Annotated in this window: 105 protein-coding genes and 2 pseudogenes (1 of these 107 running past the window's edge); 81 read left to right on the top strand and 26 right to left on the bottom strand. The window is 68.9% G+C overall.

Annotated features, from left to right (window positions below; all coding sequences use genetic code 11):
- Positions 1-475 carry the 3' portion of an SDR family NAD(P)-dependent oxidoreductase gene (locus tag ACPCXD_RS06560; RefSeq protein WP_016691631.1) on the top strand. 317 nt of this gene lie to the left of the window's left edge, so only the last 475 of its 792 coding nucleotides appear in the window; the start codon falls outside the window, past its left edge; its stop codon occupies positions 473-475.
- 19 nt (positions 476-494) lie between these two features.
- On the opposite strand, the gene ACPCXD_RS06555 is transcribed toward ACPCXD_RS06560, so the two are convergent.
- Together ACPCXD_RS06555 and ACPCXD_RS06550 are read right to left on the bottom strand one after the other, a co-directional pair.
- Positions 495-1,103: a nucleoside/nucleotide kinase family protein gene (locus ACPCXD_RS06555; protein WP_423658977.1), complete on the bottom strand. Its 609-nt coding sequence runs from the start codon at positions 1,101-1,103 to the stop codon at positions 495-497.
- 32 nt (positions 1,104-1,135) lie between these two features.
- Positions 1,136-1,669, bottom strand: a complete 534-nt coding sequence (locus tag ACPCXD_RS06550) for a hypothetical protein (RefSeq protein WP_237451178.1) — start codon at positions 1,667-1,669, stop codon at positions 1,136-1,138.
- A gap of 82 nt (positions 1,670-1,751) precedes the next feature.
- Between ACPCXD_RS06550 and ACPCXD_RS06545 the strand changes: the two genes are divergently transcribed.
- Positions 1,752-2,051 (top strand): protease inhibitor I42 family protein, encoded by a 300-nt coding sequence (locus tag ACPCXD_RS06545; protein WP_016691636.1) that lies wholly within the window; start codon positions 1,752-1,754, stop codon positions 2,049-2,051.
- Positions 2,052-2,127: 76 nt separating this feature from the next.
- On the opposite strand, the gene ypfJ is transcribed toward ACPCXD_RS06545, so the two are convergent.
- Positions 2,128-3,045 carry a KPN_02809 family neutral zinc metallopeptidase gene (ypfJ, locus tag ACPCXD_RS06540; protein WP_423658974.1) on the bottom strand — a complete coding sequence of 306 codons (918 nt, stop codon included), beginning with the start codon at positions 3,043-3,045 and terminating at the stop codon, positions 2,128-2,130.
- A 139-nt stretch (positions 3,046-3,184) separates the two neighbouring features.
- On the opposite strand from ypfJ, the gene aspS reads away from it, so the two are divergent.
- The 3 genes from aspS to ACPCXD_RS06525 all read left to right on the top strand — a co-directional run bounded on the left by aspS (position 3,185) and on the right by ACPCXD_RS06525 (position 6,791).
- Positions 3,185-4,972: an aspartate--tRNA ligase gene (aspS, locus tag ACPCXD_RS06535; protein WP_016691638.1), complete on the top strand. Its 1,788-nt coding sequence runs from the start codon at positions 3,185-3,187 to the stop codon at positions 4,970-4,972.
- 181 nt (positions 4,973-5,153) lie between these two features.
- Positions 5,154-5,423: a DUF4235 domain-containing protein gene (locus tag ACPCXD_RS06530; protein WP_006551422.1), complete on the top strand. Its 270-nt coding sequence runs from the start codon at positions 5,154-5,156 to the stop codon at positions 5,421-5,423.
- 204 nt (positions 5,424-5,627) lie between these two features.
- On the top strand, positions 5,628-6,791 hold the full coding sequence (locus tag ACPCXD_RS06525) for a kinase (RefSeq protein ID WP_026061028.1): 1,164 nt from the start codon (positions 5,628-5,630) through the stop codon (positions 6,789-6,791).
- Between the two features lie 31 nt (positions 6,792-6,822).
- Here the strand turns inward: ACPCXD_RS06525 and ACPCXD_RS06520 are convergent, their stop codons facing one another.
- A complete protein-coding gene (locus ACPCXD_RS06520; protein WP_016691641.1) occupies positions 6,823-8,460 on the bottom strand; it encodes an alkaline phosphatase D family protein in 1,638 nt (545 codons plus the stop codon).
- Positions 8,461-8,555: 95 nt separating this feature from the next.
- Here ACPCXD_RS06520 and ACPCXD_RS06515 point away from each other — a divergent pair, with 95 nt between their 5' ends.
- The 22 genes and pseudogenes from ACPCXD_RS06515 (at position 8,556) to ACPCXD_RS06410 (ending at position 34,097) form a co-directional block, all read left to right on the top strand.
- Positions 8,556-9,968 (top strand): replication-associated recombination protein A, encoded by a 1,413-nt coding sequence (locus tag ACPCXD_RS06515; protein ID WP_160874992.1) that lies wholly within the window; start codon positions 8,556-8,558, stop codon positions 9,966-9,968.
- Between the two features lie 131 nt (positions 9,969-10,099).
- On the top strand, positions 10,100-12,766 hold the full coding sequence (alaS, locus tag ACPCXD_RS06510; protein WP_423658970.1) for an alanine--tRNA ligase: 2,667 nt from the start codon (positions 10,100-10,102) through the stop codon (positions 12,764-12,766).
- 2 nt (positions 12,767-12,768) lie between these two features.
- Positions 12,769-13,287, top strand: a complete 519-nt coding sequence (gene ruvX, locus ACPCXD_RS06505) for a Holliday junction resolvase RuvX (RefSeq protein ID WP_423658969.1) — start codon at positions 12,769-12,771, stop codon at positions 13,285-13,287.
- Positions 13,284-15,230, top strand: coding sequence for an endolytic transglycosylase MltG (locus ACPCXD_RS06500; RefSeq protein WP_423658967.1), 1,947 nt, complete (start codon positions 13,284-13,286; stop codon positions 15,228-15,230). Before ruvX ends, ACPCXD_RS06500 begins: the two co-directional genes overlap by 4 nt.
- On the top strand, positions 15,220-16,074 hold the full coding sequence (locus tag ACPCXD_RS06495; protein WP_423658965.1) for a shikimate dehydrogenase: 855 nt from the start codon (positions 15,220-15,222) through the stop codon (positions 16,072-16,074). Before ACPCXD_RS06500 ends, ACPCXD_RS06495 begins: the two co-directional genes overlap by 11 nt.
- A 223-nt stretch (positions 16,075-16,297) precedes the next feature.
- Positions 16,298-17,170 (top strand): annotated as a pseudogene (locus ACPCXD_RS06490) (thiolase family protein); the annotation flags it as partial.
- A 318-nt stretch (positions 17,171-17,488) separates the two neighbouring features.
- Positions 17,489-18,397, top strand: coding sequence for a glycosyltransferase family 2 protein (locus tag ACPCXD_RS06485; RefSeq protein WP_016691648.1), 909 nt, complete (start codon positions 17,489-17,491; stop codon positions 18,395-18,397).
- A 74-nt stretch (positions 18,398-18,471) separates the two neighbouring features.
- The gene (locus tag ACPCXD_RS06480; RefSeq protein ID WP_423658963.1) at positions 18,472-19,494 is read left to right on the top strand and encodes an NAD-dependent epimerase/dehydratase family protein; all 1,023 of its coding nucleotides are present in this window, start codon (positions 18,472-18,474) and stop codon (positions 19,492-19,494) included.
- Positions 19,484-19,924 carry a hypothetical protein gene (locus tag ACPCXD_RS06475; protein WP_423658961.1) on the top strand — a complete coding sequence of 147 codons (441 nt, stop codon included), beginning with the start codon at positions 19,484-19,486 and terminating at the stop codon, positions 19,922-19,924. Before ACPCXD_RS06480 ends, ACPCXD_RS06475 begins: the two co-directional genes overlap by 11 nt.
- Before the next feature lie 50 nt (positions 19,925-19,974).
- Positions 19,975-20,940 carry a glycosyltransferase family 2 protein gene (locus ACPCXD_RS06470; RefSeq protein WP_423658959.1) on the top strand — a complete coding sequence of 322 codons (966 nt, stop codon included), beginning with the start codon at positions 19,975-19,977 and terminating at the stop codon, positions 20,938-20,940.
- Positions 20,941-21,738, top strand: a complete 798-nt coding sequence (locus ACPCXD_RS06465) for a polysaccharide deacetylase family protein (RefSeq protein ID WP_016691652.1) — start codon at positions 20,941-20,943, stop codon at positions 21,736-21,738.
- Positions 21,731-23,128: a lipopolysaccharide biosynthesis protein gene (locus ACPCXD_RS06460; protein ID WP_423658957.1), complete on the top strand. Its 1,398-nt coding sequence runs from the start codon at positions 21,731-21,733 to the stop codon at positions 23,126-23,128. The genes ACPCXD_RS06465 and ACPCXD_RS06460 overlap by 8 nt, the downstream gene beginning before the upstream one ends.
- A complete protein-coding gene (locus ACPCXD_RS06455; RefSeq protein ID WP_423658955.1) occupies positions 23,119-25,251 on the top strand; it encodes a hypothetical protein in 2,133 nt (710 codons plus the stop codon). Before ACPCXD_RS06460 ends, ACPCXD_RS06455 begins: the two co-directional genes overlap by 10 nt.
- Positions 25,252-25,306: 55 nt before the next feature.
- Positions 25,307-26,881, top strand: coding sequence for an AMP-binding protein (locus tag ACPCXD_RS06450; protein WP_423658953.1), 1,575 nt, complete (start codon positions 25,307-25,309; stop codon positions 26,879-26,881).
- A complete protein-coding gene (locus ACPCXD_RS06445; RefSeq protein ID WP_016691654.1) occupies positions 26,878-27,099 on the top strand; it encodes an acyl carrier protein in 222 nt (73 codons plus the stop codon). The genes ACPCXD_RS06450 and ACPCXD_RS06445 overlap by 4 nt, the downstream gene beginning before the upstream one ends.
- Positions 27,096-28,484, top strand: a complete 1,389-nt coding sequence (locus ACPCXD_RS06440) for a flavin monoamine oxidase family protein (protein WP_423658951.1) — start codon at positions 27,096-27,098, stop codon at positions 28,482-28,484. Before ACPCXD_RS06445 ends, ACPCXD_RS06440 begins: the two co-directional genes overlap by 4 nt.
- Positions 28,481-29,917, top strand: coding sequence for a KamA family radical SAM protein (locus tag ACPCXD_RS06435; RefSeq protein ID WP_423658949.1), 1,437 nt, complete (start codon positions 28,481-28,483; stop codon positions 29,915-29,917). Before ACPCXD_RS06440 ends, ACPCXD_RS06435 begins: the two co-directional genes overlap by 4 nt.
- Positions 29,914-30,774 (top strand): hypothetical protein, encoded by an 861-nt coding sequence (locus ACPCXD_RS06430; RefSeq protein ID WP_423658947.1) that lies wholly within the window; start codon positions 29,914-29,916, stop codon positions 30,772-30,774. The genes ACPCXD_RS06435 and ACPCXD_RS06430 overlap by 4 nt, the downstream gene beginning before the upstream one ends.
- Before the next feature lie 55 nt (positions 30,775-30,829).
- Entirely contained in the window at positions 30,830-30,973 is a 144-nt protein-coding gene (locus ACPCXD_RS06425; RefSeq protein ID WP_157788852.1) for a hypothetical protein, read from the top strand.
- Between the two features lie 176 nt (positions 30,974-31,149).
- Positions 31,150-32,373 (top strand): glycoside hydrolase family protein, encoded by a 1,224-nt coding sequence (locus tag ACPCXD_RS06420; RefSeq protein WP_423658945.1) that lies wholly within the window; start codon positions 31,150-31,152, stop codon positions 32,371-32,373.
- A 106-nt stretch (positions 32,374-32,479) separates the two neighbouring features.
- The gene (locus tag ACPCXD_RS06415; RefSeq protein ID WP_423658944.1) at positions 32,480-32,836 is read left to right on the top strand and encodes a YciI family protein; all 357 of its coding nucleotides are present in this window, start codon (positions 32,480-32,482) and stop codon (positions 32,834-32,836) included.
- A gap of 13 nt (positions 32,837-32,849) precedes the next feature.
- Positions 32,850-34,097 carry an RNA polymerase sigma factor gene (locus tag ACPCXD_RS06410; RefSeq protein WP_423658942.1) on the top strand — a complete coding sequence of 416 codons (1,248 nt, stop codon included), beginning with the start codon at positions 32,850-32,852 and terminating at the stop codon, positions 34,095-34,097.
- Here ACPCXD_RS06410 and ACPCXD_RS06405 read toward each other — a convergent pair.
- Positions 34,090-34,470, bottom strand: coding sequence for a DUF1622 domain-containing protein (locus ACPCXD_RS06405; RefSeq protein WP_088898491.1), 381 nt, complete (start codon positions 34,468-34,470; stop codon positions 34,090-34,092). The genes ACPCXD_RS06410 and ACPCXD_RS06405 overlap by 8 nt on opposite strands.
- 164 nt (positions 34,471-34,634) lie before the next feature.
- Between ACPCXD_RS06405 and ACPCXD_RS06400 the strand changes: the two genes are divergently transcribed.
- Genes ACPCXD_RS06400 through aroB form a run of 4 tightly spaced genes read left to right on the top strand, consistent with a single transcriptional unit; the run spans position 34,635 to position 38,165 of the window.
- A complete protein-coding gene (locus ACPCXD_RS06400; protein ID WP_390889766.1) occupies positions 34,635-35,252 on the top strand; it encodes a prepilin peptidase in 618 nt (205 codons plus the stop codon).
- A gap of 48 nt (positions 35,253-35,300) precedes the next feature.
- Positions 35,301-36,488 (top strand): chorismate synthase, encoded by a 1,188-nt coding sequence (gene aroC / locus ACPCXD_RS06395; protein WP_026061033.1) that lies wholly within the window; start codon positions 35,301-35,303, stop codon positions 36,486-36,488.
- Between the two features lie 4 nt (positions 36,489-36,492).
- Complete coding sequence (locus tag ACPCXD_RS06390; RefSeq protein ID WP_088898493.1) at positions 36,493-37,059, top strand: shikimate kinase; 567 nt, start codon at positions 36,493-36,495, stop codon at positions 37,057-37,059.
- Positions 37,056-38,165, top strand: a complete 1,110-nt coding sequence (gene aroB / locus ACPCXD_RS06385) for a 3-dehydroquinate synthase (RefSeq protein WP_016691667.1) — start codon at positions 37,056-37,058, stop codon at positions 38,163-38,165. The genes ACPCXD_RS06390 and aroB overlap by 4 nt, the downstream gene beginning before the upstream one ends.
- A gap of 11 nt (positions 38,166-38,176) precedes the next feature.
- On the opposite strand, the gene ACPCXD_RS06380 is transcribed toward aroB, so the two are convergent.
- Together ACPCXD_RS06380 and ACPCXD_RS06375 are read right to left on the bottom strand one after the other, a co-directional pair.
- Complete coding sequence (locus tag ACPCXD_RS06380) at positions 38,177-38,794, bottom strand: TIGR03086 family metal-binding protein (RefSeq protein WP_016691668.1); 618 nt, start codon at positions 38,792-38,794, stop codon at positions 38,177-38,179.
- A 116-nt stretch (positions 38,795-38,910) separates the two neighbouring features.
- Complete coding sequence (locus tag ACPCXD_RS06375; RefSeq protein WP_016691669.1) at positions 38,911-39,513, bottom strand: B-4DMT family transporter; 603 nt, start codon at positions 39,511-39,513, stop codon at positions 38,911-38,913.
- Between the two features lie 75 nt (positions 39,514-39,588).
- Between ACPCXD_RS06375 and ACPCXD_RS06370 the strand changes: the two genes are divergently transcribed.
- The 16 genes from ACPCXD_RS06370 to ACPCXD_RS06295 all read left to right on the top strand — a co-directional run bounded on the left by ACPCXD_RS06370 (position 39,589) and on the right by ACPCXD_RS06295 (position 57,312).
- Positions 39,589-40,686, top strand: a complete 1,098-nt coding sequence (locus ACPCXD_RS06370; RefSeq protein ID WP_088898495.1) for a M24 family metallopeptidase — start codon at positions 39,589-39,591, stop codon at positions 40,684-40,686.
- Positions 40,687-40,720: 34 nt separating this feature from the next.
- Positions 40,721-41,284: an elongation factor P gene (gene efp / locus ACPCXD_RS06365; RefSeq protein WP_006551441.1), complete on the top strand. Its 564-nt coding sequence runs from the start codon at positions 40,721-40,723 to the stop codon at positions 41,282-41,284.
- Entirely contained in the window at positions 41,285-41,794 is a 510-nt protein-coding gene (nusB, locus tag ACPCXD_RS06360) for a transcription antitermination factor NusB (RefSeq protein WP_016691671.1), read from the top strand.
- A 209-nt stretch (positions 41,795-42,003) separates the two neighbouring features.
- Positions 42,004-42,621, top strand: coding sequence for a bifunctional pyr operon transcriptional regulator/uracil phosphoribosyltransferase PyrR (pyrR, locus tag ACPCXD_RS06355; RefSeq protein ID WP_024100783.1), 618 nt, complete (start codon positions 42,004-42,006; stop codon positions 42,619-42,621).
- Positions 42,618-43,559, top strand: a complete 942-nt coding sequence (locus ACPCXD_RS06350) for an aspartate carbamoyltransferase catalytic subunit (protein ID WP_423658936.1) — start codon at positions 42,618-42,620, stop codon at positions 43,557-43,559. Before pyrR ends, ACPCXD_RS06350 begins: the two co-directional genes overlap by 4 nt.
- Positions 43,560-43,603: 44 nt before the next feature.
- Complete coding sequence (locus tag ACPCXD_RS06345) at positions 43,604-44,917, top strand: dihydroorotase (protein ID WP_006551445.1); 1,314 nt, start codon at positions 43,604-43,606, stop codon at positions 44,915-44,917.
- A gap of 8 nt (positions 44,918-44,925) precedes the next feature.
- Entirely contained in the window at positions 44,926-45,417 is a 492-nt protein-coding gene (locus tag ACPCXD_RS06340) for a PH-like domain-containing protein (RefSeq protein ID WP_033096600.1), read from the top strand.
- Between the two features lie 117 nt (positions 45,418-45,534).
- Complete coding sequence (gene carA / locus ACPCXD_RS06335) at positions 45,535-46,719, top strand: glutamine-hydrolyzing carbamoyl-phosphate synthase small subunit (protein ID WP_033096601.1); 1,185 nt, start codon at positions 45,535-45,537, stop codon at positions 46,717-46,719.
- On the top strand, positions 46,719-50,063 hold the full coding sequence (gene carB, locus ACPCXD_RS06330; protein ID WP_088898496.1) for a carbamoyl-phosphate synthase large subunit: 3,345 nt from the start codon (positions 46,719-46,721) through the stop codon (positions 50,061-50,063). The genes carA and carB overlap by 1 nt, the downstream gene beginning before the upstream one ends.
- The gene (pyrF, locus tag ACPCXD_RS06325) at positions 50,060-50,902 is read left to right on the top strand and encodes an orotidine-5'-phosphate decarboxylase (RefSeq protein ID WP_423658933.1); all 843 of its coding nucleotides are present in this window, start codon (positions 50,060-50,062) and stop codon (positions 50,900-50,902) included. The genes carB and pyrF overlap by 4 nt, the downstream gene beginning before the upstream one ends.
- Positions 50,903-51,331: 429 nt before the next feature.
- Complete coding sequence (gene mihF, locus ACPCXD_RS06320) at positions 51,332-51,652, top strand: integration host factor, actinobacterial type (protein ID WP_006551450.1); 321 nt, start codon at positions 51,332-51,334, stop codon at positions 51,650-51,652.
- A 65-nt stretch (positions 51,653-51,717) separates the two neighbouring features.
- A complete protein-coding gene (gmk, locus tag ACPCXD_RS06315) occupies positions 51,718-52,269 on the top strand; it encodes a guanylate kinase (protein ID WP_016691679.1) in 552 nt (183 codons plus the stop codon).
- 75 nt (positions 52,270-52,344) lie between these two features.
- On the top strand, positions 52,345-52,647 hold the full coding sequence (gene rpoZ / locus ACPCXD_RS06310) for a DNA-directed RNA polymerase subunit omega (protein ID WP_016691680.1): 303 nt from the start codon (positions 52,345-52,347) through the stop codon (positions 52,645-52,647).
- Positions 52,644-53,927: a bifunctional phosphopantothenoylcysteine decarboxylase/phosphopantothenate--cysteine ligase CoaBC gene (coaBC, locus tag ACPCXD_RS06305; RefSeq protein WP_423658930.1), complete on the top strand. Its 1,284-nt coding sequence runs from the start codon at positions 52,644-52,646 to the stop codon at positions 53,925-53,927. The genes rpoZ and coaBC overlap by 4 nt, the downstream gene beginning before the upstream one ends.
- Positions 53,928-54,061: 134 nt before the next feature.
- Positions 54,062-55,276: a methionine adenosyltransferase gene (metK, locus tag ACPCXD_RS06300; protein ID WP_016691682.1), complete on the top strand. Its 1,215-nt coding sequence runs from the start codon at positions 54,062-54,064 to the stop codon at positions 55,274-55,276.
- A 17-nt stretch (positions 55,277-55,293) separates the two neighbouring features.
- On the top strand, positions 55,294-57,312 hold the full coding sequence (locus ACPCXD_RS06295; protein WP_016691683.1) for a primosomal protein N': 2,019 nt from the start codon (positions 55,294-55,296) through the stop codon (positions 57,310-57,312).
- A gap of 39 nt (positions 57,313-57,351) precedes the next feature.
- Here ACPCXD_RS06295 and ACPCXD_RS06290 read toward each other — a convergent pair whose 3' ends face one another.
- A complete protein-coding gene (locus ACPCXD_RS06290; protein ID WP_160875008.1) occupies positions 57,352-58,053 on the bottom strand; it encodes a hemerythrin domain-containing protein in 702 nt (233 codons plus the stop codon).
- Positions 58,054-58,338: 285 nt separating this feature from the next.
- On the opposite strand from ACPCXD_RS06290, the gene ACPCXD_RS06285 reads away from it, so the two are divergent.
- The 4 genes from ACPCXD_RS06285 to ACPCXD_RS06270 all read left to right on the top strand — a co-directional run bounded on the left by ACPCXD_RS06285 (position 58,339) and on the right by ACPCXD_RS06270 (position 62,962).
- A complete protein-coding gene (locus tag ACPCXD_RS06285) occupies positions 58,339-59,370 on the top strand; it encodes an esterase/lipase family protein (protein WP_229568021.1) in 1,032 nt (343 codons plus the stop codon).
- Between the two features lie 183 nt (positions 59,371-59,553).
- Positions 59,554-60,477: a methionyl-tRNA formyltransferase gene (gene fmt / locus ACPCXD_RS06280; protein ID WP_229568022.1), complete on the top strand. Its 924-nt coding sequence runs from the start codon at positions 59,554-59,556 to the stop codon at positions 60,475-60,477.
- Entirely contained in the window at positions 60,474-61,955 is a 1,482-nt protein-coding gene (locus tag ACPCXD_RS06275; RefSeq protein ID WP_423658927.1) for an RsmB/NOP family class I SAM-dependent RNA methyltransferase, read from the top strand. The genes fmt and ACPCXD_RS06275 overlap by 4 nt, the downstream gene beginning before the upstream one ends.
- Positions 61,956-62,032: 77 nt before the next feature.
- Positions 62,033-62,962 carry a 1-phosphofructokinase family hexose kinase gene (locus ACPCXD_RS06270; RefSeq protein WP_423658926.1) on the top strand — a complete coding sequence of 310 codons (930 nt, stop codon included), beginning with the start codon at positions 62,033-62,035 and terminating at the stop codon, positions 62,960-62,962.
- 11 nt (positions 62,963-62,973) lie between these two features.
- Here the strand turns inward: ACPCXD_RS06270 and ACPCXD_RS06265 are convergent, their stop codons facing one another.
- Complete coding sequence (locus ACPCXD_RS06265) at positions 62,974-63,531, bottom strand: VOC family protein (protein WP_423658924.1); 558 nt, start codon at positions 63,529-63,531, stop codon at positions 62,974-62,976.
- A 160-nt stretch (positions 63,532-63,691) separates the two neighbouring features.
- Between ACPCXD_RS06265 and rpe the strand changes: the two genes are divergently transcribed.
- The 17 genes from rpe to ACPCXD_RS06180 all read left to right on the top strand — a co-directional run bounded on the left by rpe (position 63,692) and on the right by ACPCXD_RS06180 (position 81,707).
- Entirely contained in the window at positions 63,692-64,375 is a 684-nt protein-coding gene (rpe, locus tag ACPCXD_RS06260; RefSeq protein ID WP_060653315.1) for a ribulose-phosphate 3-epimerase, read from the top strand.
- The gene (gene ribD / locus ACPCXD_RS06255; protein ID WP_423658922.1) at positions 64,372-65,391 is read left to right on the top strand and encodes a bifunctional diaminohydroxyphosphoribosylaminopyrimidine deaminase/5-amino-6-(5-phosphoribosylamino)uracil reductase RibD; all 1,020 of its coding nucleotides are present in this window, start codon (positions 64,372-64,374) and stop codon (positions 65,389-65,391) included. The genes rpe and ribD overlap by 4 nt, the downstream gene beginning before the upstream one ends.
- Positions 65,392-65,430: 39 nt before the next feature.
- The gene (locus tag ACPCXD_RS06250; protein WP_423658920.1) at positions 65,431-66,036 is read left to right on the top strand and encodes a riboflavin synthase; all 606 of its coding nucleotides are present in this window, start codon (positions 65,431-65,433) and stop codon (positions 66,034-66,036) included.
- 74 nt (positions 66,037-66,110) lie between these two features.
- Positions 66,111-67,361, top strand: a complete 1,251-nt coding sequence (locus tag ACPCXD_RS06245; RefSeq protein WP_016691693.1) for a bifunctional 3,4-dihydroxy-2-butanone-4-phosphate synthase/GTP cyclohydrolase II — start codon at positions 66,111-66,113, stop codon at positions 67,359-67,361.
- Positions 67,361-67,843 (top strand): 6,7-dimethyl-8-ribityllumazine synthase, encoded by a 483-nt coding sequence (ribH, locus tag ACPCXD_RS06240; protein ID WP_423658918.1) that lies wholly within the window; start codon positions 67,361-67,363, stop codon positions 67,841-67,843. The genes ACPCXD_RS06245 and ribH overlap by 1 nt, the downstream gene beginning before the upstream one ends.
- On the top strand, positions 67,840-68,385 hold the full coding sequence (locus tag ACPCXD_RS06235) for a PH domain-containing protein (protein ID WP_160875014.1): 546 nt from the start codon (positions 67,840-67,842) through the stop codon (positions 68,383-68,385). Before ribH ends, ACPCXD_RS06235 begins: the two co-directional genes overlap by 4 nt.
- A gap of 9 nt (positions 68,386-68,394) precedes the next feature.
- A complete protein-coding gene (gene uvrC, locus ACPCXD_RS06230) occupies positions 68,395-70,608 on the top strand; it encodes an excinuclease ABC subunit UvrC (RefSeq protein WP_423658916.1) in 2,214 nt (737 codons plus the stop codon).
- A gap of 23 nt (positions 70,609-70,631) precedes the next feature.
- Complete coding sequence (rapZ, locus tag ACPCXD_RS06225; protein ID WP_016691697.1) at positions 70,632-71,546, top strand: RNase adapter RapZ; 915 nt, start codon at positions 70,632-70,634, stop codon at positions 71,544-71,546.
- Complete coding sequence (locus ACPCXD_RS06220; protein WP_016691698.1) at positions 71,543-72,610, top strand: gluconeogenesis factor YvcK family protein; 1,068 nt, start codon at positions 71,543-71,545, stop codon at positions 72,608-72,610. Before rapZ ends, ACPCXD_RS06220 begins: the two co-directional genes overlap by 4 nt.
- Positions 72,601-73,584: a DNA-binding protein WhiA gene (whiA, locus tag ACPCXD_RS06215; RefSeq protein ID WP_006551475.1), complete on the top strand. Its 984-nt coding sequence runs from the start codon at positions 72,601-72,603 to the stop codon at positions 73,582-73,584. The genes ACPCXD_RS06220 and whiA overlap by 10 nt, the downstream gene beginning before the upstream one ends.
- Positions 73,585-73,718: 134 nt before the next feature.
- Positions 73,719-74,735 carry a type I glyceraldehyde-3-phosphate dehydrogenase gene (gene gap, locus ACPCXD_RS06210; RefSeq protein ID WP_160875018.1) on the top strand — a complete coding sequence of 339 codons (1,017 nt, stop codon included), beginning with the start codon at positions 73,719-73,721 and terminating at the stop codon, positions 74,733-74,735.
- 26 nt (positions 74,736-74,761) lie between these two features.
- On the top strand, positions 74,762-75,973 hold the full coding sequence (locus tag ACPCXD_RS06205) for a phosphoglycerate kinase (RefSeq protein ID WP_016691701.1): 1,212 nt from the start codon (positions 74,762-74,764) through the stop codon (positions 75,971-75,973).
- 5 nt (positions 75,974-75,978) lie between these two features.
- A complete protein-coding gene (gene tpiA, locus ACPCXD_RS06200; protein WP_160875020.1) occupies positions 75,979-76,764 on the top strand; it encodes a triose-phosphate isomerase in 786 nt (261 codons plus the stop codon).
- A 201-nt stretch (positions 76,765-76,965) separates the two neighbouring features.
- Entirely contained in the window at positions 76,966-77,199 is a 234-nt protein-coding gene (gene secG, locus ACPCXD_RS06195) for a preprotein translocase subunit SecG (protein ID WP_060653243.1), read from the top strand.
- 64 nt (positions 77,200-77,263) lie between these two features.
- Positions 77,264-80,026 (top strand): phosphoenolpyruvate carboxylase, encoded by a 2,763-nt coding sequence (ppc, locus tag ACPCXD_RS06190; RefSeq protein ID WP_423658912.1) that lies wholly within the window; start codon positions 77,264-77,266, stop codon positions 80,024-80,026.
- A gap of 88 nt (positions 80,027-80,114) precedes the next feature.
- On the top strand, positions 80,115-80,453 hold the full coding sequence (locus ACPCXD_RS06185) for a YciI family protein (protein WP_088898512.1): 339 nt from the start codon (positions 80,115-80,117) through the stop codon (positions 80,451-80,453).
- 3 nt (positions 80,454-80,456) lie between these two features.
- A complete protein-coding gene (locus tag ACPCXD_RS06180) occupies positions 80,457-81,707 on the top strand; it encodes an RNA polymerase sigma factor (protein WP_423658909.1) in 1,251 nt (416 codons plus the stop codon).
- Positions 81,708-82,069: 362 nt separating this feature from the next.
- Here ACPCXD_RS06180 and ACPCXD_RS06175 read toward each other — a convergent pair.
- From ACPCXD_RS06175 to ACPCXD_RS06160, 4 genes and pseudogenes are all read right to left on the bottom strand, one after another.
- Positions 82,070-82,885 (bottom strand): annotated as a pseudogene (locus tag ACPCXD_RS06175) (T6SS phospholipase effector Tle1-like catalytic domain-containing protein); the annotation flags it as partial.
- Between the two features lie 130 nt (positions 82,886-83,015).
- On the bottom strand, positions 83,016-83,504 hold the full coding sequence (locus ACPCXD_RS06170; RefSeq protein WP_088898515.1) for an SRPBCC domain-containing protein: 489 nt from the start codon (positions 83,502-83,504) through the stop codon (positions 83,016-83,018).
- A gap of 68 nt (positions 83,505-83,572) precedes the next feature.
- Positions 83,573-84,928, bottom strand: a complete 1,356-nt coding sequence (locus tag ACPCXD_RS06165; RefSeq protein ID WP_423658908.1) for an MFS transporter — start codon at positions 84,926-84,928, stop codon at positions 83,573-83,575.
- A gap of 336 nt (positions 84,929-85,264) precedes the next feature.
- A complete protein-coding gene (locus ACPCXD_RS06160; RefSeq protein ID WP_423658906.1) occupies positions 85,265-86,752 on the bottom strand; it encodes a hypothetical protein in 1,488 nt (495 codons plus the stop codon).
- Positions 86,753-87,143: 391 nt separating this feature from the next.
- Between ACPCXD_RS06160 and ACPCXD_RS06155 the strand changes: the two genes are divergently transcribed.
- Positions 87,144-87,824: a hypothetical protein gene (locus ACPCXD_RS06155; protein WP_016691711.1), complete on the top strand. Its 681-nt coding sequence runs from the start codon at positions 87,144-87,146 to the stop codon at positions 87,822-87,824.
- The gene (locus ACPCXD_RS06150) at positions 87,825-89,594 is read left to right on the top strand and encodes a GMC family oxidoreductase N-terminal domain-containing protein (protein ID WP_423658904.1); all 1,770 of its coding nucleotides are present in this window, start codon (positions 87,825-87,827) and stop codon (positions 89,592-89,594) included.
- 373 nt (positions 89,595-89,967) lie between these two features.
- Here the strand turns inward: ACPCXD_RS06150 and pgl are convergent, their stop codons facing one another.
- The 5 genes from pgl to tkt are packed head-to-tail and all read right to left on the bottom strand — an operon-like array spanning position 89,968 to position 96,420.
- Positions 89,968-90,726, bottom strand: coding sequence for a 6-phosphogluconolactonase (gene pgl, locus ACPCXD_RS06145; protein WP_160875034.1), 759 nt, complete (start codon positions 90,724-90,726; stop codon positions 89,968-89,970).
- Positions 90,719-91,639: a glucose-6-phosphate dehydrogenase assembly protein OpcA gene (opcA, locus tag ACPCXD_RS06140; RefSeq protein WP_016691715.1), complete on the bottom strand. Its 921-nt coding sequence runs from the start codon at positions 91,637-91,639 to the stop codon at positions 90,719-90,721. The genes pgl and opcA overlap by 8 nt, the downstream gene beginning before the upstream one ends.
- Positions 91,624-93,165: a glucose-6-phosphate dehydrogenase gene (gene zwf / locus ACPCXD_RS06135; RefSeq protein ID WP_174247042.1), complete on the bottom strand. Its 1,542-nt coding sequence runs from the start codon at positions 93,163-93,165 to the stop codon at positions 91,624-91,626. The genes opcA and zwf overlap by 16 nt, the downstream gene beginning before the upstream one ends.
- A 2-nt stretch (positions 93,166-93,167) precedes the next feature.
- On the bottom strand, positions 93,168-94,313 hold the full coding sequence (tal, locus tag ACPCXD_RS06130) for a transaldolase (RefSeq protein WP_088898519.1): 1,146 nt from the start codon (positions 94,311-94,313) through the stop codon (positions 93,168-93,170).
- A gap of 4 nt (positions 94,314-94,317) precedes the next feature.
- A complete protein-coding gene (gene tkt / locus ACPCXD_RS06125; RefSeq protein ID WP_088898569.1) occupies positions 94,318-96,420 on the bottom strand; it encodes a transketolase in 2,103 nt (700 codons plus the stop codon).
- A gap of 212 nt (positions 96,421-96,632) precedes the next feature.
- On the opposite strand from tkt, the gene ACPCXD_RS06120 reads away from it, so the two are divergent.
- Entirely contained in the window at positions 96,633-97,610 is a 978-nt protein-coding gene (locus ACPCXD_RS06120; protein ID WP_088898520.1) for a heme o synthase, read from the top strand.
- A gap of 64 nt (positions 97,611-97,674) precedes the next feature.
- Here ACPCXD_RS06120 and ACPCXD_RS06115 read toward each other — a convergent pair whose 3' ends face one another.
- Entirely contained in the window at positions 97,675-98,640 is a 966-nt protein-coding gene (locus tag ACPCXD_RS06115; RefSeq protein WP_088898521.1) for a quinone oxidoreductase family protein, read from the bottom strand.
- Between the two features lie 23 nt (positions 98,641-98,663).
- Here ACPCXD_RS06115 and ACPCXD_RS06110 point away from each other — a divergent pair, with 23 nt between their 5' ends.
- A complete protein-coding gene (locus tag ACPCXD_RS06110) occupies positions 98,664-99,005 on the top strand; it encodes a hypothetical protein (RefSeq protein ID WP_088898522.1) in 342 nt (113 codons plus the stop codon).
- A gap of 72 nt (positions 99,006-99,077) precedes the next feature.
- Here ACPCXD_RS06110 and ACPCXD_RS06105 read toward each other — a convergent pair whose 3' ends face one another.
- From ACPCXD_RS06105 to mptB, 4 genes are all read right to left on the bottom strand, one after another.
- On the bottom strand, positions 99,078-100,043 hold the full coding sequence (locus tag ACPCXD_RS06105) for a COX15/CtaA family protein (protein ID WP_088898523.1): 966 nt from the start codon (positions 100,041-100,043) through the stop codon (positions 99,078-99,080).
- Between the two features lie 68 nt (positions 100,044-100,111).
- Entirely contained in the window at positions 100,112-100,909 is a 798-nt protein-coding gene (locus ACPCXD_RS06100) for an ABC transporter permease (protein ID WP_016691722.1), read from the bottom strand.
- A complete protein-coding gene (locus ACPCXD_RS06095; protein WP_016691723.1) occupies positions 100,906-101,850 on the bottom strand; it encodes an ABC transporter ATP-binding protein in 945 nt (314 codons plus the stop codon). Before ACPCXD_RS06095 ends, ACPCXD_RS06100 begins: the two co-directional genes overlap by 4 nt.
- Positions 101,851-101,861: 11 nt before the next feature.
- Positions 101,862-103,589: a polyprenol phosphomannose-dependent alpha 1,6 mannosyltransferase MptB gene (mptB, locus tag ACPCXD_RS06090; protein ID WP_420714488.1), complete on the bottom strand. Its 1,728-nt coding sequence runs from the start codon at positions 103,587-103,589 to the stop codon at positions 101,862-101,864.
- 109 nt (positions 103,590-103,698) lie between these two features.
- Here mptB and ACPCXD_RS06085 point away from each other — a divergent pair, with 109 nt between their 5' ends.
- From ACPCXD_RS06085 to ACPCXD_RS06055, 7 genes are all read left to right on the top strand, one after another.
- Entirely contained in the window at positions 103,699-104,481 is a 783-nt protein-coding gene (locus ACPCXD_RS06085) for a helix-turn-helix transcriptional regulator (RefSeq protein ID WP_423658898.1), read from the top strand.
- Positions 104,482-104,596: 115 nt separating this feature from the next.
- Entirely contained in the window at positions 104,597-106,042 is a 1,446-nt protein-coding gene (gene sufB, locus ACPCXD_RS06080) for a Fe-S cluster assembly protein SufB (RefSeq protein ID WP_006551501.1), read from the top strand.
- The gene (gene sufD, locus ACPCXD_RS06075) at positions 106,043-107,272 is read left to right on the top strand and encodes a Fe-S cluster assembly protein SufD (protein ID WP_229568036.1); all 1,230 of its coding nucleotides are present in this window, start codon (positions 106,043-106,045) and stop codon (positions 107,270-107,272) included.
- 50 nt (positions 107,273-107,322) lie between these two features.
- Positions 107,323-108,111 carry a Fe-S cluster assembly ATPase SufC gene (gene sufC, locus ACPCXD_RS06070; protein ID WP_006551503.1) on the top strand — a complete coding sequence of 263 codons (789 nt, stop codon included), beginning with the start codon at positions 107,323-107,325 and terminating at the stop codon, positions 108,109-108,111.
- A gap of 4 nt (positions 108,112-108,115) precedes the next feature.
- The gene (locus ACPCXD_RS06065; RefSeq protein WP_088898525.1) at positions 108,116-109,369 is read left to right on the top strand and encodes a cysteine desulfurase; all 1,254 of its coding nucleotides are present in this window, start codon (positions 108,116-108,118) and stop codon (positions 109,367-109,369) included.
- Positions 109,370-109,373: 4 nt separating this feature from the next.
- Positions 109,374-109,865 (top strand): Fe-S cluster assembly sulfur transfer protein SufU, encoded by a 492-nt coding sequence (gene sufU, locus ACPCXD_RS06060; protein WP_024100819.1) that lies wholly within the window; start codon positions 109,374-109,376, stop codon positions 109,863-109,865.
- Positions 109,865-110,284: a metal-sulfur cluster assembly factor gene (locus ACPCXD_RS06055; protein ID WP_016691730.1), complete on the top strand. Its 420-nt coding sequence runs from the start codon at positions 109,865-109,867 to the stop codon at positions 110,282-110,284. The genes sufU and ACPCXD_RS06055 overlap by 1 nt, the downstream gene beginning before the upstream one ends.
- Before the next feature lie 56 nt (positions 110,285-110,340).
- Here the strand turns inward: ACPCXD_RS06055 and ku are convergent, their stop codons facing one another.
- Both ku and ACPCXD_RS06045 read right to left on the bottom strand, forming a co-directional pair.
- Positions 110,341-111,384 (bottom strand): non-homologous end joining protein Ku, encoded by a 1,044-nt coding sequence (gene ku / locus ACPCXD_RS06050; protein ID WP_088898526.1) that lies wholly within the window; start codon positions 111,382-111,384, stop codon positions 110,341-110,343.
- Positions 111,385-111,482: 98 nt separating this feature from the next.
- Entirely contained in the window at positions 111,483-112,598 is a 1,116-nt protein-coding gene (locus ACPCXD_RS06045) for a lycopene cyclase family protein (protein WP_423658893.1), read from the bottom strand.
- Positions 112,599-112,764: 166 nt separating this feature from the next.
- Between ACPCXD_RS06045 and ACPCXD_RS06040 the strand changes: the two genes are divergently transcribed.
- Together ACPCXD_RS06040 and ACPCXD_RS06035 are read left to right on the top strand one after the other, a co-directional pair.
- Positions 112,765-114,396, top strand: coding sequence for an ABC-F family ATP-binding cassette domain-containing protein (locus ACPCXD_RS06040; RefSeq protein ID WP_229568040.1), 1,632 nt, complete (start codon positions 112,765-112,767; stop codon positions 114,394-114,396).
- 120 nt (positions 114,397-114,516) lie between these two features.
- On the top strand, positions 114,517-114,768 hold the full coding sequence (locus ACPCXD_RS06035) for a helix-turn-helix domain-containing protein (RefSeq protein WP_026061044.1): 252 nt from the start codon (positions 114,517-114,519) through the stop codon (positions 114,766-114,768).
- A 17-nt stretch (positions 114,769-114,785) separates the two neighbouring features.
- Here ACPCXD_RS06035 and ACPCXD_RS06030 read toward each other — a convergent pair.
- A partial coding sequence (locus ACPCXD_RS06030) for a TetR/AcrR family transcriptional regulator (protein WP_423658890.1) occupies positions 114,786-115,343 on the bottom strand: 558 nt, incomplete at its 5' end.

Below are 115,343 nucleotides of genomic sequence, written 5' to 3'. Positions count from 1 at the left end.
CTCGATCGTCGACGTCAACGTGCGCTCGACGGTGCATCTGGCGCATCTGTTGCTGAACGACATGCTGCGGGTGGGTTCGGGCCGGATGCTCGTCACCTCGTCGGTCGTGTCGAAGATGCCCGGCCCGTACCAGGCCGTGTACAACGCATCCAAGGCCTTCGTGCAGTCCTTCACCGACGGCGTCCGCAAGGAACTCGACGGCAGCGGGGTCACGCTCACGGCCATGCTGCCCGGGGCCACGGACACCCACTTCTTCGCACGTGCCGGGATGCTCGACACGATCCTCGGGAAGGCGCCCAAGGACGATCCCGCCCACGTCGCGCGCGACGGCTATGCCGCTCTGATGCGCAGCGAGGCGAACGTGGTGCCCGGGTCCGTGCTCGCGAAGTCGATGGCGGTCTTCGGCACGGTGGCGCCCGACGCGGTGACCTCGGCCGTCCACCGGGTCCTGGCCAAGCCTCGATCGGGGCGATGATCCGCGACGGCAGGAGCGCTCAGGCCGATCGCGTCCGCACTGCCGGGCGGGTGGGGTGGTCGTAGCGCACCAGGACGTCCGCGTCCGTCTCGTCGTGTTCGAGCACCGCGTCGATCGTCCAGTGATCCTCGGCGCGCGTGCGCCTTTCGAGTGCGCCCCGGGACATCGTCAGGACGACGGTGACGTCGAAGTCGAGACCACGGCCGAGGAGCATGGGGCCGGCGACGACGAGGATCTGGTCCTCCGCCGCTCGCCGAGGGCGTTCGCGCGCAGAACGATCGGTGCGCTCGTCCCACAGACGCGGAAGCCACCGCTGGTGTTCGCGTACCGCGCGGAGCACCTCCCGGTCGACCGCGGCGTAGTCGAACCAGTCGTGGCGGTAGCTGTACGGATCGGTCCGCCCGTGCTCGAGCCGGAGCGACGCGGGCCGGACGAAATCGTGGAGATCGACGACGTCCGCCGCGCGGCCCCGCGTTCTCAGTTCCATCGCGACATGCTGCGCGAACTCCACCGGATCCGCTGCGTCCGGTGCGTTCACGGCGACACACACGCGTCCGGTGAGCGCTGCGGCGCGCTCGGCGACGGAGATCGTGAGTATCTCGGGGGTCAGGGGAGTGAAGGCGGCCATCGCTCGCCGTCACTCCCTTCCGGGGGTGGACGTCACCAGGGCGGTGTGTCGTTCCCCTCCGGTACCGGTGTGTCGAGAAGCCGATCGAGCCAGAGCACCGCCTCGACCAGCGCTTCCATCTGCGACGCCCAGTCCATCGCGAAGACCACTTCGTCGAGGTCGCTGCGGGCTGCGATCGAGTCGCCGGCGAGCGCGTCGACGACCGCCTTCATCACGGTGCTCTCCGGCTGCGGAAGTTCCTCCGGCCGGACGTGACGGCCGCTCTCGGTCCGGATGGTCAGTTCGAAGCTCTCGTCGCCCCGCACCTGCGGACCGATCTTGTCGACGACGACGTCGGCGATCGTCGAGACCGTCCACCTCAGCACGCCCCCGTAGAGCGGGGGAGTGATCTGTGACGGCGAGTCCGAACCGGCGCTCGACACCAGCGCCGCGACCTCTTCGGTCAGTTCGCTGTAGCCGTTCTCGTGTGCCAGAGCGAGAAGGCGTCCTCCCATCACCGCGTCGCTGCGTGTGATTCCGGCTCGTTCCTCGTGCATGGAGAACGAATGCCCCGTTTTGTGTCCCATCACACATCGCTGCCGCCACCAGTGCACGAGCGTCATCGTCGCGAGAGTGAGGGGAATCACATTCGCGGGCTATCCTGAGGTCATGAAGCACATCGCCACTGGTCCGAAGGATGTCACTGTCGGTGTCGGGGACATGATCGAGCTGCATCTTCCCGAGAACACCTCCCGGGACTACTGCTGGTCGACGTCGAGGGTCGGAGAGGGGCTCGTCCTTCGCGACATCCGATTCGTGCCGTCGAAGAACCCGTTGCCGGGAGGGACCGGCGAGCGGGTCTTCTTCTTCAAGGCGCGCCGCGCCGGCACCTGGCCCATCTCCCTGCGCATGCGGAAGCATGCCGATCTCGTCGCCGACCGCGCGAACATGACCGTCACCGTCGCGTGACGGTGTCCGGAGGCGCACGGACTCAGCGCAGTGCCGGAGGCGCACGGACTCAGCGCAGTGCCGGAGGCGCACGGACTCAGCGCAGTACAGGCGGGTTGTCGAGATCGCGTGCCGAGTAGGTGTCGCACGCGTCGACCCGGCCGGTGCGGTAGCCGGCCAGGAACCATGCCTGACGCTGCTCGGACGACCCGTGCGTCCAGCCCTCCGGGTTCACCCGGCCGGTGGCGGCCCGCTGGATCCGGTCGTCGCCGACGGCCGATGCTGCCGACAGTGCGTCGCGGATGTCGGTGTCGGTGAGCGGCACGAGGAAGGGCTCGCCGGTGGTCGGTTCGGGCAGCTTGTCGGCGTGGTAGGCCCACACCCCGGCGTAGCAGTCGGCCTGCAGTTCCGTACGGACGGCGCCGGATTCGGGGCCGCGCGGATCGGCCTGCGCGCGACCGAGATCGCCGAGCTGGTTCTGCAGGTGGTGCCCGAACTCGTGGGCGACGACGTATTCCTGCGCGAGCGGACCGCCGCTGGCGCCGAATCGCGTCTCGAGTTCGTCGAAGAAGCTGGTGTCGAAGTAGGCGGTCCGGTCCGCCGGGCAGTAGAAGGGCCCGATGTCGCTGGTGGCGTTGCCGCACCCGGTGGACGTGGCCGAGGTGAAGATCTCGACCTCCGGCTGCACGTAGGCCACGCCGGTCTGCGTCCCGAACTGCTGCTCCCACACGGAGTCGAGCGACCCGACGGTGTAGAGCACCCGGCAGTCGACGTTCTCGTTCGCGGCGCTGCTGCCGACCTCGCACTGTTCGAGTGCGCTCTCGGCCTGCGGATCGCCGGAGGTGTCGGGCACTCCCGAGCCGAGCAGCGAGGACGGATCGCCGCCGAACAGCAGCGCCAGGATGATGACGATCAGGCCACCGGCCCCGCCACCGAGAGCGAGCTTTCCACCGCGCCCACCGCCGCCGGTACGGACCCGGCCCGCATCCATGCGTGCACCTTCTCTGAACGTCATCGCCGCCGCTTTCTCCTGTGTTCGTCGGATTCGGACAAGCTTGGCACGAACTATTCGGTACGGGTGCGCTCGGGCCGATCGTGTCTTTCGTAGGATTACAGCCGACGAACCCGTCGCTGATCGTTTCGAAAGGAATTCCGTGCTGCGCACCCATCTCGCCGGCTCGTTGCGAGCCGAGCACGCCGAGCAGACAGTCACCCTCACCGGTTGGGTTGCCCGGCGACGCGATCACGGCGGGGTCATCTTCATCGACCTGCGCGACGCCTCGGGTGTATCGCAGGTGGTCTTCCGCAGCGCCGGCGTCCTCGAGCAGGCGCACCGGCTCCGCGCGGAGTACTGCGTCCGGATCACCGGCAAGGTGGACATCCGCCCCGAGGGCAACCAGAACTTCGAGATCCCGACCGGTGCGATCGAGGTCGACGCCTCCGAGCTCGTGGTTCTCAACGAGGCCGCCCCGCTGCCGTTCCAGCTCGACGACCAGGTCGGCGAGGAAGCGCGCCTGAAGTACCGCTACCTGGATCTGCGTCGCGAGAAGCCCGGCAAGACCATCCGTCTGCGCAGCAAGGTCAACGCTGCGGCCCGCGCGGTGCTCGCCCACCACGAGTTCGTGGAGGTCGAGACTCCGACCCTCACCCGCTCGACGCCGGAGGGCGCGCGCGACTTCCTGGTCCCGGCCCGTCTGCAGCCCGGCAACTTCTACGCTCTGCCGCAGTCCCCGCAGCTGTTCAAGCAGCTGCTCATGGTCGGTGGCATCGAGCGCTACTACCAGATCGCCCGCTGCTACCGCGACGAGGACTTCCGCGCCGACCGTCAGCCCGAGTTCACCCAGCTCGACATCGAGATGGCGTTCGTCAACCAGGACGACGTGATCCTCCTCGCCGAGGAGGTGCTGCACGCGCTGTGGCGTCTGGTGGGCTACGAACTCGAGACCCCGATCCCGCGGATGACCTACGCCGAGGCCATGCGCCGCTTCGGCACCGACAAGCCGGATCTGCGTTTCGGCATCGAACTCGTGGAGTGCAAGGAGTTCTTCAAGGACACCACCTTCCGTGTCTTCCAGGCCGAGTACGTCGGTGCCGTCGTCATGCCCGGTGGTGCGAGCCAGCCGCGTCGTCAGCTCGACGCGTGGCAGGAGTGGGCCAAGCAGCGCGGTGCCAAGGGCCTCGCCTATGTGCTCGTCGGTGAGGACGGCACGTTGAGCGGTCCGGTCGCCAAGAACCTCACCGACGCCGAGCGCGAGGGCCTCGCCGCGCACGTGGGCGCGAACCCCGGCGACTGCATCTTCTTCGCCGCCGGTCCGACCAAGCAGATGCGCGCCCTGCTCGGTGCGGCCCGCGACGAGATCGCCCGCAAGCTCGATCTGATCGATCCGAACGCCTGGGCGTTCGTGTGGGTGGTCGACGCCCCGCTGTTCGAGCCGGCGGCCGACGCGACCGCGAGTGGCGATGTCGCCCTCGGTCACTCGGCGTGGACCGCGGTGCACCACGCGTTCACCTCGCCCAAGCCCGAGTACATCGACACCTTCGACACCGATCCGGGTTCGGCGCTGGCGTACGCCTACGACATCGTCTGCAACGGCAACGAGATCGGTGGCGGCTCGATCCGTATCCACCGCCCCGACATCCAGGAGCGGGTGTTCAAGGTGATGGGCATCTCGGAGGAGGAGGCGAACGAGAAGTTCGGCTTCCTGCTCGAGGCGTTCAAGTACGGCGCGCCCCCGCACGGCGGCATCGCCTTCGGCTGGGACCGCATCACCGCGCTGCTCGCCGGGGTGGACTCGATCCGCGAGGTCATCGCGTTCCCCAAGTCCGGTGGCGGTGTCGATCCGCTGACCGATGCTCCCGGCCCGATCACGCCGGAGCAGCGCAAGGAGACGGGCATCGACTTCGTGCCCGAACCCGAGACCGAGGGCACCGACAAGGCCTGATCACCCGTAGCTGTCGACGGCGCGGTGTCGCCCGTCTCCGGACGGGGGCGCCGCGCCGTCGTGTGTGCCGTCCGGCGGTGTTCCCGGGTGAGGTTCGTGGGCCCGATGAGGTTTGTGAGGATCGAGCCCGGGTACTCCGTCGGTCCGGCGCCAACGGGGGCGACGGATCGAGGAGGTATCCATGGCCGACGCACGCGTGATCTTCTACAAGCCGCTCGCTCTCGCAGCCAGTGTGGGAGGCGGCATCCTCGCCGGAGCCGTCTTCAACCAGGTGTGGAAGAAGGTCGGCGGCAGTGACGAACGGCCCGAACCCCAGGATCTGTCGCAGCGCACCCGGGACGTGCTGATCGCGGCTGCCCTCCAGGGTCTGATCTTCGGTGTCGTGAAGGCTGCGGTGGACCGCGGTACGGCCCGTGGTTTTCAGAAGGTGACACACGTTTCACCCGAATGATCGTGACGTGTCCCGATCGTGATCGGTGCCCGAAGCGCGGAGTTGCCGGGGCGCGGACGGGGACACGCCCGCATGAACAGCGATTTTCCCTCGCAAAGCAGACAATAGCGACCTGGTGGGCCGGGCGCGGGTGAGGAAGGTCCTGCTCGATCCGAGCATTGTGGACGACCTCGTCGTGACCGGGAACCTGTAGATTGGGCAGTGATGACCGCAACATTGGCAGACCCCGTGTCCGAGGTGGTTCACGCCGCCGAAGCGCTGCTCACCCGCCGTACCGGCGCCACGGTGACCCTGACCGATCCCGTGGATCTCGGGGGCAGTGGCCGCTCGGTGGTCGTACGGGTACGAGTGGCCGCCAATCCGTTCTCGCTCCCGCGCACCCTCGTCCTCAAGCAGGTACCGCCCTCGCGTGGCACCGGCCACGTCGACTTCCGCGGTTCCGAGACGGACGAGCAGATCGCCTTCCTCCGCGAGGCGGTCTCCTACCAGTTCACGACGGCCCTGGCGAAGGATCACCGTCCGGGCGCCGAACTGCTCGCCTACGACTTCGACGCCCGCCTGCTGGTCCTCAGCGATCTCGGCGACGCGACCACGCTGTCGGAGGTGCTGCGCAACAGTTCCGAGGCCGCCGGGAACACTCTGATGGCCCTGGCCCAGGCACTCGGGCGCATGCATGCCGCGACCGTCGGCCGCGAGGAGGACTTCGCGGCGCTGCTGCGTCGCGCCGACGTCGCGCGGGTCGCCGACGCCGTGTCCCAGCAGGCTCTCGACGCCGTGCGGGGCGTGCCCGAGCTCCTCGAGGCCGACTTCGGTCTGTCGGTGCCCGAGTCGGTACGCGAGCGTGCCGAGCGGGCGTCCAAGCTCTTCACCGGCGGTCGTTTCCGGGCCTTCAGCCCGTCCGACCTGTGCCCCGACAACATCGTGGTCGGCGACGAGGGCGTGCAGTTCCTCGACTACGAATGGGGCGGCTTCCGCGACGCGACCCTCGACATCGCGTACGCCCTCAGCTCCTTCCCGCTGTGCCTGTGCTCGGTGCCGCTGTCCGTCGATCGCATCCGTGCGATGGCCGACGCGTGGCGCGCCGAGGTCGTCGCCATGTGGCCGCAGCTGGCCTACGACGAGGTACTCGAGGAGCGGCTGCTCGACGCCCTTCTCGCGTGCATCTGGCTGAGCACGCACCTGTTCCTGCCCGAGGATCATGCCCGGATCGCCTCGGTACGCGAACACGGACTGTCGGTGCCGCGCATCCCCGCGCTCCGCGCCCGCTGGTCGCTGCTCGCCGAGTTCGCCACCGCGACATGCCACGACGACGTCGCCGCACACGCCCGCGACGTGCTCGCCCACCTCGAGGACCGCGCCGCCGGCTAGCGCGGTCGATCCGGCAGGCGCCGACCGGCGTCTACACCAGCGGAGCGGCGGGCTCGATCCTCGTCGCGCCGTCGGCCACCCGGTATCCCGCGACGCGACGCGCGGCCGTGTTCGGATCCGTGCGGTCGCCGATGAAGAACCACTCCATCTGTGTCGCCTCGGGAGTCACGTCGAGTACGCCGTAACCGTGCGAATCCAGTTCGACGAACCGCACGTGCCGGTTGGCCGCGGTCGCCGTCGCCTCCAGCGCGGGAGACAGGCTACGCGGGGGCACGCCGAGCAACTCGTCGATGTTCGCCGACGTCACCGACGGAACCACGAACTCCGTGGCGACGGTGCCCGCACCCGGATAGTCGGCGGCGTCCACCGGGACGTCCATCGCCCAGGAGGTGTGGATGTCGCCGGTGAGGAAGACGACGTTGCGCAGTCCCGCCGCCGTGATGGTGTCCATCAACCGCCGGCGGTCGGCGGTGTAGCCGTCCCACTGATCGGTGTTGAAGGGCACACCTCCGGCCGGCACTCCGACGAGTTCGGTCAGTGCTCCGGTGGTCCGCGGATCGAGGGGCGGCAACACGATCGGCGAGAACATCACCGAATTGCCGATCAACTGCCATCGGGTGGGGGAGGTCGTCAGGCCGGCGGTGAGCCACTCCATCTGGTCCCGTCCGGTCATCGTGCGACCCGGATCGTCGACCTGCCGTCCGACTGCGAGGACCTGCCGGGAACGGTAGCTCCGCAGATCCAGCATCGACAGTTCGGCGAGCTGTCCGTACCGCAGACGCCGGTAGAATCGGCCGCCGTTCGGACGCACGGGCATCCACTCGTCGTAGGCCTGCACCGATGCGGCCTTGCGGGAGGCCCAGTCGCCCTCGACGAGCGGATCGTGGTTCTCCGCCCCTCCCGCCCACGCGTCGTTCGCCGCCTCGTGGTCGTCCCAGATCACGATCCACGGCACCTTCGCGTGCAGTGCCTGCAGGTTCGGGTCGGTCTTGTACTGCGCGTGCCGGATGCGGTAGTCGGCGAGACTCACGATCTCGTGGGCGGGCTCGTGCGTCCGGACGCCCCGGCCGCCGGCGACGGGGAACTTCCCCGCCGCGTATTCGTACAGATAGTCGCCGAGGTGCATCACGGCGTCGAGATCGTCGCGTGCAGCGAGGTGGCGGTAGGAGGAGAAGAAGCCGCCCTCCCAGTCGGCGCACGACACGACCCCGAAGCGCAGGCGTCCGACCGCAGCGTCGTGCGAGGGGGCGGTGGACGTCCTGCCGGTCAGGGAGACGGCGCCGCCGGCGCGGAATCGATAGAAGTAGGTCGTTCCCGGTGCGAGCCCGCGGGCGTCGACCTTGACCGTGTGGTCGGAGACGGAACTCGCCGTCGCGGTCCCGCTTGCGACCACCGCGTCGAAGCTGCTGCTGCGGGCGAGCTCCCAGGTGACCGGGACGTCCGGTCCCGCACCCGAGCCGGGTGTCGCCTCCGGCGAGGGTGTCACCCGCGTCCACAGGATCACCGCGTCGGGCAACGGATCTCCCGACGCGACGCCGTGCGCGAAGACGGCGGGGGACGCCTGCGCGTGCTGCGTGGTCGAGGCGAAGGCCGCAACACCGGCGGCGAGGATCGACGACCGGAGCACGGCGCGGCGGGACACATGATCGGCGGACGGTGTCGTGGCCACGACCAAGATCCGACCACACGGTCGGTCATCCGTCCATACGAACGACGAACACCGCCGTCGACCGGGCGTCGGCGCGAGCTTGTAGCGTCGGATGTGTGAGTGATCTTTTCGGGGCGAACGACCCGTCTGCCGAACCGGACGCCCTGTTCGAGGCGCCACGCGAACCGGAACCCGAGGACGAACCGCAGGTCCGCCGGCAACCCGTCGCGGCCGGCGGCGCGAACGCGCCCCTCGCTGCGCGCATGCGACCGGCGAGTCTCGACGAGGTGGTCGGACAACAGCACCTGCTCGAACCGGGAGCGCCGCTGCGGCGGCTCGTCGAGGGATCGGGTGCGGCCTCCGTCGTGCTCTACGGTCCGCCCGGTACCGGGAAGACGACCCTGGCCTCGCTGATCTCCGGGGCCACCGGACGCCGGTTCGAAGCGTTGTCCGCCCTGTCGGCGGGCGTCAAGGACGTGCGTGCCGTCATCGATCTGGCACGCCGGCGCCTCACCCACGGCGAACAGACCGTGCTGTTCATCGACGAGGTCCACCGCTTCTCGAAGACCCAGCAGGACGCGCTGCTCGCCGCGGTCGAGAACCGCATCGTGCTGCTCGTCGCCGCGACGACCGAGAACCCGTCGTTCTCGGTGGTCGCCCCGCTGCTGTCGCGCTCGCTGGTGCTCCAGTTGCAGCCGCTCGGGCCGGACGACATCCGGGCCCTGCTCGAACGCGCGCGCACCGACGCCCGTGGACTCGCCGGTGCGGTCGAGATCGACGACGACGCCCTCGACCACCTCGTCCGGCTCGCCGGCGGCGACGCCCGCCGCGCCCTGACGGCGCTCGAGGCCTCCGCCGACACCGCGCTCGCCGTCTCCGGTGGCGACGCGGCCGTCATCGACCTCGCGACCGTGGAGTCGAGCATCGACGAGGCCGCCGTCCGCTACGACCGCGACGGCGACCAGCACTTCGACGTCGCGAGCGCCTTCATCAAGTCGCTGCGCGGCTCCGACGTCGACGCGGCCCTGCACTATCTGGCACGGATGATCGTCGCGGGGGAGGACCCGCGCTTCATCGCCCGTCGCCTGATGATCCAGGCCAGCGAGGAGGTGGGCATGGCCGATCCCACCGCTCTGCAGACGGCGGTCGCCGCCGCGCAGGTCGTGCAGCAGGTCGGGATGCCCGAAGCCCAGCTCGCACTCGCCCAGGCCACCATCCACATCGCCACCGCCCCCAAGTCGGGATCGGTCACCGCCGCCCTCGGCGCCGCGATCGCCGACGTGAGGGCCGGCAAGGCCGGTCCGGTACCCGCGCACCTGCGCGACGGGCACTACCAGGGCGCGCAGAAGCTCGGCAACGCGATCGGCTACAAGTTCCCGCACGCGCACCCGGACGGCGTGCTCGCGCAGCAGTACGCCCCGGACGAGCTGGTCGGCGTCGACTACTACGAGCCGACCGGCCGCGGCGTGGAGCGGGAGCTGTCGGCCCGCCTGCCCAAGCTGCGCCGCATCGTGCGCGGTGAGCGGTGACGCCGAGTACTCACGGCGCCGTACCGAGGCCACTTCGGGCGGCGCGATAAGCTGAAGAACGGCCGATCGACAGGATCGACCGCCCGTCCCGGGTAGTTCACACCATCGCCAGACCACAAAGGACCATCGACGTGCAGACCCACGAGATCCGCAGGCGCTTTCTCGATCACTTCGTGAAGGCGGGACACACCGAGGTGCCCAGCGCGTCGCTGATCCTCGCCGATCCCAACCTGCTGTTCGTCAACGCCGGCATGGTCCCCTTCGTGCCCTACTTCCTCGGTCAGCAGACCCCGCCCTACACCCGCGCCACGTCGGTGCAGAAGTGTGTGCGCACCCTCGACATCGAGGAGGTCGGCAAGACCACCCGCCACAACACCTTCTTCCAGATGGCCGGCAACTTCTCGTTCGGCGACTACTTCAAGGAAGAGGCCATCACCTTCGCGTGGTCGCTGCTCACCGGCTCCGTCGAGGACGGCGGCTACGGCATCGATCCCGAGAAGCTGTGGGCGACGGTCTATCTCGACGACGACGAGGCGTTCTCGATCTGGCGCGACAAGGTCGGCGTGCCCGAGGAACGCATCCAGCGTCGCGGCATGAAGGACAACTACTGGTCGATGGGCATCCCCGGACCGTGCGGCCCGTGCTCCGAGATCTTCTACGACCGCGGCCCCGCCTACGGCGTCGAAGGCGGCCCCGAGGCCGACGAGGACCGCTACATCGAGATCTGGAATCTCGTGTTCATGCAGAACGAGCGCGGTGAGGGCGGTGCGAAGGACGACTACCCGATCCTCGGCCCGCTGCCGAAGAAGAACATCGACACCGGCATGGGTGTCGAGCGCGTCGCCTTCCTGCTCCAGGGCGTCGAGAACGTCTACGAGACCGACCTGCTGCGCCCGGTGATCGACAAGGCCGCCGAACTCACCGGCGCCGTCTACGGTGCGAAGCACGACGACGACGTGCGTTTCCGCGTCATCGCCGACCACGCCCGCACCGCGGCGATGCTCATCGTCGACGGCGTCAACCCCGGCAACGACGGCCGCGGCTACGTGCTGCGCCGTCTGCTCCGCCGCATCGTGCGCTCGGCGCGTCTGCTCGGCGCCGACAAGCCCACCATGCGCGAGTTCATGGCGGTCGTGCGCGACACCATGGCCCCGTCCTATCCCGAACTCGACACCGACTTCTCGCGCATCGAGACCGTCGCGGTAGGCGAGGAGACGGCTTTCCTCAAGACCCTCGGTACCGGCAGCAAGCTGTTCGAAGGCGCCGTCGAGACCGTGAAGTCGCAGGGCAGCAACGTGCTCGGTGGCACCGAGGCGTTCACCCTCCACGACACCTACGGATTCCCGATCGATCTCACCCTCGAGATGGCGGCCGAGGCGGGCCTGACCGTCGACGAGGAGGGCTTTCGGTCGCTGATGGCCGAGCAGCGCCAGCGCGCCAAGGACGACGCCCGCGCCCGCAAGCACGCCCACGCCGACCTGACCGTCTACAAGGAACTCCTCGACCGCGGTCCCACCGAGTTCACCGGCTTCAGCGAGCTGGTGACCGAGGCGCACGTGCTCGCCGTCATCACCGGTGGCGAGCGCCTGCACGCGGCGAGCGCGGGCCAGCAGGTCGAGCTCATCCTCGACCGCAGCCCCCTCTACGCGGAGTCCGGCGGTCAGATCGCCGACATCGGCACCATCACCGGCCCCGGCCTGAAGATCAAGGTCGACGACGTCCAGAAGATCGCCAAGCAGCTGTGGACGCACAAGGTCACGGTGCTCGAGGGTCAGGTCGTCGAAGGCGACGCCGTCCTCGTGCAGGTCGATCCCGAGTGGCGCAAGGGCGCCACCCAGGGCCACTCCGGCACCCACCTGGTCCACGCCGCGCTGCGCGAGGTGCTCGGCCCCAACGCCGTGCAGGCCGGTTCGCTCAACAAGCCCGGCTACCTGCGCTTCGACTTCTCGTGGCCCGGCGCCCTGTCCGAGCAGCAGAAGCAGGACATCGAGGCCGTCACCAACGAGGCCGTCGCGGCGAACTATCCCGTCAACACCTTCGTCACCGACCTCGACAAGGCCAAGAAGATGGGTGCGATGGCCCTGTTCGGCGAGAACTACGGCGACGAGGTCCGCGTCGTCGAGATCGGTGGGCCGTTCTCGATGGAGCTGTGCGGTGGCACGCACGTGCAGCACTCCTCGCATGTCGGCACCGTCACGCTCCTCGGTGAGCAGTCCGTCGGTTCCGGTATCCGCCGCGTCGAGGCGTACGTCGGTCTCGACTCCTACCGCCACCTGGCGAAGGAACGCGCGCTGCTCGCGGGCCTGTCCTCGACCCTGAGGGTTCCCTCGGAGGAGGTGCCCGGACGTGTCGAGGCCCTGCTCGACCGGCTCAAGGCCGCCGAGAAGGAACTCGAGAAGACCCGCGCCGCGAACGTCGCCGCCGCAGCCGGAACGTACGTGGGCAAGGCGCAGCGCGTCGGTGACGTGCTCGTCGTGGCCGACGCCGCCCCTGAGGGTGTCGCCGGCAACGACCTGCGCACACTCGCATCCGACGTCCGTGGCCGGCTCGGCACCGAGCCCGCCGTGGTGCTGCTGCTCGGCAACGCCGGCGGCAAGGTGCCCTTCGTCGTCGCCACCACCAAGGCAGCGCAGGAGAAGGGCATCAAGGCAGGCGACCTCGTTGCGAGCTTCGGTCCCGCGATCGGTGGTCGCGGTGGCGGCAAGCCCGACATGGCGCAGGGTGCAGGGTCGGATCCGGCCGGTATCCCGGCCGCACTCGATGCCTTCCGTGCCCGCCTGAGCGAGCTGGCCGGCTGAGCGTGGCCGAACCGCCGCGCCCCGATCGTCCCGGAGTGGACGATCCCGGCCGTGGTCGCCGCATCGCAGTCGACGTCGGCAGCGTCCGGATCGGGGTCGCCTCCAGCGACCCCGACGGCATCCTCGCCACCCCGGTCGAGACGGTGCCGCGGTCCAAGGAACGCGGACCCGACGCACCCGATATCCGGCGCATCGTCGAGATCGTTAGGGAATACGAGGCTGTTGAGGTTATCGTCGGGCTGCCGCAGACACTGCGCGGTGAGCCCGGCAAGGCTGCGAAACTGGCGAGCGACTTCGCGCGCCGACTTCGCCGTGCCCTACCCGACGTTCCTGTGCGCATGGCCGACGAACGCTTCACGACGGTCACTGCGGCGCGCGCCCTCCGCGAGAGCGGGGTGAGTGCGCGAGGTGCGCGGCCGGTCATCGACCAGGCTGCCGCCGTGGCCATCTTGCAGGGTTGGTTGGACGAGCGGAGTTCGGTAGTGAACGAGTCGGGGCGTGACGCGGGGGGCAGCCGGTGAGCCGGCACGGACGACACGACGACCATTCGGAGAACGCACGGGAGGATCTGTTCGCGGATCCCTATGCCGGTGGGTACACGCAACCGCCGGTCGATCGCACCGGAGCAGAGGATCCGTATCGCACCGGATCCCAGGATCCGTATCGATCCGACCCGCGGTACCGGTACGACGATCCGTACGCATCCGGCCCCCGGGGTCACGATGCGTACGGGCACGACCCGTACGGCGGTGGTGCGTACGAGGGCGCCCCGGGTGAGACCCCGGAGGCCCGTCGACCCGATCCGGACGATCACGAGACCACGGTCCTGAACTTCGAGCCGGGTGTGTTCGACGGCCCGCCGCCCGGTCACCCGGAACAGGGTTACGCCGAACAGGGTTATGCGGACCAGGGGTACGTCGAGCAGGGGTACGTCGAGCAGGGGTACGTCGAGCAGGGGTACGCCGAGCAGGGCTATGCCGAGCAGGGCTATGCCGAGCAGGGCTATGCCGAGCAGGGCTATGCCGAGCAGGGCTACGGCGACGGGGGCTACGCAGGATCCGGGTACGAGCAGGACGGATCGACCGACACCGATCCCGGATACGCTCCGGCCGATCACCCCGAGGGTGGACATCTCGACGACGAGTACCCGGGCGGATACTCCTACGCCGCACGCGACGCGAACCGTGACGGCCACCGCGACGACGACCCCGCCGACGACGCGGTCGCAGCGGAGGAGATCACCGCCGAGCAACGTGCGGTCCCCGTCGCGGTCGGTGGTTCGGAACGCGCTGCACGCCGCGATCCGAAGGCGAGCAGGCGCAAGAAACGCGGACGGGTCGTGGGCGCGCTCGCCGCCGCCGTGCTCCTGCTCGTCGTCGTGGGCGGCGGTTATCTCGCCTACGACCGGTTCCTCGGCACGAACCTTCCGCCGGACTTCACGGGACCTCCCGGACCTGCCGTCGTCGTCCAGGTCAACCCGGGCGAGACCGCCGGGGAGATCGGCAGCGAGTTCGTCGACAAGGGAGTCGTCGCGAGCTCCGCCGCCTTCTACGAAGCGGCCGTGCAGAACTCGGGGATGAACTCGCTGCAGCCCGGCTTCTACCAGGTGGCCACGAACATCCCGGCCGTCGACGCCGTCGCCGCGCTCGTCGACCCGGCCAGCCGGGTCGGTGCGCTCGTGATCTCCGAGGGACGTCAGCTCCACGACATCCGCGACGTCAATACCGGTGCCGTCCGCAAGGGCATCTACACACTCATCGCGGAGGCGAGCTGCCACGGCGATCCGGCCGCCGAGAACTGCGTCACCTACGAGGAACTCGACGCGGCCGGTGCCACCCCGGACCTGCAGGCACTCGGCGTTCCGGAATGGGCGCGCGACGCGGTGGCGAACGTGCCCGACCGCAGGCGGCAGCTCGAAGGCCTCATCGCCGCGGGCAGCTGGGATTTCGATCCGACGGCCGAACCCGTCGAGATCCTTGCCCGCCTGGTGTCGGAAAGCGCTGCGAGTTACGACGCGACGGGGATCACCGACGCGGCCGCACGGGTGGGGCTGACCCCGTACGAGATGCTCATCTCCGCATCGCTCGTCGAACGCGAGGCCCTGCCACAGGATTTCGCGAAGGTCGCGCGCGTGATCCTCAACCGCCTCGACATCGACCAGATGCTCCAGTTCGATTCGACCGTCAACTACGAGCTCGACGAGACCGAACTCGCGACCACCGACGCCGACCGCGCGCGGGTGACCCCCTGGAACACCTACGCCATGGTCGGTCTTCCGGCGACGCCCATCTCGTCACCGAGCATCGGCGCGCTGCAGGCGATGGAGAACCCGGAACCGGGGGAATGGATCTACTTCGTGACGATCGACGACAAGGGCACCACGCTCTTCGCGAACTCCTACGAGGAGCACCTGCAGAACACCGAACTGGCACTCGCGAGCGGGATCCTCGACAGTGGCCGCTGATCCGAAGTCGGGTGTCCGGAGGGCGGCGGTCCTCGGGAAACCCATCGCGCACTCGAAGTCGCCCCTGTTGCATCTCGCAGCGTACCGGGCCCTCGGGCTCGCCGAGTGGACCTACGAACGCATCGAATGCACCGGTGAACAACTACCGGGACTCGTGTCCTCACTCGGTGAGGAATGGGTCGGTCTGTCGGTGACGATGCCCGGCAAGTTCGCGGCGCTCGAGTTCGCCACCGAACGCACCGAGCGGGCCGTGAGGATCGGCTCGGCGAACACCCTCGTGCGCATCGAGAACGGGTGGCGTGCCGACTGCACCGACGTCGACGGCGTGTCCGGAGCACTGCGCTCGGCCGGCGTCGGTGATCTGTCCGACGCGGCGGCGGTCGTCGTGGGCTCGGGTGGTACCGCGCGGCCGGCGCTCGTCGGTCTCACCGACCTCGGTGTGCGCTCGGTGACCGTGGTCGCTCGGTCCGAGGAGAAGGCCCGAGCGACGTTCGATTGTCTCGACGACGACATCGAGGCCCGATGGCTGTCGTTCGACGCACCCGAACTCGGCCGGGTCTGCGCCGAGGCCGGAGCGCTCGTGAGCACCGTGCCCGCACCCGCGGCGGCGCCGTACGCGGAGGCTCTCGCACAGGCCCCGTGCATCCTCGACGCGATCTACGACCCTTGGCCCACGCCGCTCGCGGCAGCGGCCGAGGCGCGCGGCGTCCGCGTCGTCAGCGGTCTGCACATGCTGTTGAACCAGGCCTTCGGGCAGGTCGAGCAGTTCACGGGTCTCTCCGCCCCGCACGCGGAGATGGCGCGCGCCGTCGGACTCGACCTGAATTCTCCGCACCCGGCCTGAGAATTCGCGCGCTCCTCGATCCATAGATACGGGTGAGGGGTCCGATACCGAACAAGAATGGTCCACAAGCACTTTCCGGCCCCTTCGCGAAGTAGTGTCGGACCCGTCCGACGGCCGTGACGGCCGTCACCGCTGTCGCCTGCGGGTCGAGAAGGAGCAAACATGAGTGCAGTAATCGTCCAGGCCGTGCGTACGCCTGTCGGTAGGAGGAACGGCGGTCTGTCTGAACTTCGCGATCGCGAGCGTCGAAGCGGGACACTACGACGTCGTCGTCGCCGGTGGCGTCGAGGTGATGTCGCGGGTGCCCATGGGTACCTCGACCTCCGTGGGCGGGTCGCCCTACCCCGAGGCCTTTCTCGAGCGGTACGACGGGGTGCGGCCGAACCAGGGCATCGGTGCCGAGATGATCGCCGAGAAGTGGGGCCTGAGCCGCACCGACGTGGACGCCTTCTCCGCGCGTTCGCACGAACGCGCCGCCGCCGCCCAGGACGCCGGGCTGTTCGCCGACCAGATCGTGCCGGTGACCACCCCGGACGGAACTGTGGTCTCCCAGGACGAGGGCATTCGTCGCGGCACCACCGTCGAGAAGCTCGCCGGCCTGAAGACCGTCTTCAAGGAGGACGGCGTCATCCACGCCGGGAACTCCTCGCAGATCTCCGACGGGTCCGCCGCACTGCTCATCATGAGCGAGGAGGCCGCCGCGAAGCACGGTCTCACCCCGCTCGCGAAGATCCACACTGCCGTCGTGACCGGCTCCGACCCGGTCATCATGCTCACCGCACCCATCCCGGCGACGGAGAAGGCGCTCGCGAAGTCCGGCCTGTCCGTCGACGAGATCGGCGTCTTCGAGGTCAACGAGGCGTTCGCTCCGGTGCCCATGGCGTGGCAGACGGAGATCGGCGCACCCGAGGACAAGCTGAACCCCAACGGTGGTGCGATCGCCCTCGGTCACCCGCTCGGTGGTTCCGGTGCCCGCATCCTCACCGACATGATCTTCCACATGCGCCGCAACAACCTCCGGTACGGCCTGCAGACCATGTGCGAGGGTGGTGGACAGGCCAACGCCACCATCCTCGAGCTCACCGATGTGAAATAAGGCGAGGTCAACGCGCTCCTGCCCATCCGAGGTACTTCCTCGGATGGGCAGTTCTTGTTCAAGTACCATCCCTGGTCTTCTACGTTGATCAGACTGCTACCTAGATTTATCGGAAGAAAACCAACTACAGGACTGTTTCAGTGGTCTAATAGCGCATAGGCGAAAGGCTAAAGCCAGCTTTTCTCAACTGGGTGGTGCGTGATGATGCAGCAGAGCCATAGCGGCAGCCCGACCGGAGCTCCGATCGGGCATGCGCCTGCCGGTGCCCGTAACGACGCACCCCTCGTCACGCCTACCGAGAACGGATGGGAGTCCGACATGACCGAGACAAGCGCACAGAACGGATCGTTGAAGAACGCCTCGCCGGTGCGTCCGGCGAATACGACAGTAGAACTCCGGGTGGACGACCCGGCACGTGCCGTCCACCAGAACATCGACGGTCGTCGTCCTCAGCGGACCCGCGCGGCCGACCCGGAATCGGCCGCGACCGTCAGCCTGATCATCCCGGTCAGGAACGAGGCGCGGAACATCGCATGGGTGCTCGAGCACATCGTCGACGACGTCCACGAGATCATCCTCGTCGACGGGAATTCGACCGACGCGACACTCATCACTGCCAGTCGTTGCCGGCCCGACATCAAGGTGGTAGCTCAGGAGGGCACGGGGAAGGGCAGTGCGCTCCGAACCGGATTCCTTGCCGCCACCGGCGACATCATCGTCATGATGGACGCCGACGGCAGCATGGCGCCCCAAGAGATCCGGCACTATCTCCACTTCCTCACCAACGGATACGACTTCGTCAAGGGATCGCGCTTCATCGTCGGGGGCGGGTCGCTGGACATCACCGCGTTCCGCAGGCTCGGCAATCGATTCCTGTTGCGAGTGTTCAACAGCCTCTACGACGCCGAGCTCACCGACCTGTGCTACGGCTTCTGTGCGTTCCATCGGCGCTACCTCGACCTGTTGTCACTGTCCGCATCGGGTTTCGAGATCGAGGCGGAGATGGTCGTGAACGCCATGCAGGGCGGGCTTCGAATCGCAGAAGTGCCGAGTCTGGAGATGCCGAGGCGTTCCGGGAAGTCGAATCTCCACGCGATCCGCGACGGCGTCCGGGTGTTGCGCACCGTTCTGCGGGGTCACGACTCCGGACTTGCAGCGCACCTTGCACGGGCTCTGTCCTTCGGCAACGATGTGCAGCTCGCCCCTGCCGGCCCGCCCGCGCGATGAGCGGATTCGTCATGCTCGCATCGGATCCCGCCCCGCCACCGGTCGACATCCGGCGCGGAACAGGGGAGTGAGTCATGCGAGCACTGGTCACGGGCGCCGCGGGATTCATCGGCTCCACGCTGGTCGACCGGCTTCTCTCCGAGGGGCACCAGGTCGCCGGAGTCGACAATCTCCACTCGGGTGATGCTGCCAATCTGGATCTCGCTCGCGGTGGCGAGGCTGCACGTTCCGGTCGCTTCACCCTGGTGAGGATCGACATCGGGAATCCCGACTTCGTCGATGTCGTCGCGGGCTTCAACCCGGATGTCGTCTTCCATCTGGCGGCGCAGGTGGATCTGCGGAGGTCGGTGGTCGATCCTTTATTCGATGCGCGCACCAATGTGCTCGGCACGATCAATGTCTGCGAGGCGAGCAGGCGAGCGGGGGTGCGCAGAATCGTCTACGCCTCCTCGGCGGAGTCGTGGTACGGCACGCCGCACCACCTGCAGGAGGAGGAGTGCTCGTCCCCGGCTCCGCGCTCCCCCTATGCGGCGGCGAAGCGCGCCGGCGAGTTCTACCTGGGTGCGTACGCGGACATGTACGGACTGACCCCGATCAGTCTGGCACTGGCCGATGTGTACGGACCACGGCAGGATCCACGTGGGAGACCGGGGGCGATCGCGTTCGTCGGGGGCGCGCTCGCCGACGGTCGTCCTACGGAGGCGGGTGGGGACGGGACCGCCGTGCGCGACTACGTGTACGTGGACGACGTCGTCGACGCGTTCGTGCGTGCCGGGCAGGCTCCCGTTTCTCTCACGGGCAGTTATGTGATCGCGAGCGGGCGATCGACCACGATCGCCGAGGTGCACCGGTTGCTCGCGTTCTCGCCACAGATCCCGGATCCGTCCGGGTTCGCCGAGCCTTTCGCTGACGATCCGCACCTCCCGTCTTCGGACATAGGAAGGGCGAGAAGGGATCTCGGGTGGGCGCCTGTCGTCGACCTTGTCGAGGGCATCCGACGCACCGCGCAGTGGCTGCGTGCCCTGCCGGAACCGGTGTCGCCGGCCGATCCGGTCGTCGGGTGCCCCGTCGGAGAGGAGGCCCGCAGTGCCTCGTGATCTCGGCGGCAGACTCGTCGTAGTTCTGCGTCCGCCACGACAGTGCCCGTCACCGCGCCACCGGGTGCTCGCCGCTGCGGTGACGGCACTCGGCGGACTCGCGCTCGCCCTGAACGTCTCCCAGTCCGCAGGTCTGTGGGACCGGGGTGTCGTCGTGGCGTTCCTCCTCGCGGCTCCCACGGCCGCGCTCGTCCGGCTCCTCCCGGGACTCGGCCTCACCCTTGCGCTGCTCGTGGGTGGTGCAGGCGCGGTCGCTGTCAATGCCCTGATCGCACAGACGATGTTGTCCGCCGACGTCTGGTCGCCGTTCGGCGGTGTCGTCGCCGTCGCCCTCGCAGTGGGTCTGTTGTGGCTGTTGCCCGGAGGACGATCGGACATCGACCGGCCGGATGCCGGAGACGGGCTCCGTCCACCCTGTCTGCCCGGGTGACGGTCCCCCTCGTCCCTGATGTTCCCTACCACTACGAAGGCAGGTGCTGCATGACCGCGGCAACCCCCGGGCGTCCTCTCACCCTGAGTGTGGTGATCTGCGCCTATACATTCGACCGCTGGAACGACGTTCTCGCCGCCGTGAACTCGGTGAGCAACCAGACGGTGCCGGCGGCCGAGATCGTCGTCGTTGTCGACCACAATCCCGAGCTGCACGAGAAGTTGGGTGCCGCGTTGCCCCACGTGACCGTCGTGGAGAACCGGAAGCAACGCGGATTGTCCGGCGGCAAGGACACGGGCGTCGAAGTCACGTCCGGCAACGTGATCGCATTCCTGGACGACGATGCAGTGGCCCACCCGGACTGGCTCCGCCACTTCCGGGACGCCTACACCGACGAGAACATCGCGGGAGTCGGGGGCACGACGCTCCCTCTCTGGGAATCGGCGCGGCCCCGATGGTTCCCGGAGGAGTTCGACTGGGTGCTCGGATGTACCTTCACCGGTCGGGAGCCCGGACCGGTGCGGAATCTGCTCGGCGGCAATGCATCCTTCCGTCGCGAGGTCTTCACCGTGGCGGGCGGTTTCCCGAGTCACATCGGCCGGACCTCGGCGCAGCGTCGCCCTCTCGGGTGCGAGGAGACCGAGTTCTGCGTCCGAGTGGCACAACATCGTCCCGAGTGGAGATTCGTGTTCGAGCCCCGGTCGGTGATCTGGCATCGCGTTCCCGCGGCACGGGAGACCTTCTCGTACTTCCGGTCCCGGTGCTTCGCCGAAGGACTGTCGAAGGCGGCCGTCACACGTAGTGTCGGTGTCTCGGACGGACTCTCGGTCGAGCGGAAGTACACCACCCGCACCCTCACCCGCGGCATCGCGCGGGGTGTCGGTCAGGCACTGCGGGGCGACCGCGGCGGCATCGAGCGCTCCGGTGCCATTTCTGTCGGATTGTTTTCCGCCGCAGCAGGATATGCGCGCGGGGGTGCTCCCCTGCGTCGGCGGCCCCGGATGGTGGAGGCGTAGATGTCCGAGACGATTCCGATCCTCATGTACCACGCCGTCGCGGACGATCCGCCGGCCTCGACACGACGGTTGTCCGTCACCCCGCGGACGCTCGACGAGCAGGTGTCCTATCTCGTGGATCAGGACTACACCGCCCTGACCTTCTCGGATCTCGCAGAGGCTCTCTCCACCGGAGCGACACTGCCCGAACGGCCTGTGGTTCTCACCTTCGACGACGGCTACGCCGACTTCGCGCAGTCCGCCTGGCCGATCCTGCGCCGGCACGGTGTCCCGGCAACCGTCTTCGTCACGACCGGCTGGGTCGCCGACGCCGGCACGGATGCCGCCGGCTCGCCGCTCGATCGGATGTTGACCTGGGCGCAGATCCGTGAACTCGCGGCAGGGGGTATCGAGATCGGGGCGCACAGCCACAGCCACCCGGAACTCGACCAGCTCACCGATGCGGCGCTGCGCACCGAACTGCGGGTCGGACGGCAACTCCTCGAGGACTGTCTCGGGGCCCCGGTCCGTTCTCTTGCATATCCCTTCGGTTACTCGACCCCACGGGTGCGACGAGCCGTCCGGGAGGCGGGCTATCTCTGTGCGGCATCGGTGAAGAACGTGCGGGCGAGCACGTCCGACGATCTCTTCGCGCTGCCGCGGCTCACCATCCGGCGCAGCACCGGACCGGTCACCTTCGCCTCGATCATGGCCGGGGGCGACAAGCCGATCTTCCGCCGGGATCGTCTGTTGACGGCGGGGTGGGCGGCTGTCCGAGGCTCCCGGCGGGCCGGAAAGCGGGTACTGGGGCATGTATGAGCGTGCGATCGCGACCCGAGCGGCCGGCGAGGACTGCACACCCGGTCCCGGGTCCACCCGGGGCCGGCGGGGACACGACCGGAACAGTCCTCGCTTCCTGCAGAACGCCTATGCCCTCGTGCTCAACACCGGGATCTCGGGCGTCCTGGGCCTGGCCTACTGGGTTCTCGCGGCGCACTACTACGACGACACCGACGTCGGTCGGGGATCGGCGGCCATCTCGGCGCTGATGCTGCTGACGGGGTTGGTGTCGGTGAACTTCGCGGGCACGCTGAACCGTTTCATCCCCGAAGCCGGGCGACGCACCACTACCGTCGTCGTAGGCGTCTACGTCGTCACCTCCGCCGTCGTGGCCGTCCTCGCCGTGGGTCTGCTCTTCGCTCTCCACATGATGGGAGGGCCCGCCTACGACATCCTCCGGGAGCCGGGAACCCGGATCTGGTTCGTCGCCGCGGCGGTGGCGGCGAGTGTGATCACGGTGCAGGACAGCGTGCTGACCGGGTTGCGGGTCGCCGTATGGGTTCCGGTATGGAACGCGGTGTTCGCCGTGTCCAAGCTGGTCCTGCTGGTGGTGCTGGCGGAGACGCTGCCCCGGTCGGGAGTGTTCTTCTCCTGGATCGTGCCGATGATCGTCGTGATGTTCCCGGTGAACCTGCTGATCTTCGGCAGGCTTCTCCCACGTCATGTACGCACCGCCCCCTCCGCCTCGCAGTTGACAGCCGCGCAGGTGGGACGATTCTTCGCGGCCGACTATCTCGGTGCGCTGTTCCTGTACGGAACCATGTTCCTCGTACCGATCCTGGTGGCGGTTCGGGTGCAACCGCACACCTATGCGTACTTCTTCATCGCCTGGTCCGTCGCAACCATGATGAATCTCGTCGCCGTCAACATGGCCGTGCCCGTCGCCGTAGAAGGAGTGTGCGATCCGGCGCGCCTTGCCGACTACTGCCGCTCCGCTTTGACCCGCGCCCTGTGCCTGCTGATGGTCGGAGTCGTAGGGATTGGCCTTGCCGCTCCCTACGCCCTCGGTCTCCTCGGAGCCGGGTACCTCGACGCCGTGCCGCTGCTGCAGTTGCTGGCCTTCGCGAGCCTGCCCAGTGCAGTGGTGGACATCTACCTCGGAACTCTGCGGGCACGGACCGAGCGCCGGCGGATCATCGCGGTGCAGACGCTTCGGGCCACAGCGGTATTGGGCCTGGTCGTCCTTCTGCTGCACTACAACCAGGTGTTCCTGCGCTTCGGCGATCCCAGGCTCACGGCGGTGGGAGCGGCGGTCCTGCTCGGCCAGCTCGTCGCGATGTTGGCAGTGCTTCCGGAACTCGGGAGGCTCCTCGGTTGGTGGCGGCACTCCTCGTCGATCCCCGCCGACGAGGAGAACGCATGTCCTTGATCTACACCGACACGGACAGATCCGTCCCGACGACCGCCGGACTCCGGCGCGCCGAGGGTGGAGAGCGACCCACCTCCTTGCGTGCCGGTCACCGGCGTGTGCTCGTGGGGGTGCTCTGTCTCCTCACGGCGGGGGCGGTCGTGCTGTATCTCGTCGAGATGCCTGCGGTCGATCTGAATGCCATGACAGGCTCGGGGCTGATCTCGGTCCTGCCGGTGACGACCCTGTGCGGAATGGCGCTCCTGGTCGTCGTATACATCGGTTCCCTGTCTCTGCGGCAGGCCTGTGTCTGGCTCCTCTGTGTCCAGCTGCTGCTGCTCGTTCTCATGTTGCACGGCATCACCGTGCTGCTCGAGTCCGAGCCGCGGTTCGCAATCAGCTGGGTCCATGCCGGCTTCGTCGAATTCGTCGATCGCACCGGCACCACAGCGGCCGGGCTCGACGCCCGGTGGTCCTGGCCCGGCTTCTTCGGCCTCGCGGCATTCTGGGTCGGTTCCGGCGATCTCGGGGCGCTCTACCCCGTGATGATGCTGGCACCGATCGTGCACAACCTCCTCTACCTGGTGGCCCTCGGACTGTTGATGAGCTGCCTGAAGATGTCCTGGCAGGCGAAGTGGCTGGCAGCGATGTTCTTCTGTCTCCTCAACTGGATCGGGCAGGACTATTTCGCTCCTCAGGGGTTTGCGCTGCTGCTCTACCTGCTTCTGGTCGCTTTCCTCGTCAAGTGGTTCCGCGTTCCCGAGGACGCGGCGAGGGACCTCCCCGGACCTGCACGTGCTGTGCGCCGACTCTGGCGATGGGCCTGGGGAGGGGCAGAACGGGGCGAGCTGCCGGCTCGGGCCACCGGATCGTCGGAACGGGTCGTCGTGCTCGCCGTCGTCGTGGGCCTGTTCGCCACTGCCACCGTCAGTCATCAGCTGACCCCCTTCGCCATGATCGTCGCCACAGCGGGGCTGGTCGTCGCACGTCGGTGCACGCTCATCGGTCTGCCGGTGTTGCTCGGGGTCGTCGTCCTTGCCTGGATCAGCTACATGACCCAGGAATACTGGGCGGGCAATCTCAACGACGTCGTGAGCGGTGTCGGGGATGTGGGAGGTACCGTCTCCTCGAACATCGCCGACCGGGCCAGTCTCGGGGATGCCGCACACCAGCTGGTCGTGCGCGCACGAGTGCTCACCACGCTGACGGTCTTCCTCGCCGCGGGTGTCGGATTGCTCCGCCGACGACGGCACGGTATCGAGGACCGTGTGTTGCTCGTGCTTCTCGCGGCACCGATCGGCCTGGCTTTCATGCAGAGCTACGGCGGCGAGATGGCTTTGCGCATATACTTGTTCGCACTCGCTCCTGCCAGCGCGCTCGTCGCTCTTGCATTGTTCCCCCGGCCCGAAGCCCGTCCCTCCGTCCTGGCCCGCTGCGCCGCAGGCGTCTGCGCGTTGGGGATGCTGCTCACCTTTTTCGTCACCCGCTACGGCAACGAGGCGTTCGAACGGATTCCGGCAGGTGCTGTCGACGCGATCGGGACGATCTACGAACAGACCTCCCACAAGGTGAAATTTCTCTACGTCACCGCCGTCCCGGACCTCAATTCCACCCCCTTCATGCCCCTCGGGTACCGAGATGTGGAACGAGTGCAGTGGACGAACACGATGGCACCACTCGATCCGACCGATGTGACCGAGGTGCTACAGGCTCTGCGGGACCAGGGACCCGGGGGATATCTGGTCACCACCCGAAGTCAGGAGGCGTTCGTCATGTTCGGTCAGGGATATCCCGTGGGCTGGAACGACGAGTTCCGCAGCACGCTCGCCTCCACCCCCGGAGTCCGAGTGATCGTCGAGAATCCGGACGCCACCGTCTACGCCCTCGATCAACCGCTCGGGTCGACGCCCGAACCACTCGTACCACCACCGACCGGACTTCAGGTGTGGCGGACACCGTGGACCCCCGTCGGCGTGGGGTTCCTGGTTCTGCTGCTCGGCGTGCTCGGCACACGTGAGGTGTGGCGGATCCGTCTGCCGTCCTCCGAGCACCGGCGACTGCGTGCACTCACCTTCGCTTCGATCCCGCTCCTGATCGGATTCGTGGTCGTCGTCCTCGAGCGTTTCGTGTTGTTGACGTCCTGAACGAACCCGCGAGCCGGAACCGACTGCCGATCAACTCCTACCGAACGGCTGAACCATGACTCACACAACCTTTCCCGAACCGTCGAGAAGGCTCGCCGACACCGGCGTCCTCGGCGACGTGATCGCGGACTTCGACGACGTCGTCCGGGTCCACGCGGAGAACGCCGCCGTCGAGGACAACGGTGCGGTCGTCACCTACCGAGACCTCGCGGAACGCGTACGCGTCACCGCATCGCGTTACCGGGCGCGTGGATTCGGATCCGGCCTCTCGTCGCCGCCCGTCGGTATTCTGGTCTCGCATACACCCGCCGTGGTGGAACACCTGCTCGGTGTCCTGTACGCCGGAGCCACCTACTGCCCGATCGACATCGCGCTTCCGGTCGCCCGCAAGCAGTCTCTCGCCGCCGCACTCGGGGTGGATCGCCTGTTCGCGGCGAGCCGGGAACTGCACGAAGCGACAACCCTCGGGATCCACACGATCGACGGGGACCCGGTGGAGGTCGACGTCGAGCCGTACTCGCCGTCGAGTCGGGGCGACGACCCCGCTTACGTACTGTGCACCTCGGGGTCGACGGGAACGCCCAAACCGGTGGTGGTCTCACGGCGGGCACTGACCACCACCGTGCGTGCTCTACGCGAACTCTTCGCGATCACCCCGGACGACCGGGTGCTCCAATTCGCGTCTCTCGGCTGGGACACCTGTCTGGAGGAAATCCTGCCGGCATTGACCGCCGGCGCGACCCTGGTCTTCGACAAGGCCGCACATGCGGGAACCTTCCCGCCGTTCCTGCGTATGCTCGAGGATCGACGGATCACCGTGCTCGACCTGCCGACGGCCTTCTGGCACGAACTCGTGCTCCACCTGTACGAGGAACAGGCCGGACTTCCGGACAGCGTCCGGCTCGTGGTGATCGGCGGCGAGCGGATCGACCCCACACGCCTGCGGCAATGGCGTGATCTCGACCTCGGTCACGTCCGGCTGCTCAACACCTACGGGTGCACCGAGACGACGATGATCACCCATGCGGTGCAGCTGAACGGTCCCGGCACCGAAGCGGTGGTCACCGACCCCGACGCCGACGCGCCGATCGGGCGACCGTTGCCCCACCTGCGCGATCACGTCACCGAGGAGGGGGAACTACTCGTCTCGGGACCGTCGCTCGCCACCGGCTACGGCGGGTTGCCGGAGCTCACTGCGGCTGCCTTCCCGGTCGCCGACCACGGTTCCGGGCCGACCCGGTGGTTTCACACCGGCGATCTGGTGACCCGCGGCGCCGACGGGTTGCTGTACGCACGCGGCCGTGCCGACGAACAGGTGAAGGTCCTCGGTGTCCGCGTACATCCTGCCGAGGTCGAAGCCCGGCTGACCGCACATCCTGCGGTGGCGGGTGCCGTGGTGGTGGGGGAGCGCCTGCTCGGCCGGACATCGCTGACCGCCTACGTGGTGCGGACGGGTGAGACGTCACAGGCCGAACTGAAACATTATCTGCGAGAGCACCTTCCCAGTCAATTTGTTCCGTCACGAGTGAAATTCGTTGCCGCGCTGGCATACACGTCCAGCGGAAAAATCGATCGGGAGGCAACGCGGCGTGCCGTACCCGACAGTGCCAGCAAAGGAGCAGAACGATGACCACCGACTACATTGTCCGCATCTTCCGCAGGGTCCTCGACACGAACGCTGTGGACGAGCACTCGGACTTCTTCGACCTCGGCGGCGATTCACTGCTCGCCACCCGGGTACTGAGCGCGATCGCCCGGGACTGTGGCACGGAACTGTCGTACGACGAATTCGCCGATGATCCTTCTCCGGCAGGGCTGTTCGTCCGGATCGCGGCGGTGGCGTCATGAGAGGGGACACGATGCGCGTCGTCATCGTCGGTGCCGGACTGGCCGGGCTGACCGCCGCTGTCGAATTGGTGGCGGCCGGGGCGGAGGTCACCGTCCTCGAGGCTCGCGATCGTGTGGGTGGGCGGATGCACGGCATCTCTGCGACCGCAACCGCAGTCGCCGACGGGGGCGCCGCTTATCTGGGAGTGCGACACACCGCGCTGCTCGAGCAGGTGGAGGAGTACGGACTGCACCTGGCCTCCACCGGCATGGTGGGGGACAGCACGTTCCTGGTGTCGGATCGGCGGACGACCACCGCCAGCCGAGTGCCCCCACTGGACGCGGTCGCACTCGGCGACCTGTTCGACCGGCTCGAGGACCTCGTCGCGTCGGTGCGACCGGATGCGCCGTGGTCGAGCCCGCAGGCGGAACGCCTCGATCGGGTCACGGCCGCCCGCTGGCTCGCCGACGAGGTGACTCATCCCGACGCACGGACCTTCTTCCCGTTGTTCCTCGGCGAGATGATGGCCGCCGATCCCGCTGCGATCTCCGTCCTGCACATGGCGTTCTATCTGCGATCCGGTGGGGGAATTCGCTACCTCAACGCGTTCGAGGGCGGTGCTCAGCAATGGCGGATCGACGGCGGCGCACACCTGTTGTGCGAGGCGCTCGGCGACCGGCTGGGCGACCGGATACGGCTGAGCAGCCCTGTCTCGGCGATCGAGCAGGGCGATGACGGGGTCCTGGTGCGGTGCGTCGCCGATGAGGACGGCCGGTCGTCCGAATACCGAGCCGACCGGGTCGTCGTCGCCGTACCGCCACTGCTGGCCGAACGGATCGACTTCCTGCCCGGTCTGCGTACCCCGCGGGCCACCGCGGCCACCGGGCGCGGTTGCGCGGTCAAGGTGCATCTCGGTTATCCGGATCCGGTGTGGCGCGAGAGCGGCCTGTCCGGGTGGTCGGTGAGTACGGACGGACCCTTGCTCTCGACCGTCGACGATTCTCCACCGGACGGATCCGCCGGTGTGCTCACCGGGTTCGTGACCGGAGCGGAGGCGATCGCTTACTCGGCCCTGCCCGGCGACCGGCAGAAGGAAGCGGCACTGGCCCACACCCACCGCCTCTTCCCACAGTTGCCGCCGCCGACGCACTTCGCGGTGACCGACTGGCTCCGCGAGAAGTACAGCAGAGGCTGCTACGCAGCGCTGTTCGGTCCGGGGGACTGGCTGCAGCTGGGACCGACACTGACCGAACCGCACGGTCGGGTCCATTGGGCCGGCACCGAAACCAGTCTCGAATTCTTCGGGTTGATGGAAGGAGCCATCAGGTCCGGCCGGCGGGTCGCGACCGAACTGATCCACGGCGCCGAATCGGCGATCCCGTCACGAAAGGTCCTGTCGCGATGACCACCTACCTCGACACCGAACAGACAGGTTTCACAGCCGTCGCCCATCAGCCCTACACCTACGTCCGACGGAGGCTGTCCGAACCCGATTGGCGGCGCTATCCGGGCTGGGCAGCGGTCACCGAAGCCGAGTGGCGCGATCCGCAATGGCAGCGTGCGCACTCGGTCAAGAACATCGCCCAGTTGCGCGCGGTGGCGGGAGACCTGCTCGACGAGCGGTTCTACGACGACCTGTATGCGGACCAGCAGCAACGAGCGACCATGTCGATGCTGTTGCCTCCACAGATGCTCAACACCATGGCACCGCACCATGTCCGGGGATCGCGTGAGTTCACCGACGCGTTCTACGCCGATCCCATCCGCCGCTACATGCTGCCGGTGCTCAGCGACCGCGAATCGGACTGGAGTTCCCATCCGTACGCCGAACGCGACTCGCTGCACGAGAGTGACATGTGGGTAGTCGAGGGACTGACACACCGGTACCCGACCAAGGTTCTCGCTGAGCTGCTGTCGACCTGCCCGCAGTACTGTGGGCACTGCACGCGCATGGATCTGGTCGGCAATTCCACGCCTACGGTCGGCAAGAGCAAGCTGACCCTGCATCCGGTCGATCGGCAGGAGCGGATGCTGGATTACTTGCGCGCCACCCCGACCGTACGAGACGTCGTGGTCTCCGGCGGCGACGTGGCCAACCTGCCGTGGCCGAGACTGGAATCGTTCCTCCTGCAGTTGCTCGAGATCGATACCATCCGCGACATCCGGTTGGCGTCGAAGGCTCTGGCCGCGCTGCCGCAACACTGGTTGCAGCCCAAGGTCGTCGAGGGAGTCGAACGCGTGGCCCGCCTCGCCGCGGCCCGCGGGGTCAACCTCGCACTGCACACCCACATCAACCATGTGCAGTCGGTGACACCGCTGGTCGCGGAGGCGACCCGCGCGCTGCTCGACGTCGGGTTGCGTGACGTACGGAACCAGGGGGTGCTGCTACGTGGGGTGAACGCCACCGCAGTAGACCTGCTCGACCTGTGCTTCGCCTTGCAGGGGGAGGCGAACATCCTGCCGTACTACTTCTACATGTGCGACATGATCCCACACGCCGAACACTGGCGGACGGCACTGTGGGAGGCCCAGCAGCTGCAACTGGAAATCATGGGATACCTTCCCGGATTCGCAACCCCGCGCATCGTGTGCGACGTGCCTTACGTCGGGAAACGGTGGGTCGATCAGGTGGTCTACTACGACCGGATCCGAGGGATCTCGCACTGGAGCAAGAACTACCGTACCGGACTCGACGGATCGGACCCCGATGCCCTCAGCCGGGTCTATCCCTATTACGACCCGATCGGCAGTCTCCCCCCGTCGGGTCAGGCATGGTGGCGCAAGACATGCGCATCCCGCGGCGCAGCGTCGTCGACTGTGCACGAGGAGGGATCATGAGCGGCCGATCGCGGGTGGCACCTGTCCCGATCACCGATGCCGACGTCGCCGACGTAGCGGAGTTCCTGCGCGTCAACCACAATCCCCGAGTGCCCTGGGAACGGGCGATCGCGGCGGTGCCGTGGAAGGTGGAGGCACCGAACTTCGGTTTCATGCTCCGGGACGGCGGATCCGTCGTCGGCACACTGTTGGCCCTGTATTCGGAACGGACAGTGGCGGGGCGGACGGAGCGGTTCTGCAACATGAGTTCGTGGTGCGTGCTTCCCGAGTACCGCTCCGGAAGCCTGTCGTTGCTCAGGGCATTGCTGGCGCAGGAGGGTTACAACTTCACGGTGTTGTCTCCTGACGACGGACCGCAGGAGATCCTTGCCTGGCACAAGTTCCGCCACCTCGACACATCGGCGGCCCTTGTCCCCAATCTTCCGTGGCCGAGCCTTCCCGGCCGGACGCGGATCAGTGCCGATCCGGAGGTCATCGAACGGACGCTTTCCGGTGCGGAACTGGAGCTCTACCACGATCACGCCGGGGCACTCGCCGCGAAGCACCTCGTGCTGATCCGGGGGAGGAGATCCTGTTACGTGATGTACCGGACGTTCCGGTATCGGGGACTGCCGGTGTTCGCGATCGTCCTTCACGTCGGGGACCCCGGCCTGTTCCGGCGCGCCCTGCGACCGCTGTCCCGGCATCTGCTGGTGCGGCACGGACTTCTGGCGACGCTGGTCGAAGTGCGGACTGCCGGCCCTCGGCCCGCTCTGTCGTTCCCGCTGAACAACTGGCCGAAGATGTACCGCAGCGAAGACCTCACTGCCGGAGCGATCGACGATCTGTACAGCGAACTCGTATGTGTGCCCTGGTGACGCGAGACCCGGTGACCGGTCGACCGGAGCCGTGGCCGGAAGGAAGTGGATCGACATGGTGGACACGATGATCGATGCGGCCGTACTCCTCGTCGCGGCGGTCGCAGTGGTATTTCTGGTGCTCGTGGTGGTGAACACGGGGCTGTTCCTCGTGCTCCGGGCACGTATCCCCCAGAAACCACTGGCGAACTCCGAGTGACACGGCATGGCCGTCACAGGGGACACGGGGCCGTGACGAACCCCATGCGGACGCAGGGATCACCCCTGCGTGGGACCCGCCGGTGGACCACCCTGGGGTTGCCCGTCGTCGTGGCCGTGACGGCGCTGGTCCTCGCTTTGTGTCAATGCAGGCCGGGACTGCCCTCCGCCGGCGAAATGAGCGATACACGCTGGCCCGGGTGGGGATTCACGCACACCCAGTTCAGTGCCGACGACGGTGATCCCGCAGCGGTGGCAGCCGTCGGGGAGGCAGTCGAGGCAGAGCCGATGGTACAGGCGCAGGCCATCATGGGATGGGGAGTGGACAATCCCGAACCTTCGCCCGGCCGGTACGACTTCCGCAGCCTGGACCGCCGGATGGAGTTCATCCGCCGCAGCGGCGGCCTCCCGGTGATCGTCCTGTGCTGTGCCCCGGACTGGATGAAGGGTGGAGCAGACGGGGAGACCGACTGGGACCGGTTGGAGGACGCACCGCTTCCCGAGCACTTCGCTGATTTCGCCGCACTGAGTGCCACCGTCGCCGAACGCTATCCCTACGTGCGCCACTTCGTGGTGTGGAACGAGTTCAAGGGCTTCTTCGACGACGAACTCGGCCGCTGGGATGCGCGAAGCTACACCGATCTCTACAACCTCGTCTACGACGCGGTGAAGTCGGTGGATCCGGCCAAGCAGGTCGGCGGCCCGTACATCGAGTTCGCGAGCCGACCTCCGGGTTCACCCGGCACCTCCGAGTACCTGCAGGGTCCCTGGGGAGCCGTGGACCAACGATCGATCGACGCCTTCGTCTACTGGAACCTGAGCAGGAAGGGTGCCGACTTCGTCGCGGTCGACGGCCACGCGAGCATCACGCAGGGCGCTCCGGACGAATTCACCGCAGTCGGAAAGTTTGCCGCGGTCACGACCTGGCTCCGCACGATGGTCACCGTGCCCGTCTGGTGGACCGAATGGTATGTGGAACCGTCGGAACCGTCCTGGTCACCGGAACACAGGATCGCGCTGCGTGTCGCCGCGATGATCGAACTCGCGAGCAGCGGCGCCGAGACGGTCCTGTACTGGAATCCGCGACAGTACGGACCGGAATGCGTCGAGTGCCTGTGGACGAACACGTGGGACCCCGGTGGGGGACGGACTCTGCCCTTCCTCGACGAACTCCAGCGCTTCGCGGCATCCTTCCCGCCGGATGCTCAGCGCCGGAAGATGGAACTCGACGAGGGGCTGCTGGGCCTCGAATCCGACCGTGCCCGGGTGATCGTCAACACCACCGACGAATGGGTCGACGCATTCGTGGACGGCCGGCGGCTCGAATGGGGACCCTACGAAACCCGGTGGTTTCCGCTCGACGGTTCATGGTCGGGCGCGTCGAAGAGCTGGTCGCGATGAGTGATGAGCAGGAACTTTCTCCACTGGATGTCGAATCGGCGCCCTACCGTTCGTATAGAGGGTGAGAGGCCGGAACCGCCGGCCGCCGAGGGGAAGGACCCCCGACATGGCGCAGTACCTGCTGAGCATCTACCAGCCCGACGGCGAACCGCCGTCACCGGAGTTCCTCGAGCCGATCATGAAGAAGGTCGAGGCGTGGCAGAACGAGATCCGGGAGGCCGGGATCTGGGTGTTCTCCGGCGGCCTGCACCCACCGGACACGGCGACGGTCGTGCGCACAGACGAGGGGCGCACGGTGACCACCGACGGTCCGTACATCGAGGGTAAGGAGCATCTCGGCGGTTTCGACGTCATCGATGTGCCCGACCTGGACGAGGCGCTGAAGTGGGCGCGCGGTCTCGCCGACGCCACCACACTGCCCATCGAGGTGAGGCCCCTGGCGTTCGGATCCTGCGCCGGATGACGTGCACACCTCGATGACCGGGTCCTCCGCCGCCGACATCGGACGTGTCTTCCGTGAGGAGTACGGCCGGGCGGTCGCCGTGCTCACCCGCGTCCTCGGCGACATCGACGTCGCCGAGGACGCGGTGCAGGACGCCTTCTCGACCGCCGTCGAACGGTGGCCCGGGGAGGGGATCCCGCCGAGCCCGGCCGGATGGATCATCACCACCGCCCGTCGCCGGGCGATCGACAGGGCGAGGCGGGAGGCCGCACGCTCGGTCAAGCACGCCGAGGCGGACCTGCTCCACCCGGCATCCGGCGTCGCGTTCGACCCCGAGGCAGTCGACTCGCCCGAAATCCCCGACGATCGCCTCCGTCTGATCTTCACCTGTTGTCACCCGGCGCTCGCGCCTGCGTCGCGAGTCGCGCTGACCTTGCGGCTGCTCGGCGGACTCACCACCGCGCAGATCGCCCGGGCCTTTCTCGTTCCCGAAACGACGATGGGGCAACGGATCTCCCGCGCCAAGCGGAAGATCCGCGACGCGCGCATCCCGTTCCGTATCCCGTCTCCGGACGAGTTTCCCGAACGCCTCGACGCGGTGCGGTCCGTGCTCTATCTCGTGTACACCGAGGGCCACACGGCGAGCGCCGGACCCGAACTCGCCGACACGGACCTGTGTTCGGAGGCGGTGCGGCTGGCGCGTGTGCTGGCCGGGTTCGTTCCCGGCGATCCCGAGACCACCGGACTTCTTGCCCTGATGCTCCTCGGTGAATCCCGGCGCCCGGCGCGGACGGGACCCGGCGGCGAACTCGTCCTGCTCGCAGACCAGGACCGCTCGCGGTGGGACCGCGCGCTGATCGACGAAGGGCAGGCACTCGTGCGGCGCACCCTGCGCTGGAACAGGCCGGGGCCCTACCAGATCCAGGCCGCGATCGCCGCAGTGCACGCGGACGCGCCCACCTTCGAGGACACCGATTGGGTGCAGGTCGTCGCGCTCTACGACCTGCTGATGGCCGCGGACCCCACCCCGGTCGTCGCGTTGCACCGGGCCGTCGCACTCGCCGAAATGGAGGGTCCCGCAGTCGCTCTCGGGATCGTCGACCGCCTCGACCTCGAGCCGTACCACGTCTTCCACGCCGTCCGAGCCGACCTGCTCGCCCGCCTCGGCCGGATCACCGAGGCGAGCGAGGCATACGCCACCGCCGCCGCGCGCACGGAGAACACGATCGAACGCGCCCATCTCCTGCGCCGGCGCGACGAACTCCGGGGCTCGCTCAGGTAACCGGTGTCGTGCCGGTCGTCGTTTCGGACTCGGGAACCGAACGCTGCCACGGCCACCGGCCGTCGATCTCCAGCTGTAGCGACCAGCTCAGGAAGGTGCGGATGAGCACGATGACCGCCAGCACACCCACCGATGTGAAGGTCGGCGTGACGGCGACGGTCTTGATGATGTCGGCGGCGACCAGGAATTCGAGGCCGAGCAGGATCGACCGGCCGAGATTGCGCCGGTACGGCTCGTAGATTTCCGAACCCGGCCCGCCCCGCCGGGCGGTCGCCGCGATCCACGTCGCCGCCAACGCGCCGATCACCATGACGCCGACTCCGACGACGTCGATGGCCGTGCCCACGTGTTCGAGCAGCGACGAAATCTCCATTCGACCAGAACCTTCCGACCGGAACCGACAGACTCCGGCAATCCTCGCAGGACGATCGACGCACCGTGCGGCTTTGTCCACAGGAGGTGTGCCTGTCCACAGGGCCGGGCCGGACACCGCGCGAACACCATGCCGGCGAGTGCGGATGGGGGATGCTCCGGGTCGTGACAGGGGAAACGGTGGGTGTGCTCGCGACGGTGGTCCTCGGTGTGGGCGTGGGAGCGATCGTGCGCGTGGTGGCGGGAGGAATGGCCGGTCGTCGGCCACCGCCGGGTCTGTGCGAGGCGGCATGCGCGGCAGCCGCACTCGTCGCGGTCTCGATCACCACAGGTGCCGCGGTCGTCGGAGCAGCGATGTTCGGATGGTGGTGCGTGTGCCTGAGCGCCGTGGACCTGCTCGTGCGGCGTCTGCCGAACGTGCTGACGCTCGGGGGAGCGGGCACGATCCTTGGCGTGGCCGCGGCGACGGGGCACGGCCGGGCGGCGTTCGCCGGTGCACTTCTGCTCGCGGCACCGTTGTTGATCACCCACCTCGTGGTGCCGCGGTCGGTGGGTGCGGGTGATGTCAAACTCGCCCTCGGTCTCGGGGCCGTCACCGGACTCGCCGGCCCCTCGGCGGTGCTCCTCGGTGCACTGCTCCCATCCGTCCTCACCGCAGGTGCGGCCCTGTTTCTGCGGCTCCGGGAGGCCGGCCGCGGGGGAGCGCGTGCCGCTCCGCGCGTGCTTCCGCACGGACCGTCGATGTGCGCCGCCGCGGCACTGGCGGCGATCTCGACGGGTTGACCAGGGGCGGCATGTCGAGGTGGCGGACGAACATGGAAGGATGGACGTGTGCTGCGTTGGATAACTGCTGGAGAATCCCATGGTCCCGCCCTCGTCGCGATGCTCGAGGGGATGGTCGCCGGAGTCGAGGTGACGTCGAACGACATCTCGGAGCAACTCGCGCGACGGCGACTGGGCTACGGCCGCGGCGCACGCATGAAGTTCGAGGCCGACAAGGTCACCGTGATCGGTGGCGTCCGGCACGGACGCACCCTGGGCGGCCCGATCGCGATCGAGATCGGCAACACCGAGTGGCCCAAGTGGGAGACCATCATGGCCGCCGACCCGGTCGATGCCGAACTGCTCGAAGGCCAGGCGCGCAACGCGCCGCTGACCCGTCCCCGCCCCGGCCACGCCGACTTCGCGGGCATGCTCAAGTACGGCTTCGACGACGCGCGTCCCGTCCTCGAGCGTGCCAGCGCCCGGGAGACCGCAGCACGCGTGGCGGCCGGCACCGTCGCCCGGAACTTCCTGCGCCAGGCGTTCGGCGCCGAGGTCGTCTCGCACGTCATCTCCATCGGCGCATCCGATCCCTATGTCGGCCCCGAACCCGGTGCCGACGATCTCGCCGCGATCGACGCGAGCCCCGTGCGCGCCTACGACAAGGCCGCCGAGGAATCCATGATCGCCGAGATCGAGGCCGCGAAGCGCGACGGTGACACCCTCGGCGGGATCGTCGAGGTCGTGGTGCACGGTCTGCCCGTGGGCCTCGGTTCGTTCGTCAGCGGTGCCGATCGCCTCGATGCGCGACTGGCCGCGGCCCTCATGGGAATCCAGGCCATCAAGGGTGTCGAGGTCGGCGACGGCTTCGAGACCGCGCGCCGACGCGGCAGCGCCGCCCACGACGAGATGAAGCCCGGCCCCGACGGTGTGCTCCGTTCGAGCAACCGTGCCGGCGGCATCGAAGGCGGCATGACCAACGGTGAGGCCCTGCGCGTGCGGGCGGCGATGAAGCCGATCTCGACCGTCCCGCGTGCGCTGTCGACGGTCGACATGACCACCGGCGACGAGGCCGTCGCGATCCACCAGCGCTCCGACGTGTGCGCGGTGCCCGCAGCGGGTGTCGTCGCCGAGGCGATGGTCGCCCTCGTCGTCGCGCAGGCCGCCCTCGAGAAGTTCGGCGGCGACTCGCTCGCCGAGACCGTGAGCAACATCGACCACTACCTGAAGGGCATCGCGGCGCGGCCGCCGCGGTGATCTCATGTCGCCTCGCCTGGTACTCATCGGCCCGCCGGGAGCGGGCAAGTCGACGATCGGACGTCGGGTCGCGAACGCACTCGAACTGCTGTTGCTCGACACCGACGCCGAGATCGAGCGTGTGACCGGCCGGACCATCCCCGAGATCTTCTCCCAGGACGGCGAACCGGCCTTCCGGGAGATCGAGGAGGAGGTCGTCGCGCGGGCCCTCGACACCCACGACGGAGTGGTGTCGCTGGGCGGGGGAGCGATCCTCTCGGAGCGCACCCGCGCGCGACTGGCCGGCCACACCGTCGTCTATCTCGAGATCAGCGTGGCGGAAGGACTGCGTCGCACCGGCGCGGTCGGCGCCGCCGGAACCAGGCCGTTGCTGGCCGGCGGTGATCCGGCCCAGAAGTACCGCGACCTCATGCGTCGCCGCCGCCCGCTGTACCGGCAGGCGGCGACCATCCGGGTGCGCACCGACGGCCGGAGCCCCGGGCGGGTCGTCCAGCAGGTGCTCGCCAAACTCGAAGCGGCGGACGCCGCCACCAGCCAGACCATCAGCGAGGATCGGAGCCCCACACCGTGACCGAACCGGTACGCATCGACGTCGAGACCGCCCAGCCCTATCCGGTGATCATCGGCCGGGGACTGCTCGGCGACGTCGTCGAAGAACTGTCCGGCACGCGGACCGTCGCGATCTTCCACCAGCCGACGCTCACCGCGACGGCCGAGGCCGTGCGGGAGGCTCTCGCCGAGACCGGCATCGACGCCCACCGCATCGAGATCCCCGACGCCGAGGACGGTAAGGAGCTCGCCGTCGCCGGATTCTGCTGGGAGGTGCTCGGCCGCATCGGCCTGACCCGCTCGGACGCCGTCATCAGCCTCGGCGGCGGTGCCGCCACCGATCTCGCGGGCTTCGTGGCCGCGACGTGGATGCGTGGTGTGCGGGTCTACCACATCCCCACCACGCTGCTGGCGATGGTCGACGCCGCCGTGGGCGGCAAGACCGGCATCAACACCGAGGCGGGCAAGAACCTCGTCGGGTCGTTCCACGAGCCGTCGGCGGTCTTCGTCGACCTCGCGACCCTCGAGACGGTGCCGCGCAACGAGATCGTGGCCGGCCTCGCCGAGGTGATCAAGACCGGCTTCATCGCCGATCCGGTGATCCTCGACCTGATCGAGGAGAACCCCGAGGCCGCGCTCGATCCCGCCGGGACGGTGCTGCCCGAGCTCATCCGGCGCTCGGTGGAGGTCAAGGCGAAGGTGGTCGCGGCCGACCTCAAGGAGTCGAGCCTGCGCGAGATCCTCAACTACGGTCACACGCTCGGCCACGCCATCGAGCGTCGCGAGCGGTACCGCTGGCGTCACGGCGCCGCCGTGTCGGTGGGCCTGGTCTTCGCCGCCGAGTTGGGCCGGCTCGCCGGGCGTCTCGACGACGCCACCGCCGACCGGCACCGCGCGATCCTCGAATCCGTCGGCCTGCCGACCACCTACGATCCCGACGCCTTCGGCGATCTGCTCAAGGGCATGCAGACCGACAAGAAGAACCGTGCCGGCATGCTCCGGTTCGTCGTCCTCGACGGGCTCGCGAAGCCCGGCAGGCTCGAAGGGCCTGACCCGACCCTGCTCGCGGCGGCCTACTCCGAGGTCGCGCGCCAGGGCAAGGCCGACGCGGGAACCGTCCTGCTCTGACCTCCGCGTAGTCAGGCCGTCCGGTTCGACGCGGGCGGTCTCCACGACGGGTCGCGCCCGGTGAGTCCGATCAGGCGTTCCAGCGGCGGAGCGTCCTCGCCCACCCGGACGGCCGGACCGAACAGGCCACCCCCGTCGGCGACGCGTTCCTCGTCGGTGATGCTCTCCGCGAAGGCGGTACACGCGGCGATCTCGTCGGGCTCGCAGGAGTACTGCTGTCCCGTGGCGACGGCGAGGTCCCAGCCGTGGACGACGAGTTCGTCGAGCGTGACGAGTCCGGCGACCGGCGCGGGCAGGTCGAGGCCGCCCGCACGCGTCATGCCCTCCCAGGCCGCGGGATCGCTCCACGCTCCGCGAAGTTCGCCGAGCCGATCGGGAACGAGACGCCGCCAGTCCGGCGGCAGTTCGCTCGTGAGCTCCGGGGGAGTGTCGGTGTACGGGCCGATGTCCTTGCGCGCGGCGGCGGTGAAGGCGAGCGACAGGCCCAGCACGTGGTCGACGAGCGCACCGACGGAGATTTCGGAGCACGGTGTGGGCCCCGCCAAGTGGGCGTCGTCGATCCCTGCCAGGATGCGCTCCATGCGGCGGGTCGCGGGAGTCAGGTCGAGCGTCTCGGTGGTGTCGGTCATGGCCAGCTCCTCGAGGTCGGTTACGTGTACCGACCGTCACCGCGCCGAAAACTGAGCGCCCGCCCCCGGCATGCGGGGCGGGCGCTCAGCAGTGTTGCGGTCTCAGTGTTGCGGTGTCACTGCTTCGGATCGATCCTCGGGAACACCTCGGTGGGCGAGTCGTCGCTGCGCCAGGCGGGATCGGCCTGCTGTGCGGAGTTCGCGGGCGCCGAACCCGCGGACGCGGTCGCTGCGACCCCTGCGGGCGCGTGGTGCTCGTGGTGGACGGACCAGTCGTCGTCGCGGGCGGCCTTGCGCTCGTTCCGGCGCGCGAAGAACCGGCCCAGCGTCACCGCGGCCATCGCCGGCAGGAACACCAGGAGCACGGTGAACGCGGCACCGGAGGTGATCTCGAAGAACAGGGAGGTCACGCCCACCGGGATCGGGGTGACGGTGTCGACGAGCCAGGTGAGGACCCCGCCGACGAGTCCGGTGACCGCACCGGCGGCGAGCCAGCGCATCGTGAGGTCGTCGCCCTCGTCGGGTTCGGGATGGGCGCGGTGGTCGCGGATGCCGTCGAGGCCGGCCCAGACGAACGCTGCGACGACCACCACGGCGAAGCCCAGCCAGCGCAGTACCGATCCCTGCAACGGCCACTGGATGAGAGCGGCACCGAGCAGGACGCGCACGACCACGTGGACCAGGGCGAGCCCGAGTCCGCGGAGCAACCAGGGTTTCATGTACCTCAGCGTAACGGGTGGCGAAGCCGACAGTGTGTCCCGTCCCACAGCCGTGATCGCGGTAGGTTGAGCGATATGTCTGCCGACCACGCCTCCCGCCGTCGAGCGCTGCGTGCGCTGCTCGCCGAACGCGAACTCGATGCGCTGCTGGTGACCGATCTGACCGGTATCCGCTATCTCACGGGCTTCACGGGATCCAACGCGGCGCTGATCGTCTCGACCGAGGACGACGAGAACGAGACGCGCACCGTCATCTGCACCGACGGCCGCTATGTCACGCAGGTGGGGGAGCAGGTCCCCGATCTGCGGGCCGTGATCGCCCGGTCGTCGGCCGCGCACCTCGTCGCCGAGTTCGGAACCGGTTCTGCGCGTTGGGGATTCGAGAGCCACGTCGTCACGGTCGACGAACGATCGCGGTGGGACGATCTCGGCGTGTCCGTCCGCTTCGTTCCCGCTCCCGGACTCGTCGAGCAGCTGCGGGCCGTGAAGGACGAACACGAGATCGGTCTGTTGCGCGACGCGTGCGGTGCGGCCGATCGCGCACTGGCGGACCTCATCGCGGCGGGCGGCCTGCGTCCGGGACGAACCGAGAAGGAGGTCGCCCGCGACCTCGAATGGCGCATGTTCGAGCACGGCGCCGACGGCATCTCCTTCGAGACGATCGTCGCCGCGGGCGCCAATTCGGCGATCCCGCACCATCGCCCGACCGGCGCGGTCCTGGCGGAGGGCGACTTCGTGAAACTCGACTTCGGGGCGCAGATCGGCGGCTACCACTCCGACATGACGCGCACCTACGTGCTGGGCCGGGTCGCGGACTGGCAGCGTGATCTGTACGAGCTGGTCCTGCGCGCTCAGCAGGCCGGACGCGAGGCGCTCGCCCCCGGTGTCGACTGCGCCGCGGTGGACGCCGCGGCGCGCACCGTGATCGCCGAGGCGGGCTACGCCGACCTGTTCCTGCACGGGCTCGGTCACGGAGTCGGGCTCGAGATCCACGAAGCACCCGGAATCGGCGCGGCGGCGACCGGTACACTTGTCGCCGGTGCGGCGGTGACCGTCGAGCCGGGTGTGTACTTCTCGGGGCGCGGAGGCGTGCGGATCGAAGACACGCTCGTGGTGCGGGAGCATACTCCGGAGTTGCTCACGCTCACCGACAAGACATTGACCGTCGTTTGAGGGCGGTTCCTCGACCCTAGGAGACACGAACCAAGTGGCTGATACCAGTGACTTCAAGAACGGCCTCGTTCTGAAAATCGACGGACAGCTCTGGCAGATCATCGAGTTCCAGCACGTCAAGCCGGGCAAGGGCCCCGCCTTCGTGCGCACGAAGCTCAAGAATGTGACGTCGGGCAAGACCGTCGACAAGACCTGGAATGCCGGTGTCAAGGTCGAGACCGCCACCGTCGATCGCCGCGACATGACCTACCTCTACAACGACGGCACCGACTACGTCTTCATGGACGGCGAGACCTACGACCAGATCACCATCTCGCCCGAGCTGCTCGGCGACAGCGCCAACTTCCTCCTCGAGAACATGCCCGTGCAGGTCGCGACGCACGAGGACGTTCCGCTGTTCGTCGAGCTCCCGGTCACGGTCGAGCTCGTCGTCCAGCACACCGATCCGGGCCTGCAGGGCGACCGCTCCACCGGTGGCACCAAGCCTGCGACCCTCGAGACCGGTGCCGAGATCCAGGTCCCGCTGTTCATCAACACCGGCGACAAGCTCAAGGTCGATTCCCGTGACGGCAGCTACCTCGGGCGAGTGAATTCCTGAGTGTCCGGTAACCAGAAGAAGCTCGGGGCCCGCCACAAGGCCCGCAAGCGGGCCGTGGATCTGCTCTTCGAGGCGGAGGCCCGCGACGTGCATCCCGTCGACCTCGCCGCCGATCGCGTCGAACTCGCGATCGACGACGACCAGGTCGCGCCGGTGCCGGCATACGCGCAGACCATCATCCGCGGTGTCGCCGACAATCTCGACGAGACCGATCGGGTGATCGCCGATCACCTGCACGAATGGACGCTGGACCGTCTCCCCGCAGTCGACCGCGCGATCCTGCGCATCGCGGTGTGGGAGCTCTTCCACGCGACCGACGTGCCGCCCGTGGTGGCCGTCGACGAGGCGGTCGAGCTGGCGAAGCAGCTGTCCACCGACGATTCGCCGGCCTTCGTCAACGGGGTGCTCGGTCAGATCGTCGCCGTCGCCGACCAGGTGCGTGCAGCTGCCGCTGCCACCCTCGTCCGGCCGGCGCAGGAGTCGCAGGATCAGGGCTCGGACGAGTCCTGAATTCGTCACCCTCTTCGGGTGAGCGACGACACGAGGCACCGTGAGCGGGCCCGGTGGGAGTCTTCCCGCCGGGCCCGCTCACGCATCCGGGGTCTGTGTTGCGCTTCACCCGTCATCCGTGCCGGGGCGGACGTCGACGCTGATAGGCTCGACAACTGTCAGGCATCCTTTAACGATCCGTCCAGTGAGGCGGAGAAGGAGGTCGCTGCATGGCCGTGTCCGAGGACGGGTCCACAGCTTCTACCCCCACTACGTCTTCCGGTACCGGCGTGCCGGCGCGTGAGCTGCTCTCCGCTGCCGACGTCCACCGGACGATCTCGCGCATCGCGCACCAGATCATCGAGAAGACCGCGCTCGACACCCCCGAGGACGCACCGCGTGTCGTGCTCCTGGGCATCCCCACCCGCGGGATCACCCTCGCCCAGCGCCTCGCCGACCGCATCGAGGAATTCGCCGGCGTCCGTGTCCCGGTCGGCTCGCTCGACATCACGCTCTACCGCGACGACCTCCGCACGAAGCCGCACCGCCCGCTGGAGCGCACCTCGGTGCCCGAGGGCGGCGTCGACAACACCCTCGTCGTCCTCGTCGACGACGTCCTGTTCTCGGGACGCTCCGTCCGCGCCGCGCTCGACGCCCTGCGCGATCTCGGCCGACCCCGCGCGGTGCAACTCGCGGTCCTCGTCGACCGCGGCCACCGCGAACTGCCGCTGCGCGCCGACTACGTCGGCAAGAACGTGCCCACCGCGCGCAGCGAGGACGTCCGCGTACTGCTGACCGAACACGACGGGCGCGACGCCGTCGAGATCTCCGGAGGCAAGTCCCAGTGAAACACCTGCTCACCATCGCGGATCTGACGAAGGACTCCGCGACGGGGCTTCTCGACGAGGCCGAGCGGTTCGAGCAGGCACTGCTCGGGCGTGAGGTGCGCAAACTCCCCACGCTGCGCGGCCGCACCATCATGACCGTCTTCTACGAGAACTCCACCCGCACCCGCGTGTCCTTCGAGGTCGCCGGTAAGTGGATGAGCGCCGACGTCATCAACGTCTCGGCGTCCAGCTCGTCGGTGAAGAAGGGCGAATCGCTGCGCGACACCGCCCTGACGCTGCACGCCGCCGGCGCCGACGCGCTGGTGGTCCGTCACTCCGCCTCCGGTGCCGCACACCGGATCGCGCAGTGGACCAACGAATCCGGCTCCGGACCGGCCGTGGTCAACGCCGGCGACGGCACCCACGAACATCCCACCCAGGCCTTGCTCGACGCGCTCACCCTGCGCCAGCGTCTCGGCTCCATCGAAGGGCGCCGGATCGGCATCGTCGGCGACGTGCTGCACAGCCGCGTCGCCCGGTCGAACGCGCTGCTGCTGAGCATGCTCGGCGCCGAGGTCGTGCTCGTCGCTCCTCGCACCCTGCTGCCGGTGGGGGTGGAGACCTGGCCGGTGACGGTCGCCGATTCGCTCGAAGCCGAACTTCCCACCCTCGACGCGGTCATGATGCTGCGCGTGCAGGCCGAGCGCATGAACGGCGGGTTCTTCCCGTCCGCCCGCGAGTACTCGATCCGATACGGGCTCAACGCCAAGCGCGCGGCGTTGCTGCCGGAGCACGCCGTGATCCTGCATCCCGGCCCGATGCTCCGCGGCATGGAGATCGGCTTCCCCGTCGCCGAAGCCCCACAGAGCGCTGTGCTGCAGCAGGTGAGCAACGGTGTCCACGTGCGGATGGCGGTGCTCTTCCGCCTGCTCGTGGGCACGGAAGGGAACCTGTCGTGACCCACACTTCCCACCCGGGAGACACAGGAACAGGAGTGACACAGGTGACGCCGCAGGTGCTCATCCGCAACGTCCGCCTCTACGGCGAGGGCGACCCGGTCGACGTGCTGCTCGGCGACGAGCAGATCCTCGCGATCGGCACCGACCTCGAGGCCGACGCCGACGCGGAGATCGTCGACGGCACCGGGCAGATCGTGCTCCCGGGCTTCGTCGACCTGCACACGCACCTGCGTGAACCGGGCCGCGAGGACACCGAGACCGTCGATTCGGGCTCGGCTGCCGCGGCGCGCGGCGGGTACACCGCGGTGTTCGCGATGGCCAACACCGATCCGGTCGCCGACTCGGTGGTCGTCACCGACCACGTGTGGCGCCGCGGCCGCGAGGTCGGGCTCGTCGACGTCCACCCCGTGGGTGCCGTCACCGTCGGACTCGAGGGCAAGCAGCTCGCCGAGATGGGCACGATGGCCGCCGGCGTCGGGGGCGTGCGGATGTTCTCCGACGACGGCAAGTGCGTCTACGACCCGCTGCTCATGCGTCGCGCGCTCGAGTACTCCGCCTCGCTCGGGGTGCTCATCGCCCAGCACGCCGAGGAACCGCGGCTGACCGTCGGTGCCGTCGCGCACGAGGGACCGACCGCGGCGCGTCTCGGCCTCACCGGCTGGCCCCGCGCCGCCGAGGAGTCCATCGTCGCCCGCGACGCGCTGCTCGCCCGCGACGCCGGAGCCCGCGTGCACATCTGCCACGCGTCCACGGCCGGCACCGTCGAACTCGTCCGGTGGGCACGCTCGCAGGGCATCTCGATCAGCGCCGAGGTCACGCCGCACCACCTGCTCCTCGACGACTCGCGTCTCGAGAGCTACGACGGCATCAACCGGGTCAATCCGCCGCTGCGCGAGCGATCCGACGTCGAAGCGCTGCGCCGCGGCCTCGCGGACGGGACCATCGACTGTGTGGCCACCGACCACGCCCCGCACGCCGAACAGGACAAGTGCTGCGAGTTCTCGCAGGCGCGTCCGGGAATGCTCGGGCTCGAGACGGCGTTGTCCGTCGTGATCGAGACGATGGTCCGGCCGGGCCTGCTGGACTGGCGCGGCGTCGCGAAGGTCATGAGCGAGCGTCCCGCGGAGATCGTGGGCCTCGACGATCAGGGCCGGCCCCTCGAGGTGGGCGAACCCGCGAACATCGTGCTCGTCGACCCGGATACCGAGTGGACGGTGCACGGCCCCGACCTCGCGAGCATCTCCCACAACACGCCCTACGAGGACATGACCCTGCCGGGCCGGGTCACCACCACCGTGTTGCGCGGGCGGATCACCGCTCGCGACGGTGCGGTGTTCCCGCGCTCGACCGAAAGGTAGGAACCGACATGGATCGCTTCTTCATCACCGTCGGTTTCCTCGCGCTCTGGGTCGTGCTCGTGCTGCTGATGTGGAAGGGCTGGAAGGCACGTGCCCGACGTCAGCAGGACGCGGTCGGCGAACTGCCGACCGTGCCGGCCGAGCTGGGGGAGCGGCTCGTCGAACCGACCACCGGTCTGTACGTCGGCAGCACGCTCGCGCCGAGCTGGCAGGACCGCATCGCGGTCGGCGATCTCGGCCACCGCGCCAACGCGGAACTGACCCGATACCGATCCGGTGCCCTGCTCGAACGCGACGGTGCGTCCCCGATCTGGATCCCGCAGGACTCGATCCGCGCGATCCGCACCGAACGCGGTCTGGCGGGCAAGGTCATGTCCAAGGACGGGGTGCTGGTCATCCGCTGGCAGCTGCCCTCGGGCACGGAGGTCGACACCGGCTTCCGCGGTGACGACAAGTCGATCTACCCGCTCTGGACGAACGGGTCGGACGAAAAATCTTGAGACGGTGACGATCACAACGACGATGACGATCACGACGAACAACACGACGATCACGACACGCGAGATCTCAGCCCGTGCGGCCGGCTCTGGTGCGGTCGATAAGAACGGAGACAACGCATGAGCGGCAGAACATTCGGCGGCGGCACGGCTGTGCTGGTCCTCGAGGACGGACGGGTCTTCCGCGGCATCCCCTTCGGTGCGGTCGGACAGACCCTCGGCGAGGCCGTCTTCAGCACGGGCATGACCGGCTACCAGGAGACCCTCACCGACCCCAGCTACCACCGGCAGATCGTGGTGGCCACGGCCCCGCAGATCGGCAACACCGGCTGGAACCACGAGGACAACGAGTCCGTCGGCCCCACCGGCGACCACACCGAGTCCAAGATCTGGGTGGCCGGCTTCATCGTCCGCGACCCCTCGCGTCGCGTGTCGAGCTGGCGCGCCACCGGCTCGCTGCAGGACGAACTCGAGCGGCAGAACATCGTGGGTCTCGCGGGTATCGACACCCGCGCACTCGTGCGGCACCTGCGCACCCGCGGTTCGATGCGCGCCGGCATCTTCTCCGGCGACGCCCTCGCCTGGAAGGGTGACGACCTCGACATCGACGTCCTGCTCGACCGGGTGAAGAGCCAGCCCTCGATGCTCGGCGCCGACCTCGCCGGCGAGGTGAGCACCACCTCCGGTTACGTCGTCGAACCGACCGACGGGGACGCCCGCTTCACCGTCGCGGCCATCGACCTCGGCATCAAGACCAACACCCCGCGCATGTTCGCCCAGCGCGGCATCCGGGTGCACGTGCTGCCGTCCACCGCGACGCTGCACGACATCCTCGACCTGAAGGCCGACGGCGTCTTCCTGTCCAACGGCCCGGGCGACCCGGCGACCGCCGACGGCGCGGTGCACCTGACCAAGGAGGTGCTCGGCCAGGGACTGCCCCTGTTCGGCATCTGCTTCGGCAACCAGATCCTCGGCCGCGCGCTCGGCCTGGGCACCTACAAGATGAAGTTCGGTCACCGCGGCATCAACATCCCGGTGGTCGAGCACGAGACCGGTCGCATCGCGATCACCGCGCAGAACCACGGGTTCGCGCTCGAAGGCGAGGCCGGCCAGGAGTTCGACACCCCGTTCGGTCGCGCAGTCGTCAGCCACACCTGCGCCAACGACGGTGCGGTCGAGGGCGTCAAGCTCCTCGACGGCCGTGCCTTCTCCGTGCAGTACCACCCCGAAGCGGCGGCCGGACCGCACGACGCCGCCTACCTGTTCGATCGTTTCACCCGCATGCTCGAGGGAGAGAAGAACTGATGCCACGCCGTACCGACCTCTCCCACGTCCTGGTCATCGGGTCCGGCCCGATCGTCATCGGACAGGCCTGCGAGTTCGACTACTCGGGCACCCAGGCGTGCCGGGTGCTCCGCGAGGAGGGCCTGCGCGTCTCCCTGGTCAACTCGAACCCGGCCACGATCATGACCGACCCCGAGTTCGCCGACTCGACCTACATCGAGCCGATCACCGCCGACTACGTCGAGAAGGTCATCGCGACCGAGCAGGCCAACGGCACCCCGATCGACGCGGTGCTCGCGACCCTCGGCGGCCAGACCGCCCTCAACACCGCCGTCGCCCTGTCCGAGCGCGGCATCCTCGACAAGTACGACGTCGAACTCATCGGCGCCGACTTCGACGCGATCCAGCGCGGCGAGGATCGGCAGAAGTTCAAGGACATCGTCGCCAAGTGCGGCGGCGAGTCCGCCCGCTCGGCCGTCTGCTACACGATGGACGAGGTCCGCGCGACCGTCGCCGAACTCGGCTTCCCGGTCGTCGTGCGCCCCTCCTTCACAATGGGTGGCCTCGGCTCCGGCATGGCCTACAACGACGCCGACCTCGAGCGCATCGCCGGTGGCGGCCTCGCGGCCTCGCCCACCGCGAACGTGCTCATCGAGGAGTCCATCCTCGGCTGGAAGGAGTACGAGCTCGAGCTCATGCGCGACGGCGCCGACAATGTCGTCATCGTCTGCTCGATCGAGAACGTCGACCCGGTCGGTGTGCACACCGGTGACTCGGTGACCGTCGCTCCCGCGATGACGCTCACCGACCGCGAGTACCAGAAGATGCGCGACCTCTCGATCGCCATCCTGCGCGAGGTCGGTGTCGACACCGGCGGCTGCAACATCCAGTTCGCGATGGATCCGCGCGACGGCCGGCTCGTCGTCATCGAGATGAACCCGCGCGTGTCGCGGTCGTCGGCGCTCGCGTCGAAGGCCACCGGCTACCCGATCGCGAAGATGGCCGCCAAGCTCGCCATCGGCTACACGCTCGACGAGATCGTCAACGACATCACCAAGGAGACCCCGGCCTGCTTCGAACCGAGCCTCGACTACGTCGTGGTCAAGGCCCCGCGGTTCGCCTTCGAGAAGTTCCCCGGCGCCGACGGCACCCTCACCACCACCATGAAGTCGGTCGGTGAGGCCATGTCGATCGGCCGCAACTTCTCCGAGGCCTTCGGCAAGGTGCTGCGCTCGCTCGAGACGAAGTCCGCCGGCTTCTGGACGGGCCCCGAGGTCGAGGGCACCCTCGACGAGATCCTCGAGGAGATCCGCACCCCCACGGACGGCCGGTTCTACCGGATCGCCCGGGCCCTGGAGCTCGGTGCGACCGTCGAGCAGCTCTTCGACGCCACGAAGATCGACCCGTGGTTCCTCGAGCAGTTCGCGCACATCGTCGAGCTGGGCCAGGACGTCCGCAACGCAGAGCAGTTCGGTGCCACCGAGCTGCGCTACGCCAAGCACCACGGATTCTCCGACCGGCAGATCGCAGCCCTGCGCCCGTCGCAGTTCGCCTCCGAGGACGACGTGCGCGCCCTGCGTCAGGAGCTGGGCGTCCACCCGGTCTACAAGACCGTGGACACCTGCGCCGCCGAGTTCGAGGCGAAGACGCCGTACCACTACTCGACCTACGAGCTCGACCCCGCGGCCGAGTCCGAGGTCGCGGAGCAGCGCGACAAGCCGAAGGTGCTCATCCTCGGTTCCGGCCCCAACCGCATCGGCCAGGGCATCGAGTTCGACTACTCGTGCGTCCACGCCGCGCTGACGCTGTCCGAGGCCGGCTACGAGACCGTGATGGTCAACTGCAACCCCGAGACGGTCTCGACCGACTACGACACCGCCGATCGCCTGTACTTCGAGCCGCTGACCTTCGAGGACGTCCTCGAGGTCTACCGCGCCGAGTGCGAGTCCGGCACCGTCGCCGGCGTCATCGTCCAGCTGGGCGGCCAGACCCCGCTCGGCCTGGCGCGTCGCCTGAAGGCCGCCGGGGTGCCGATCGTCGGTACCTCGCCGGAGGCCATCGACCTGGCGGAGGACCGTGGCGAGTTCGGTCGCGTGCTCGACGAGGCCGACCTGCCGGCCGCGAAGTACGGCACGGCCACCACCTTCGAGGGTGCGCGCGAGATCGCCGCCGGCATCGGATACCCGGTGCTGGTGCGCCCGTCCTACGTGCTCGGTGGTCGCGGCATGGAGATCGTCTACGACGAGAAGGCGCTCGAGACCTACATCTCCAACGCCACCGAGATCTCCGACGACCGGCCGGTGCTCGTCGACCGCTTCCTCGACGACGCCGTCGAGATCGACGTCGACGCGCTGTGCGACGGCACCGACGTGTACATCGGCGGGATCATGGAGCACATCGAGGAGGCCGGCATCCACTCCGGCGACTCGGCGTGTGCGCTGCCGCCGATCACCCTGGGCCGCGCCGACATCGAGAACGTCCGCCGCTCGACTGCGGCGCTCGCGAAGGGCATCGGCGTCAAGGGCCTGCTCAACGTCCAGTACGCGCTCAAGGACGACATCCTGTACGTCCTCGAGGCGAACCCCCGTGCCTCCCGCACGGTGCCGTTCGTCTCCAAGGCCACCGCGGTGCAGCTCGCCAAGGCCTGCGCCCGGGTGATGCTCGGCGAGTCCATCGCCGAGCTGCGTGCCGCGGGCATCCTCCCGGCCGAGGGAGACGGCAGCGACATCCCCCTCGACGCACCGGTCGCGGTGAAGGAAGCGGTGCTGCCCTTCAACCGGTTCCGGCGTGCCGACGGCACGGGCATCGACACCCTGCTCAGCCCGGAGATGAAGTCCACCGGTGAGGTCATGGGCCTCGACGACGACTTCGGAACCGCATTCGCGAAGAGCCAGACCGCCGCCTACGGCTCCCTGCCGACCTCCGGCACGGTCTTCGTCTCGCTCGCGAACAAGGACAAGCGGTCGATGATCTTCCCGGTCAAGCACCTCGCCGACCTGGGCTTCCACATCATGGCCACTGTGGGAACCGCAGAGGTGCTGCGCCGCAACGGTGTTCCGTGCGAGCAGGTCCACAAGGTCTCCGGTGAGGACAAGCCGGAAGGCGCGCTCGACGTCGTCGACCGCATCCGTGCCGGCGATGTGGACATGGTCATCAACACCCCCTGGGGCAACGCCGGTCCGCGCGTGGACGGTTACGAGATCCGCAGCGCGGCGGTCGCCGCGAACATCCCGTGCATCACCACGGTGCAGGGTGCCTCCGCGGCCGTGCAGGGTATCGAGGCGGCACTGCGCGGCGAGATCGGAGTCAGCTCGATCCAGCGGATGCACGCGCGGCTGCGCGGCGTGCCCGCCGAACAGGCGTGACGCCGTTCGGGCAGCGACTCGCGGACGCCCTCGGGAGCCGCGGGCCGCTGTGCGTGGGCATCGACCCGCACCCGGGGCTCCTCACCGCGTGGGGGCTCGACGACGACGCCGACGGCCTGGCCCGGTTCAGCGAACTGTGCGTCGAGGCCTTCGGCGACACCGTCGCGGTCGTCAAGCCGCAGGTGGCGTTCTTCGAGGCGTACGGCTCCGCCGGTCTCGCGGTGCTCGAACGCACCATCGCCGACCTCAGGGAGGCGGGAGCGCTCGTCCTCGCCGACGCCAAGCGCGGCGACATCGGCTCCACGATGGACGCCTACGCGCGCACCTGGCTGTCGGACGGCTCTGCGCTGCGTTCGGACGCGGTGACCGTCTCCCCGTACCTGGGGTTCGGTTCGCTCGCCCCGGCGCTCGATCTGGCTGCCGGAACGGGCCGTGGGGTGTTCGTGCTCGCGGCGACCTCCAATCCCGAGGGCGCCCAATTCCAGCGCGCACGGCTCGACGACGGGCGCACCGTCGCGCAGGTCGTGGTGGACGAGTGCGCTGCCCGCAACAGCGCTGCCCGCACGGACGAGGCCGCAGAACTCGGCTCCGTGGGTGTGGTGGTCGGTGCGACCCTCGCCGAGGCACCGGACCTGTCCGACCTCCACGGGCCCATCCTGATGCCCGGAGTGGGGGCCCAGGGCGGCACTGCCGACGACGTGCGACGACTCGTAGGCGACCATCTGCGCGCGGTGGTGCCCAACGTCTCACGTGACGTGTTGCGGGCCGGCCCGTCCGTCGCCGACCTGCGGGCCGCCGTCGCCCGCACCCTGGACGGCTTCGCCTTCCTCACGAACTGAGACGTTCGACTCTCGTGCCCGGATCGCCATGCGCGGTCCGGGCACGAGTCGTACATACCGCTCGTATGCACTCTGACCTGCGCTCGGAGTGGCGCGACACGCGGAATGGGAAAAAAATTTCTCGGCCCGCCGAATCGCCGGAACAGCGGGTCGGTGAGCGGGGAAGCCGCCCGGCCCGATGCCGCCCCCTCTGTCGCGGCGGATACCCGGTGACCTGCGGTTTTTCGCTGTTCGAGCAGTTCGCGGCGATGTCTCGACGCCGATCGGGGGGCGCGAGATCCACTGCGGAAACGGCGTGCACTACCGCACGGATTTTCGAGCGGATCGCCGGGGGGTGGGTTCGCATTCGTCGGTGGTCGTGAGTACGGTCGCTATCGCCGCTGGTTACAGCGGTGAAGACTCGAAAGCCAACGATGAGACGGAGGAACCGTGGCCCTTCCCCAGCTGACCGATGAGCAGCGCGCCGCTGCTCTGGAGAAGGCGGCTGCTGCCCGTCGTGCCCGGGCTGAGCTCAAGGAGCGCCTCAAGCGCGGCGGCACCGACCTCAAGCAGGTGCTCAAGGATGCCGAGAACGACGAGATCCTCGGCAAGATGAAGGTGTCGGCTCTGCTCGAGGCCCTGCCGAAGGTCGGCAAGGTCAAGGCGCAGGAAATCATGACCGAGCTGGAGATCGCCCCGACCCGCCGTCTGCGCGGCCTCGGCGACCGTCAGCGCAAGGCCCTGCTCGCCAGGTTCGATTTCGACGCCTGAGCACCGTGGTAGCTGACGCACGACCCGTGACGGACAGCGCACCCGCAACGCGGAGGGGCCGGCTGGTGGTACTGGCCGGACCCTCCGCGGTGGGTAAGTCGACCGTCGTACGCCTTCTGCGGAGCCGGATCCCGGATCTGCACTTCAGTGTCTCGGCCACCACCCGGGACCCGCGACCGGGCGAGGTGGACGGGGTGGACTACCACTTCGTCGGCCGCGCCGAGTTCGACCGGATGATCGAAGCCGGTGAACTGCTCGAATGGGCCGACATCCACGGCGGCCTGCAACGATCGGGCACTCCGGCCAAGCCGGTGCTCGACGCACTCGCCGAGGGACATCCGGTGCTCGTGGAGGTCGACCTCGCGGGAGCGCGGGCCGTCCGTGCCGCGATGCAGGACGCAGTCCTCGCCTTTCTCGCCCCGCCCAGTTGGGAGGTGCTCGTCGAGCGCCTCACCGGCCGAGGCACCGAAACCGACGAGGTCGTCGCTCGCAGGCTCGATACCGCCCGCAGCGAACTGGCCGCGCAGGACGAGTTCGACGTCGTGATCGTCAACGACGATGTCGACCGGGCCTGCGATGAATTGGTATCCTTGTTGGTTGGACCCGGAGCCGACTGACCGTCCGCGCCTCGAGCGCGTCCGGCTGCCGGTTCCGGCGCCCTCCCATCCCGCGACATCTCAGGAGAACACCGAGTGAGCAGCATCCAGGCAGCCGCGACCGACCTCGAGGGCAACACCCTTCCGGTCTACGACACCCCCACGGGTATCACCAACCCGCCTATCGACGAGCTGCTCGAGCGCGCCTCCTCGAAGTACGCGCTGGTGATCTACGCGGCCAAGCGGGCACGCCAGATCAACGACTACTACAACCAGCTCGGCGACGGCATCCTCGAGTACGTCGGCCCCCTCGTGGAGCCGGGCCTGCAGGAGAAGCCGCTGTCGATCGCCATGCGCGAGATCCACTCGGATCTGCTCGAGCACACCGAAGGCGAGTGAGCAACCCCGCTTCGAGCGGCGAGGCCGGATCCGTGCAGCGCCGCCGTATCGTCGTCGGTGTCGCCGGTGGCATCGCCGCCTACAAGTCCTGCGCACTGATCCGTGCCTTCACCGAGAGCGGGCACCATGTGCGGGTCGTCCCGACGGAGTCCGCCCTCGAATTCGTCGGGCGCGCCACCTTCGAGGCGCTCTCCGGCAATCCCGTGCAGACCGGGGTCTTCGCCGAGGTGCCGCAGGTGCCGCACGTCCGGCTCGGGCAGGAGGCCGACCTCGTCGTCATCGCTCCGGCCACCGCCGACCTCATGGCGCGGGCGGTCGCGGGTCGCGCCGACGACCTCCTCACGGCCACCCTGCTCACCGCGCGGTGCCCCGTGATGTTCGTGCCCGCGATGCACACCGAGATGTGGGAGCACCCCGCGACCGTCGACAACGTCGCGACGCTGCGCCGCCGCGGTGCCGTGGTCGTCGAACCGGCGTCCGGTCGTCTGACGGGCAAGGACACCGGTGCCGGGCGGATGCCCGAACCCGACGAGATCTTCAATCTGGCCTCGCTGCTGCTCGAGCGGGCCGACGCGCTGCCCCGCGACCTCGCCGGTCGCCGCATCGTCGTGTCCGCCGGCGGTACCCGTGAACCCCTCGACCCGGTGCGCTTCCTCGGCAACCGGTCGTCCGGCAAGCAGGGTTACGCGCTCGCCCGTCTCGCCGCGCAGCGCGGTGCCGACGTCACTCTCGTCGCCGGCAGCATCGCGGGTCTCGACGACCCGGCCGCGGTCGACGTCGTCCGGGTCCAGACGGCCGCACAGATGCAGGACGCCGTCGCCAAGCACGCCTCGGGTGCCGACGCGGTCATCATGTCCGCGGCCGTCGCCGATTTCCGGCCCTCCACCTTCGCGACCAGCAAGATCAAGAAGGGCGAGGGCGAACCCGACTCCATCGCGCTGACGAAGAACGACGACATACTCGCCGGTCTTGTCCGGGCGCGTGCCGACGGCGGCCTGTCCGCCGAGACGGTCATCGTCGGATTCGCGGCGGAGACCGGCGACGAACACGGCGACGTGCTCTCCTACGCCCGCGAGAAGCTCGCCCGCAAGGGATGCGATCTGCTCGTCGTCAACGCCGTCGGGGAAGGCAAGGCGTTCGAGGTCGACGACAACAACGGCTGGTTGCTGTCCGCGGACGGTTCGGAAACGGCCCTCGCCCACGGATCGAAGGCTCTCATGGCCAGCCGCGTGCTCGACGCGTTGGGACCTCTGCTGGCGGAACGCAGCAGAATCGGGTGATTTCAATACTCGCGCCGACGCCTGCGGAGCAGTAGCGTCGGCACTGCGATCGGGTCCTTCCGGCCCGATCGGGGAGCGCATGCTCCATACGGTTTGTCCGTCCAGCGCCTGGCGCACAGTCGAGAGGGAGTTTCGTGAGCAAGACCGGCGGTCGTCTTTTCACCAGTGAGTCCGTGACCGAAGGGCATCCGGACAAGATCTGTGACGCGATCAGCGACTCGGTTCTCGACGCGCTCCTCACCGAGGATCCTCGTGCCCGGGTAGCAGTGGAAACCCTCGTCACCACGGGTCAGGTGCACGTGGTGGGTGAGGTCACCACCTCGGCGTACGCCGACATCCCCAAGATCGTCCGCGATCGGGTACTCGAGATCGGTTACGACTCGTCGTCGAAGGGCTTCGACGGCAACTCCTGCGGTGTCAACATCGCGATCGGCGCGCAGTCGCCCGAGATCGCCGGCGGCGTCGACGTCTCGCACGAGGCGCGCAGCGGTGTGCTCACCGACGACGAGGTCGCTCGTCAGGGCGCCGGCGACCAGGGCCTGATGTTCGGATACGCGTGCTCCGACACGCCCGAACTCATGCCGCTGCCGATCTCCCTCGCGCATCGCCTGTCGCGCCGGCTCACCGAGGTCCGGAAGTCGGGGGTCCTGCCGTACCTGCGTCCCGACGGCAAGACCCAGGTCACCATCGAGTACGACGGCGACAAGCCCGTCCGCCTCGACACGATCGTCATCTCGACGCAGCACGCCGCCGACATCGATCTGAACAACCTGCTCACGCCGGACCTGCGCACCCACGTCGTCGACGCGGTGCTCGCCGACCCGAACCTGGCCGATCTCGACACGGCCGACGTGCGTCTGCTGGTCAACCCGTCCGGATCGTTCGTCCTCGGCGGCCCGATGGGCGATGCCGGCCTCACCGGTCGCAAGATCATCGTCGACACCTACGGCGGCATGGCCCGTCACGGTGGTGGCGCGTTCTCCGGCAAGGATCCGTCGAAGGTCGACCGTTCGGCCGCCTACGCGATGCGCTGGGTCGCCAAGACCGCCGTCGCCGCCGGTCTCGCCGACCGCATCGAGGTGCAGGTCGCCTACGCGATCGGCAAGGCGGCTCCGGTGGGTCTGTTCGTGGAGACCTTCGGCACCGAGAAGACCGACCCGGCCCGCATCCAGCAGGCCATCGGCGAGGTCTTCGACCTGCGTCCGGGCGCGATCATCCGCGACCTCGACCTGCTGCGCCCGATCTACGCGCAGACCGCTGCGTACGGCCACTTCGGCCGTACCGACATCGACCTGCCGTGGGAGAACACCGACCGCGCCGACAAGCTGCGCGCGGCCGCCGGTCTGTAGATTCCGATCGGGCCCGGGTGGCTGCTGATTTCGACGCCGCCGAGGTCGATCCGGTCGCGCGGGTTCTCCCGCTGCTACCGGTTCCGCACCTCGACCGGGAGTTCGACTACCTGATCCCGCGCGACCTGGACGCGGACGCCCGCCCGGGCGTCCGCGTCCGCGTCCGCTTCGCCGGACGTCTCGTCGACGGTTTCCTGCTCGCACGCGCCGCGACGAGCGATCACACCGGCAAGCTCGGCCGGCTCGACCGGGTCGTCTCGTCCGAGCAGGTCCTCACGCCCGAGATCGCTGCTCTGGCAGAGGAAGTCGCGACCCGCTATGCCGGGACCCGGGCCGACGTGCTGCGTCTGGCGGTACCTCCGCGACACGCACGCGTCGAAGCCGAGGCGCCGCGTACACCGGAAACTCCGCCTGCCCCGGAGATCGAGCACGCGGCATGGAGTCGGTACCGGCACGGCGAGAACTTCCTCGAAGCGCTCGGCGGCGGCCGTGCCCCGCGCGCGGCCTGGCAGGCGCTGCCCGGTGAGGACTGGCCCCGACGGCTCGCCGAACTCGCCGCGCTGACCCTCGCCTCGGGGAAGGCGGCCGTGCTGGTCGTTCCCGACCAGCGCGACCTCGACCGTCTCGTGACGGCGTGCGCCGACGTCGCCGGCGCCGATCACGTCGTCGGCCTCGCCGCCGGCCTCGGACCGGCCGAACGTTATCGACGCTGGCTCGCGGCGCTGCGTGGATCCGCCCGCATCGTCGTCGGAACGCGGGCTGCGGTCTTCGCCCCGACGCCCGAGCTCGGGCTCCTCGTGGTGTGGGACGACGGCGATGACCTGCACTGCGAACCGCGGTCGCCGTATCCGCACGCCCGCGAAGTGGCTGCTCTGCGCGCCCACGCCGTGGGTGCCGCCATCGTCATCGCCGGGCACGCCCGCACCGCCGAGACCCAGGCACTCGTCGACGCCGGCTGGGCACACGATCTCGTGGCACCCCGCGACGTCGTACGGGCGTGCGCGCCGAAGGTCACGGCCCTCGCCGACAGCGACCACGCCCTCGCACGGGATCCGGCCGCGCGTGCCGCGCGACTGCCTGCCATCGCGTTCGCCGCCGCCCGATCCGCCCTCGCGGCCGACCGCCCGGTGCTCGTGCAGGTACCGCGGCGCGGGTACGTGCCCGCGCTGGCGTGCGGAAAGTGCCGGGCACCCGCCCGGTGCCGGCACTGCAACGGCCCGCTCGCTCTGCCCACGGCGGCCGGTCCCGACGGTGCCGCGATCCCTGCGTGCCGCTGGTGCGGTGTCGCCGATGCGCGTCACCGCTGCCATGCGTGCGGCGCGCGCTCGTTGCGGGCCGTGGTGGTCGGGGCGGCCCGCACCGCCGAAGAACTGGGCCGCGCCTTCCCCGGCGTGCCGGTCGTGACCTCCGGCGGCAACGACGTCAAGCACACCGTGCCCGGTTCGGCGTCGCTCGTCGTCTCCACCGTGGGTGCCGAACCGGTCGCCGAAGGTGGTTACGGGGCGGCGCTGCTCCTGGACGGGTGGGCGTTGCTCGGCCGTGCCGACCTGCGCGCCACCGAGGAGACGATGCGCCGCTGGCTCACCGCGTCGGCGCTCGTACGGTCGTTCGCCGACGGGGGACAGGTCGTGGTCGTCGCCGATTCCGGCATCCCCACCGTGCAGGCGCTCGTCCGCTGGGATCCCGTGGGGCACGCGCAGTCCGAGGTCTCCGAACGAGCCGAGGTCGGTTTCCCACCTGCGGTCCACATGGCCGCGATCGACGGGTCGTCCGCGGCGGTCGCGGAACTGCTCGAGGCCACACACCTGCCCGAGGGAGCCGAGGTGCTCGGGCCCGTGCCGCTACCGCCGGGGCAACGACTGCCGTTCGGGTCCGAGGGACCCGAACCGGAGGACGTGCACCGGATGATCGTGCGGGTCGCACGCGAGCGCGGTCGCGCACTCGGTCGCGCCCTGCGAGACGCGCAGGCCACCCGCACGGCGCGTCGCGCGGACGGGCCGCTGCGGGTCCAGGTGGATCCGCCGCGTATCGGCTGAACCGGCCGAGGTGAGCGGGCGCGGATCGCCACCGCGCGGCTAGGCCGCTTTCGGAATCGGTTGCGACGGAATCGATGCGGCGTCCGTACCCTTCCACAGTGCCGCGAAGTCGTGGCGATGGCGTATGCCGAGGACGTGCACGAGGATGAAGCGCGGTACGGGCGGCACGAGATGCACGACGTGATCGCGCGAGGAGTCGTCGAGGCCGTCGATCAGCCAGTTCCCTTCCTTGCCGAGCTGCTGCATGCCTTTCGGCTCGATATTGAACTCCTGGTCCCACGCGCGCCACTGCGCATCGGTGATACTGGTCGAGACCAGCGGCATCATCTCCCGCTCCTCGCGTTCGAGATGGGGTAGTAGCACCTCGGACAGGCGGGACAGTGCTGCACCGAGTGCCTCCCCGGAACCGGGGCGGTCGGCGCGGAAATCCCGGGCGGCGTCCTCGACGGTGGCGATCGCAGGCTCGATGGTGCGGTGGTCGGCGTTCATCCTCTCCACGAGCGGCGCCGCGTCGGGATTGCACTGCACCACGCGCGGATAGAGCCCACGGTCCTCGGACTCGTGGTGATGGTGCAGGAAATCCATCATCCACAACACATGATCGGCGAGAGCCACTCGGTGGGTCTCCTGCCATGTCTTCGTCGAGGTGGCGACCTCGATGCGGAGTAGGTCGCGGCGGAGGGCGGAATGCACGATTCCCATGATTCGGGTATCGGCAGGTCCGTCGGGATCGGTGATCATGACGACTCCCGTGAATCGACGAGCAACGAGACCTGCGGAGCGCAGGCGGGGATCTGCGAGGACGGTGGGGGCACCGTGTTCGCACCGTGGGGTTTCCGTCGACGGAGGCTGTTCCCAGTGTCGATCCGGCACGGACCGAGCGCAAGACCCGCCCGCTGCTGTCCTGCATATGTACGACAGCGACACGCGTTGCCGGAGATATTATTTGTCACAGTAACGGAGCCGGTGATTGTGACCGATCTCTTCAGTAGGTGCCGGGGAGGCACAGGAGGAGAGGGCGGACGAATGAGTGCCGGGCGGAGTGTCGGTGGTGCCGTCGGAGCGTGTGTCGTCGCGATGCTGACTGTGGGTGCAGCGGCACTGACTGCGGGCGCAGCGGCGGCGCAGCCGCTCCCGTCCGACGACGGACCGATCCTCGGTCTCGGGGAGGGGTCGTACAGCAGCGTGCCGGTCCCGGTGGGACCGGTGGCCACCGGGCACGCCGAAGCCGCCGAATACGCCGAGAACAACCCCGATGTCGCCCCCGCGGGTAGCAACGACTTCGCGTGCGTGCCGTCCGAGGAGCACCCCCGTCCGGTGGTGCTCGCGCACGGCACCGATTCCAACGCCTACTCCGACTTCGCTGCTCTCTCACCGCTGCTCGCCGCGTCCGGCTGGTGCGTGTTCGCTCTGAACTACGGGTTCGCCGACGGCGCCGAGGACTACGGCACGGGCGACATTCGGGTCTCCGCAGCACAGTTCGGTGAGTTCGTCACCGAGGTTCTCGACGCCACCGGTGCGGAGGAGGTCGACGTCGTCGGCTACTCGCAGGGAGCCACCGTCGCCCGCTACTACATCAACGAGCTCGGGGGTTCCGAGGTCGTCGACCGGTGGGTCGGAGTCGCGTCGCCGAGCTACGGCGGCACCTTCTACGGCATCGGGGCAGCCTTCGCCACGCTGCCCGGAGCGACCGACATCGTCGAGGGCGAGTTCTCCGTCGCCCTCGTGCAGCAGCTCCAGGGGTCGGAACTGCTCACCGAGCTCAACACACCCACCGACACCGTGCCCGGCGTGCGCTACACGACCATCGGCAGCGAGGTCGACGAGGTCATCCAACCTGCCGGCAACGTCGCGCTCCACGGTGAGGGCGCCGTCAACCACGTGATCCAGGAGCTGTGCCCGCAGGATCTGACGGGTCACTTCAACATGGTCTACGACCCGTTCTCGCTGCAGCTCGCGCGGCATGCGCTCGACCCCGACCGGTACGCGATCGGGGAGTGCACTCCCGTCGCGCTCGGCACCGGTATCCCCGAACTGATCCTGCAGTCCAACACCTGAGCTCCCTGCTGCTCGGGCACCGACCTCCGTGAGGTGACCGCTCGGCGCGGTGATGCAGGTCCCACGACGTCGACTCCCTAGACTGTGAGAGATCATCGCCGTCGAAAACTGGAGCAGCATCCGTGACATCCCCGCACAGTCCACACGCAGCGCACCCCACCTCCTGCCCGGCGGTGCTCTGACATGCGCGTGGTCTTCGCGGGAACGCCGGAACCCGCCGTCCCGTCGCTGCTCCGCCTCATCGAGTCGACGCGCCACGAGGTCGTCGCGGTGGTCACCCGCCCCGACACCACCGCCGGTCGCGGCCGGAAGGTCGTGCGATCGGCCGTGGGGCAGATCGCCGACGAACACGGCATCGAGGTCCTCACGCCGCGCTCGCCGCGCGACCCCGAGTTCGTCGCGCGGCTGACCGAACTCGCACCCGACTGCTGCCCCGTGGTGGCCTACGGCGCCCTGATCCCGCAGGACGTCCTGGACATCCCCACGCACGGATGGGTGAACCTCCACTTCTCGCTGCTGCCCGCCTGGCGCGGCGCGGCGCCCGTCCAGGCGGCGATCGCCGCCGGTGACGAGATCAGCGGAGCGAGCACCTTCCGGCTCGAGGCCGGACTCGACACCGGTCCGGTCTACGGCGTCGTCACCGAGACGATCCGTCCCACCGACACCGCCGGCGACCTGCTCGGCCGACTCGCCGAGGCCGGTGCGACACTGCTCGAATCCACCCTCGACGGACTCGAGGACGGCATCCTCACGCCCGCACCGCAGCCGGCCGACGGTGTTTCGCACGCGCCCAAGGTCACCGTCGAGGCCGCTCAGGTGCAGTGGACCCTCCCCGCACACGTCATCGACCGCCGGATCCGCGCCGTCACCCCCGCTCCGGGCGCGTGGACGATGATCGGCGACCTGCGCGTGAAGATCGGCCCCGTGACAGTGACCGACGAGACCCTCGAACCCGGTGAGCTCGACATCCGCAAGGACGGTGTGCTCGTCGGTACCGCCACGACTGCCGTCCGGCTCGGGACGGTGCAACCGCCCGGGAAGAAGGCGATGGCAGCCACGGACTGGGCGCGCGGCGCCCGTCTCGACCCGAAGGTGCGTGCGCGATGAGCGAATCCGGCAGGCCCCCGCGGGGCAAGCGCAATCCCGGAGGACGGAACCCGGCAGGCCGCGGGGGACGCAACGGCGGAGGGAAGCCGAACCGCAATCCGGCGTCCGAACACACCCGCCGGCCGTCGAAGCCACCCGCCGACCCCGCACGCGTCGCCGCGCGGGACGTGCTGCGCGCGGTGCGCGAACGGGACGCCTACGCCAATCTCGTTCTCCCGTCGCTGCTCCGGGAACGGCATCTCGACGCGCGCGACGCTGCCCTGGCCACCGAACTCACCTACGGCGCGGCCCGTGCACGGGGTCTGCTGGACGCCGTGATCGCCGACGCCGCGAACCGTCCCGTCGACGAGATCGACGGTGCGCTGCTCGACGTGCTGCGTCTGGGTGCCTACCAGCTGCTGCGCACGCGCGTCGCCCCGCACGCCGCCGTCGCCACGAGCGTCGACCTCGTCCGGGCCGAATTCGGAGCGGGCCGAGCAGGTTTCGTCAACGCGGTGCTCCGTCGTGTGGGGGAGCGTTCGGAGGAGGAGTGGATCACGCTGCTCGCCCCCGACGCGGACCGCGATCCGGTGGGTCACCTGGCCTTCCGGTACGCCCACCCCCTGTGGATCGCGCAGGCGTTCGCGCACGCGCTCGGATCGGACGCCTCCGAACTCTCCGACGTCCTCGCGGCCGACGACGCGCGCCCGATCGTCCACCTCGTCGCCCGCCCCGGGGTCATCACCGCGGAGGAACTCGCGCTCGTCACCGGCGGCGAGATCGGACCGTGGTCGCCCTATGCAGTGCATCTCGAGCACGGCGATCCCGGCCGCCTCGAACCCGTCCGCGAAGGCATGGCCGCAGTGCAGGACGAAGGCAGCCAGCTCGTCGCACGAGCCCTCACCCTCGCGCCCCTCGTCGGCGAGGACCGGGGCCGCTGGCTCGATCTGTGCGCGGGACCGGGCGGAAAGGCGGCACTGCTCGGCGCCATCGCCGCGATCGACGGGTTCGCCGTCGACGCGGTCGAACCGGTCGAGCATCGCGCGGAGCTGGTCCGCAAGACCGCTCGCGACCTGCCGGTGACCGTGCACGTCGCCGACGGGCGCGAGCCCGGACTCGAACCGGGCTACGACCGGATCCTCGTGGACGCGCCCTGCACGGGACTCGGCGCGTTGCGTCGACGTCCCGAGGCGCGCTGGCGCAGGCAACCCGGCGACGTCGCCGAACTCGTGCGCTTGCAGAAGGAACTGCTCGCATCGGCGATCGGACTGCTGCGTCCCGGTGGTGTGGTGCTCTACTCGACGTGTTCACCACACGTCTCGGAGACGGTCGCCGTCGTGTCCGACGCGGTGCGCCGCCACGGTGTCGAACTGCTCGACACCCGCGAACTCGTCCCCGGCGTGCCGCGGGTCGGGGAGGGGCCGGGAGTCCAGCTCTGGCCGCACCGCCACGGCACCGACGCCATGTTCATGGCCGCGCTGCGTAAACCGGAGCGCTGACCGCGAGGTGCCGCGCTCCGGACCGGTCGGGCGAAAGCAGCACGCGTACGTCGATCGGTCCGAATAGGGTTTCGGTCATGCCCGAGATCGTCACCCTGACCATGAACCCGGCGCTCGACGTCACGACCTTCACCGACGCGGTGGTGCCCACCCGCAAACTCCGCTGCGACGAGCCGTTCTACGACGCCGGTGGGGGAGGAGTGAACGTCGCGAAGGTCGCGCGCGTGCTCGGTGCCTCGGCCGCCGCCGTCTACCCCGCCGGTGGTGCGCGGGGTGAGCAGATGAGCGGTCTCCTCGACGACGACGACGTCGAGGAGCACATCGTCCCCATCGCCGGGTCCACTCGCGAGTGCTTCACGGCCATCGACCGCCGCAGCGGTCAGGAATACCGGTTCGTCACACCCGGTCCCGAGCTGACGGACGAGGAGCAGGAACGCTGCCTCACGACGCTCGAGAAGGTCGCCGAAGGGGCGAAGTACGTGGTGGCCAGCGGCAGCTTCCCGCCCGGTGTACCCGGCACCTTCGTCCGACGCATCGCCGCGGCGGCGCACGAAGCCGGCGCACGGTTCGTCCTCGACTCGTCGGGCGATGCGCTGACCAGCATCGATTCAGGGGTCTACCTCGTGAAACCGAGCCTGGACGAGTTGTGCGAGTGGACCGGGCGGGAGCTGGTCACCGACGACGAGCAGATCGCGGCCGCGCGGGAACTCGTCACCTCCGGTGTCACGGAGATCGTCGTCGTCTCGCTCGGGGCGGACGGGGCGATCATGGTGACCGCCGACGAGGCCGTGCGGGTGGCGGCCCTGGCGGCCAAGGTGCGCAGCGCCGTCGGCGCCGGCGACAGCATGGTCGCCGGACTTGTCGTCGGACTGCTGCAGGAACGGTCGTTGCACGACGCTCTGGCCCTCGGGATCGCCTGTGGCACAGCCGCCCTGCTCACCGCGGGCAGTCATGTCTGCCGTCGTGAGGACATCGACCGCTTCGACGCCCTCGCACGCGTGGTCTGACGACCCGCCGTTCACACCGCGCGGGACCGTGGATCCCGCAGGGTGCGAACGGCTTCGGTGAGTGTCGAGTGGATGTACCCGAGCTCCGGACTCGCAACGTCCGACCAGTCCGCCGACTCGTCCGTCGCTGCGTCGTCCGTCCACGCGGATGTGTCGGCGCCGGGATCGTGCCGCTGGATCCACCAGAGATTGCCGGACGGATCCGAGAACCGGGCGAGGACATCGCCGAAGAAATCCGTCGGCCGTGTGACGATCTCCGCGCCGTGCTGCGTGGCACGTTCGAGGACGGCATCGACGTCGTGCACGTGGACCCGCACGAAGGCGGGTGTGAAGGGCCAGTCCGGTTTCCGGTCGGCGACCACGAGCACGGAATCGCCGACCCGCACCTCGGAGTGGAGGAGGAGCCCGTCGTGGTCGAGGGTGCGCGCCTCGGGCACCTCCTCGGCCTCGAGGACGGCGACGAGGAAGTCGACGAGTTCGGCTGCGCGGTCGGAGATCAGGAAGGTGTCGACGGTGTTCGATCCGTCCGGTCGGGGAGGGAGGAATTCGCGGTGATGGAGAGCGGTCACGATGATCCTTTCGATCGGGTGACTGCCAGACTTCCGGGCATAACGGCCACTTGATGGCACCAATGCGCGCGAGAGCGGAAATTCCCGGCAGGTTCGGCTGCGGACCGCCGGTCCGACGCAGGTCCGACCCGGTGGAGGGCGCCGACTAGACTCGTCGGTTGTGGCCCACCCGATGATCGCTCCGTCCATCCTGTCCGCGGATTTCGCTCGTCTCGCCGACGAGGCGCAGGCCGTCGCCGGTGCCGACTGGCTCCACGTCGACGTGATGGACGCCCATTTCGTTCCGAACCTGACGCTCGGTCTTCCGGTCGTCGAGTCGCTGCTGAAGGCGACCGACATCCCGCTCGACTGTCACCTGATGATCGAGAACCCCGGCCGATGGGCTCCGCCCTACGCCGAGGCCGGTGCCCACAACGTCACCTTCCACGCCGAGGCGACCGACGACCCGGTCGCCGTGGCCCGCGACATCCGCGCGGCCGGCGGCAAGGCAGGGCTGTCCGTCAAGCCCGGCACCCCCATCGAGCCCTATCTCGAGATCCTGAAGGAATTCGACACGCTGCTCGTCATGAGCGTCGAGCCGGGCTTCGGTGGTCAGTCCTTCATCCCGGACGTCCTCGACAAGGCCCGTCAGGTGCGTCGCCTCGTCGACTCGGGTGAACTGCGTCTGCTCGTCGAGATCGACGGCGGCATCAACACCGACACCATCGAAGCCGCCGCGGAAGCCGGTGTGGACTGCTTCGTCGCCGGGTCCGCCGTCTACGGCGCCGCCGATCCCGGTGAGGCGGTCCGCAAGCTGCGGGCGCAGGCCGGGGCCGCGTCCCCGCACCTGACGCTCGCGCCGTGACCGCACCCGAGATCGCCGAAGCCCTCCAGTTCGCGCTCGACGCCTCGGAGGCCGTGCGGGGCACGACCAGCCCCAACCCGCCTGTCGGAGCGGTGATCCTCGACGCGGACGGCGTGGTGGCGGGTGTCGGGGCCACCGCACCACCCGGCGGTCCGCACGCGGAGGTCCGGGCACTCGAGGCCGCGGGCGAACGCGCGCGCGGCGGCACCGCCGTCGTCACCCTCGAACCGTGCAACCACACCGGCCGCACCGGCCCGTGCGCGCAGGCCCTCATCGAGGCGGGGATCGCGACGGTGTACTACTCCGTCGCCGACCCGAATCCCGTCGCCGGGGGAGGCGCCGACACCCTCCGCGCCGCGGGCATCACCGTGCATCCCGGCCTCGGTGCCGAGGCCGTCGCCCGCGGCCCGCTGCGGGCATGGCTGCATCGGCAGCACACCGGCCGGCCGCACGTGACGTGGAAGTACGCCGCGTCGATGGACGGCCGCAGCGCGGCCGCCGACGGCACGAGCAAGTGGATCTCCGGTCCCGAATCGCGTGCGCGCGTGCACGACCAGCGCAGCCGGCTCGACGCCATCATCGTCGGAACCGGCACCGTCCTCGCCGACGATCCGTGGCTGACCGCCCGTCTGCCCGACGGCGAACTCGCGCCGCACCAGCCGCTGCGGGTCGTCGTCGGGATGCGTGAGATCCCCACCTCCGCAAGGGTTCTCGACGACGCGGCGCCGACGCTGGTGTTGCGCACCCACGACATCGGGGAGGTGCTCGACGCGCTCGGCGACCGACCCGACGTGCTACTCGAGGGCGGCCCCCGGCTCGCGGGCGCCTTCCTCGCAGCGGGCTGCGTCGACCGCATCCAGGCCTACCTGGCGCCCGTCGTGCTCGGAGCCGGTGAGGCCGCCGTCGAGGACACCGGCGTGGGCACGATCTCCGACGCGCTACGGTTCCGCCGGGAACGGGTCGAAACCGTCGGCTCGGACATTCTGTTGACACTCGTCCCGGACCGGGACAACTGAATCGGACCCGGTCGCGGATCGGGAGCTAAGGAGCGGAACATGTTCACCGGCATCGTCGAGGAACTCGGGGAGATCGTCGCGAAGGAGGACCTCGCCGACGCGGCACGCTTCACCGTGCGCGGGCCGCTGGTCACCTCCGACGCCAAGCACGGCGATTCGATCGCGGTCAACGGGGTGTGCCTGACGGTCGTCGACGTCCTCGACGGCGGGGCCTTCACCGCCGATGTGATGCAGGAGACGCTGAACCGGTCGTCGCTCGGACAGCTCACCCTCGGGAGCTCCGTCAACCTCGAACGCGCCGCCGCACTGAACAGCCGCCTCGGCGGCCACCTCGTGCAGGGCCACGTCGACGCCACCGGCGCCGTCGTCTCCCGCACACCCTCGGCGAACTGGACCGTGGTGCGCATCTCGCTCCCGGCCGAAATCTCCCGCTACGTCGTCGAAAAGGGCTCGATCACCGTCGACGGTGTCTCGCTGACGGTCTCGGGTCTCGGAGGGGAACGAGGGGAGGAGTGGTTCGAGATCTCGCTCATCCCGACCACCCTGTCGCTGACGACTCTCGGCACGGCCGAGCCGGGCACCCTCGTCAACCTCGAGGTCGACGTGATCGCCAAGTACGTGGAGCGCCTGCAGAACGCGCGCTGACGCGTCGTACTGTGGAGATCGACAGTGGACGCGGAGCACGAGTCGTCCGGATACGAGAGTTGGAGTCCAGGGAAGTGACGAGGTTCGACACCATCGAGCGCGCGGTCGCCGACATCGCCGCCGGTAAGGCGGTCGTCGTGGTCGACGACGAAGACCGTGAAAACGAGGGCGACCTCATCTTCGCCGCGGAGAAGGCAACGCCGGAACTCGTGGCGTTCATGGTCCGCTACACATCCGGGTACCTGTGCGTGCCGCTGGACGGCGAGGACTGCGACCGTCTCGGTCTGCCTCCCATGTACAGCGTCAACCAGGACAAGCACGGCACCGCCTACACGGTCACCGTCGACGCGAAGGAAGGCATCGGCACGGGTATCTCCGCGTCCGACCGCGCCGCCACCATGCGGCTGCTCGCCGACCCGACCTCCACCGCCCAGGACTTCACGCGTCCCGGTCACGTGGTGCCGCTGCGCGCCAAGGAGGGCGGCGTCCTGCGCCGGCCCGGGCACACCGAGGCCGCCGTCGACCTCGCCCGCATGGCCGACCTGCGGCCGGCCGGCGTCATCTGCGAGATCGTCTCGCAGAAGGACGAAGGCGAGATGGCCCGCACCGACGAACTGCGGGTCTTCGCCGACGAGCACGAGCTCGCCCTGATCTCGATCGCGGATCTCATCGCGTGGCGCCGCAAGCACGAGAAGCATGTCGTGCGCGTCGCCGAGGCCCGCATCCCCACCCGGCACGGCGACTTCACGGCCGTCGGCTACCAGAGCATCTACGACGAGGTCGAACACGTCGCGCTCGTCCGCGGCGACATCGCCGGCCCGGACGGCGACGGCTCCGACGTGCTCGTGCGCGTGCACTCCGAATGCCTGACCGGCGACGTCTTCGGGTCGCTGCGCTGCGACTGCGGTCCGCAGCTCGACGCCGCCCTCGAGATGGTGGCCGAGGAAGGCCGCGGCGTCGTGCTGTACATGCGCGGCCACGAGGGACGCGGCATCGGCCTGATGCACAAGCTGCAGGCCTACCAGCTGCAGGACTCCGGTTCCGACACCGTCGACGCCAACCTGCAGCTCGGCCTGCCCGCCGACGCCCGCGACTACGGCATCGGCGCCCAGATCCTCGTCGACCTCGGCATCTCGTCGATGCGCCTGCTGACCAACAACCCGGCCAAGCGCGTCGGTCTCGACGGCTACGGCCTGCAGATCACCGAGCGCGTCCCGATGCCGTTGCGCGCGAACCGCGAGAACATCTCGTACCTGCGCACCAAGCGCGATCGCATGGGCCACGACCTGATCGGTCTCGACGAGTTCGACGAGGGAGACGCCTGATGAGCGGCGAAGGCCTGCCCGACCTGCAGCTCGCCGACGCCGCGGGACTGAGCCTCGCGATCGTCGCCGGTCGCTGGCACACCGAGATCTCCGACGCCCTCATCGCCGGCGCACAGCGTGTCGCCGAGCAGGCGGGCGTCACCGACGTCACCCTCGAGCGGGTCGCCGGAGCGATCGAGCTTCCCGTCGTCGCACAGCAGCTCGCCCGCACCCACGACGCGGTCGTCGCGCTCGGCGTGGTGATCCGTGGCGGCACGCCGCACTTCGAGTACGTGTGCGACGCCGTGACCTACGGCCTCACCCGGATCGCGCTCGACGAGGGCACCCCAGTGGGCAGCGGCGTCCTCACCACCGACACCGAACAGCAGGCCCGCGACCGCGCCGGTCTGCCCGGCTCCGCAGAGGACAAGGGCGGCCAGGCCTGCGCGGCGGCGCTCGACACTGCCGTGACCCTGCGGCGGCTGCGGAAGGCGGCGCGTTGACCCGCGACGAGACCGGCTGGGATCTCGAGGTACGCCCGGAGAAGATGCGGCGCTGGGTCGTCGTGGCGGCGGTCGTCGTCATGGCCCTCCACATCTTCGCGGCGCTCGTGCTCCGCGGGGGCGGCGACACCGGTGTGAACCTGCGGGTTGTCGACCAGATCGCGATCCTCGCCATCGGTGTCGTGCTCACCGGAGGCGTCCTGCTGTTCACCCGGCCGCGGCTGCGGGCGGGTGCCGACGGCGTCTCCGTCCGCAACGTGGTCGCCGAACGACACATCCCGTGGACCGACGTGCGCGGGCTGTTCTTCGACCACGGCGCACCCTGGGCCCGTCTCGAGCTGCCGTTCGACGAGTACGTGCCCGTCGTCGCCATCCAGGCGCGCGACGGGGAACGCGCCGTGGACGCGCTCGAGCTTTTCCGCGAACTCGAATCCCGCTACACCGTCCGCGACAACCACGACGGCGGCGGAGCCGTCAGGCGTAATGACGACGGCGGAGCCGTCAGTGACAAGGACGGCGGAGCCGTCAGGGGCGACGACTAGCCTGGACCTGTGCCCGACCCCTCGACATATCGCCCAGCCCCCGGTTCCATTCCCACGGAGCCGGGGGTCTACAAGTTCCGCGACCCGCACGGCCGGGTCGTCTACGTCGGCAAGGCGAAGAACCTCCGGTCCCGCCTGAACTCGTACTTCGCCGATATCGCCTCGCTGCATCCGCGCACCCGTCAGATGGTGACCACCGCGGGCCGGGTCGAGTGGACGGTGGTGCGCACCGAGGTCGAGGCACTCCAACTCGAGTACAACTGGATCAAGGAGTTCGACCCCCGGTTCAACGTCCGCTACCGCGACGACAAGACGTACCCGATGCTCGCGGTCACGTTGAACGAGGAATATCCCCGCCTGTTCGTCTATCGTGGGCCGCGCCGCAAGGGTGTGCGCTATTTCGGTCCCTACTCGCACGCCTGGGCGATCCGCGAGACCCTCGACCTGCTGCTGCGGGTGTTCCCGTCGCGCACGTGCTCGGCCGGGGTCTTCAAGCGGCACGCGCAGATCGGCCGCCCGTGCCTGCTCGGCTACATCGACAAGTGCTCCGCGCCGTGCGTCGGACGCGTCTCCGCCGACGAACATCGCCGCATCGTCGAGGACTTCTGCGACTTCCTCGCCGGTCGCACCGACAAGCTCGTCCGCGATGTCGAGAAGCGGATGCAGGCCGCCGCGGAGGAACTCGACTTCGAGACCGCAGCTCGCCTGCGCGACGATCTGGGGGCGCTGCGCAAGGCACTCGAGAAGCAGGCCGTCGTGCTCGGCGACGGCACCGACGCCGACCTCGTGGCGTTCGCGGGCGACGACCTCGAGGTGGCCGTCCAGGTCTTCCATGTGCGCGGCGGTCGCGTGCGGGGTCAGCGGGGCTGGGTCGTCGAGAAGTCCGGTGACGTGCTCGACCGTCCCGAGGACCGCGACGTCGAAGGCGTCGAGGCCGCCGAGGGGACCGACGACGCCGAAGAACTCTCGCTGCTCGTCGAACAGTTCCTCACCCAGTTCTACGGCGAGGAGGCCGCGCTCGGCACCGACGACGCGGACGCCACCAGCGCTGTGCCGCGCGAGGTGCTCGTTCCCGCCCTGCCGCCCGACCCGGACGAGATGAGCCGCTGGCTCGGGCGCCTGCGCGGCGGTCCCGTGCGTCTGCGCATCCCGCAGCGCGGCGACAAGAAGGCACTGGCCGACACGGTCGAGCGCAATGCCAAGGAAGCACTCGCGCAGCACAAGCTGCGGCGCGCGGGCGACTTCAACGCCCGATCGGCGGCGTTGCAGGGCATCCAGGACGCCCTCGACCTCGACTCGGCGCCGCTGCGCATCGAGTGCGTCGACATCAGCCACGTGCAGGGCACCGACGTCGTCGCATCGCTGGTCGTCTTCGAGGACGGGTTGCCCCGTAAGTCCGACTACCGGCACTACGCCATCAAGCACGCCGCCGGCGACGGGCACTCCGACGACGTCGCTTCGATCGCCGAGGTCACGCGCCGGCGTTTCCTCCGCCACAACCGCGACCTCGCCCGGCAGGCAGATCCGGACGGTTCCGCCCCGGAGGGAGGCGACGGCGGGGATCTGGCGCCCGAAGCGGCACTGGACCCGGCGACGGGCCGTCCGCGGCGGTTCGCCTATCCGCCGAACCTGTTCGTCGTCGACGGTGGTGCACCGCAGGTCGCGGCTGCGGCCGAGGTCCTCGACGAACTCGGTGTCACCGATGTCGCGGTCGTCGGACTCGCGAAGCGTCTCGAGGAGGTGTGGGTGCCGGGGGAGGAGGATCCGGTGATCCTCCCGCGGACCAGCGAGTCGCTGTTCCTGCTGCAGCGCATCCGCGACGAGGCACACCGTTTCGCGATCACCTACCACCGCAGCAAGCGGTCCAAGCGCATGACGGCCTCCGCTCTCGACGGGGTCCGCGGTCTCGGCGATACCCGGCGCAAGGCGCTCGTCACCCACTTCGGGTCCGTCGCGCGACTGCGGGAGGCGAGCGTCGAGGAGATCACCGCGGTGCCCGGGATCGGGCAGGCCACGGCGAAGGCCGTCCTCAAGGCGCTGCGGGGCGACACCCCGACTCCGACCGAATCGCCGCAGGACGCCGACGGCCCGACCATCACGGATGCGAGCGCCCCGATTGCCGCGGGCGCGAGCGCCCCGATTGCCGCGGATGCGGGCGACACGCCGGTAGGCGATGATGGCTCCGTCGGCGTGTCGGGAGTACGAGCGGAGTCGGAACAGTGACCGAAGTGGGTCGGATCCCGGGAATGGCGGACGGTTCGGAACAGAGGGTCGACGGTGAACGGCCGGCGCAGGCCGAGGTCATCGTCGTCACCGGCCTGTCCGGAGCGGGACTGAGTACGGCGGCGACCGCCCTCGAGGATCTCGGGTGGTACGTCGCGGAGAACCTCCCGCCCCAGCTGATGCTGTCGATGATCGATCTCGCCGTCCAGGCCGAACCTCCGCTGCAACGTCTCGCCGTGGTGATGGACGTGCGCAGCCGGTTGTTCACCGGCGACCTCGAACGCGTCGTCACCGATCTGGCGGCCCGCCCGGTCAACACCCGGGTGTTGTTCCTCGAAGCGGCCGACTCGGTGCTCGTCCGGCGGTTCGAGCAGGTACGCCGCAGTCATCCGCTGCAGTCCGACACGGCCGATCGCACGCTCACCGACGGCATCGCCGTCGAACGCGAGCAGCTTGCTCCCGTGAAGGCCGCGGCCGACCTCGTCATCGATACCTCCGCGCTGTCCGGGCCCGATCTGCGTCGCAAGATCGAGGCGGCCTTCGGCGACGCCGCATCCGACACCATCCGGGTGACCGTGGAGTCGTTCGGCTTCAAGTACGGCCTGCCCATGGACTCCGACGTCGTGTGCGACGTGCGGTTCCTGCCGAACCCCCACTGGATCGCCGAACTGCGTCCGCACACCGGGCAGGACGCGGCGGTGCGCGACTATGTACTCTCCCGCGACGGTGCCGAGGACTATCTCGCCACCTATCACCGGCTGCTCGATCTGACGACCGCCGGTTACCGTCGGGAGGGGAAGCGCTACATGACGATTGCAGTGGGCTGCACCGGAGGGAAACACCGGAGCGTGGCGATGGCCGAGGCCCTCGCCGCACGCCTCGAGCAGGCACCGGATCTGACGGTGAACGTGGTGCACCGGGATCTGGGGCGCGAGTGAACGCCGCCGAGACTCCCGACTCCGACAGCACGCCGAACTCCGAGAGCGCTCCGGGCTCCGGGACGGTGCCCGGTCCTGCGATCACCGCGCTCGGCGGCGGCCACGGCCTGTACGCGACGCTCAGCGCCGTCCGGCGCCTCACCGACCGGGTCACCGCCGTCGTGACCGTCGCCGACGACGGAGGATCCTCGGGACGGCTGCGCGCCGAACTCGGCGTCGTCCCACCCGGCGACCTGCGCATGGCGCTCGCCGCACTCGCCGGCCGCGACGACGAGGTCCGGGTGTGGACCGAGACCGTGCAACACCGCTTCGGCGGCACGGGCGCCCTCGCCGGGCACTCCGTCGGCAACCTCATCCTCGCCGGCCTCGCCGAAGTGGCGGGCGACACCGTCACCGCCCTCGACATGCTCGCCCGCGTCCTCGACGTGCGCGGCCGTGTGCTGCCGATGTCGCCGATCCCGCTCGACATCGAGGCCGACGTGTCGGGACTCGAATCCGACCCGCGGGTGAGCCGCTGCATCCGGGGACAGGTCGCGGTGGCGACCACCCCGGGCAAGGTGCGCCGCGTCCGCCTGATCCCCGCCGATCCGCCGGCCTGCCCGCCGGCGCTCGACGCCGTGTGCGAGGCCGATCTCGTGGTGCTCGGCCCGGGATCCTGGTTCTCGAGCGTCATCCCGCACGTGCTCGTCCCGGACCTGCACGAGGCGCTGGTCCACACGACGGCGCTCAAGGTCCTCGTGCTCAACCTCGCGGCGGAACCGGGGGAGACCGCAGGCTTCTCCGCGGAACGTCACCTGCACGTTCTCGCGCAGCACGCCCCCGATTTCCGTGTCGACCACGTCGTCGTGGATGCTGCCTCGGTACCGGAAGGACGCGAGCGCGAGCACTTGAGCCGGTCCGCGGCCCGATTCGGAGCGGACGTCTCGTTCGTCGACGTCGCCGAGACCGGTACGCATCGACACGACCCCGCCAAGTTGGCGGGGGCACTGGAAACATGTCTGTCCTCGCGCGGTGGAGTCCGTGCCGCGCGCGGGGGCGGGAGGGAGAGCGTCTCGTGGCAATGACAGCGGAGGTCAAGGACGAGCTGAGCAGGTTGTCGGTCACCAGGATCAGCAATCGCAAGGCCGAGGTGTCCGCCCTCCTGCGCTTCGCCGGGGGATTGCACATCGTCGCCGGACGGGTGGTCGTCGAGGCCGAGGTCGACCTCGGATCGATCGCACGTCGCCTCCGCCGCGAGATCTTCGAGCTCTACAGCTATCCCGCCGAGATCCAGGTGCTCGGCGCGGGCGGTCTGCGCAAGAGCTCCCGGTACATCGTCCGCGTCGGCAAGGACGGTGAGGCGCTGGCCCGCCGCACCGGCCTGCTCGACGGGCGCGGACGACCCGTGCGCGGACTGCCTGCGCAGGTGGTCGGTGGCAGCGTCTCCGACTCCGCCGCGGCGTGGCGCGGAGCGTTCCTCGCCCACGGTTCGCTCACCGAACCGGGCCGTTCCTCGGCCCTCGAGGTCAGCTGCCCCGGCCCGGAGGCCGCCCTCGCGCTCGTCGGCGCCGCCCGCCGGCTCGGCGTCACCGCCAAGGCACGTGAGGTGCGCGGCGCCGACCGCGTGGTGATCCGCGACGGCGAGGCCATCGGCGCGCTGCTCACCCACATGGGCGCGCAGGACACCCGGCTGGTCTGGGAGGAACGTCGCATGCGCCGCGAGGTGCGGGCGACCGCGAACCGTCTCGCCAACTTCGACGACGCCAATCTGCGCCGGTCCGCACGCGCCGCCGTCGCTGCCGCTGCGCGGGTCGAGCGGGCGTTGGCGATCCTGGGCGCCGACGTTCCCGATCACCTCGCCGCCGCCGGCGCGCTGCGCGTGCAGCACCGTCAGGCGTCCCTCGAGGAACTCGGTCAGCTCGCCGATCCGCCGATGACCAAGGATGCCGTCGCGGGACGGATCCGCCGTCTGCTGTCGATGGCGGATCGTCGAGCGAAGGAACTCGGGATCCCCGACACGGAGTCGGCCGTCACCGCTGAGTTGCTGGACGAGGCATAGCGGGGCAGGCTTGCAAAGGAGTTCGCGCCACGACCGGGCGGCTCCCCGCAGTACGGCCACATCCCACTAGGGTGGAGGTCACACGAGCACGAGCACCACCACGACCATCGAATACTGGGCAAAGGAGCTTCATTGTGACTGTCCGCGTAGGCGTGAACGGATTCGGACGCATCGGGCGCAACTTCTTCCGGGCGGTCGAGGCACAGAAGGCACTCGGTACCACCGACATCGAGATCGTTGCCGTCAACGACCTCACCGACAACGACACCCTCGCGACGCTCCTGAAGTACGACTCGATCCTGGGGCGCCTCGACAAGGACGTGCATGTCGAGGGCGACGACATCGTCGTCGGCGACCGGAAGATCAAGGCCCTCTCGATCAAGGAAGGCCCCTCCGCTCTACCGTGGGGCGACCTCGGTGTCGACGTCGTCGTCGAGTCCACCGGCATCTTCACCAACGCCGCCAAGGCGAAGGGTCACATCGACGCCGGTGCCAAGAAGGTCATCATCTCGGCGCCCGCCACCGACGAGGACATCACCATCGTCATGGGTGTCAACCACGACAAGTACGACGGCACGCAGAACATCATCTCCAACGCCTCGTGCACCACGAACTGCCTCGGCCCCCTCGCAAAGGTGCTGAACGACGAGTTCGGCATCGAGAAGGGCCTGATGACCACGATCCACGCGTACACCCAGGACCAGAACCTGCAGGATGGACCGCACAAGGATCTGCGTCGCGCTCGCGCCGCCGCCCTGAACATCGTCCCCACCGGCACAGGCGCCGCCAAGGCCATCGGCCTCGTGCTCCCCGAGTTGCTCGGCAAGCTCGACGGCTACGCGCTGCGCGTCCCGGTCCCGACGGGCTCGGTCACCGACCTCACCGCGACCCTCACCAAGAAGGCCACCGCCGACGAGGTCAACGCCGCACTGAAGGCTGCCGCGGAAGGTCCGCTGAAGGGCATCCTGAAGTACAACACCGATCCGATCGTGTCCTCGGACATCGTCACCGACCCGCACTCGTCGATCTTCGACGCGCCTCTGACCAAGGTCATCGACGAGCAGGTCAAGGTCGTCTCCTGGTACGACAACGAGTGGGGCTACTCGAATCGTCTTGCCGACCTCACCGGTCTCGTCGGCAAGTCTCTCTGAAACTCGTAGAACAGGACATTTGAACAGTGGCAGTTCAGACCCTCGAGGATCTGCTCGACGCAGGTGTGGAGGGTCGGGGCGTACTCGTGCGCTCCGACCTCAACGTCCCGCTCGACGGCGAGACGATCACCGATGCCGGCCGCATCCTCGCGTCCGCGCCCACCATCCGCACGCTCGCGGAGGCCGGGGCCAAGGTCGTCGTGACCGCGCACCTCGGCCGCCCCAAGGGCGAGCCGGATCCGAAGTACTCGCTCGCGCCCGTCGCAGCGAAGCTCGGTGAGGTGCTCGGCCGCAACGTCCAGCTCGCCTCCGACGTCGTCGGGCAGGATGCGCTCGCGCGTTCCGAAGGGCTGACCGACGGCGACATCCTCCTGCTCGAGAACGTCCGCTTCGACGCTCGCGAGACCAGCAAGGACGACGCCGCGCGGCTCGCCTTCGCCCGCGAGCTCGTCGAGCTCGTCGGTGACGACGGCGCATTCGTCTCCGACGGCTTCGGTGTCGTGCACCGCAAGCAGGCGTCGGTCTACGACGTCGCGACGCTGCTCCCGCACTACGCGGGTGGTCTCGTCGCGGCCGAGGTCGACGTGCTCGCCAAGCTCACCACCGACACCGAGCGTCCGTACGCCGTGGTGCTCGGCGGCTCGAAGGTCTCCGACAAGCTCGGGGTCATCGAGGCGCTCGCACCCAAGGTCGACACGCTCGTCATCGGTGGCGGTATGTGCTTCACCTTCCTTGCGGCACAGGGCTACTCGGTCGGCACCTCGCTGCTCGAGGAGTCGATGATCGACACCTGCAAGCAGTTGCTCGAACGCTTCGGCGACGTCATCCACATCCCGCAGGACGTGGTGGTGGCCGACAAGTTCGCGGCCGACGCGCAGTCGCAGACCGTCGCGGCCGACTCCATCCCCGACGGATGGATGGGCCTCGACATCGGACCGGAATCCGTGCAGCGCTTCGCCTCGCTCCTCGGCTCGGCGAAGACGGTGTTCTGGAACGGCCCGATGGGTGTGTTCGAGTTCGAGAACTTCGCGGCCGGCACGAAGGGTGTCGCGGAAGCGATCATCGAGGCCACCGGCAAGGGAGCGTTCAGTGTCGTCGGCGGCGGCGACTCCGCTGCGGCCGTGCGGTCGCTCGGACTCGGTGAGGACCGCTTCTCGCACATCTCCACCGGTGGTGGCGCCTCCCTCGAATACCTCGAGGGCAAGGAACTGCCCGGCATCGCAGTTCTGGAGGGCTGACGGTCATGGCACGGACACCGCTCATCGCGGGCAACTGGAAGATGAACCTCAACCACCTCGAGGCCATCGCCCTGGTGCAGAAGATCGCGTTCACCCTTCCCGAGAAGTACCTCGAGAAGGTCGACGTGACGGTCATCCCGCCGTTCACCGACATCCGCTCGGTGCAGACCCTCGTCGAGGGCGACAAGCTCGGCATCACCTACGGAGCCCAGGACCTGTCGGTCCATGACTCCGGCGCCTACACCGGCGAGATCTCCGGCGCGATGCTCGCGAAGCTCGGCTGCACCTACGTGGTGGTCGGGCACTCGGAGCGTCGCACCCTGCACGGTGAGACCGACGAGATCGTCCGCGACAAGACCAAGGCCGCGCTGCGGCACGGTCTCACGCCGATCGTGTGCATCGGCGAAGGACTCGACGTCCGCGAAGCCGGCAACCACGTCGAGTACAACGTCGAGCAGTTGAAGAACTCGCTCGCCGGCCTGTCCGCCGAGGAGATCGCGAAGATCGTCGTCGCGTACGAGCCGGTCTGGGCCATCGGCACGGGCAAGGTCGCCTCGGCGGCCGACGCGCAGGAGGTGTGCGCCGCGGTGCGCAACACTCTCGCCGAGCTGGCCTCGCCCGAGGTCGCGGCGTCGGTCCGCGTCCTGTACGGCGGGTCGGTCAACGCCAAGAACATCGGTGAGCTCATCGCCCAGCCCGACATCGACGGCGGTCTCGTGGGAGGCGCCTCCCTCAAGGCCGACGAATTCGCTCAGCTTTCTGCGATCGCCGCAGGCGGTCCTCTCCTCTAGAGCGACCGGCGCTCGCTACCGTGGGGTGCGGGATCTCGACGAGATCCTGCACCCCACTCGCGTTTCGCCTCGCCGCAGTGTGGCCGCCGCGACGCGCGTACCCTCGTCGACCGTCTCCGGCACACCCGCAACATCCCCGTATGACGAGCGGGTAAGCTGACGCCGACGTCGCCCACCATCCGAAGGACATCGAACACCGACATGGAACTGTTCCTGGACATCCTCCTGATCGTCACGAGCCTGTTGCTCATCCTGCTGGTGCTGCTGCACCGCGGTAAGGGCGGTGGTCTGTCCAGCCTGTTCGGTGGCGGAGTCCAGTCCAATCTCTCGGGCTCGACGGTGGCGGAGAAGAACCTCGACCGTCTCACCGTCTTCACCGGTCTCATCTGGGTGATCTCGATCCTCGGCATCGGACTGCAGATCAAGTTCAGCTGATCCCGGCGGGCGCATGCCCGCTGCCGCGGTCGCGCCCCGGCCGCCAGGCACAGATACTGGCCGTATGACGGACACAGTGCCTGCTTCTGCGACCGAACCCCTCCGCGAGGACATCCGCCTGCTCGGCGGCATTCTCGGCAACGTCATCCGTGAGCAGGCGGGACCCGAGACCTTCGACCTGGTCGAGTCCGCCCGGGTGGAGAGTTTCCGGATCCGGCGCTCCGAGATCGACCGCACCGAACTCGCCGAACGCTTCGCCGGCGTCGCCACCGACGACCTGCTTCCCGTCGCCCGGGCGTTCAGCCATTTCGGTCTGCTCGCCAATCTCGCCGAGGATCTGCACCGCGAACGACGTCGGGCCCTGCACGTGCGCGCAGGCGACCCGCCGCAGGACAGCACCCTCGCCGCCACCTACGCCAAACTCGACGCTGCCGGCCCGAGCCTCGACGCCGACACCGTGACCGACGCACTCGCCTCGGCACTCGTCGCTCCCGTCATCACCGCTCACCCCACCGAAACCCGCCGACGCACCGTCTTCGACGTCCAGACCGCGGTCACCGAGCTCATGCGGCGCCGGGAGAGGACCGACGACCCCGTTGCGCTCGAGGAGATCGACCGCGCCCTGTACCGGCACATCCTCACTCTCTGGGACACCGCGCTCATCAGGCTCGCGCGCCTGAGGATCAGCGACGAGATCGACAACGGTCTGCGCTACTACGACCTCGCGCTGTTCGACGTCGTTCCGGCGCTCAACGCCGAAGTGCGCCGCGAACTCCGGCGTCGCTGGCCCGACGCGGCAGTGCTCACCGAACCGCTGGTGCGGCCCGGAACGTGGATCGGCGGCGACCGCGACGGCAACCCCAATGTCGACGGCGAGGTCGTCACCACTGCCGCGAATCGCGCCTGTGAGACCGCGCTGCGACATCACCTCACCGAACTCGCTGCGCTCGAACGCGCACTGTCGATGTCCGAACGCACCGCGACCATCAGCAGCGCCCTGAAGAAGCTCGCCGACGACTCGGGCGACGACAATCCCGCCCACAGCGACGAGCCGTACCGGCGTGCCGTGCACGGCATCCGCGCTCGCCTCACCGCGACCGCGGACAGGCTGCTGCCCGGCGTCGATCTGCCCCACACGGTGCGTATTCCATGCGAGCCCTATGCCACCCCGGCCCGCCTGCACACCGACCTGAACATCGTCGACGCCTCGCTGCGTGCCGGCGGCGCGGCCGTGATCGCCGACGATCGGCTCGCGCACCTGCGCAGCGCCGTCGAGGTCTTCGGCTTCCATCTCGCGCCGCTCGATCTGCGGCAGAACTCCGAGGTCCACGAGAACGTCGTCGCCGAACTGCTCTCCTGGGCGGGGGTGACCGACCGCTACCGCGACCTGCCGGAGGACGACAAGGTCGCGCTGCTCACCGCGGAGTTGCGGATCCGACGTCCGCTCACTGCTCCTGACGCCCACCTGTCGGACGAGACCGCCAAGGAACTAGGCATCCTGCGTGCCGCCGCCGAAGTGGTCCGTCGTATCGGACCGGCCGCCATCGAGCATTACATCATCAGCATGTGCACCTCGGTGTCCGACCTGCTCGAGGTCGAGGTCCTGCTCAAGGAGGTCGGGCTGCTCGATCTCGACCGCGGTTATCCGCGCAGCACGGTGCAGGTCATCCCGCTGTTCGAGACGATCGACGACCTGCGCGGCGGTGCCGCCACGTTGACCGCCGCACTCGCAGTGCCCGAGTTCCGCAGCCTCGTCGACGGACACGACGGACTGCAGGAGATCATGCTGGGCTACTCCGATTCCAACAAGGACGGCGGTTATCTCACCGCCAACTGGGCGCTCTATCGCGCGGAACTCGACCTCGTCGAGGCTGCGCGTACCGCCGGGATCCGGCTGCGCCTGTTCCACGGTCGCGGCGGCACCGTCGGCCGCGGTGGCGGACCGAGCTACGACGCCATCCTCGCCCAGCCGCCCGGCGCGGTCCAGGGCTCGCTGCGTCTGACCGAGCAGGGCGAGGTCATCGCCGCGAAGTACCGCGAACCGGTGCTTGCCCGCCGTAACCTGGAGGCTCTCGTCTCGGCGACCCTCGAGTCGAGCCTGCTCGACGTCGAGGGCCTCGGCAAGGACGCACCGGAGGCCTACCGGATCCTCGACGAACTCGCCGATCTCGCTCGCGCCGCGTACAGCCGCCTCGTACACGAAACACCGGGTTTCGTCGAGTACTTCACCGCCGCGACACCGGTCTCGGAGATCGGTGCCCTCAACATCGGCAGCCGTCCCGCGTCCCGCAAACAGACGAAGGCGATCAGCGACCTGCGCGCCATCCCGTGGGTGCTCTCGTGGACCCAGAGCCGCGTGATGCTCCCCGGCTGGTACGGCACGGGTACAGCCGTGCAGGACTGGGTGGCCGGTGATCCGGACCGGTTGGCGACCCTGCAGGATCTCTACCGTCGCTGGCCGTTCTTCCGTTCGGTGCTGTCGAACATGGCGCAGGTGCTCGCCAAGTCCGATCTCGGCCTGGCCGCCCGGTACTCCGAACTCGTCGAGGACACCGAACTGCGCGAGCGGGTGTTCGGCAGCATCGTCGACGAGCACGCCCGCACGGTCGACGCCTACCGGCAGATCACGGGATACGACTCGCTCGTCGCGGACAATCCGGCGCTCGAGCGGTCGCTGCACAACCGCTTCCCGTATCTCGAACCGCTCAACCACCTGCAGGTCGAATTGCTGCGGCGGTTCCGTGCCGGGGAGGACACCGACCGGGTCCGGCGCGGTATCCAGATCACGATGAACGGTCTCGCCACGGCGTTGCGCAACAGCGGCTAGAAATTTTTTCTCGTCGGTTGTCGATACGGCAGGTGTCCGCTCGTCGTGATGGTGTAGGACGAACACCACACAGACGGGAGCAACCGCGATGAAGTACATGCTGCTGATCTACGCATCCACGACCGACGAGCCCACCTGCACCTTCGAGGACTGGCAGGACTACGAGAAGGCGATGCGCGATGCGGGTGTCCTCGTGTCCGGGCACGCCCTGCAGGATCTCGTCACCGCGACGACCGTGCAGGTCGACGCGGACGGACGACGCACGGTGACCGATGGGCCGTTCGGCGAGAGCCGCGAGGTGCTCGGCGGATACGACGTCATCGACGTCGGCAGCCTCGACGAGGCACTCGACTGGGCGGCACGCTGCCCCGGGTCGAGGGACGGCGGCACGGTCGTCGTGCGGCCGATCGCCGACTTCGGGGACTGAGCGATGGGGGAGTCGGCCGCCGCCGTCGAGTCGGTGTTCCGTGAGGAACACGGCCGGCTCCTCGCCGCGCTCGTCCATCGCTTCGGCGATCTCGATCTCGCCGAAGAGGTCGCATCGGAGGCACTCGAGGCGGCGCTCGTGCACTGGCCGGTCGACGGTGTGCCCGAGCGTCCGGGCGCGTGGCTCCTCACCACGGCCAGGCGCCGAGCGCTGGATCGGGTGCGCCGCGACCGCGTGTACGCGATGCGGCTGGCGGAACTCGCCGTCGACACCGAACGTCGCGCGTCGTACGAGCCGCCTGGGGCCGGGGAACTGCCGGACGACCGCCTCGAGCTGTTCTTCACGTGCGCCCACCCTGCCCTCGCGACGGACGACCGCGTGGCGCTGATCCTGCGTTGTCTCGGTGGTCTCACCACGAACGAGGTCGCGCGGGCCTTCCTCGTCCCGTCGCCGACGATGGCCCAGCGGATCGTACGGGCCAAGAAGAAGATCCGCGGTGCCCGCATCCCGTTCCGGGTGCCCGGACCGGACGAACTGCCCGAGCGGCTGCCCGTGGTGCTCGCGGCGCTGTACTCGATCTTCACCGAGGGCTACGCCGCGAGCAGCGGCGAACATCTGCAACGCCCCGACCTGGCCGAGGAAGCGATCCGTCTCACGCGCATCCTGCACCGGCTGATGCCGGCGGAACGGGAGGTGAGCGGGTTGCTCGCGCTGATGCTGCTCGTCCACGCCCGCCGGGACGCGCGCACCGACCCGTCCGGCGCCGTGATGCTGCTCGAGGTGCAGGACCGTTCCCGGTGGGATCGCGCGATGATCGACGAGGGCAGTGCACTGGTGGTCGCCGCGCTCACCGGAGGACCACCCGGACCGTACGGGGTGCAGGCCGCGATAGCCGCGCTGCACGACGAAGCGAGCGACCTCGACAGCACCGACTGGCCGCAGATCGTCGCCCTCTACGACGTGCTGACTGCCATGAGCCCGTCACCGGTCGTCGCACTGAACCGCGCCGTTGCGGTTGCGATGCGCGACGGGCCCGCGGCCGGCCTCGAACTCCTCGACGGACTCGCCGAGGAGCCGGGTCTGCGCGACTACGGGCCGTACGTGGTGGCGCGGGCCGAGTTGCTGGCCCGGGTCGGCCGGAAAGGCGAAGCGGCCGAAGCATATCGGCGGGCGTTCGAGCTCGCCGGTACCGAACCCGAGCGACGCCACCTCAGGGCGAGGTCGGCGGAGTTGTCGCGTTCGCGCGAGTTGTGACCGACCCCGGTGCGCCGAGACCTCCGATCAGGACGGAGCGGCGCGGTTCGGCGGTTCGTATAGCCGGATACCTCGAGGTCGTAGCGCTTCGGCGTGTACCACTCCGGATCGACCCAGTGCGGATTCCGTAGCCGGGCCGCCAGACGGTCCTCCCGGAGCCTGACGCTCTCGTGGACTTTCAGTCCTTCGGGAGATCGTGTCCCGCCGAGGATCTCACGAGTTCCTCGACCGATGAGCCACCAGATGCGGCTCATCCGGGTCGGCGTGGCCGTCGCGCTCGTCTGCTCCGGTTTCGGAAGCTGCCGCAGGCTCACCGTCCGGCGCAGGAGCACGCCGTGGTCGAGGGCACCCTCGAGGACCCAGCGGAGCGAGATGTCGGCGAGTCGGCAGTCCTCGAATCCGCCTCCGACGTCGGAGTGGACGCCCGAGAACCAGACCTCCTCGATCCGGTCGTTCGCGACCTTGTCCACCCTGTACGGCCTGCGGTACTCGTCGATGGAGATCGCGTGCCGGCCGGATTCCACGTTCGGCAACTCGGCCGTCTTTTCGAAGTGGTAGTCCTTCTCGAAGATTCCGGGTGCGCTGACGCTGTCCCAGATCCCGAGGTAGTGCACGGGGACGGAGAACGTCCCGTTCGACGCGCGGCACACGGTCGTCGCGAACTGTTCGGCGCATGCGAAGTCGTCGGACTCCCAGGACCTGCGACGGGCGTATGCGGCGATCGCGTACTGCACGAGATTCTCGGACGACGCCCGTGGAAGGCCGACGAGATGCAACATCGCCGCGAAGGCACGTGCTGTGTGGGCGCCCCGGCTGAACCCGAAGAGATAGATGCGATCACCGGGCTCCCACTGCTTCATCAGGAACGTGTAGGCCTCTGCGAGGTTCGTCTTGATACCGACGCCGAATGCGAGGCCGAGCGTGCGGGAGATCCTCTGTCCCACACGCGTCGAGGCCCCGGCGGAGGAGAAGGTACCGACGCCGGGGTCGTAGTAGGTGACCTGTTCGCCCGTCGTGTTCTCGAGCGCGCGGAACAGACGGACGACGTTGGTGTTCCCCTTCGCCCGAATTTCGTTGCCGGTGCCGTCGAAGCACAGGACGATGTTCTTCGATCCCTTCCTTCTCGCGACCTTCTGCGTGATCTCTGTCGGTTGTGTGCTCGTTCCGGGCTGCGGCATCGTAGTGCTCCCTGAATGCGACCGGTTGGTGGATTCGACGCTAGGAGGCGGCTCGGGAGGTCTCACGGGTAGTGCGCTACTCGAATCCGGTGGTGCTCGTCGGGCGGATCACTGCAGCGAACGGCGCCGGTCAGCGGTATTCGTCGACCAGGTCGAGGTAGTCGTCCCACACCGGCGGGCGAGTGCCGGCCAGTGCCGCGTCGAGACGGTCGAGGTAGTACTGCCACCCCGGCCCGATCTCTCCGGCCTCCGAGCGCGGGACGTGGCGGTGTGTGAACTCGAGGGTGGTGACCTTCCCGACCTGGCGCAGCGCCACCTCGAGCTGCCACCCGTCCACGTCGACGGCGAATCCCTCCGGGGGAGAGCACCGGAGGATGTCGACATAGGTGGTGGCCGAGTCGAGGTCGTCGGTCATCGTCAGGAGCACACGGCCCGTGGCCGGGTCGCCGGTGTACGTGCCGTACCAGCGACCCAGCTTCTCCGAATCGGTGAGTGCCGCCCAGACCTCGCCGATCGGGAGCAGGAAGTTGCGGTGGTAGATCAGCCGCACCAGCGACGCGTCGCTCGGACAATCACGTTCCGGGCTCACTTCGCCTGTGTTCGTCCTCGGCGTGCTCATCACGGCTCCTCTCGATGGCGCTCGCCTTATCGGAATTGTCCTGCATTCGGCTGCCTGCGCGGTCCGTTTCACCGCGATGGTTCCTCCGCTGCGGCGAAGGAGGTGCGCAGCCGTTGGTTGGGCAGCAGCGCGACCGCGACGAGTCCGACGACGGACAGCGCCGCCAGCAGGAGGAAGACCTGGCCGGTGCCCTGGCCGTGGGGCGGGACCGTCGCGGCGAGGAGAGGCAGACCCACCGCCGCTCCGATGAGACGGAAGAAGAAGACCGCCGCACCGGCCGCTCCGAAACGCTCCGGAGCGACGGCGTTCTGGACCAGCGTCACGAGATTCTGCAACAGGACCCCGATTCCCAGGCCGAGCAGCAGGACGGCGAGCTCGATCCACCACGGAGCGGTGTTGCCGTCGGCGAACGCGAGCATCGCGCATCCGGCGACCTGGAGCACGGACCCGGCCACGAGCAGTGCCTTCCACCTGCCGGAGCGGGTGATGAGACGACCCGAGGTGTAGGAGGACGACGCGAGTCCGAACACCAAGGGGGTCAGTAGGATCCCTGTGGCAGTGGCCGTGTGGTGGCGCACCGCCTGGAAGTACTCGCTGAGGAAGGACAGCGCTGCGTAGAACGCGAACCCGGACGACACGGACGTGATCAGGGCGCACGCGACGGTGCGCTGCCCGAGCAGATCCACCGGAACCACAGGTGCGGGAGTGCGGCGTTCGACGGCGAGCGCAGCGACGAGCAGGACACCGCCGCCGAGGTGGTATCCGACCTGTGGCCACGACGACCGGCTCCCATTTCCGGCGCTGACCCACACGAGCACCAGCGTCACCCCGGACGTGAGCAGTACCGCGCCGACCCAGTCGATCCGCGCGTCCGACGAGCTGCGCGGCCCCGGCTTCAGCCTGCGTCGCAGTGCGACCAGTGCGATGGCGGCCGGTGCCGCAGGAACGAGGAAGCAGGCCCGCCAGCCGAGGGGCGTATCGACGAGGGCGCCGCCGAGGAGCGGACCGCCGGCCATCGACACCGCCATGACCACGGCGCCGTATCCGGCATAACGACCCTGTTCCCGCGGCGGGATGAGGGCGCCGAGCACCGCGACGGTGACGGCCACGACGCCGCCGAGGCCGATCCCTTGCACCACGCGGCCGGCGAGGAGGACGGGCAGAGCCGGAGCGCAGGCCGAGACCACCGATCCCGCCGTCAGCGTCAGCAGCGCCGCCTGGACGAGGAGGCGTGTGTCGTAGCGGTCGGATATCGATCCCCAGACCGGGGTGGTGGTCGCGTTGGCCAGGAGAGCGACCGTGATGATCCAGGTCAGGCCTACGGACCCGCCACCGAGTTCCGCCGTGACGGCAGGCAGTGCAGGAATCGCGACGGTGCCGGAGAGCAAGGCGGCGAACAGCGCGGCGAGCAGGGGAAGCAGCACCGCGAGAATGTCGCGATGTGTGGGTAATGGATCGCCGGACGTCGGTGATGAGAGCTGCGGAACCGCAACATGGTGCGAGGACATGACGGGTCCTTGGAAGAAGTCGGCGCTCGACGGAGTCGAGGGCAGGGCCGGAACGGAATGCAACACGAAGCGAGGGCACGCCGGGATCGGACCGCCGGAAGGCGGGATCACCGATGCGATACTCGTCGCTCCATGTTCTGCATTCGCACGACTTCTCCTCGGACGGGGGACGCTTCCGTGTCCACCGAATCGATATTCCCAGTGTGCGCCATCGGCAGGCATCGGCACGAGTAGTGCGCTACTCGAATCCGTTCACAGGATCGTCTCGATTCGGTACGGCGGGGTGAACCGTCGGTACAGGGAAGAGATCCGCGAATTCGGACGGCGGCAGTCGTGAAGGTCGTTGTCCGGCACTTCGGTCCTCACGGATGCGGGTTCACCGTTCCGGTCGAGCCGGATGTACCGGTCCGAGACCAGGGTCCGGTCCCGCCAGGTGCGTATGTAGGTGATCCACTCGTCGTCACACAGGGCGGTGACGAGAAGTTCCAGACGGTTCTCGGCGTCTGCGGGTGACTCGTTACCACGGGCGACCGCCTCGACCAACGCCTTACGGTGGGCGCATCTCTGCCGGGCCGCCAGGAGGTCGGTCGCGCTACGAATGCCCAGTGCGCGCAGGTCGGACAGCACTCTCGCGCCCTCGGGATCCGTCTCGGCGGTCGAATCCACGATATGGAGTCGCAGAATCGCCTGATCGACCCAGTCGACGAGGCGGCCGACCGGAATCCGTGTCTCGAGCAGCAGATCGACGAGATCGTGATGCGCAAGGGCTTCGACGTTGGGCACACCCTCGTCGATCAGTCGTGCCCGGTCGTAGAGGTCGAGTCCCTCGATGTCGGTGAGCGGCAATTGCTCTTCGAGCATGCGGCGTTTCTTGGTGAGGGCGAAACGCCGCAGGGTGTCGCGCAGTAGCACCATCGCGGTTTCGGGAAGCACGCCGATCACGAACGCCAATGGGAGCACGGTGGCGTCGTAGACCCGCGACTCCGGTGATTCGACGACGGCCTGGAGCAAGCAGGCAAGGATGACGACGGTGATCACTCGTACGGTGATCGCGCTGTATGCCTTGGGCCGTAAGTCGTTCCGTGAATACCGGCGCAGGCAGGTGTTGAGGGAGAAGAAGTACGCGCCCAGGAATGCGAACGCGAGCGGATCGGCGAGCGCAGTGAAGAGACTCGTATCGGGCGTGCCGGACGACGCGGCTGGGGAGTACAGCGCCATGGTCCAGCCCAACGCGATGGTGACGGTGGAAACGAGGATGGGCCACAGTCGCTGGGTGGCGTTCACCGTGGTGGTCCGCTCGTCTGCGGCGTAGAAGACCTCGTCCATCTGGCCGCCGTACTTGGCCTGCACGTCTGCCAACGTGTGGACGTTCGGGTCCAGGCGGAAGATCTGCCATTCGAAGCGGTCGCGGAGCGTACTCAGACGTTGACGGTCGAACAGGAAGAACAACAGGCCCGGCAACATGGTTGCCACTGCGACAAATGCGACTGCGACGACGGGCGCCGCCGTGATGCTCACCAGTCCGGTAGCGAATGCCGAGATAGGCACCGCCACGCTGATCACGAGCATGCACCACAACGTGACCGTGTGGAGTTGACGGCGGGAACGAGCCTTGGTGCCGTCGAGGGGTGTATCCGTTGTGGCGTGCAGGGGGACGACGTATCCGTGGCGGATCAGGCCCTCCCAGGGCCACTGTCGCTCCGGGTCGGTCGGTACGCGGCGTTCGAGCGGTGCGAACACGAGCGTCCGACCGTCCGCGTGGGTGATGTGCAAGCGGGAAGGCGTCGCATTGCGCAGTTCCGCAGGTGCCGTGTCCGAAGCCGGCGCGGGAGCGCCGCCGTGGCTATCGTTGCCGGGACGGGTAGCGAGAGCATCGTCCAGGCTTCGGAGTGTCTTCAGGGCAGACGCGAACCGGTTGCTCTCCCTCTTCTGCAACATGATTCTCACCCCGTTGCATCGTTCGGCTGTATTCGAATCCTGCGCGCCTCGGGTGCGGACGGCACGGGTAGCGAGCTACCCGATTCCGTCGATCGCTCCGCCGGTCCGTGCGACCGAGGGGCGATCCGGACGAAATACCGCAACCGTTCCGTGACATCTCGTACGCTGCACCACGAAGCGACGAGGGGGCGACGTGGACGACCCGCAGCACGGGTACTGGAACAGGCGGCGTTTTCTCGCCGGGATGGCCACGACGATGGCGGCGTTGGTCGGCACCGCAGGCGTGTTCGCGCGGGAGGTGAACGCGAGTCCGCTGAGCGAGACGCCTCCCGTGCGCGACACGATCAACGGAGTGCTCGCGTTCGTCGTACCCGGCAACGACCCGTACTCGCACCAGCAGGGCGTGTGGACCGACCGGCCCGGCGGCGTCACCGTCGGCACGGCGGAATCCCTCGAGCGAACCCTGGACCAGGCGTCGCCGATGCCGTTGCTCGGACCCGAGGCGGGCAACCTGCCCGGTGCCGCGGCGATCGCAGTGCTGCTCAACACCTTCGGTGTCACCGCCGACCCGCGTTCGGTGAGCGGGCCGTTCGCGGCGCCCTTCGCGAATCTGAGCCATGCCGCGAAAGCGCAGGTCTTCGAATGGCTCGACACCGACCCGCGTTTCGAGGGCCTGGTGCTGAAATTCGTGGTCAACGCGATCCCCACCCTGGCCGCCTTCGCGGCCTTCTCCGAGGTCTCCGCGTACGACCGCGCCCGGCGCGAGGTCACCGGGCGCCCGGTCGGCTGGGAACTGAGCCGCTATTCCGGGCCGAGCGACGGGTGGGACGAGTTCCTGGGCTACTACGGCGGAATCGACGAGGTGGAGAAATAGATGACCGACGTCATCGTCATCGGGGCGGGTGGCGGCGGACCCGTCGTGGCCAAGGAACTCGCAGCGCGCGGTCTCGACGTGCTCGTTCTCGAGGCAGGCCCCCGCTTCGCCGACCCGGAGAACGAGTGGACCCATTTCGAGGACGACATCAACAATCCGATCACCGGGCTGTTCCGCCACGGGCCGGGGGACCGCTCGGGCACGCCGCGGCTGCGTGATCTGCCCCAGAACTCGTTCGTGTGGCAGGTGTCCGGTGTCGGTGGCACCACGCTGCACTTCTTCGGCAACTCGCCGCGGGCGGCACCCGGCGCGTTCTCCGGATACGACGGCGCCGACCGCGCCATGTACGACACGGCGCACCTGTTCCCCTTCGGATACGACGAGCTGCGTCCCTACTACGAGTGGGTGGAGGCCACGCTGCCCGTGCAGACCGCACCGATGGGCGCCAAGGAGCAGTTGTTCCTGCGGGGTGCAGCGGCCATGGGGCTGCCGCACCAGACCTCGCTCGACACCACCGGGCCAGCCCATCGCGCCCAGCAGAACGCGATCCTCCAGCCCGGTGGCACCGCCGGCCGCACCCGGGACCGCGCGCGTCTGCACCATCCAGAAGCGCGGGGCTGCACGATGTGCGGGCACTGTTATCAGGGCTGTTTCCTGCCGCTGGGGGCGCCGCGGAATCTCAAGGCCAAACGCTCCACCGACAACTCGTATGTCCCGATGATGCTCACCGCAGACGCGTGGTCACCCCAGGGGCGTGCCGTCACCCTGATCGCCGATGCGGTGGTCTCCGAGATCCTCGTCGAGGAGGTGAACGGGGAGACCGTGGCGCGCGGCGTGCGGTTCACGACAGCGGGGGAGGAGCACGAGGCGACCGCGCCGGTGGTGGTGCTGGCGGCAGGGTGCATCGAGAGCCCGAGATTGTGGCTGAACTCGACGCTGCCGAATCCGAACGGCTGGGTCGGCCGCGGCCTCACCGACCACCACATGGACGCGGTCTTCGGCGTCTTCGACGAGTACACCGGGCAGACGCGCGGACCGGGATCCAACGCGCGCGTCGATCTGCCCGGCTACGGCGGGATCGAGCAGGTCGGCCTGCCCCCGGCGTTGATCGCGTACGCGCTGAACTTCAGCGACTCCGGCATCCACGGATACGGACGTGCCGGCGGTGTCGTCGATTCGGCGGGGGCCGACAGTGTGGGTCGGCTCGTCGGACGCGACCTGCTCGACACGATGGCCGACGCCGACCGCGTCCTCGCCGCGCTCGTCATCTCGGACGACGACGTCGAACCGGACAACCGCGTGACGCTCTCACCGATCCTGTATCCGGACGAAGGGGGTCTGGCGCCGCGGGTGACCGTGCAGCATCGTCGGCGCTCGGCTCGTACCCGCCGCAATCGTGACCACGCGACCCGCACGGCCGTCGAGTTGATGAGGGCGGCGGGCGCGAAGAGGGTGCATCGCTGCGACTGGCCACCGCTGATCCTGCACTCGCAGTCGAGCATGAGGATGGGGGTGAGCGACCGGGATTCGGTGCTCGACGCCGACGCGGAGGCGCGGTGGGTGAAAAGGTTGTTCGTCGCCGACAACTCGGCGCTCGCCAACAGTCTCGGAGGCCCGAACCCGACGTTGACGACACAGGCGATCGCCACCCGCACGGCCGAGAAGATCTTCGCGAAGTACTTCGGTGGCGATCCCTGGGTGGCACGGGAGAACCCCGTGTCGTCGATCGACGACCGCGTCACCGCCGCGGTGATCGAACGGAGTATCTGACCGCTCGATCCCGGATCGGAACCATCGATTTCGTCCCGAGTGGAACCGTCGGGCGTCCCGGCGCGTCGAACGAGACAGAGGGCCGTGACGACAACGGTCCACGACGGGAGGAGCTCACCGGCATGGACCCACGAACGGTGCGATGTGTCCCGGGCCGATCACCACTGCGCGCGCTGCGCTCGACGGCAGGCCCGCGTTCGATGAATCGGATGCGGTGCGTGCGAAGCGGTGTCGACGACGGCGACACCGCCGGTACTTCGGAGGGGCGCCGTGTGGAGACGGACGACGCCGACGATCCCGACTTCGACGGCGCCGGCGCGTGACGTCCGGATCGCCGATCACGGCGTCGGGCTCCCGGTGCTCCGCTCGGTTACTACGCCGGGAGTTGCGCTGCGGCAGCCGGATCGAGGAACCACACGGTGCCTTCGGTGCCGCGGGCGCCGGCGGAGGGGAAGTCCTCCGGTGCGGCACCACCCACGGCCGCTGCGACGGCCTCCGCCTTGGCGTCACCGGTGACCAGCAACCAGACCTGCCGCGCCCGCTGCACGGCGGGCAGCGTCAGCGTCACCCGGGCCGGCGGCGGCTTCGGGGAGTCGTCGACACCCACCACGAAACGTTCGGACTCGCGCACCGCGTCGGTGTGGGGGAACAGCGAATTGATGTGTCCCTCACCGCCCATGCCGAGCAGGTGCACGTCGAAGACCGGCGCGGTGCCGTCGGGGGAGTGCGCCGCGAGGAGTTCGGCGTATCGCTGGGCCGAGTCCTGCGGTGTGCTGCACCCGTCCTCGCCGAGCGCCGGCATGGTGTGGATGCGGGCCGGGTCGATCGGCACGTGGTCGAGCAGCGCCTCACGGGCCTGCACCTCGTTGCGATCCGGATCGCCGGGCGGCAGGAAACGCTCGTCGCCGAAGTAGACGTTCACCGCCGACCAGTCGATGGCGCCCTGGTCGCGCCGCACGTTCTCGAGCATCGCGATACCGGTACCGCCGCCGGTGAGCACGACGTGGGCCTGCACCCGCTCGCGCTGCGCGGCGACGACGGCATCGACGAAAGCGGACGCCGCGGCGCGGGCGACCTCGTCGGCGTCGGCGAAACGCCGGATCTCGGACGGAGTGCGGACCGTGTCAGACATAATCCACCTTCGGCAGGGCCGACAATGCGGCTTCGTAGACTTCGTCGGGATCGAGGCGACGCAGTTCCTCGGCGAGACATTCGGCCGAGTTCCGGCGTGCCAGGCTGATCAGCGAATCGGGCTTGTGGGTGCGTTCGAGGGTCGCCACGCGACCTTCCTGCGGGCGTTCCAGGGCGATCGTCTGCGACGCCGTGCGCAGTTCCACCCTCAACTCGCCGATAGCTCGCTCGACGGGGCAGTCGAGACGGCTCGCGAGCCAACCCGCGATCAGATCCACGGCCGGCTCGGTCCGCAGTCCCGACACGCGCGCCGAGAGCACCGGCTCGTAGGGCGGCTGATCGAGTGCCGAGACCAGCAGCGCCCGCCAGTAGGTGATGCGGGCCCAGGCCAGATCCGTGTCGCCCGGCCGGTAACCGGACAGGCGGGTCGCGAGATCGGCACGCGGGTCGTCGGAGTTGGTCACGTCGGTGATGCGGCGGACGGCGAGGCGACCCACCGGGTCCTCGGCCGGGACCGCGGGAGCCTGGTTGGGCCACCACGCGACGACGGGGGTGTCCGGAAGGAGGAACGGCACCACGACCGATTCCTGATGTTCACCGAGTTCGCCGTGCAGGGCGAGGATCAATGCCTCGGAGGCACCCGCTTCACCGGCGACCCGGATCTCCGCGTCGAGCCGCGACGGACCGTCCTGCCGGCCGCGACCGACGACGATGACGCGGCAGGGATGTTCCTTCGACGCCTCGGTGGCAGCCGTGATCGCGGCGTCGAGACCCCGCGCGTCGCCGGCGCACACGATGAACGTGAGAACACGTCCCTGCGTGACCATTCCGCTCGACCGTCGCAGCTCCACCAGCTTGCGGCTGATGGCATTGGCGGAGGTGTTGCGCAACTGGAGCCTCACGGACGCCTCCATTCCCGGCCGGTACGCCGCAGCATCTCGTCGGCCGAATGCGGACCCCAGGTACCGGACTCGTAGGGCTCCGGTCGCCCGTTCGCCGCCCAGTGCTCGAGCACCGGATCGAGGATCTTCCAGGACAATTCGACTTCCTCGTCCACCGGGAACAGCGACGGGACGCCGAGGAGCACGTCGAGGATCAGCCGCTCGTAGGCCTCGGGGGAGGAGACAGTGAACGCCTGGCCGTAACTGAAGTCCATGTTCACGTCCCGGACCTCCATCTCGGAGCCCGGCACCTTCGACCCGAAGCGCATCGTGATGCCCTCGTCGGGCTGCACGCGGATCACCAGCGCGTTCTGACCGAGCTCCTCGGTCATGGTCTTGTCGAACGGCAGATGGGGGGCCCGCTTGAAGACCACCGCGATCTCGGTGACGCGGCGGCCGAGGCGCTTGCCGGTGCGCAGATAGAAGGGGACACCCGCCCAGCGGCGGGTGTCGACCTCGAGGGTGATGGCCGCGTACGTCTCGGTGGTCGAATCCGCCGCGAAGCCCTTCTCCTCGAGCAGACCGACGACCTTCTCGCCGCCCTGCCAGCCGGATGCGTACTGGCCGCGCGCGGTGGTCTCGTCGAACGGCTCGGCCGGCCGGGTCGCGGAGAGCACCTTGATCTTCTCCGCGTGCAGCTCCGACGCCGCGAAGCTCACCGGCTCCTCCATCGCGGTGAAGGCGAGCAGCTGCAGGAGGTGGTTCTGGATGACGTCGCGCGCCGCGCCGATGCCGTCGTAGTAGCCGGCGCGACCACCGAGACCGATGTCCTCGGCCATCGTGATCTGCACGTGGTCGACGTAGTGCGCGTTCCACACCGGCTCGAACATCTGGTTCGCGAACCGCAACGCGAGGATGTTCTGGACCGTCTCCTTGCCGAGATAGTGGTCGATACGGAAGACGGATTCCTCGGAGAACACCTCACCGACAACCGAATTGAGCTCGCGCGCACTCTCGAGGTTGTGCCCGAACGGCTTCTCGATCACGACGCGGCTCCACGAGCCGTTGCGTTGCGCGGCCAGGCCCGAACGCGACAGCTGCCCGCACACCACGGGGAAGGCGTCCGGGGGAACCGACAGGTAGAACGCGTGGTTGCCACCCGTACCGCGCTCGCGGTCGAGCTTCTCGAGGGTCGTCGCGAGCTCCGCGAACGCCGCATCGTCGTCGAAGGTGCCCTGCACGAAGCGGATCCCCTCCGCGAGGCGCTGCCAGACCTCCTCGCGGAAGGGGGTACGCGAATGCTCACGTACCGCGTCGTGGACCACCTGACCGAAATCCTCGTCGGCCCAGTCCCTCCGGGCGAAACCGACGAGCGCGAATCCGGGCGGCAGGAGGCCGCGGTTGGCGAGATCGTAGACGGCGGGCATCAACTTGCGCCGGGCCAGATCGCCGGTGACACCGAAGATCACCAGCGCGCACGGGCCGGCGATACGTGGCAGTCTGCGATCTCTGTTGTCCCGGAGCGGATTCACCCACTCCGCCGCACCGGATTCGGGCACGTTCAGCCCTCCGCGCCCGGCGCGTGAGCCGCGAGCTGTTCCGCCGTCGCCGCGAGCAGGTCCTTCCACGACACGACGAACTTCTCCACACCCTCGTCCTCGAGCTTGCGGAAGACGTCGGGAAGATCCACACCGACCGATGCCAGCGCGTCGAAGACCTGCTGGGAGGAGGCGATGTTGCGGGTGACGGTGTCGCCCGTGACCTCACCGTGGTCGGCGACGGCCTCGAGGGTCTTCTCCGGCATCGTGTTCACGGTGTTCGGCGCGACCAGTTCGGTGACGTAGAGGGTGTCGGGGTAATCGGGGTTCTTCACACCCGTCGACGCCCACAGCGCACGCTGGGGAACGGCACCCGCCTCGGTGAGCTGCTCGAACCGCGTCCCGCCCTCGAACGCGCGCTGGTAGGCGCCGTACGCGAGTCGCGCGTTGGCGAGACCGGCCTTGCCGCGCAGCGCCAACGCCTGATCGGTGCCGATCTCCTCGAGGCGCGGGTCGATCTCGGTGTCGACACGCGAGACGAAGAACGACGCGACCGAGCGGATCTTCGACAGGTCGTGACCGGAGGCCTTCGCTGCGGTCAGGCCGTCGAGGTAGGCCTCGATGACCCGCTCGTAGCGCTCGACCGAGAAGATCAGCGTGACGTTGACGCTGACACCCTCACCGATCACCCGGGCGATGGCCGGCAGACCCGCCACCGTCGCCGGGATCTTGATGAACAGGTTCGGGCGGTCGACGATTCGCCACAGCTCGAGGGCCTGCTGGACGGTGTCGTCCGTCTTGTGCGCCAGACGCGGGTCGACCTCGATCGACACCCGTCCGTCGAGGCCGTCCGTCGCCTCGAACACCGGCGCGAGGACGTCGCAGGCCGCGCGCACGTCGTCGGTGGTGACGGTGCGGATCGCCTCGGTGGCGTCGGCGCCGGCGGCAGCGAGATCGCGGATCTGCGCGTCGTAGGCGTGGCCCTTCGACAGGGCGGCCTGGAAGATCGACGGGTTGGTCGTCACACCCACGACACTGCGGGTCGCGACGAGCTCGGCGAGCTTGCCGGAATCGATGAGGTCGCGGGACAGGTCGTCCAGCCACACCGAGACACCCTGGGCGGACAGTTCGGCCAGCGCAGCGTTCTGCGTGGAGGTCTGCTGGGTCATCGGATCATCCCTTCACTCGGGTCAGCGAGCGACGCGCGGCGTCGACGACGGCCTCGGCAGTGATGCCGAACTCGCGGTACAGGGTCTTGTAGTCGGCGGAGGCGCCGTAGTGCTCGAGCGAGACCGGCTCACCGGCGTCGCCGATGAGGCGGTACCACGGCATCGCGAGACCGGCCTCGACGGACACGCGGGCACGCACGGACGGGGGCAGCACCTCGTCGCGGTAGGCCTGGTCCTGCTCGAGGAACCGGTCGAGCACCGGCACCGAGACGACGCGGGTGGCCACACCGTCGGCCTCGAGGGTCTCGCGGGCGGCGACGGCGAGCTGAACCTCGGAACCGGTCGCGAGGATCACGACCTCCGGGGTGCCCGAGGATGCCTCGGCCAGGATGTAGGCGCCGCGGGCGACACCCTCGGCGGCCTTCTCCCGCGTGCCCTCGAGCACCGGCACGTTCTGACGGGTCAACGCGAGCGCGGTCGGGCCGGTGCGGTTCTCCAGCGCGGCCTTCCACGCGAACGACGTCTCGTTGGCGTCGGCCGGGCGGATCACGGCGAGATTCGGGATCGCGCGCAGCGCCGCGAGGTGCTCGATCGGCTGGTGCGTCGGGCCGTCCTCGCCGAGACCGATCGAGTCGTGCGTCCACACGTAGATCGCCGGGGTCTGCATGAGGGCCGCGAGACGCACCGCGGGCCGCATGTAGTCGGAGAAGACGAGGAAGGTGCCGCCGTAGGGGCGGGTCGGGCCGTGCAGGGCGATGCCGTTGAGGATCGATCCCATCGCGTGCTCACGGACACCGAAGTGCAGCGTGCGTCCGTAGGGCTGCGCGTTCCAGTCCTTCGTGGAGATCGACTCGGGACCGAAGGAGTCGGAACCGGGGATCGTCGTGTTGTTGCTGCCGGCGAGGTCGGCGGAGCCGCCCCACAGCTCGGGCAGCACCGGTCCGAGCGCGGCGAGGGCCTTGCCGGACGCCGAGCGGGTCGCGGGACCGCTCTCGGTGGGCTCGTAGGTCGGCAGTGCGTCGACCCAGCCCTCCGGGAACTCACCGGCGTGCAGGCGGTCGAACAGTTCCTTGCGCTGCGGCTCGCGGGCGGCCCACGCGTCGAAGTCGGCCTGCCAAGCCGCGCGTGCCTCGGTGCCGCGCGTCACGACCTGCCGGGCGTGCTCGATCACGGCCGGGTCGACGTCGAAGTTCTTCTCGGGGTCGAAGCCGAGGATCTTCTTGATCTCGGCGACCTCGTCGGCGCCGAGCGCGGCACCGTGCGCGTCGCCGCTGTTCATCTTCGTCGGGGCCGGGTAGCCGATGATCGTGCGGACGGAGATGAAGGACGGACGGTCGGTGACCGCCTTCGCGGCCTCGACGGCCTCGAGCAGCGCGGCGACGTTCTCTCCGCCCTCGACGGTCTGCACGTGCCAGCCGTAGGCCTCGTAGCGCTTGGAGACGTCCTCACCGAGAGCGATCGCGGTGTCGTGCTCGATGGAGATCTTGTTGTCGTCGTAGAAGACGATCAGGTTGCCGAGCTGTTGGACACCGGCGAGCGAGGACGCCTCGGAGGTCACGCCCTCCTCGATGTCGCCGTCGGAGGCGATCACGTAGACGTAGTGGTCGAACGGGCTCGAGCCGGCGGGCGCCTCGGGATCGAACAGACCGCGCTCGCGGCGGGCGGCCATCGCCATACCCACGGCGGAGGCGAGACCCTGACCCAGCGGGCCGGTGGTCATCTCGACGCCGGCGGTGTGGCCGTACTCGGGGTGGCCCGGGGTGAGCGAACCCCACGTGCGCAGCGCCTCGAGGTCGGCGAGCTCGAGTCCGTAACCGGACAGGTACAGCTGGGTGTACAGCGTCAGGCTCGAATGTCCGCACGAGAGCACGAAGCGGTCGCGGCCGACCCACTCGGGGTCGGTCGGATCGTGGCGCATCACACGCTGGAAGAGGGTGTACGCGAGGGGAGCGAGGCTCATCGCGGTACCGGGATGCCCGTTTCCGACCTTCTGCACGGCGTCGGCGGCGAGCACGCGCGCGGTGTCGACGGCCTTGGTGTCCAGGTCGGTCCAGTCGGCAGGATGCGCAGGCTGGGTGAGGGTGCGGATCTCGTCTGTGATCGACACGAGCTTGAAGTCTCCTGACATGGGTGTACGGGGTCCCGGCGGGTGGAAGTCGGCCCGCGCGCTACTTCAGACTAGTGCGCTGCTCCGAACGGGTCGATTCGGTCCGGGCAACGGTCCGGTCTACCATCGTTCGTAGTAGAGGAGCGTCCGGAACCGGGCGACCGTGAACGGGCGAAACGAAGGTGCGGATCCGCGTGGGACAAGGAGACAGTGTGCGGGCAGGGCGACGGCCGGGAGGACACGGCTTCGGCGTCCCCGAAGCGCCGAGCGCCCCGCGCCCCGACACCGCGTGGGGCCGGATCTCCGGCACCGTCCTCGCCTACATCGCGTTGACCAAGCCGCGGGTGATCGAACTCCTGCTGGTCGCGACCATTCCCGCGATGCTGTTCGCCGACCGCGGCAACGTCGACATCGTGCTCATCCTGAGCACCCTGTTCGGCGGCTGGATGGGTGCGGCGAGCGCCAACTCGCTCAACTGCGTCGTCGACGCCGATATCGACAAGGTGATGAAACGCACCGCGTTGCGTCCTCTCGCCCGGCAGACGGTGCCGACACGCAACGCCTTCGTCTTCGGCATGATCCTCGGGATCGCGTCCTTCGCGTGGTTGTGGTGGCGCGCCAACCTGTTGGCCGGACTGCTGGTCGTGGCGACGATCGCGTTCTACGTACTCGTGTACACGATGGTGCTCAAACGCCGGACCTGGCAGAACGTGGTCTGGGGCGGGGCCGCCGGATGTATGCCCGTGATGGTCGGCTGGGCCGCCGTGACGGGTTCGCTGAGCTGGGAACCCATCGTGTTGTTCCTGGTCATCTTCTTCTGGACGCCGCCGCACACCTGGGCGCTCGCGATGCGCTACAAGGAGGACTACAAGGCCGCCGGCGTGCCGATGCTGCCGGTCATCGCCACCGAGCAGCACGTCACGAAGCAGATCGTGCTCTACACCTGGGCGACCGTGATCGCGACGCTGGTGATCGTCCCGGCCGCCGGTGTGATCTACGCGGCCGTCGCGCTGCTCGCGGGCGCCTGGTTCCTGATCGTCGCGCACCAGCTGTTCAACAGCGTGCGCGGTGGGGCGTCGGTCAAGCCGCTCAAGCTGTTCCTGCAGTCCAACAACTACCTCGCGGTGGTGTGCCTGGGCCTGGCGATCGACTCCGTGCTCGCACTGCCCACGATCGGCTCGTACTTCTGACCCACGCTCGACGACGAACGCCCCGGCCGATCGGCCGGGGCGTTCGTCGTGTCGGGTCAGGAGATCACGGGATCAGGACGATCGATCCGGTGGTCCGGCGTCCTTCGAGATCTGCGTGGGCGCGGGCGGCCTCGGCGAGGGGATAGCTCGCTCCGACGCGGAGCTTCAGCGACCCGTCGGCCAGCGCCGCGAGCACGTCGCCCGCCCGCCACAGCAGTTCCTCGCGGTCGCGGGTGTAGTGCACGAGGGTCGGCCGCGTGACGAACAGCGAACCCGCCGGGTTCAGCCGCTGCAGGTCGAAGGGCGGGACGGGTCCGCTCGCGGCACCGAACAGCGCGACCGTGCCGCGCACGCGGACGGACGCCAGCGACGCCTCGAAGGTCGCGGCACCGACACCGTCGTAGGCCGCGGCCACCCCCTCACCGTCGGTGAGCTCGCGCACCTTCCCGGCGAGGTCGTCGCCGTAGCGCAGCACCTCCGCGGCACCGGCCTCGCGCGACAGGGCCTCCTTCTCGTCGGAGGACACCGTGGTGATCACCCGCACGCCCTTCGCGACGGCGAGCTGCGTCAGGATCAGCCCCACCCCACCGGCACCGGCGTGGACGAGCACCGTCTCGCCGGGCTGTGCCGGGTGGACGGAGTTCAGCAGGTAGTGCGCCGTCATGCCCTGCAGGAGGACCGAGGCGGCCTGCTCGGCCGGCACCGAGTCCGGGACCGGCACGGCGACCTGCTCGCGGACGCGGACCAGTTCGGCATACGAGCCGGGTGCCTCGCACCACGACACCCGGTCGCCGACCGCCGTGTCCCGCACACCTTCGCCGACGGCGACGACCGTGCCCGTGCCCTCCGAGCCCGGGATGTACGGCAGCTCCGTGCCGTAGAGGCCGGTGCGGAAGTAGGTGTCGATGAAGTTGACGCCGATCGCGTCCGTGCGGACCAGCAGCTCACCCGGTCCGGGCGAGGGGTCGGGTCGTTCGACGGGGACGAGGACGTCGGGGCCTCCGTGCTGTGCCACTTCGATTGCGTGCATAGCGCTCACAGTATTCTGCAGACATGAGCGTCGAAACACAGGTCGTGGCCGCACCGGCCGACATCGTCTCGTCCATCCGCAGCTTCGTCGCCGAGCACGGAGGTTCCGGGAAGGCCGTGCTGCAGCCGATCGGTCTGTCCGGCGTCCGGATCACCGTGGTCGCCGCCGACGGCACCCTCGGCGACCGCGTCGCGAAGGACCTCCCGACGGCGCGCGTCATCGTCGAGGAGATCCCCGACGTCACCGTCTCCGAGTGGGACCGCGAGGTCACCAGCATCGCCAACCCGCAGAAGGGTCATTGGGCGAAGATGGCCGGCTGGGTGGCACGCCAGACGAAGTTCCCGAAGGCCCGCAACGAGCGCTGACAGGCCCGATCCCCGTACGACGACACGCGGCCCCTTTCCGGAAACCCGGGAAGGGGCCGCGTCGTCGAACGATCAGGCCGGAACGGGTTCGCGATCCGGAGCGGTCGTGCGCGTCCGTCCGGCCGCCCACACCGCCGCGGTCGCCGCCGTGCACAGTCCGGCGCCGGCGACGTGGAAGACGACCAGTACGGCTGGCACGTCCGTCCAGAACTGGACGAGGCCGATGCCGGCCTGTGCGACCACCAGGGCGAGGACGACCTTCAGTCGCAGCGTGACGGCTCGCGGTGCGCGGACCGCGTAGACGGCGAAGGTGAGGCCGATCAGCAGCGCGAGGTAGCCGACGAGCGCTTCGGCGTGCAGGTGGACGAGATTGGTGATGTCGAGTGCGAGGCGCGGAACGGGCCTGTCGATGCTCTTGTCTCCGGCGTGCGGGCCGGCGCCGGTGACCATCGTGCCGAGCACGAGGACCCCGGCGAGCGCGACACCCGACAACGCGGTGAGCCAGCGCAGCGGCTGGGGCAGAACCTGCACCACCGTCCCGTCGTCCGGCTCGCTCACCTTCGCGTAGAGCACCGTCGCCAGCCACACCATGAGCATCGATGCGAGCAGGTGGATCGCGACCGTCCACCAGGCCAGACCGGCCAGGACGGTGATGCCGCCGATGATCGCCTGCAGCACGGTGCCCGCAGGCATCAACCATGCCCAGGCGATGACCTCCTTGCGGCGCCGCGCGCGGGTGACGGCCAGGACGATCGCGGCTGCGACGGCCACGACCACGAAGGTCAGCAGCCGATTGCCGAACTCGACCACCTGATGCAGGGTGTTCACCCCGCTCGACACACCCACCGGAACCAGCGACCCGGGGAAGCACTGCGGCCAGGTCGGGCAACCCAGTCCGGAGGCGGTGACGCGGACGACCGAGCCGGTCACGGCGATGCCGCCCTGGGTGACGATCGTGAGGAACGCGATGATCTTCTGCGTCCGCAGCGACGGCAGGGGGAGACGGTCGACAAGGCTCAGGTAGCCGCGATACAACACGGTTCGATGGTACGGCGTGAACCACTACACGCTGTAGTTGGGTCGTGCCCGATCGGGCCGCCCACGACTCAGGTGAAGCGGAACCAGCGCGCCGCGGCGGTGCCGCCGATCACCGTCCAGACGAGCAGCGAGACGATCGACAGCCAGTCGAACACACCCGAGGTGGCGTTCTCGAGCGCGAGCGTCAGCGCCCCCGACGGCACGATCCGCAGCAGGTGGACCACCGCTTCGGGGATCACGTCGCCGAGCACCACGATGCTGCCGATGCCCAACAGCACGAACCACACGATGTTCGCGAGGGCGAGCACGATCTCGGCGCGCAGGGTTCCGCCGAGCAGCAGCCCCAGTGTCGCGAACATCACCGTGCCCAGGGCGATGACGACCGCCCCGATGAGCAGGTCGACGGGGGAGGGGCGCCAGCCCAGGGCCAGTCCGATGGCGCCGAGCAGCACGGCCTGCAGCACGACGACGATGCCCACCGCTGCGCTCTTGCCCGCGATGATCCCCCACTTGGGCAGCGCGGTCGCGCCGATCCGCTTGAGGGCGCCGTAGCGGCGGTCGAAGCCCACGGCGATCGCCTGACCGGTGAACGCCGTCGACATCACGGCCACCATCATCACCGCAGGCAGCACGCTGTCGACCCGCGAGTCGCCGAGATCGCCGATGGGCAGCAGCGACAGGCCGATCAGCAGCGTGATCGGGATGAACATGGTCAACAGGAGCTGCTCGCCGTTGCGTAGCAGCAGCTTGAGTTCCATGGCGGTCTGCGCCGCGAGCATCTTCGACGGCGAGTTCGGCTGCGGTCGCGGGGTGAAGGTCCCCTCCGCGAACCGGTTGTTCGCCAGACGATCGTGGGTCACGCTCACCCTCTCAACTCCCGACCGGTCAACTCGAGGAAGACGTCCTCGAGGCTGCGTTGATCCACCCGGATCTCGGTTGCCAGTGCGCCCAGGTTCGCGCACCAGGTGGCCGCCGCCGCGACGACGGACGGTTCGATCGTGCCCTCGACGAGATACCGCCCGGGATTGTCCTCCCGGACCCGGTGGGTGCCGGCCAGAGCGGACTGCAGGGCGCTCAGGTCGAGACCCGCAGGCGCGGTCAGCCACAACTGGCCCTCGGCGCCGTCACGGGTGACCTCGTCCGGCGTTCCCGCGGCGACCACCCGGCCGTGATCGATGATGACGATCTCGTCGGCGAGCTCTTCGGCCTCGTCCATGAGGTGGGTGGTGAGCAGCACGCTCACGCCGTCGCGGCGCAGCGCGTCGATCAGTTCCCAGACGAGCAGCCGGGCCTGCGCGTCGAGACCCGCCGTCGGTTCGTCGAGGAACACCAGTTCGGGGCGCCCGACCAGCGCGCACGCGAGCGCGAGGCGTTGCTGTTGTCCGCCCGACAGCCGGCGGTAGGGGGTGCGGCGGGCATCGGTGAGCCCGAGGCGCTGGAGCAGCCAGTCGGGGTCGAGGGGATCGGCCGAGTACGCCGCCACCAGGTCGAGCATCTCGCCGGCCCGCGAACCCGGATATGCGCCGCCACCCTGCAACATCACGCCGATCCGGGGGCGGAGGGCGTCGGAATCGGCGACAGGATCGAGACCCAGGACGCGGACCGTGCCCGCGTCGGGAGTGACGAACCCCTCGCACATTTCCACGGTGGTGGTCTTACCGGCGCCGTTCGGGCCGAGGAGGGCGAGCACCTGGGCACGTTCGACGGTCAGATCGAGACCGTTCACGGCGGTGACGCCCCCGTAGGTCTTGACGACGCCGTCCAGGCGCACGGCCGGTACCGCACCGGCGGGAGAACTCGGGGTCACAGGGTTCCAGCCTAGGCGTCCGCGGTTTCCGTCGGACGCGGTGGTGTGCGCTCCTGCAGCCGCCACGGCAGCCGGGAGCGTGTGGCGACGATGATCAGCCCGACCACGACGATGGTCGCGATCGACGCCTGGACGATGATGAACGGTTGGTATTCGCTGCCGTTGGGCATGAGGATCATGCCGACGACCGACGAGAACGCGATGGTGGGGATCCGGAAGACCGGGCGGGTCGCCCAGGCCGCGAGCGGGATCACCGCCCACAGCAGGTACCACGGTTGCACGACCGGGAAGAGCAGCACGATCGCACCCAGCGACACTCCCAGCGCACCGACCGGATGGATCCGTCCCATGAGCACCGCGAGCAGCATGCGCACCGTGACGAAGGCGGCCACCAGCGCTGCGATGGGGCGTGTGATGGACAGTACGGCCGTCGTGTGGTCGCCGAGACCGAGCAGCACGCCCCCGAGGCCGGTACCCATGCCGAGCAGGGTCGGGATCGACATCCAGCTGCGGACCTCCGTGGCGGTGCCCAGGGTCTTCGTCCAGCCGAAGCCCAAGCCGCTGCCCCAGCTCACAGCGCCGATGACGACGCAGGTCCCGATCCCGAGGATCGCGGCGGCGGCGATCACGGCGCGGAAGCCGCCACCCCACTTGCGGGCAAGGGCCATGCCGACGAATCCGAGCGCGAGCAGCGAGGGCACCTTGATCATCGACGACAGGGCGATCAGCGCGGTGCCGGCCGCGAGCCATCCCGCGAGACGCAGGCGCGAGGCTGCCTCGTCGTCCGGGTGGACGGCCCGCAGCGCGAGTTCGACTCCGGCGAGCATGAGCCCGAGCATCAGGGCCTCGTTGTGGATGCCGGCAACCAGGTGGAAGAGCAACAGCGGGTTCGCGGCACCGAGCCACAATGCGCTCACCGACGCGACGCCGCACCGGCGGGCGAGCCGCGGCAGCGCCCACACGATCAGGGCTACACCCACGAGCGCGAGCAGGCGGTGGACGAAGATGCCGGCCACGATGTTCTCGCCCGTGAGGTAGGTGATCTTCTCGCCGATCCACAGGAAGGCCGGGCCGTAGGGGGCCGAGGTGTCGCGCCAGATGTTCGGCACAGTCCGGGTCAGGACGTGGTCGACCCCCAGCGCGCCGGCCGGACCGATGGCGTAGGGATCGAGCCCGCGCGCCGCGATCTCGCTCTGCGCGAGATACGAGTAGACGTCCTTGCTGAACATCGGCGGCGCGACGACCAGCGGAAGGATCCACAGCAGCAAGGTGCGGTCGAGCTGTGACCGGGACAGTCGGCGCGCGGGACCGTGCGGTGCGCTCCGGCCGATCGCGAACCGGCCGAGCAGCAGCCAGGCAAGGATCACCAGCGCCGTGCCGATCATGGTGGTCGTGAGGGCGGCGCTCGGCATACGTGCCGCCAGTCCGAGGGCGCGGACGCCCTGCACGGGGTTCTGCAGGACCGGTTGGGCGCCGGCGCCGAGCGCTCCGACCGCCATGAGGACGGCGCCGGTCGCGCCGAGCAGCCGGATGCGGTGGAGATAGATGTTCTCGATCGCGTCGAGTCCGCGGCCTTCGGTCTCGTCGCCGTGCAGCACGACCGAGACATCGGCGTGTGGGCCCGGGGCGTCGAGGCCCAGGGCGCGTCGGATCCACACGTGCAGCCGTTCGCGGACCCCGGATCGGCCCGGCGACGGAGACGTCGTGCGCGGGGCGCACAGGGGAGGAGTCGACGGCACGTCAGAAGCGTAACGGGACGGCGAGGGTGGTCTTCGACGGCTCCGTCATGAGGTGTAACAAAGGGCACCCTTGGTGGACCGTGCTTCCGAATTCCGTCACACTGGTGTTGTGAAATACCGGTCCGACACCACCGACACCGCAGAACGCGCAGGTCACGCACCTGCCGCGACGGCGTCGCGCGGCGAGGACACCCGCAGGAATCCTGCTTCGACGGGCCGCGAGATCCCGGAGGGTCAAACCCGCGCCGCAGTCGTGCAGCTGCTGCTCGAAGAAGGTCCCATCACCGCGCCGGAGATCGGCGAGCGTCTGGGGCTCAGTGCCGCGGGCGTGCGACGCCATCTCGACGCGCTCATCGAGTCCGGTGAGGCGCAGGCCGCCGCGCCGCCGCGCAGGCAGGGACGCGGTCGTGGCCGCCCCGCCCGCCGCTTCCAGCTCACCGCCGTCGGGCGTGCCCGCCTCGGGCACTCCTACGACGATCTCGCCACCGCCGCGATGCGGCACCTGCGCGAACTCGGAGGCGACGCTGCCGTCGAGGACTTCGCGCGGCGCCGCGTGGACTCGATCCTCGGCACCATCGCACCCGCCGACGAGAACGTCGACGACGTCGAGAGCGTCGCCGAGGAGATCGCCGGGGCGTTCACCGCCTCCGGTTTCGCCGCCTCGACTCGCCGCGTCGGCACCGGCGTGCAGATCTGCCAGCACCACTGCCCTGTCTCGCACGTCGCGGAGCAGTTCCCCGAACTGTGCGAGGCGGAGCAGGAGGCCTTCGTGCGGATCCTCGGAACCCACGTGCAACGCCTCGCGACGATCGCGAACGGCGACGCCTTCTGCACGACACACGTGCCCGTTCTCCCCAGAGCGGATGTGCCCCGTCCGGAGCCGCCCACGTGACGACCCCACCGCGAGTGCTCCGCGAACCAGGGCACACCAGGAAGACATCCACCCACCCGTCGACCGTCGACGCACAGCCCGCGCCGACGCCCACCAGACTCCGGAAGGAGCTCGCATGACCGTCGCATCGGATCAGACGTCCGGAACCGCGCCGCTGACGCAGGAAGAGACGATCGATTCTCTCGGCCACTACGAATACGGCTGGGCGGACCCCGACACCGCCGGCGCCACGGCGCAGCGCGGCCTGTCCGAAGAGGTCGTGCGGGACATCTCCGCCAAGAAGAACGAGCCCGAGTGGATGCTCGACATCCGCCTCAAGGCGCTGCGCACCTTCGACAAGAAGCCGATGCCGGTGTGGGGCTCGAACCTCGACGGAATCGACTTCGACAACATCAAGTACTTCGTGCGCTCGACGGAGAAGCAGGCCGCGAGCTGGGACGAGCTCCCCGAGGACATCAAGAACACCTACGACAAGTTGGGCATCCCGGAGGCGGAGAAGCAGCGCCTCATCGCCGGTGTCGCCGCCCAGTACGAGTCCGAGGTGGTCTACCACCAGATCCGCGAGGACCTCGAGAGCCAGGGCGTGATCTTCCTCGACACCGACTCGGGTCTGCGCGAGCACCCCGAGCTGTTCAAGGAGTACTTCGGCACGGTCATCCCGGCCGGCGACAACAAGTTCTCCGCCCTGAACACCGCGGTGTGGTCGGGTGGCTCGTTCATCTACGTCCCGCCGGGTGTGCACGTCGACATCCCGCTGCAGGCCTACTTCCGCATCAACACGGAGAACATGGGCCAGTTCGAGCGGACCCTGATCATCGTCGACGAGGGCGCCTCGGTGCACTACGTCGAGGGCTGCACCGCGCCGATCTACAAGTCCGACTCACTGCACTCCGCGGTCGTCGAGATCATCGTCAAGAAGGGCGGCCACTGCCGCTACACGACCATCCAGAACTGGTCGAACAACGTCTACAACCTGGTGACCAAGCGCACCAAGGTCGAGGCCGGCGGCTCGATGGAATGGATCGACGGCAACATCGGTTCCAAGGTGACGATGAAGTACCCGGCCGTGTGGATGATGGGCGAGCACGCTCGCGGTGAGGTGCTCTCCGTCGCCTTCGCCGGCGAGGGCCAGCACCAGGACACCGGCGCGAAGATGCTGCACCTGGCTCCGCACACCTCCTCGACCATCGTGTCGAAGTCGGTGGCGCGCGGCGGTGGACGTGCCTCCTACCGCGGCCTCGTGCAGGTCAACAAGGGCGCTCACGGCTCGAAGTCGACGGTCAAGTGCGACGCGCTGCTCGTCGACCAGATCAGCCGCTCCGACACCTACCCGTACGTCGACATCCGTGAGGACGACGTCACGATGGGTCACGAGGCGACCGTCTCGAAGGTGAGCGACGACCAGCTGTTCTACCTGATGAGCCGCGGACTCGACGAGGACGAGGCCATGGCGATGGTGGTGCGCGGATTCGTCGAGCCCATCGCCAAGGAACTGCCGATGGAGTACGCCCTCGAACTCAACCGCCTGATCGAACTGCAGATGGAAGGGGCAGTCGGCTAAATGACTGCGGAAGCGAAGAACACTCCGGCTACCGGAGTGCAGGATGCCGTGCGTGCCGAGAATCGTGCCCCGGCGGTCAAGACCGCCGGCAAGCCGGCAATCAACAAGGGTGAGGTCTTCACGTCGTTCGACGTGCATGCCTTCGAGATTCCGTCGGGTCGCGACGAGGTGTGGCGGTTCACCCCGCTGCGCCGCCTGCGCGGTCTGCACGACGGCACCGCTCCCGCGACCGGCACCGCGACAGTCGAGGTCACCCCGGTCGACGGCGTGCAGGTCGAGACCGTGGCGCGCGACGACGCGCGACTCGGACAGGCCGGTGTGCCGTTCGACCGGATCGCAGCACAGGCGTACTCGTCGTTCGAGACCGCGACCGTCCTGACCGTCGGCCGCGAGGTCGAGGTCGCCGAGCCCGTCACCGTGACGATCACGGGACCGGGCGAGGGCGCTGTCGCCTACGGACACGTGCAGATCCGGCTCGAGGCGTTCGCCAACGTCACGCTCGTCATCGATCAGCGCGGCAGCGGCACCTACGCCGAGAACATCGAGTTCGTGCTCGGCGACAGCGCACAGCTGAAGGTCGTCGCGGTGCAGGACTGGGCCGACGACGCCGTACACGTCGCCGCGCATCACGCTCGCCTCGGCCGCGATGCCGTGCTGCGCCACTTCACCGTGGCGCTCGGCGGCGATCTCGTGCGCGTGTCGGCGACCACCAAGTACGACGGCCCCGGCGGCGACGCCGAACTGCTCGGCCTGTACTTCGCCGACGCCGGTCAGCACTTCGAGCAGCGTCTGCTCGTCGACCACTCGCAGCCGAACTGCAAGTCGAACGTCGTGTACAAGGGTGCGCTGCAGGGCGATCCGGCCTCCGGCAAGCCCGACGCGCACACCGTGTGGATCGGCGACGTGCTCATCCGCGCCGAGGCCGAGGGCACCGACACCTTCGAGCTCAACCGCAACCTGGTGCTCACCGACGGTGCGCGCGCCGACTCGGTGCCGAACCTCGAGATCGAGACCGGTGAGATCGTCGGTGCCGGACACGCGTCGGCGACCGGCCGCTTCGACGACGAGCAGCTGTTCTACCTGCGTGCTCGCGGCATCCCCGAGGAGGAAGCGCGTCGCCTCGTCGTCCGCGGCTTCTTCCACGAGCTGCTCGAGCGCATCACGGTCACCGAGGTCCGCGAACGGCTCGAGGCCGCCATCGAGGCGGAACTCGCCGCCGTCGGCGCCTGACCGGCCCTGCCTCCCGTACTCCCGATACTTCACTAAGGAAACGCATTTCGATGTCCACACCTTCGAACGTCCTCGAGATCAAAGACCTGCACGTCCGCGTCGCACAGACCGACGAGAACGCCGAGCCGATCGACATCCTCAAGGGCGTGAACCTCACGGTCCGCTCGGGTGAGACGCACGCCATCATGGGCCCCAACGGCTCCGGCAAGTCCACCCTGTCGTACGCGATCGCCGGCCACCCCAAGTACGAGATCACCTCGGGCAGCATCACCCTCAACGGTGAGGACGTGCTCGAGATGAGCGTCGACGAGCGCGCCCGCGCCGGCCTGTTCCTCGCCATGCAGTACCCGGTCGAGGTGCCCGGCGTGTCGATGTCGAACTTCCTCCGCACCGCCGCGACCGCCGTGCGCGGCGAGGCCCCCAAGCTGCGCCACTGGGTCAAGGAGGTCAAGCAGGCGATGTCCGATCTGGACATCGATCCGGCCTTCGGCGAGCGCAGCGTCAACGAGGGCTTCTCCGGTGGCGAGAAGAAGCGCCACGAGATCCTGCAGCTCGGTCTGCTCAAGCCGAAGATCGCCATCCTCGACGAGACCGACTCCGGCCTCGACGTGGACGCGCTGCGCGTCGTCTCCGAAGGCGTGAACCGCTACCAGGAGAACGAGAACGGCGGCGTCCTGCTCATCACCCACTACACCCGCATCCTGCGCTACATCAAGCCGCAGTTCGTGCACGTCTTCGTGGGTGGCCGCGTCGTCGAGTCCGGCGGCCCGGAGCTCGCCGACGAGCTCGAGACCAACGGCTACGTTCGTTTCACCCAGGCAGCAACGCAAGGAGCGTGATCGGATGACGGTGCCGGTGCGGACCTTGGACATCGCCCGGATCAGGGCCGATTTCCCGATCCTCGCGCGCACGGTGCGCGACGGCAAACCCCTGGTCTACCTCGACTCCGGGGCCACCTCCCAGCGCCCGGTACAGGTGCTCGACGCCGAGCGTGAGTTCCTCGCGACGCGGAACGCGGCCGTGCACCGCGGTGCGCACGCGTTGTCGGAGGAGGCGACCGACTCGTACGAGGACGCTCGCGCCGTCATCGCGTCCTTCGTCGGGGTCGACGTCGACGAGGTGGTGTTCACCAAGAACGCCACCGAGTCGCTCAACCTCGTCGCGTACGCCTTCGCCGACGACCGGTTCCCGCACCGGCTCGGACCCGGTGACGAGATCGTCGTCACCGAACTCGAGCACCACGCGAATCTCGTTCCGTGGCAGGAACTCGCGCGGCGCACGGGTGCCACCCTGCGCTGGTACGGGGTCACCGACGACGGTCGCATCGATCTCGATTCGCTGACGCTGACCGACGCCGTGAAGGTCGTGGCGTTCACGCACCAGTCGAACGTGACCGGTGCGGTCGCTCCCGTCGAGGAGATCGTGCGGCGCGCGAAGGAGGTCGGCGCGATCGTCGTGCTCGACGCGTGCCAGTCGGTGCCGCACATGGCCGTCGACTTCCGTGCTCTCGGTGTGGATTTCGCGGCGTTCTCCGGACACAAGATGTTCGGTCCGTCCGGCGTCGGTGTCCTCTACGGCCGACGTGACCTGCTCGCCGACGTGCCGCCGTTCATCACCGGTGGCTCGATGATCGAGACGGTGACGATGGAGGCGACGACCTTCGCCGCACCGCCGCAGCGATTCGAGGCCGGATCGCCCATGGTCTCGCAGGCCGTCGGCCTCGGTGCCGCCGTGCGCTACCTGCAGGACATCGGCATGGACGCCGTCGCCGCACACGAACACGAGCTGACTGCTGCGGCACTCGCCGAGCTGGGCGGTATCGACGGCGTGCGCATCATCGGACCCACGACCGGCGAACAGCGCGGCGGGGCGGTGTCGTTCGTCGTGGACGGAATCCATGCTCACGATCTCGGCCAGATCCTCGACGACGAGGGCGTCGAGATCCGGGTCGGACACCACTGCGCCTGGCCGCTGCACCGCCGCTTCGGGGTGGCCGCGACCGCCCGCGCATCGTTCGCCGTGTACAACACGCCGGACGAGGTGCAGGCACTCGGCGCGGCGATCCGGCGCGCCCAGAAGTTCTTCGGGGAGGCGTGATCCGATGCGGATGGAGCAGATGTACCAGGAAGTGATCCTGGACCACTACAAGCACCCGCACAATCGCGGACTGCGCGAACCGTTCGGCGCCGAAGTGCATCACGTCAACCCGACCTGCGGCGACGAGGTGACCCTGCGCGTGCACATCGACGGCGACACCGTCAGCGACGTCTCCTACGACGGGCAGGGCTGCTCGATCAGCCAGGCGTCGACGTCCGTGCTCACCGACCAGGTGATCGGCGTTCCGCTCGGCGATGCACTGAAGATCGTCGAGGGCTTCGTCGAGATGGTCGGCAGTCGCGGCACCGTCGAGGGCGACGAGGACCTGATCGGCGACGGCATCGCGTTCGCCGGCGTCGCGAAGTACCCGGCGCGCGTGAAGTGCGCGTTGCTGGGCTGGATGGCCTTCAAGGACGCGGTCGCGCAGACCGTGGACGCCGCCCCCGCCGACCTGGCGGGCGGCGCGCACACCCTTTCGAGCGGAGGACAGAACTGATGACCGAACCCGCACCGGGCACCGTGAACACCGACGAGAATCCGACGGCCGACGCCGGCGCGGACGAGACCTCGACGCTGGTCGCGGCCACGGCCCCGCCGCTGGATCCGGGCCGCCTCGACGAACTCGAGGAAGCGCTGCGCGACGTCGTCGACCCCGAGCTCGGCATCAACGTCGTCGATCTCGGTCTCGTCTACGGGATCTCCGAGGTCGACGAGACCGTGACCGTGGACATGACGCTCACCTCGGCGGCGTGCCCCCTCACCGACGTCATCGAGGAGCAGGCCAAGGGCGCACTCGTGCGCAGCGGTCTGTGCGACGAGCTGCGCATCAACTGGGTGTGGATGCCGCCGTGGGGTCCCGACAAGATCACCGACGACGGACGCGAACAGCTGCGCGCACTCGGATTCACCGTCTGATCCGGCCTTCTCCGGCTCCGATCCTCGGCGCCTGATCTTCGACTTCTCGTCGGAGGTCAGGCGCCTTTGCGTTCGCCGGAGGTCTTCTTGGCGGCCGTCTTCTTCGCAGGACTCTTCTTCGCCGTGCTCTTCGACGCCGAACTCTTGGACGTGGTCTTCTTCGCCGCGGTCTTCTTCGCGGGACTCTTCTTCGCCGTGCTCTTGGACGCGGTCTTCTTCGCGGGGGCCTTCTTCTTCGCGCCCTCGTCCTCGCCTTCGTCCTCGTCGTCGTCCTTCGAGGACTTCTTCCCGCCGGAGGACGAACCGGACGGGACCTTCTTGCCCGCCGCGTCGACGCTGCGCTGCAGGGCCGCGACGAGGTCGAGCACCTCGGCGTCCTCTTCGCCGGTGTCGGGTTCGGCGACCTGGAAGACCTTCTCGCCGCCACGAGCGAGGGCCTCGTCGATCAGTGTGCGCAGTTCCACTTGGTATTCGTCGGTGAATTCGGTGGGATCGAAATCGTCGGACATCGACTCGACGAGGGTCTCTGCCATCGCGAGTTCGCGTTGTTTCGGCTTCTCGATGTCGTCGAGCGACTCGAACTCGGCTGCGCGGACCTCGTCGGGCCACAACAGGGTCTGCAGGATGAGCAGTCCGTCACGGGTGCGCAGCGCCGCCAGGCGGGTGCGCTGACGAAGCGTGAAGTGCACCAGCGCCGTCCGGTCGCTCTGCTCGAGGGTCGCGGCGAGCAGGCCGTAGGCCTTCGGCGACGACGAATCGGGTTCGAGATAGTACGACTTCTCGAACAGGATCGGGTCGATCTGCTCGGTGGGCACGAACTGCAGCACCGGGATCTCGTGCTTCTCGGCCGCGGGGAGTTTCTCGAAATCCTCGTCGGTGAGCACGACCCGCTCGCCGTCCTCGGAGTCGTACGCCTTGTCGATGTCCTGGTACGGGACGACCTCACCGCACTCGGTGCACACGCGCTGATACTTGATCCGCCCGCCGTCCTTCGCGTGCACCTGGTGGAAGGAGATGTCGTGCGACTCGGTGGCCGAGTACACCTTCACCGGCACGTTGACGAGGCCGAACGCGAGTGAGCCTTTCCAGATCGACCGCATGTGTCCATCATGATCGACACCTCGGGGCCACGCTGGAAAGCTGCGAAACTCACCGGCCGGTTCGCCGAGACGTTCGCCACACCGCCGCGCCCGGCGGATCAGCGGAGCGAACGCAGAATCGTCGCGCGCGCACCCGTCGGCAGCACCCGGAACAGCCGCCACATCGTGGCCGCCACGCCGGTCGCATCGTCGCGACCGGACAGGTAGGCGCGTTGCTGCTCGACCGGAAGGTCGAAGAACGCGTCGAAGAACTCGATCGCTCCGCGTGCGTCGAGTCGCAGCAGGACCCGCAGCCCCATCTGCCGCAGCGTCGCCACCGAGCGGGCGCGGACCGGCCACAGGACGCGCTGCGGATCGTCGCCGCGGCGTATCGCATCGACCACCGCATCAGCGGTGGACAGGGCGGTAGCCACCGCGTATCCCGTGGCCGGATGCATCAGACCACCGCGAGCGCCGAAACCGATCACCCCGGGGGCTGTCGGTGCACCCTCGACGGCGAAGCGCACCCGTTCGACCTGCTCGTCGCCGGTCGTGCGCACTCCTCGAGCTGCGAGGCGGATGTGCAGGCGCCGCTCGAGTTCGCCGAGACCGAGTGCCGGACGGCCGACGAGGCAGGTCTCCTCGAGGATCGTGCGTCCGTCACCGACCGGCACCGCATACAGGAAGGACGGCACGTCGTCGGGGCCCGTGCCGTTGTCGCGGCGCCAGTCCATGAACCAGGCGTCGTGGCCGTCGAGTGCCGGAGCCGCGGTCCCATCGTCGACGATCAGCCCGAACGCCGTCTGCTGGGCGCGTTCCGGTTCGGCGGGAACCCCGCGGGCATCGACGACGTAGCGGGCAGGCACCCGGCGGCCGTCCCCGAGGACCACGCCGTCCGCATCGACGTCGCGCACCCGACCCGTGACCACCGTGACGGCGTCGAGGGCGAGGAAGTCCTGCAGTCCCGCCGTGTCCAGCACCCGGTAGGCGCGATCGACGACGTGGGGCCCGGTCGTCCACGCTGCGGGCCTGTCGATGTGCGCTGCCACCACCTCGTCGGGCAGCCAGGCGGGTAGTTCGTCGGCCCACGCCGCGTAGGTCGCGGTCCATCGGCGCTGCGGGCGCACATCGACGGCCGTCACCGACAGTCCGGCTGCGGCCGCTCGGAACGCCAGCGCACGGCCCGCGGGACCGAGTCCGGCCACGACGAGGTCGGTGGGGGGAAGGTGGGTCACGGGCGTCAGCCTAGGTCGCGCGAGGGGAGGACCCGGCCGTGCGTGGCGAGGGTAGCGAATCTCACCGTGGGGGAGAGGGGCCGTCACGGTAAAATGAGTGGTTCGTGTGCCCGGCTGTTTGCCACCATGGCACTCATCCATCGTCTTTCGTTCTAGGAGCCCGTGCGTGATCACCGCTACCGACCTCGAAGTCCGCGCCGGCGTGCGGACACTGCTCTCCGCCCCCGGATCGGGGTTGCGGGTGCAGGCCGGGGACCGTATCGGCCTCGTGGGACGCAACGGTGCCGGCAAGACCACGACCCTGCGGATCCTCGCGGGTGAAGGCGAACCCTACGCCGGCACCGTGATCCGTTCCGGCGACATCGGTTACCTGCCGCAGGATCCCAAGGAGGGCAATCTCGACGTCCTCGCCAAGGACCGGGTGCTCTCGGCGCGAGGTCTCGACGAGATCCTCCGCAGCATGGAGAAGCAGCAGGCGCTCATGGCGGAGGCTGTCGACGAGAAGATCCGCGACCGCGCCGTGCGCAAGTACGGTTCGCTCGAAGAGCGTTTCGCGACGCTCGGCGGATACGTCGCCGAATCCGAGGCTGCGAGTATCTGCCACAGCCTCGGCCTGCCCGACCGGGTCCTCGGCCAGCCGCTGCACACGCTGTCGGGTGGTCAGCGCCGTCGTGTCGAACTCGCCCGCATCTTGTTCGCCGCCTCGGACGGCTCCGGCGGGAAGTCCGATACCACGCTGCTGCTCGACGAGCCGACCAACCACCTCGACGCGGACTCGATCACCTGGCTGCGCGGTTTCCTGCAGAACCACGACGGTGGGCTCATCGTTATCAGCCACGACGTCGACCTGCTCGCCGATGTGGTGAACAAGGTGTGGTTCCTCGACGCGGTGCGCGGCGAGGCCGACGTCTACAACATGGGCTGGAAGAAGTACCTCGACGCACGCGCCACCGACGAGGCGCGGCGCCGGCGCGAGCGCGCGAACGCCGAGAAGAAGGCGTCCGCCCTGCAGAAGCAGGCCGCGAAGCTCGGCGCGAAGGCCACCAAGGCCACGGCCGCCCAGAACATGGCCAAGCGCGCCGAGAAGCTGCTCTCCGACCTCGACGACGTACGCGTCGCCGACAAGGTGGCCAAGATCCGGTTCCCCACGCCGGCCGCCTGCGGAAAGACCCCGCTGATGGCCAAGGAACTGACCAAGGTCTACGGCTCCCTGGAGATCTTCACCGGCGTCGACCTCGCGATCGACCGGGGCAGCCGCGTCGTCGTCCTCGGCCTCAACGGTGCCGGCAAGACGACGCTGCTGCGACTGCTCGCCGGTGTCGAGCAGCCGGATCTCGGCGAACTCGTGCCCGGTCACGGTCTGAAGATCGGCTACTTCGCGCAGGAGCACGACACCATCGACGACTCGGCGACGGTGTGGGAGAACATCCGGCACGCCGCTCCGGACGCCGGTGAACAGGACCTGCGCGGACTGCTCGGCGCGTTCATGTTCACCGGTCCGCAGCTCGAGCAGCCGGCCGGAACACTCTCCGGCGGTGAGAAGACACGACTCGCCCTGGCGGGCCTCGTCTCGTCCGCAGCGAACGTGCTGCTCCTCGACGAGCCGACCAACAACCTCGATCCCATCTCGCGCGAGCAGGTGCTCGACGCGCTGCGGAGCTACGAGGGTGCCGTCGTGCTGGTCACCCACGATCCGGGTGCGGCCGAGGCCCTCGACCCGGAACGGGTGATCCTGCTTCCCGACGGAACCGAGGACCACTGGTCGCAGGAATACCTCGAGCTCATCCAGCTCGCCTGATCGGGCTCCCGGTCGGATCCGCCCCCTGATCCGCTCCCGCTGGTCCGATCTGCGTCCGCGCAACCTGACAGTCCTCTAGCCTGGGAAAGGGACCTTTGGCGAGGGCGCAGGGAGGATCCGATGGCGCGAAATTCCGGTGGTGGAGAGACGACCTACGCGAAGGGAGCCCGAGTTACAGGGGAATCGCGGGACCGCTTGCAGGAGGATCTGAAGCGCCGCTACGAGGAGGGCGCGAGCATTCGGAGGCTCGCGCAGGAAACCGGTCGATCCTACGGTTTCGTGCACAACGTTCTCGTGGAGTCGCAGGTGCGGCTGCGGGGCCGCGGCGGCCCGAATCGTCGTCGGGCGGCAGCGAGCGACGAGAAGGCGTGAGGAACGGATCCGGCGCGTCAGTCGCGCCGGCGCACGGATTCCTCGACGAGGTCGAGAACCGCGACGAGGTCCTGTTCGGTGTGCCCTGAAGCGAGGCGGGCGACGAGCCCGTCGAGCACGAGGTCGAGATAACCCAGGACGACTTCGGTCGGCACGTCGTCGCGCAGCCGGCCCGCTTCCCGCTGCCGTTCGAGGCGTCCGACGGTGGCCTCGGTGAGTTCGGCCGAATGTTGCATCCACGCCTTCGCGAACTCGGGGTCGGTGCGGAGACGGCGCGTGATCTCGAGCCTCGTCCCGAGCCAGTCGAACTGGTCGGGGGAGGACAGCATGTCGCGCATGACCTGCACGAGACCCTCGTTGGCCGCGACGTCGGCCATCCGTCTCGCATCCTCCTGGGCGAGGGCGAGGAACAGTCCGTCCTTGTCCTTGAAATGGTGGAAGATCGCGCCACGGGACAGACCCGTGGCGTCTTCGAGCAGTCGCACGGTCGCGCCGTCGTAACCGTATTCGGCGAAGCAGCGACGGGCACCGTCGAGGATCTGCCTGCGCCGCGCGGCGAGATGGTCCTCACTGAC

Origin of the sequence: Rhodococcus sp. AB351 (assembly GCF_049538275.1) — a bacterium.
In the GTDB taxonomy this organism is placed as follows: Bacteria; Actinomycetota; Actinomycetes; order Mycobacteriales; family Mycobacteriaceae; genus Rhodococcus.
This window is presented reverse-complemented; position numbering and strand designations above follow the sequence as displayed.

What these genes read in the sequence shown, in the direction of transcription:
- ACPCXD_RS06375 (WP_016691669.1), bottom strand. Translation starts at nt 39,513, where the DNA reads ATGAAACCCTGGTTGCTCCGCGGACTCGGGCTCGCCCTGGTCCACGTG.
- ACPCXD_RS06470 (WP_423658959.1), top strand. Translation starts at nt 19,975, where the DNA reads ATGACCGCGGCAACCCCCGGGCGTCCTCTCACCCTGAGTGTGGTGATC.
- ACPCXD_RS06555 (WP_423658977.1), bottom strand. Translation starts at nt 1,103, where the DNA reads ATGGCCGCCTTCACTCCCCTGACCCCCGAGATACTCACGATCTCCGTC.
- ACPCXD_RS06415 (WP_423658944.1), top strand. Translation starts at nt 32,480, where the DNA reads ATGGCGCAGTACCTGCTGAGCATCTACCAGCCCGACGGCGAACCGCCG.
- ACPCXD_RS06480 (WP_423658963.1), top strand. Translation starts at nt 18,472, where the DNA reads ATGCGAGCACTGGTCACGGGCGCCGCGGGATTCATCGGCTCCACGCTG.
- ACPCXD_RS06035 (WP_026061044.1), top strand. Translation starts at nt 114,517, where the DNA reads ATGGCGCGAAATTCCGGTGGTGGAGAGACGACCTACGCGAAGGGAGCC.
- ACPCXD_RS06530 (WP_006551422.1), top strand. Translation starts at nt 5,154, where the DNA reads ATGGCCGACGCACGCGTGATCTTCTACAAGCCGCTCGCTCTCGCAGCC.
- secG (WP_060653243.1), top strand. Translation starts at nt 76,966, where the DNA reads ATGGAACTGTTCCTGGACATCCTCCTGATCGTCACGAGCCTGTTGCTC.
- ACPCXD_RS06550 (WP_237451178.1), bottom strand. Translation starts at nt 1,669, where the DNA reads ATGGGACACAAAACGGGGCATTCGTTCTCCATGCACGAGGAACGAGCC.
- ACPCXD_RS06425 (WP_157788852.1), top strand. Translation starts at nt 30,830, where the DNA reads ATGGTGGACACGATGATCGATGCGGCCGTACTCCTCGTCGCGGCGGTC.
- ACPCXD_RS06525 (WP_026061028.1), top strand. Translation starts at nt 5,628, where the DNA reads ATGACCGCAACATTGGCAGACCCCGTGTCCGAGGTGGTTCACGCCGCC.
- ACPCXD_RS06410 (WP_423658942.1), top strand. Translation starts at nt 32,850, where the DNA reads ATGACCGGGTCCTCCGCCGCCGACATCGGACGTGTCTTCCGTGAGGAG.
- rapZ (WP_016691697.1), top strand. Translation starts at nt 70,632, where the DNA reads ATGGCGGACGGTTCGGAACAGAGGGTCGACGGTGAACGGCCGGCGCAG.
- ypfJ (WP_423658974.1), bottom strand. Translation starts at nt 3,045, where the DNA reads ATGACGTTCAGAGAAGGTGCACGCATGGATGCGGGCCGGGTCCGTACC.
- ACPCXD_RS06485 (WP_016691648.1), top strand. Translation starts at nt 17,489, where the DNA reads ATGACCGAGACAAGCGCACAGAACGGATCGTTGAAGAACGCCTCGCCG.
- ACPCXD_RS06340 (WP_033096600.1), top strand. Translation starts at nt 44,926, where the DNA reads ATGGATCGCTTCTTCATCACCGTCGGTTTCCTCGCGCTCTGGGTCGTG.
- opcA (WP_016691715.1), bottom strand. Translation starts at nt 91,639, where the DNA reads ATGGAGGCGTCCGTGAGGCTCCAGTTGCGCAACACCTCCGCCAATGCC.
- ACPCXD_RS06185 (WP_088898512.1), top strand. Translation starts at nt 80,115, where the DNA reads ATGAAGTACATGCTGCTGATCTACGCATCCACGACCGACGAGCCCACC.
- ACPCXD_RS06065 (WP_088898525.1), top strand. Translation starts at nt 108,116, where the DNA reads ATGACGGTGCCGGTGCGGACCTTGGACATCGCCCGGATCAGGGCCGAT.
- ACPCXD_RS06275 (WP_423658927.1), top strand. Translation starts at nt 60,474, where the DNA reads ATGAGCGAATCCGGCAGGCCCCCGCGGGGCAAGCGCAATCCCGGAGGA.
- ACPCXD_RS06380 (WP_016691668.1), bottom strand. Translation starts at nt 38,794, where the DNA reads ATGACCGACACCACCGAGACGCTCGACCTGACTCCCGCGACCCGCCGC.
- ACPCXD_RS06445 (WP_016691654.1), top strand. Translation starts at nt 26,878, where the DNA reads ATGACCACCGACTACATTGTCCGCATCTTCCGCAGGGTCCTCGACACG.
- ACPCXD_RS06390 (WP_088898493.1), top strand. Translation starts at nt 36,493, where the DNA reads ATGTCGCCTCGCCTGGTACTCATCGGCCCGCCGGGAGCGGGCAAGTCG.
- ribH (WP_423658918.1), top strand. Translation starts at nt 67,361, where the DNA reads ATGAGCGGCGAAGGCCTGCCCGACCTGCAGCTCGCCGACGCCGCGGGA.
- ku (WP_088898526.1), bottom strand. Translation starts at nt 111,384, where the DNA reads ATGCGGTCGATCTGGAAAGGCTCACTCGCGTTCGGCCTCGTCAACGTG.
- fmt (WP_229568022.1), top strand. Translation starts at nt 59,554, where the DNA reads ATGCGCGTGGTCTTCGCGGGAACGCCGGAACCCGCCGTCCCGTCGCTG.
- carA (WP_033096601.1), top strand. Translation starts at nt 45,535, where the DNA reads ATGAGCGGCAGAACATTCGGCGGCGGCACGGCTGTGCTGGTCCTCGAG.
- ACPCXD_RS06285 (WP_229568021.1), top strand. Translation starts at nt 58,339, where the DNA reads ATGAGTGCCGGGCGGAGTGTCGGTGGTGCCGTCGGAGCGTGTGTCGTC.
- ACPCXD_RS06370 (WP_088898495.1), top strand. Translation starts at nt 39,589, where the DNA reads ATGTCTGCCGACCACGCCTCCCGCCGTCGAGCGCTGCGTGCGCTGCTC.
- ACPCXD_RS06450 (WP_423658953.1), top strand. Translation starts at nt 25,307, where the DNA reads ATGACTCACACAACCTTTCCCGAACCGTCGAGAAGGCTCGCCGACACC.
- ACPCXD_RS06545 (WP_016691636.1), top strand. Translation starts at nt 1,752, where the DNA reads ATGAAGCACATCGCCACTGGTCCGAAGGATGTCACTGTCGGTGTCGGG.
- ACPCXD_RS06055 (WP_016691730.1), top strand. Translation starts at nt 109,865, where the DNA reads ATGACCGAACCCGCACCGGGCACCGTGAACACCGACGAGAATCCGACG.
- ACPCXD_RS06430 (WP_423658947.1), top strand. Translation starts at nt 29,914, where the DNA reads ATGAGCGGCCGATCGCGGGTGGCACCTGTCCCGATCACCGATGCCGAC.
- ACPCXD_RS06115 (WP_088898521.1), bottom strand. Translation starts at nt 98,640, where the DNA reads ATGCACGCAATCGAAGTGGCACAGCACGGAGGCCCCGACGTCCTCGTC.
- ACPCXD_RS06270 (WP_423658926.1), top strand. Translation starts at nt 62,033, where the DNA reads ATGCCCGAGATCGTCACCCTGACCATGAACCCGGCGCTCGACGTCACG.
- ACPCXD_RS06180 (WP_423658909.1), top strand. Translation starts at nt 80,457, where the DNA reads ATGGGGGAGTCGGCCGCCGCCGTCGAGTCGGTGTTCCGTGAGGAACAC.
- ACPCXD_RS06110 (WP_088898522.1), top strand. Translation starts at nt 98,664, where the DNA reads ATGAGCGTCGAAACACAGGTCGTGGCCGCACCGGCCGACATCGTCTCG.
- sufU (WP_024100819.1), top strand. Translation starts at nt 109,374, where the DNA reads ATGCGGATGGAGCAGATGTACCAGGAAGTGATCCTGGACCACTACAAG.
- ACPCXD_RS06290 (WP_160875008.1), bottom strand. Translation starts at nt 58,053, where the DNA reads ATGATCACCGATCCCGACGGACCTGCCGATACCCGAATCATGGGAATC.
- tal (WP_088898519.1), bottom strand. Translation starts at nt 94,313, where the DNA reads ATGACCCAGCAGACCTCCACGCAGAACGCTGCGCTGGCCGAACTGTCC.
- ACPCXD_RS06440 (WP_423658951.1), top strand. Translation starts at nt 27,096, where the DNA reads ATGAGAGGGGACACGATGCGCGTCGTCATCGTCGGTGCCGGACTGGCC.
- ppc (WP_423658912.1), top strand. Translation starts at nt 77,264, where the DNA reads ATGACGGACACAGTGCCTGCTTCTGCGACCGAACCCCTCCGCGAGGAC.
- sufC (WP_006551503.1), top strand. Translation starts at nt 107,323, where the DNA reads ATGTCCACACCTTCGAACGTCCTCGAGATCAAAGACCTGCACGTCCGC.
- carB (WP_088898496.1), top strand. Translation starts at nt 46,719, where the DNA reads ATGCCACGCCGTACCGACCTCTCCCACGTCCTGGTCATCGGGTCCGGC.
- ACPCXD_RS06435 (WP_423658949.1), top strand. Translation starts at nt 28,481, where the DNA reads ATGACCACCTACCTCGACACCGAACAGACAGGTTTCACAGCCGTCGCC.
- pgl (WP_160875034.1), bottom strand. Translation starts at nt 90,726, where the DNA reads ATGTCTGACACGGTCCGCACTCCGTCCGAGATCCGGCGTTTCGCCGAC.
- ACPCXD_RS06405 (WP_088898491.1), bottom strand. Translation starts at nt 34,470, where the DNA reads ATGGAGATTTCGTCGCTGCTCGAACACGTGGGCACGGCCATCGACGTC.
- ACPCXD_RS06150 (WP_423658904.1), top strand. Translation starts at nt 87,825, where the DNA reads ATGACCGACGTCATCGTCATCGGGGCGGGTGGCGGCGGACCCGTCGTG.
- sufD (WP_229568036.1), top strand. Translation starts at nt 106,043, where the DNA reads ATGACTGCGGAAGCGAAGAACACTCCGGCTACCGGAGTGCAGGATGCC.
- ACPCXD_RS06455 (WP_423658955.1), top strand. Translation starts at nt 23,119, where the DNA reads ATGTCCTTGATCTACACCGACACGGACAGATCCGTCCCGACGACCGCC.
- ACPCXD_RS06460 (WP_423658957.1), top strand. Translation starts at nt 21,731, where the DNA reads ATGTATGAGCGTGCGATCGCGACCCGAGCGGCCGGCGAGGACTGCACA.
- tpiA (WP_160875020.1), top strand. Translation starts at nt 75,979, where the DNA reads ATGGCACGGACACCGCTCATCGCGGGCAACTGGAAGATGAACCTCAAC.
- ACPCXD_RS06420 (WP_423658945.1), top strand. Translation starts at nt 31,150, where the DNA reads ATGAGCGATACACGCTGGCCCGGGTGGGGATTCACGCACACCCAGTTC.
- ACPCXD_RS06250 (WP_423658920.1), top strand. Translation starts at nt 65,431, where the DNA reads ATGTTCACCGGCATCGTCGAGGAACTCGGGGAGATCGTCGCGAAGGAG.
- pyrR (WP_024100783.1), top strand. Translation starts at nt 42,004, where the DNA reads ATGGCCGTGTCCGAGGACGGGTCCACAGCTTCTACCCCCACTACGTCT.
- sufB (WP_006551501.1), top strand. Translation starts at nt 104,597, where the DNA reads ATGACCGTCGCATCGGATCAGACGTCCGGAACCGCGCCGCTGACGCAG.
- ACPCXD_RS06170 (WP_088898515.1), bottom strand. Translation starts at nt 83,504, where the DNA reads ATGAGCACGCCGAGGACGAACACAGGCGAAGTGAGCCCGGAACGTGAT.
- ACPCXD_RS06465 (WP_016691652.1), top strand. Translation starts at nt 20,941, where the DNA reads ATGTCCGAGACGATTCCGATCCTCATGTACCACGCCGTCGCGGACGAT.